General features: G+C 74.5%; 111 protein-coding genes, 1 pseudogene and 1 riboswitch (1 of these 113 only partly in view). Of the genes and pseudogenes, 61 read left to right on the plus strand and 51 right to left on the minus strand.

Annotated features, from left to right (window positions below; genetic code table 11):
- A pseudogene (locus ABEA04_RS05350) lies at window positions 1-1414 on the minus strand (hypothetical protein); the annotation flags it as partial.
- Between the two features lie 261 nt (window positions 1415-1675).
- On the opposite strand from ABEA04_RS05350, the gene ABEA04_RS05355 reads away from it, so the two are divergent.
- The 3 genes from ABEA04_RS05355 to ABEA04_RS05365 all read left to right on the plus strand — a co-directional run bounded on the left by ABEA04_RS05355 (window position 1676) and on the right by ABEA04_RS05365 (window position 3977).
- A complete protein-coding gene (locus ABEA04_RS05355; protein WP_345455279.1) occupies window positions 1676-2089 on the plus strand; it encodes a BLUF domain-containing protein in 414 nt (137 codons plus the stop codon).
- A gap of 80 nt (window positions 2090-2169) precedes the next feature.
- Window positions 2170-3174: an acyl-CoA dehydrogenase gene (locus tag ABEA04_RS05360; protein ID WP_345455281.1), complete on the plus strand. Its 1005-nt coding sequence runs from the start codon at window positions 2170-2172 to the stop codon at window positions 3172-3174.
- Complete coding sequence (locus ABEA04_RS05365; RefSeq protein WP_345455283.1) at window positions 3171-3977, plus strand: class I SAM-dependent DNA methyltransferase; 807 nt, start codon at window positions 3171-3173, stop codon at window positions 3975-3977. The genes ABEA04_RS05360 and ABEA04_RS05365 overlap by 4 nt, the downstream gene beginning before the upstream one ends.
- 157 nt (window positions 3978-4134) lie before the next feature.
- On the opposite strand, the gene ABEA04_RS05370 is transcribed toward ABEA04_RS05365, so the two are convergent.
- The 4 genes from ABEA04_RS05370 to ABEA04_RS05385 form a co-directional block, all read right to left on the minus strand.
- Window positions 4135-5604, minus strand: a complete 1470-nt coding sequence (locus ABEA04_RS05370) for an FAD-dependent oxidoreductase (RefSeq protein ID WP_345455285.1) — start codon at window positions 5602-5604, stop codon at window positions 4135-4137.
- 58 nt (window positions 5605-5662) lie between these two features.
- A complete protein-coding gene (locus tag ABEA04_RS05375; RefSeq protein WP_345455287.1) occupies window positions 5663-8551 on the minus strand; it encodes an AfsR/SARP family transcriptional regulator in 2889 nt (962 codons plus the stop codon).
- 104 nt (window positions 8552-8655) lie between these two features.
- Entirely contained in the window at window positions 8656-10248 is a 1593-nt protein-coding gene (locus ABEA04_RS05380) for a thermonuclease family protein (RefSeq protein ID WP_345455289.1), read from the minus strand.
- A 156-nt stretch (window positions 10249-10404) separates the two neighbouring features.
- Window positions 10405-11700 (minus strand): hypothetical protein, encoded by a 1296-nt coding sequence (locus ABEA04_RS05385; RefSeq protein WP_345455291.1) that lies wholly within the window; start codon window positions 11698-11700, stop codon window positions 10405-10407.
- A 180-nt stretch (window positions 11701-11880) separates the two neighbouring features.
- On the opposite strand from ABEA04_RS05385, the gene ABEA04_RS05390 reads away from it, so the two are divergent.
- The 3 genes from ABEA04_RS05390 to ABEA04_RS05400 are packed head-to-tail and all read left to right on the plus strand — an operon-like array spanning window position 11881 to window position 15946.
- Window positions 11881-12150 (plus strand): hypothetical protein, encoded by a 270-nt coding sequence (locus ABEA04_RS05390; RefSeq protein ID WP_345455293.1) that lies wholly within the window; start codon window positions 11881-11883, stop codon window positions 12148-12150.
- A gap of 30 nt (window positions 12151-12180) precedes the next feature.
- Window positions 12181-15360 (plus strand): ATP-binding protein, encoded by a 3180-nt coding sequence (locus ABEA04_RS05395; protein WP_345455295.1) that lies wholly within the window; start codon window positions 12181-12183, stop codon window positions 15358-15360.
- Window positions 15361-15388: 28 nt separating this feature from the next.
- Window positions 15389-15946: a GNAT family N-acetyltransferase gene (locus tag ABEA04_RS05400; protein WP_345455297.1), complete on the plus strand. Its 558-nt coding sequence runs from the start codon at window positions 15389-15391 to the stop codon at window positions 15944-15946.
- 35 nt (window positions 15947-15981) lie between these two features.
- Here the strand turns inward: ABEA04_RS05400 and ABEA04_RS05405 are convergent, their stop codons facing one another.
- On the minus strand, window positions 15982-16653 hold the full coding sequence (locus ABEA04_RS05405; RefSeq protein WP_345455299.1) for a pyridoxamine 5'-phosphate oxidase family protein: 672 nt from the start codon (window positions 16651-16653) through the stop codon (window positions 15982-15984).
- 78 nt (window positions 16654-16731) lie between these two features.
- Between ABEA04_RS05405 and ABEA04_RS05410 the strand changes: the two genes are divergently transcribed.
- Genes ABEA04_RS05410 through ABEA04_RS05420 form a run of 3 tightly spaced genes read left to right on the plus strand, consistent with a single transcriptional unit; the run spans window position 16732 to window position 18342 of the window.
- Window positions 16732-17268 carry a SigE family RNA polymerase sigma factor gene (locus tag ABEA04_RS05410; protein ID WP_345455301.1) on the plus strand — a complete coding sequence of 179 codons (537 nt, stop codon included), beginning with the start codon at window positions 16732-16734 and terminating at the stop codon, window positions 17266-17268.
- A complete protein-coding gene (locus ABEA04_RS05415; RefSeq protein WP_345455303.1) occupies window positions 17265-18125 on the plus strand; it encodes a hypothetical protein in 861 nt (286 codons plus the stop codon). Before ABEA04_RS05410 ends, ABEA04_RS05415 begins: the two co-directional genes overlap by 4 nt.
- A 25-nt stretch (window positions 18126-18150) precedes the next feature.
- Window positions 18151-18342 carry a hypothetical protein gene (locus ABEA04_RS05420; RefSeq protein WP_345455305.1) on the plus strand — a complete coding sequence of 64 codons (192 nt, stop codon included), beginning with the start codon at window positions 18151-18153 and terminating at the stop codon, window positions 18340-18342.
- A 24-nt stretch (window positions 18343-18366) separates the two neighbouring features.
- Here ABEA04_RS05420 and ABEA04_RS05425 read toward each other — a convergent pair whose 3' ends face one another.
- Together ABEA04_RS05425 and ABEA04_RS05430 are read right to left on the minus strand one after the other, a co-directional pair.
- Entirely contained in the window at window positions 18367-20100 is a 1734-nt protein-coding gene (locus ABEA04_RS05425; RefSeq protein WP_345455307.1) for a thiamine pyrophosphate-dependent enzyme, read from the minus strand.
- Between the two features lie 69 nt (window positions 20101-20169).
- Window positions 20170-20685: a hypothetical protein gene (locus ABEA04_RS05430; protein ID WP_345455309.1), complete on the minus strand. Its 516-nt coding sequence runs from the start codon at window positions 20683-20685 to the stop codon at window positions 20170-20172.
- A 209-nt stretch (window positions 20686-20894) separates the two neighbouring features.
- Here ABEA04_RS05430 and ABEA04_RS05435 point away from each other — a divergent pair, with 209 nt between their 5' ends.
- The 6 genes from ABEA04_RS05435 to ABEA04_RS05460 all read left to right on the plus strand — a co-directional run bounded on the left by ABEA04_RS05435 (window position 20895) and on the right by ABEA04_RS05460 (window position 27210).
- Window positions 20895-22322 (plus strand): sulfatase-like hydrolase/transferase, encoded by a 1428-nt coding sequence (locus tag ABEA04_RS05435; protein WP_345455311.1) that lies wholly within the window; start codon window positions 20895-20897, stop codon window positions 22320-22322.
- A 72-nt stretch (window positions 22323-22394) separates the two neighbouring features.
- A complete protein-coding gene (locus tag ABEA04_RS05440) occupies window positions 22395-24446 on the plus strand; it encodes a hypothetical protein (protein ID WP_345455313.1) in 2052 nt (683 codons plus the stop codon).
- Window positions 24443-25345, plus strand: a complete 903-nt coding sequence (locus ABEA04_RS05445; protein WP_345455315.1) for a GNAT family N-acetyltransferase — start codon at window positions 24443-24445, stop codon at window positions 25343-25345. The genes ABEA04_RS05440 and ABEA04_RS05445 overlap by 4 nt, the downstream gene beginning before the upstream one ends.
- 22 nt (window positions 25346-25367) lie before the next feature.
- The gene (locus ABEA04_RS05450) at window positions 25368-26663 is read left to right on the plus strand and encodes a D-arabinono-1,4-lactone oxidase (RefSeq protein ID WP_345455317.1); all 1296 of its coding nucleotides are present in this window, start codon (window positions 25368-25370) and stop codon (window positions 26661-26663) included.
- A 27-nt stretch (window positions 26664-26690) separates the two neighbouring features.
- Complete coding sequence (locus tag ABEA04_RS05455) at window positions 26691-27032, plus strand: hypothetical protein (protein WP_345455319.1); 342 nt, start codon at window positions 26691-26693, stop codon at window positions 27030-27032.
- A 10-nt stretch (window positions 27033-27042) separates the two neighbouring features.
- Complete coding sequence (locus ABEA04_RS05460) at window positions 27043-27210, plus strand: MerR family transcriptional regulator (RefSeq protein ID WP_345455321.1); 168 nt, start codon at window positions 27043-27045, stop codon at window positions 27208-27210.
- A 7-nt stretch (window positions 27211-27217) separates the two neighbouring features.
- On the opposite strand, the gene ABEA04_RS05465 is transcribed toward ABEA04_RS05460, so the two are convergent.
- On the minus strand, window positions 27218-27568 hold the full coding sequence (locus ABEA04_RS05465) for a DUF202 domain-containing protein (RefSeq protein ID WP_345455323.1): 351 nt from the start codon (window positions 27566-27568) through the stop codon (window positions 27218-27220).
- 110 nt (window positions 27569-27678) lie between these two features.
- Between ABEA04_RS05465 and ABEA04_RS05470 the strand changes: the two genes are divergently transcribed.
- Window positions 27679-28797: a YihY/virulence factor BrkB family protein gene (locus ABEA04_RS05470; protein WP_345455325.1), complete on the plus strand. Its 1119-nt coding sequence runs from the start codon at window positions 27679-27681 to the stop codon at window positions 28795-28797.
- Window positions 28798-28806: 9 nt separating this feature from the next.
- Here ABEA04_RS05470 and ABEA04_RS05475 read toward each other — a convergent pair whose 3' ends face one another.
- Together ABEA04_RS05475 and ABEA04_RS05480 are read right to left on the minus strand one after the other, a co-directional pair.
- Window positions 28807-29160, minus strand: coding sequence for a GntR family transcriptional regulator (locus ABEA04_RS05475; RefSeq protein WP_345455327.1), 354 nt, complete (start codon window positions 29158-29160; stop codon window positions 28807-28809).
- A complete protein-coding gene (locus ABEA04_RS05480) occupies window positions 29157-30026 on the minus strand; it encodes a hypothetical protein (RefSeq protein WP_345455329.1) in 870 nt (289 codons plus the stop codon). Before ABEA04_RS05480 ends, ABEA04_RS05475 begins: the two co-directional genes overlap by 4 nt.
- A gap of 111 nt (window positions 30027-30137) precedes the next feature.
- Between ABEA04_RS05480 and ABEA04_RS05485 the strand changes: the two genes are divergently transcribed.
- Entirely contained in the window at window positions 30138-30794 is a 657-nt protein-coding gene (locus ABEA04_RS05485) for a maleylpyruvate isomerase family mycothiol-dependent enzyme (protein ID WP_345455331.1), read from the plus strand.
- A gap of 9 nt (window positions 30795-30803) precedes the next feature.
- Window positions 30804-31067 carry a hypothetical protein gene (locus ABEA04_RS05490; protein WP_345455333.1) on the plus strand — a complete coding sequence of 88 codons (264 nt, stop codon included), beginning with the start codon at window positions 30804-30806 and terminating at the stop codon, window positions 31065-31067.
- On the opposite strand, the gene ABEA04_RS05495 is transcribed toward ABEA04_RS05490, so the two are convergent.
- Entirely contained in the window at window positions 31064-31918 is an 855-nt protein-coding gene (locus ABEA04_RS05495; protein ID WP_345455335.1) for a LysR family transcriptional regulator, read from the minus strand. The genes ABEA04_RS05490 and ABEA04_RS05495 overlap by 4 nt on opposite strands.
- Before the next feature lie 103 nt (window positions 31919-32021).
- Between ABEA04_RS05495 and ABEA04_RS05500 the strand changes: the two genes are divergently transcribed.
- A complete protein-coding gene (locus ABEA04_RS05500) occupies window positions 32022-32768 on the plus strand; it encodes an SDR family oxidoreductase (protein WP_345455337.1) in 747 nt (248 codons plus the stop codon).
- On the opposite strand, the gene ABEA04_RS05505 is transcribed toward ABEA04_RS05500, so the two are convergent.
- The 6 genes from ABEA04_RS05505 to ABEA04_RS05530 form a co-directional block, all read right to left on the minus strand.
- Complete coding sequence (locus ABEA04_RS05505; RefSeq protein ID WP_345455339.1) at window positions 32756-32986, minus strand: hypothetical protein; 231 nt, start codon at window positions 32984-32986, stop codon at window positions 32756-32758. The genes ABEA04_RS05500 and ABEA04_RS05505 overlap by 13 nt on opposite strands.
- Before the next feature lie 23 nt (window positions 32987-33009).
- Window positions 33010-33273 carry an HNH endonuclease signature motif containing protein gene (locus tag ABEA04_RS05510; protein ID WP_345455341.1) on the minus strand — a complete coding sequence of 88 codons (264 nt, stop codon included), beginning with the start codon at window positions 33271-33273 and terminating at the stop codon, window positions 33010-33012.
- Window positions 33274-33362: 89 nt separating this feature from the next.
- A complete protein-coding gene (locus tag ABEA04_RS05515) occupies window positions 33363-33836 on the minus strand; it encodes a tRNA-specific adenosine deaminase (protein WP_345455343.1) in 474 nt (157 codons plus the stop codon).
- A 13-nt stretch (window positions 33837-33849) separates the two neighbouring features.
- Complete coding sequence (locus ABEA04_RS05520) at window positions 33850-34278, minus strand: hypothetical protein (protein ID WP_345455345.1); 429 nt, start codon at window positions 34276-34278, stop codon at window positions 33850-33852.
- A 338-nt stretch (window positions 34279-34616) separates the two neighbouring features.
- Entirely contained in the window at window positions 34617-35834 is a 1218-nt protein-coding gene (locus tag ABEA04_RS05525) for an HNH endonuclease signature motif containing protein (RefSeq protein WP_345455348.1), read from the minus strand.
- Window positions 35835-36256: 422 nt separating this feature from the next.
- Entirely contained in the window at window positions 36257-36904 is a 648-nt protein-coding gene (locus tag ABEA04_RS05530; RefSeq protein WP_345455349.1) for a dihydrofolate reductase family protein, read from the minus strand.
- A 25-nt stretch (window positions 36905-36929) separates the two neighbouring features.
- On the opposite strand from ABEA04_RS05530, the gene malQ reads away from it, so the two are divergent.
- The 8 genes from malQ (at window position 36930) to ABEA04_RS05570 (ending at window position 48425) form a co-directional block, all read left to right on the plus strand.
- Entirely contained in the window at window positions 36930-38714 is a 1785-nt protein-coding gene (gene malQ / locus ABEA04_RS05535; protein WP_345455351.1) for a 4-alpha-glucanotransferase, read from the plus strand.
- A gap of 164 nt (window positions 38715-38878) precedes the next feature.
- Window positions 38879-40570 (plus strand): ABC transporter transmembrane domain-containing protein, encoded by a 1692-nt coding sequence (locus ABEA04_RS05540; protein WP_345455353.1) that lies wholly within the window; start codon window positions 38879-38881, stop codon window positions 40568-40570.
- Window positions 40567-42321: an ABC transporter ATP-binding protein gene (locus ABEA04_RS05545; protein ID WP_345455355.1), complete on the plus strand. Its 1755-nt coding sequence runs from the start codon at window positions 40567-40569 to the stop codon at window positions 42319-42321. Before ABEA04_RS05540 ends, ABEA04_RS05545 begins: the two co-directional genes overlap by 4 nt.
- A 78-nt stretch (window positions 42322-42399) precedes the next feature.
- Window positions 42400-42912, plus strand: coding sequence for a pyridoxamine 5'-phosphate oxidase family protein (locus ABEA04_RS05550; RefSeq protein WP_345455357.1), 513 nt, complete (start codon window positions 42400-42402; stop codon window positions 42910-42912).
- A gap of 167 nt (window positions 42913-43079) precedes the next feature.
- A complete protein-coding gene (locus tag ABEA04_RS05555) occupies window positions 43080-43358 on the plus strand; it encodes a response regulator transcription factor (RefSeq protein ID WP_345455359.1) in 279 nt (92 codons plus the stop codon).
- Window positions 43359-43634: 276 nt separating this feature from the next.
- Window positions 43635-43821, plus strand: a riboswitch (cobalamin riboswitch).
- Window positions 43822-43947: 126 nt separating this feature from the next.
- Window positions 43948-46512: a ribonucleoside-diphosphate reductase subunit alpha gene (locus tag ABEA04_RS05560; protein ID WP_345455361.1), complete on the plus strand. Its 2565-nt coding sequence runs from the start codon at window positions 43948-43950 to the stop codon at window positions 46510-46512.
- A gap of 14 nt (window positions 46513-46526) precedes the next feature.
- Window positions 46527-47501 (plus strand): ribonucleotide-diphosphate reductase subunit beta, encoded by a 975-nt coding sequence (locus ABEA04_RS05565; RefSeq protein WP_345455632.1) that lies wholly within the window; start codon window positions 46527-46529, stop codon window positions 47499-47501.
- A gap of 57 nt (window positions 47502-47558) precedes the next feature.
- Complete coding sequence (locus ABEA04_RS05570) at window positions 47559-48425, plus strand: SDR family NAD(P)-dependent oxidoreductase (RefSeq protein WP_345455363.1); 867 nt, start codon at window positions 47559-47561, stop codon at window positions 48423-48425.
- 79 nt (window positions 48426-48504) lie between these two features.
- On the opposite strand, the gene ABEA04_RS05575 is transcribed toward ABEA04_RS05570, so the two are convergent.
- On the minus strand, window positions 48505-49656 hold the full coding sequence (locus ABEA04_RS05575; RefSeq protein WP_345455365.1) for an RNA polymerase sigma factor: 1152 nt from the start codon (window positions 49654-49656) through the stop codon (window positions 48505-48507).
- On the minus strand, window positions 49653-50060 hold the full coding sequence (locus ABEA04_RS05580) for a YciI family protein (protein ID WP_345455367.1): 408 nt from the start codon (window positions 50058-50060) through the stop codon (window positions 49653-49655). Before ABEA04_RS05580 ends, ABEA04_RS05575 begins: the two co-directional genes overlap by 4 nt.
- 270 nt (window positions 50061-50330) lie before the next feature.
- On the opposite strand from ABEA04_RS05580, the gene ABEA04_RS05585 reads away from it, so the two are divergent.
- The gene (locus ABEA04_RS05585; RefSeq protein WP_345455369.1) at window positions 50331-50963 is read left to right on the plus strand and encodes a flavodoxin family protein; all 633 of its coding nucleotides are present in this window, start codon (window positions 50331-50333) and stop codon (window positions 50961-50963) included.
- A gap of 34 nt (window positions 50964-50997) precedes the next feature.
- A complete protein-coding gene (locus ABEA04_RS05590; protein WP_345455371.1) occupies window positions 50998-52254 on the plus strand; it encodes a glucose-1-phosphate adenylyltransferase family protein in 1257 nt (418 codons plus the stop codon).
- Window positions 52255-52270: 16 nt separating this feature from the next.
- Here ABEA04_RS05590 and ABEA04_RS05595 read toward each other — a convergent pair whose 3' ends face one another.
- From ABEA04_RS05595 to ABEA04_RS05610, 4 genes are read right to left on the minus strand one after another with little or no spacing between them, the layout of a single operon-like run.
- Window positions 52271-52873, minus strand: a complete 603-nt coding sequence (locus ABEA04_RS05595) for a hypothetical protein (protein ID WP_345455373.1) — start codon at window positions 52871-52873, stop codon at window positions 52271-52273.
- Window positions 52874-52911: 38 nt separating this feature from the next.
- The gene (locus ABEA04_RS05600) at window positions 52912-53523 is read right to left on the minus strand and encodes a hypothetical protein (protein WP_345455375.1); all 612 of its coding nucleotides are present in this window, start codon (window positions 53521-53523) and stop codon (window positions 52912-52914) included.
- Window positions 53524-53525: 2 nt separating this feature from the next.
- Entirely contained in the window at window positions 53526-54140 is a 615-nt protein-coding gene (locus ABEA04_RS05605; RefSeq protein WP_345455376.1) for a hypothetical protein, read from the minus strand.
- Window positions 54141-54154: 14 nt separating this feature from the next.
- Window positions 54155-54760 (minus strand): hypothetical protein, encoded by a 606-nt coding sequence (locus ABEA04_RS05610; protein WP_345455378.1) that lies wholly within the window; start codon window positions 54758-54760, stop codon window positions 54155-54157.
- Between the two features lie 122 nt (window positions 54761-54882).
- Here ABEA04_RS05610 and ABEA04_RS05615 point away from each other — a divergent pair, with 122 nt between their 5' ends.
- Complete coding sequence (locus ABEA04_RS05615) at window positions 54883-56367, plus strand: hypothetical protein (RefSeq protein WP_345455380.1); 1485 nt, start codon at window positions 54883-54885, stop codon at window positions 56365-56367.
- On the opposite strand, the gene ABEA04_RS05620 is transcribed toward ABEA04_RS05615, so the two are convergent.
- The 4 genes from ABEA04_RS05620 to ABEA04_RS05635 are packed head-to-tail and all read right to left on the minus strand — an operon-like array spanning window position 56358 to window position 58903.
- Window positions 56358-57215, minus strand: coding sequence for a fructosamine kinase family protein (locus ABEA04_RS05620; RefSeq protein ID WP_345455382.1), 858 nt, complete (start codon window positions 57213-57215; stop codon window positions 56358-56360). The two genes, ABEA04_RS05615 and ABEA04_RS05620, sit on opposite strands and share 10 nt — an antisense overlap.
- On the minus strand, window positions 57212-57739 hold the full coding sequence (locus tag ABEA04_RS05625; protein WP_345455384.1) for a low molecular weight protein-tyrosine-phosphatase: 528 nt from the start codon (window positions 57737-57739) through the stop codon (window positions 57212-57214). Before ABEA04_RS05625 ends, ABEA04_RS05620 begins: the two co-directional genes overlap by 4 nt.
- A gap of 7 nt (window positions 57740-57746) precedes the next feature.
- Window positions 57747-58151: a phage holin family protein gene (locus tag ABEA04_RS05630; protein WP_345455386.1), complete on the minus strand. Its 405-nt coding sequence runs from the start codon at window positions 58149-58151 to the stop codon at window positions 57747-57749.
- A gap of 44 nt (window positions 58152-58195) precedes the next feature.
- Window positions 58196-58903 carry a GntR family transcriptional regulator gene (locus ABEA04_RS05635; RefSeq protein WP_345455388.1) on the minus strand — a complete coding sequence of 236 codons (708 nt, stop codon included), beginning with the start codon at window positions 58901-58903 and terminating at the stop codon, window positions 58196-58198.
- A gap of 109 nt (window positions 58904-59012) precedes the next feature.
- On the opposite strand from ABEA04_RS05635, the gene ABEA04_RS05640 reads away from it, so the two are divergent.
- The 5 genes from ABEA04_RS05640 to ABEA04_RS05660 are packed head-to-tail and all read left to right on the plus strand — an operon-like array spanning window position 59013 to window position 63433.
- Window positions 59013-59921, plus strand: a complete 909-nt coding sequence (locus tag ABEA04_RS05640; RefSeq protein ID WP_345455390.1) for a dimethylarginine dimethylaminohydrolase family protein — start codon at window positions 59013-59015, stop codon at window positions 59919-59921.
- Between the two features lie 53 nt (window positions 59922-59974).
- Entirely contained in the window at window positions 59975-60535 is a 561-nt protein-coding gene (locus ABEA04_RS05645) for a VanZ family protein (RefSeq protein WP_345455392.1), read from the plus strand.
- Window positions 60532-61095 (plus strand): dihydrofolate reductase family protein, encoded by a 564-nt coding sequence (locus ABEA04_RS05650; RefSeq protein WP_345455394.1) that lies wholly within the window; start codon window positions 60532-60534, stop codon window positions 61093-61095. The genes ABEA04_RS05645 and ABEA04_RS05650 overlap by 4 nt, the downstream gene beginning before the upstream one ends.
- A gap of 32 nt (window positions 61096-61127) precedes the next feature.
- Window positions 61128-62198, plus strand: a complete 1071-nt coding sequence (hisC, locus tag ABEA04_RS05655) for a histidinol-phosphate transaminase (RefSeq protein ID WP_345455396.1) — start codon at window positions 61128-61130, stop codon at window positions 62196-62198.
- A gap of 2 nt (window positions 62199-62200) precedes the next feature.
- The gene (locus ABEA04_RS05660) at window positions 62201-63433 is read left to right on the plus strand and encodes a threonine synthase (RefSeq protein ID WP_345455398.1); all 1233 of its coding nucleotides are present in this window, start codon (window positions 62201-62203) and stop codon (window positions 63431-63433) included.
- On the opposite strand, the gene ABEA04_RS05665 is transcribed toward ABEA04_RS05660, so the two are convergent.
- Complete coding sequence (locus ABEA04_RS05665) at window positions 63370-64680, minus strand: MFS transporter (RefSeq protein WP_345455400.1); 1311 nt, start codon at window positions 64678-64680, stop codon at window positions 63370-63372. The two genes, ABEA04_RS05660 and ABEA04_RS05665, sit on opposite strands and share 64 nt — an antisense overlap.
- Entirely contained in the window at window positions 64677-65267 is a 591-nt protein-coding gene (locus tag ABEA04_RS05670) for an ArsR/SmtB family transcription factor (RefSeq protein ID WP_345455402.1), read from the minus strand. Before ABEA04_RS05670 ends, ABEA04_RS05665 begins: the two co-directional genes overlap by 4 nt.
- Window positions 65268-65362: 95 nt before the next feature.
- Here ABEA04_RS05670 and ABEA04_RS05675 point away from each other — a divergent pair, with 95 nt between their 5' ends.
- The 10 genes from ABEA04_RS05675 to ABEA04_RS23000 all read left to right on the plus strand — a co-directional run bounded on the left by ABEA04_RS05675 (window position 65363) and on the right by ABEA04_RS23000 (window position 76003).
- Window positions 65363-65926, plus strand: a complete 564-nt coding sequence (locus ABEA04_RS05675; protein WP_345455404.1) for a hypothetical protein — start codon at window positions 65363-65365, stop codon at window positions 65924-65926.
- A gap of 73 nt (window positions 65927-65999) precedes the next feature.
- Window positions 66000-67043: a DUF2510 domain-containing protein gene (locus ABEA04_RS05680; protein WP_345455406.1), complete on the plus strand. Its 1044-nt coding sequence runs from the start codon at window positions 66000-66002 to the stop codon at window positions 67041-67043.
- A 19-nt stretch (window positions 67044-67062) separates the two neighbouring features.
- Window positions 67063-68046 carry a zinc-binding metallopeptidase family protein gene (locus tag ABEA04_RS05685; protein WP_345455407.1) on the plus strand — a complete coding sequence of 328 codons (984 nt, stop codon included), beginning with the start codon at window positions 67063-67065 and terminating at the stop codon, window positions 68044-68046.
- A 93-nt stretch (window positions 68047-68139) separates the two neighbouring features.
- A complete protein-coding gene (locus ABEA04_RS05690) occupies window positions 68140-69054 on the plus strand; it encodes a DUF2510 domain-containing protein (RefSeq protein WP_345455409.1) in 915 nt (304 codons plus the stop codon).
- A 22-nt stretch (window positions 69055-69076) separates the two neighbouring features.
- Entirely contained in the window at window positions 69077-69859 is a 783-nt protein-coding gene (locus tag ABEA04_RS05695) for a DUF2510 domain-containing protein (protein WP_345455411.1), read from the plus strand.
- Window positions 69860-69900: 41 nt separating this feature from the next.
- Window positions 69901-70869: a glutathione S-transferase family protein gene (locus ABEA04_RS05700; RefSeq protein ID WP_345455413.1), complete on the plus strand. Its 969-nt coding sequence runs from the start codon at window positions 69901-69903 to the stop codon at window positions 70867-70869.
- An 882-nt stretch (window positions 70870-71751) separates the two neighbouring features.
- The gene (locus tag ABEA04_RS05705; protein ID WP_345455415.1) at window positions 71752-72132 is read left to right on the plus strand and encodes a hypothetical protein; all 381 of its coding nucleotides are present in this window, start codon (window positions 71752-71754) and stop codon (window positions 72130-72132) included.
- Window positions 72133-72249: 117 nt separating this feature from the next.
- Window positions 72250-72894 (plus strand): hypothetical protein, encoded by a 645-nt coding sequence (locus ABEA04_RS05710; RefSeq protein WP_345455417.1) that lies wholly within the window; start codon window positions 72250-72252, stop codon window positions 72892-72894.
- Between the two features lie 70 nt (window positions 72895-72964).
- Window positions 72965-75298, plus strand: a complete 2334-nt coding sequence (gene lon / locus ABEA04_RS05715) for an endopeptidase La (protein ID WP_345455419.1) — start codon at window positions 72965-72967, stop codon at window positions 75296-75298.
- A gap of 90 nt (window positions 75299-75388) precedes the next feature.
- Window positions 75389-76003 carry an SRPBCC family protein gene (locus ABEA04_RS23000; RefSeq protein WP_425576987.1) on the plus strand — a complete coding sequence of 205 codons (615 nt, stop codon included), beginning with the start codon at window positions 75389-75391 and terminating at the stop codon, window positions 76001-76003.
- A gap of 448 nt (window positions 76004-76451) precedes the next feature.
- On the opposite strand, the gene ABEA04_RS05720 is transcribed toward ABEA04_RS23000, so the two are convergent.
- Together ABEA04_RS05720 and ABEA04_RS05725 are read right to left on the minus strand one after the other, a co-directional pair.
- On the minus strand, window positions 76452-77147 hold the full coding sequence (locus tag ABEA04_RS05720) for an aspartate/glutamate racemase family protein (RefSeq protein ID WP_345455421.1): 696 nt from the start codon (window positions 77145-77147) through the stop codon (window positions 76452-76454).
- A gap of 23 nt (window positions 77148-77170) precedes the next feature.
- The gene (locus tag ABEA04_RS05725; protein WP_345455423.1) at window positions 77171-77968 is read right to left on the minus strand and encodes an SDR family NAD(P)-dependent oxidoreductase; all 798 of its coding nucleotides are present in this window, start codon (window positions 77966-77968) and stop codon (window positions 77171-77173) included.
- 82 nt (window positions 77969-78050) lie between these two features.
- Here ABEA04_RS05725 and ABEA04_RS05730 point away from each other — a divergent pair, with 82 nt between their 5' ends.
- From ABEA04_RS05730 to ABEA04_RS05740, 3 genes are read left to right on the plus strand one after another with little or no spacing between them, the layout of a single operon-like run.
- Complete coding sequence (locus ABEA04_RS05730; RefSeq protein WP_345455425.1) at window positions 78051-78380, plus strand: hypothetical protein; 330 nt, start codon at window positions 78051-78053, stop codon at window positions 78378-78380.
- Between the two features lie 18 nt (window positions 78381-78398).
- Window positions 78399-79664 carry a D-inositol-3-phosphate glycosyltransferase gene (gene mshA, locus ABEA04_RS05735; protein WP_425576983.1) on the plus strand — a complete coding sequence of 422 codons (1266 nt, stop codon included), beginning with the start codon at window positions 78399-78401 and terminating at the stop codon, window positions 79662-79664.
- Window positions 79661-80221: a type III secretion system chaperone family protein gene (locus tag ABEA04_RS05740; protein WP_345455427.1), complete on the plus strand. Its 561-nt coding sequence runs from the start codon at window positions 79661-79663 to the stop codon at window positions 80219-80221. The genes mshA and ABEA04_RS05740 overlap by 4 nt, the downstream gene beginning before the upstream one ends.
- Here ABEA04_RS05740 and ABEA04_RS05745 read toward each other — a convergent pair.
- The 8 genes from ABEA04_RS05745 to pilM all read right to left on the minus strand — a co-directional run bounded on the left by ABEA04_RS05745 (window position 80218) and on the right by pilM (window position 88865).
- Window positions 80218-81585: a putative bifunctional diguanylate cyclase/phosphodiesterase gene (locus ABEA04_RS05745; protein ID WP_345455429.1), complete on the minus strand. Its 1368-nt coding sequence runs from the start codon at window positions 81583-81585 to the stop codon at window positions 80218-80220. The two genes, ABEA04_RS05740 and ABEA04_RS05745, sit on opposite strands and share 4 nt — an antisense overlap.
- A gap of 8 nt (window positions 81586-81593) precedes the next feature.
- Window positions 81594-82016, minus strand: coding sequence for a response regulator (locus tag ABEA04_RS05750; RefSeq protein WP_345455431.1), 423 nt, complete (start codon window positions 82014-82016; stop codon window positions 81594-81596).
- A gap of 311 nt (window positions 82017-82327) precedes the next feature.
- On the minus strand, window positions 82328-83146 hold the full coding sequence (locus ABEA04_RS05755; protein WP_345455433.1) for a prepilin peptidase: 819 nt from the start codon (window positions 83144-83146) through the stop codon (window positions 82328-82330).
- On the minus strand, window positions 83143-84606 hold the full coding sequence (locus ABEA04_RS05760; RefSeq protein ID WP_345455435.1) for a hypothetical protein: 1464 nt from the start codon (window positions 84604-84606) through the stop codon (window positions 83143-83145). The genes ABEA04_RS05755 and ABEA04_RS05760 overlap by 4 nt, the downstream gene beginning before the upstream one ends.
- Before the next feature lie 243 nt (window positions 84607-84849).
- Window positions 84850-86232: a putative bifunctional diguanylate cyclase/phosphodiesterase gene (locus ABEA04_RS05765; RefSeq protein WP_345455437.1), complete on the minus strand. Its 1383-nt coding sequence runs from the start codon at window positions 86230-86232 to the stop codon at window positions 84850-84852.
- 10 nt (window positions 86233-86242) lie between these two features.
- Window positions 86243-86899 (minus strand): hypothetical protein, encoded by a 657-nt coding sequence (locus ABEA04_RS05770; RefSeq protein ID WP_345455439.1) that lies wholly within the window; start codon window positions 86897-86899, stop codon window positions 86243-86245.
- Window positions 86896-87828, minus strand: a complete 933-nt coding sequence (locus ABEA04_RS05775; protein ID WP_345455441.1) for a PilN domain-containing protein — start codon at window positions 87826-87828, stop codon at window positions 86896-86898. Before ABEA04_RS05775 ends, ABEA04_RS05770 begins: the two co-directional genes overlap by 4 nt.
- Window positions 87825-88865, minus strand: coding sequence for a type IV pilus assembly protein PilM (gene pilM, locus ABEA04_RS05780; protein ID WP_345455443.1), 1041 nt, complete (start codon window positions 88863-88865; stop codon window positions 87825-87827). Before pilM ends, ABEA04_RS05775 begins: the two co-directional genes overlap by 4 nt.
- A gap of 349 nt (window positions 88866-89214) precedes the next feature.
- Between pilM and ABEA04_RS05785 the strand changes: the two genes are divergently transcribed.
- The gene (locus ABEA04_RS05785; RefSeq protein WP_345455445.1) at window positions 89215-90318 is read left to right on the plus strand and encodes a type IV pilus twitching motility protein PilT; all 1104 of its coding nucleotides are present in this window, start codon (window positions 89215-89217) and stop codon (window positions 90316-90318) included.
- A 105-nt stretch (window positions 90319-90423) separates the two neighbouring features.
- Here ABEA04_RS05785 and ABEA04_RS05790 read toward each other — a convergent pair whose 3' ends face one another.
- Both ABEA04_RS05790 and ABEA04_RS05795 read right to left on the minus strand, forming a co-directional pair.
- Window positions 90424-90867 (minus strand): hypothetical protein, encoded by a 444-nt coding sequence (locus ABEA04_RS05790; protein WP_345455447.1) that lies wholly within the window; start codon window positions 90865-90867, stop codon window positions 90424-90426.
- 114 nt (window positions 90868-90981) lie between these two features.
- A complete protein-coding gene (locus ABEA04_RS05795) occupies window positions 90982-92358 on the minus strand; it encodes an MDR family MFS transporter (RefSeq protein WP_345455449.1) in 1377 nt (458 codons plus the stop codon).
- A gap of 170 nt (window positions 92359-92528) precedes the next feature.
- Here ABEA04_RS05795 and ABEA04_RS05800 point away from each other — a divergent pair, with 170 nt between their 5' ends.
- The 7 genes from ABEA04_RS05800 (at window position 92529) to ABEA04_RS05830 (ending at window position 101469) form a co-directional block, all read left to right on the plus strand.
- Window positions 92529-93131: a TetR family transcriptional regulator gene (locus tag ABEA04_RS05800; protein WP_345455451.1), complete on the plus strand. Its 603-nt coding sequence runs from the start codon at window positions 92529-92531 to the stop codon at window positions 93129-93131.
- A 133-nt stretch (window positions 93132-93264) separates the two neighbouring features.
- Window positions 93265-93768, plus strand: a complete 504-nt coding sequence (locus ABEA04_RS05805) for an RsiG family protein (RefSeq protein ID WP_345455453.1) — start codon at window positions 93265-93267, stop codon at window positions 93766-93768.
- 118 nt (window positions 93769-93886) lie between these two features.
- On the plus strand, window positions 93887-95608 hold the full coding sequence (locus ABEA04_RS05810) for a GspE/PulE family protein (protein WP_345455455.1): 1722 nt from the start codon (window positions 93887-93889) through the stop codon (window positions 95606-95608).
- On the plus strand, window positions 95595-96872 hold the full coding sequence (locus ABEA04_RS05815; protein WP_345455457.1) for a type IV pilus twitching motility protein PilT: 1278 nt from the start codon (window positions 95595-95597) through the stop codon (window positions 96870-96872). The genes ABEA04_RS05810 and ABEA04_RS05815 overlap by 14 nt, the downstream gene beginning before the upstream one ends.
- Before the next feature lie 21 nt (window positions 96873-96893).
- Entirely contained in the window at window positions 96894-98111 is a 1218-nt protein-coding gene (locus ABEA04_RS05820) for a type II secretion system F family protein (protein ID WP_345455459.1), read from the plus strand.
- Between the two features lie 218 nt (window positions 98112-98329).
- Window positions 98330-99916, plus strand: a complete 1587-nt coding sequence (locus tag ABEA04_RS05825; protein WP_345455461.1) for a GMC family oxidoreductase — start codon at window positions 98330-98332, stop codon at window positions 99914-99916.
- Complete coding sequence (locus ABEA04_RS05830; protein WP_345455463.1) at window positions 99913-101469, plus strand: aldehyde dehydrogenase family protein; 1557 nt, start codon at window positions 99913-99915, stop codon at window positions 101467-101469. Before ABEA04_RS05825 ends, ABEA04_RS05830 begins: the two co-directional genes overlap by 4 nt.
- A 38-nt stretch (window positions 101470-101507) precedes the next feature.
- On the opposite strand, the gene ABEA04_RS05835 is transcribed toward ABEA04_RS05830, so the two are convergent.
- Window positions 101508-102329, minus strand: a complete 822-nt coding sequence (locus ABEA04_RS05835) for a hypothetical protein (protein ID WP_345455465.1) — start codon at window positions 102327-102329, stop codon at window positions 101508-101510.
- Between the two features lie 88 nt (window positions 102330-102417).
- Here ABEA04_RS05835 and ABEA04_RS05840 point away from each other — a divergent pair, with 88 nt between their 5' ends.
- Complete coding sequence (locus tag ABEA04_RS05840; protein WP_345455467.1) at window positions 102418-102792, plus strand: ArsR/SmtB family transcription factor; 375 nt, start codon at window positions 102418-102420, stop codon at window positions 102790-102792.
- Window positions 102789-103220, plus strand: a complete 432-nt coding sequence (locus ABEA04_RS05845; RefSeq protein WP_345455468.1) for an SRPBCC family protein — start codon at window positions 102789-102791, stop codon at window positions 103218-103220. The genes ABEA04_RS05840 and ABEA04_RS05845 overlap by 4 nt, the downstream gene beginning before the upstream one ends.
- 33 nt (window positions 103221-103253) lie before the next feature.
- On the opposite strand, the gene ABEA04_RS05850 is transcribed toward ABEA04_RS05845, so the two are convergent.
- The 3 genes from ABEA04_RS05850 to ABEA04_RS05860 form a co-directional block, all read right to left on the minus strand.
- Entirely contained in the window at window positions 103254-103643 is a 390-nt protein-coding gene (locus ABEA04_RS05850; protein WP_345455470.1) for a thioredoxin family protein, read from the minus strand.
- A gap of 37 nt (window positions 103644-103680) precedes the next feature.
- Window positions 103681-104424, minus strand: coding sequence for a PAQR family membrane homeostasis protein TrhA (gene trhA, locus ABEA04_RS05855; protein ID WP_345455472.1), 744 nt, complete (start codon window positions 104422-104424; stop codon window positions 103681-103683).
- 113 nt (window positions 104425-104537) lie between these two features.
- Window positions 104538-105455: an AIM24 family protein gene (locus ABEA04_RS05860; RefSeq protein ID WP_345455474.1), complete on the minus strand. Its 918-nt coding sequence runs from the start codon at window positions 105453-105455 to the stop codon at window positions 104538-104540.
- A gap of 111 nt (window positions 105456-105566) precedes the next feature.
- Here ABEA04_RS05860 and ABEA04_RS05865 point away from each other — a divergent pair, with 111 nt between their 5' ends.
- The 3 genes from ABEA04_RS05865 (at window position 105567) to ABEA04_RS05875 (ending at window position 109199) form a co-directional block, all read left to right on the plus strand.
- The gene (locus tag ABEA04_RS05865) at window positions 105567-106352 is read left to right on the plus strand and encodes an isoprenyl transferase (RefSeq protein ID WP_345455476.1); all 786 of its coding nucleotides are present in this window, start codon (window positions 105567-105569) and stop codon (window positions 106350-106352) included.
- A 292-nt stretch (window positions 106353-106644) separates the two neighbouring features.
- Window positions 106645-107967, plus strand: coding sequence for an RNA 5'-3' helicase PhoH2 (gene phoH2, locus ABEA04_RS05870; protein WP_345455477.1), 1323 nt, complete (start codon window positions 106645-106647; stop codon window positions 107965-107967).
- 485 nt (window positions 107968-108452) lie between these two features.
- The gene (locus ABEA04_RS05875; protein WP_345455478.1) at window positions 108453-109199 is read left to right on the plus strand and encodes an aggregation-promoting factor C-terminal-like domain-containing protein; all 747 of its coding nucleotides are present in this window, start codon (window positions 108453-108455) and stop codon (window positions 109197-109199) included.
- Window positions 109200-109282: 83 nt separating this feature from the next.
- On the opposite strand, the gene ABEA04_RS05880 is transcribed toward ABEA04_RS05875, so the two are convergent.
- The 5 genes in view from ABEA04_RS05880 to ABEA04_RS05900 are tightly spaced (at most 59 nt apart) and all read right to left on the minus strand, a layout consistent with a single transcriptional unit that may run on beyond the window.
- Window positions 109283-109462, minus strand: a complete 180-nt coding sequence (locus ABEA04_RS05880) for a hypothetical protein (protein WP_345455479.1) — start codon at window positions 109460-109462, stop codon at window positions 109283-109285.
- 59 nt (window positions 109463-109521) lie between these two features.
- On the minus strand, window positions 109522-109962 hold the full coding sequence (locus ABEA04_RS05885; RefSeq protein WP_345455481.1) for a hypothetical protein: 441 nt from the start codon (window positions 109960-109962) through the stop codon (window positions 109522-109524).
- A gap of 32 nt (window positions 109963-109994) precedes the next feature.
- Complete coding sequence (locus ABEA04_RS05890; protein WP_345455483.1) at window positions 109995-110627, minus strand: class I SAM-dependent methyltransferase; 633 nt, start codon at window positions 110625-110627, stop codon at window positions 109995-109997.
- A complete protein-coding gene (locus tag ABEA04_RS05895; protein WP_345455485.1) occupies window positions 110624-111337 on the minus strand; it encodes a class I SAM-dependent methyltransferase in 714 nt (237 codons plus the stop codon). The genes ABEA04_RS05890 and ABEA04_RS05895 overlap by 4 nt, the downstream gene beginning before the upstream one ends.
- Window positions 111334-112360 carry the 3' portion of a class II fumarate hydratase gene (locus ABEA04_RS05900; RefSeq protein WP_345455638.1) on the minus strand. It continues 326 nt past the right edge of the window, so the window shows 1027 of its 1353 coding nt (coding positions 327-1353); its start codon lies beyond the right edge, outside the window — the gene reads right to left on this strand; the stop codon is at window positions 111334-111336. The genes ABEA04_RS05895 and ABEA04_RS05900 overlap by 4 nt, the downstream gene beginning before the upstream one ends.

Genomic DNA, 112360 nt, shown 5'->3' on the forward strand with positions numbered 1-112360 from the left:
CGGTGGCCTCCTCGGAGTCGGTGAGGCCGTCGTTGTCGGTGTCGGGGTCGCCGGGGAAGTCGTCGGCGCCGTTGTTGGGGTCGGTGCCGTTGGCGATCTCGGCGCCGTCCTTGACGCCGCCGTCGTCGCTGTCGGGGTCGAGGGGGTCGGTGTCGGTGTCGTTGACCTCCTGGCCGTCGAGCAGTCCGTCGCCGTCGGTGTCGGGGTTGTTCGGGAGGGTGCCGGCGGTGGCCTCCTCGGAGTCGGTGAGGCCGTCGTTGTCGGTGTCGGGGTCGCCGGGGAAGTCGTCGGCGCCGTTGTTGGGGTCGGTGCCGTTGGCGATCTCGGCGCCGTCCTTGACGCCGCCGTCGTCGGAGTCGGGGTCGAGGGGGTCGGTGCCGGTGTCGTTGACCTCCTGGCCGTCGGTGAGGCCGTCGTCGTCGCTGTCGGGATCGGCCGGGTCGGTGCCCAGCTGCGCCTCCTGCTGGTCGGTCAGGCCGTCACCGTCGCCGTCGGGCTGGGGGCACTCCACGCCGCCGGCCGGAGCGGTCGCGCTGACCGAGCTCGCGCCGACGCCGAGGTTGACGGTGGCGAGCCGCACGTTCAGGGGACCGGTGATCGTCAGGTCGATGCCGAGGATGGCCGACAGGGTGGCCGAGGCGGTGCGACCGCTGCTGGTGACCGTGGGCGCGAAGGCGCGCACGCCGAGGCTGATGCTCACGCCGGGCAGGTTGATCGGGATGGCGACCCGGCCCGAGCTGGGACGCACGTTGATCGGCGTCGACGTGCCGACGGTGACCGTGACCAGCGGGTCGGAGTAGGTGACCTGCGGCGACGTCGTCCCGTCGCTGCGAGCGGTCAGGACCACGGGGTCGGTGACCCGCACCGTGACCCGGTTGCCGAGCAGCCGGATGGCGCCGACGCTGGTCTGCGAGCGCGAGACGACGGCGTCGCCGCCGCCGGGCTGCGTCACCAGGCGGGTCGTCGAGGTGGTCTCGGAGGCGTCGGCCTCGAGGGTGCTGCCGAGGCCGGCGACCCCGAGGAGCCGCGCGCCGGCCACCTTGGTGAAGGCCGAGCCCAGGAGGCGCTCGCCGTTCACCGCGGGCAGGCAGGTCAGGTCGTCGGTGTAGTTCGCGCTGACCACCGAGGTGATGGCGTCAACGCCCAGCACGGGGTCGAGCGGGATGTCGGCCAGGGTGCCCCCTTTCGGGCCGGGGTCACCCGGTGCCGTGGCCTCGAGCCGGCCCATGGGCACCGGTGTGCCGCCGACCGCGATGTCGGCGTTGGCGCTGGAGGCGCGCACGTCGGGCGACCCCGCGGAGTTGGTGACGACCTGGGAGTGCCCGATGCCGAGGCCGGCGACCGTGAGGCCGAGCAGGCTCGCGTCGAGCCCGAGGACGTCGGCGTGGGCGGTGCCCGCGTAGGTGGCGGGCAACGGCGCCGCCTGCGCCGGCGTGCGTGGCACGGCCAGCGCGAGCGCCGTGGCGAGCCCGAGCGTGAGGAGGAGGGACAGCCCGGCACGGGGCCGGGGACGCCTTGAGGGCGCGCAGGATTGACCGTTCACGGCAGCTCCAGGAGGGACGGTGGGGGGTGGAGTACCCGAGGAACGATTGTGGTCAAAGAAAGTTACGACCTGTCAAGAAATTCGTTCGATCGGACCTGGGGCGCCCGATCCGAGCGGTCTAGGTTCGGCTCCATGGACGTCGCCGACGCCGACGCCGACCTGCGCTCGCTGACCTACGTCAGCTCGGCCACCGCGCTGCTCACCGGGGGCGAGCTGCTCGCGATGCTCGAGGCGGTCCGTCCCCGCAACGCCGAGCTCGAGCTGTCCGGGATGCTGCTCTACAGCGGCGGCAACATCATGCAGGTGATCGAGGGTCCGGCCCCCGCGGTCGAGCGGACCTTCGCCCAGATCGCCCGCGACGGGCGCCATCACGACGTGACCGTGCTCGTCGACGAGACGGTCGGCGAGCGGGCCTTCCCCGAGTGGTCCATGGGGTTCCGCGACCTCGCCTCCCGCGAGCACCGATGCGCCGACTTCGGCGAGGAGCGCCGCACCCGGCACCACGCCGTCCGCCTGCTCGACCTGTTCCGCCGCACCGTGCGGTAGCGCCACCCGGAGCCGCCCCGTCCACCCGTAGCGAGGGAGTCGGCGGTCGCGGCCGGTGACAGGGTGGAGCCATCGACACCGTGACGACCGAGCCCGTCCGGCTCGCCCCCGGCCCCTCCGCGGACGACGACCTGCTGCGGCTCGAGGTCGGGCGCGACGTCGACGCCGCGCTCGGGCTGGCGACGTGGTTGGGTCCGCGCGTGCCGCGGCCCGGGTCGGGGCGCACGCGGCTGCTGTGGGAGGTGCTGGCCACCCTGGGGGCCGCCGACCTGCAGGCCGCGCGGGTGGTCGAGCCGCACCTCGACGCGCTCGCCGTCCTCGCCGAGCACGGCCCGTGGCCGCGACCGCCCGACGGCTCCACCTGGGGTGTCTTCGCGGCGGAGGGACCGGGCGTGCGGGTCGAGGCGTCCGACGGCGTGCTGCGCGGCACCAAGCCGTGGTGCTCCCTGGCCGACCGGCTCAGCCACGCACTCGTGACCGGCTGGGTCGGCGAGGCGCGGCAGCTGTTCGCCGTCGACCTGCGCCACCCGACGGCGGGCGCGGCGCCGGGGGAGTGGGCCGCCCACGGCCTCCCGGGCGTGCGCAGCACCGGGGTCTCCTTCGACGCGACGCCGGCCACGCCGGTCGGCGACCCGGGCTGGTACCTGCGACGCGACGGCTTCGCGTGGGGCGGCATGGGCGTCGCCGCGGTCTGGTTCGGCGGCGCGGTGGGCCTCGCCCGGCGGCTGCGGCAGCAGGCCGACCGCCGTCCGCCGGACGACGTCGCCCTGCTGCACCTCGGCGCGGTCGACGTCGCGCTGCACGGCGCCGGCCGGGTGCTCGCCGCCGCGGCCGACGACGTGGACGCCGGCCGGGCGGCCGGGGCAGCCGGCGCCGTCCTCGCCCAGCGGGTGCGCGGCGTCGTGGCCCGCGCCGCCGAGGAGGTGCTGGCCCGCGTCGGCCACGCGCTCGGGCCGGGTCCGCTCGCCGCCGAGGCCGACCACGCCGCGCGGGTGGCCGACCTGACCCTCTACCTGCGCCAGCACCACGCCGAGCGCGACGACGTGGCCCTCGGCCGGCTGCTGCTCGACGGAGCCCCGTGGTGACCGACCGGATCGTCGTCGTGACCCTCGACGCCCACGAGGTCGACGACGTGACCGAGGCGGTCGTCGACCTGCTCGGCGACGGCCGGGGCGCGCTCGTGGTCGCGCCCGCCGACCCCGCCGCGGCCCGGGCGGCCTCGGCGGCCGCCCACCGCACCGGTGCCGACCTCGCCGTCCCCGACCCGGCCACCGGGCGGCTGCGCCGGCAGGCGCCGACCGACGCCGTCCTCGACGACCTGCACCGCGACGAGGCCGAGCCGTGGGACGTCGACGGGCGGTGGTACGAGCAGCGCAAGCGCGACCTGGTGGCCGCCCTGCTGCCGCGGCGCCGCTTCGCGCACGGTCTCGAGGTCGGGTGCTCGACCGGTGCCCTCGCCGCGGTGCTCGCCGCGCGGTGCGAGCGGCTCACGGCGATCGACGGCAGCGAGCACGCCCTGGCCCGGGCGCGGCCGCGGCTGGCCGGCGTCGACCACGTCGAGCTGCGGACCGGCGACGTCCCCGACGACTGGCCCGAGGGCCGCTTCGACCTCGTGGTCTGCTCCGAGGTCGGCTACTTCCTGAGCCCCTCCGCCCTCGAGCGGTTCGCCGAGCGCGTCGTGGCGACCCGGACGCCGGACGGCGTCGTCGTCCTGGCCCACTGGCGGCACGAGATGCGTGGCTGGCCGCTCGACGGGCCCGCGGTGCACCGCCGGCTGACCGACCTGGTCGCCCCGGCCGGCCTGACGGTGCAGGCCGTCTACCGCGACGCCGATGTCGAGATGCTGCTCCTCGGCCCGCCCGGCAGCACGCCCCCGCCCGACGCCTGACGGCGCGACCTCCGCCCGGCACGGCCGTGGCGGGCCAGGGGTCTCGAGGCTCGTCGCCGGGGCTCCTCGCACCTCGACCATCGTGGAGATGACGATGGTCGAGGTGCGAGGCCGGCCACGGCCGAGCCTCGAGACCTCGTCGTGTGGAGGCCTCTCGCTACTGCTTGCGGGTCAGCCCGCAGGTGGCGGCGCCCTCGAGGACGGCGCCGTCGACGGCGAAGCGGGAGCCGTGCAGGGGGCAGTCCCAGCTGCGCTCGGCGTCGTTCCAGCGGACGACGCCGCCGAGGTGGGTGCACACGGCCGAGACCGACTCCTCGACGCCGCCGACGCGCGAGCGGGCGACCGGCGTCCCGACGCCGTCGTAGCGCACCACGCCGTCGCCCTCCTCGAGCTCGGGGCTGCCGGCCAGCAGCGGCCGCACCCACCCACCGACCAGCCGCGCGCCGACCTCGACGTTCGTGCCCACCGCGGACGGCGCGCCCCGCAGCTCGTGACGCCACGGCGCGAAGGCCCGCGCCCACGTCTGGTGGCCACCGGTGAGGCGGCCGGTGATGGCGAGCGCCGCCGCCACCGCGTTGGTCATGCCCCACTTGGCGTAGCCGCCGGTCACCAGCAGCCGCCCCTGGCCGGGCACGATCGGCCCGGCGAAGGGCAGTTCGCGGGCGGGCACGTAGTCCTGCGCCGACCAGGCGTGCGTCTCCTCGGCGTCGGGGTAGTGCTCGGCGGTCCACTCGCGCAGCGCCTGCAGGTGCTCGGCGGGGGAGGCGGCGCGCCCCGTCGGGTGGCCCGCGCCGCCGACCAGCAGCGCGGAGCCGCCGTCGCCGTCGCGCAGCGAGCGCGACGGCTCGTCGGCGGAGAGGTACATCGCGGGCACCGCCGGCCCGTCGGTGCGCAGCGCCAGGCCGTAGGAGCGCTGCGCGGTCATCCGGGCGAAGAAGCCGCCGCGGTCGAGGATCGGCATGCCGGTGGCGAGGACGACGACGTCGGCGGTCATCTCGCCGAGGTCGCTGCGCACCCGGAGCGGACGTCGTCCGTCGACCGACTGCACGCGGTGCCCCTCGACCAGCCGGACGCCGTGCCGCTCGGCCTCGGCGGCCAGGGCCTCGAGCACCCCGATCGGGTCGACCTGCGCCTGGTCGGGCAGGTGCGCGGCGCCGGCGGTCGCGAACGGCAGCCCGGGGTCGTCGACCCACGTGACGGGCAGCCCGACCGACCGCGCGACCCGCACCTCCTCGCGCACCTGGTCGGCGCCGTGGCCGCTCCAGGCGAAGGTGTAGGCGTCACGCTGCTCGACCTCGACGCCGTGGTCGTCGCAGAACCGGCGCAGCCACGCCTGCCCCTCGAGGTTGGCGTCGGCGTAGGCCTGCACGAGGTCGTGCGGCTGCTTGCGGGCGATGCTCGACAGACGGGTGCCCTGCAGCACGCTCACCTTCGCCGTGCTGCCGCCGGTCGTGCCCGCCCCCAGCTGCCGCGCCTCGATGACGGTCACGGCGCGGCCGGCGCGGGCCAGCAGCAGTGCGGTGGTCAGTCCGGTGAGTCCGGCGCCGACGACGACGACGTCGGCGTGGCCGGCCAGCGGACCGACCTCGGGCGTGCGGGGATGACGGGCGTGCCAGGGCGAGACCATGGGGCCCGGTGCCCCGCCCCGGCCGCCTGCATGCGGCCGGTCGCGGGTGGTCGGCCGCTCAGGCCGCCGCGGGCACCAGCCGTCCCACCAGCGCGGCGACCTCCTCGATGTCGAGGTCGGCGCCCCGCCGCTCGGCGGCCGCGAGCAGGTCGGGGTCGAGCCCGTCGTGGACGGCGGCCAGGTGCGCCGGGCTGTCGAGGAAGTCCATGGCGGCCGGGTCGAAGCCGATGCGCGTGCCGTGCGCCCGGACGGCGCCGAGCAGCTCGGCGGCCTGCTCCTGGCGGCCGGAGGCGCCGACCGACGCGGCCAGCAGCAGCAGGCAGACCAGCCACGAGGTGAGGTCGCCGGCGGCCTCCTGGATGCGCACCGCCTCGGCGGCCCGCTCGGCCGCGAGCTCGTAGTCGGCGGCGTCGAAGGCGACCTTGCCGGCGTTCCACAGGGCCGACCCGTGGCACCAGTCGTGACCCACCTCGTGCGCCAGCCGCGCCGACTCCTCCAACGTCCGGACGGCGGCCTCGGGCTCCCCGAGCGCGCGCTGCAGCTGGCCGCGCAGCATGAGGGTGTCGGCGGTGCTCCAGACGGCGGCGCGCGCCGCCACCTGCTCGGCCGCGGCCATGAGCGCACGGGCCTGCTCGGCGTCGCCGGTGAAGACCATCAGGTAGGCCATGTAGGCCGACGCGAACGCCTCGGTGGTGGCGTCGCCGCAGGCCCGGGCCTGCTCGAGCGCCCCGGTCGAGAGCTCGGCCACCTTGGCGAGGTCGCCGGCCAGGTAGCTCATCAGGCCGTGGCAGAGCGTGGCGCGGGCGGTGGAGCGGGCGTCGTCGGCGGCGGTCTCGGACGCCTCGCCGGCCTCGTCGTCCGGGTCGGCGGTCGGCAGCGCGAGCGCCTCGCCCGACCACCGCAGCCCCTCGCCGACGTAGCCGCGGCGGAACCAGAACCACGCCAGCTCGCCGACCACCGTGCGGGCGGCCAGCCCGTCGCCGGCCTCGGCGGCCGCGCGCAGGGCGGTGCGCACGTTGGGCATCTCGAGCTCGAGCCGGTCGGCCCAGGCGCGGGAGCCGGGCCCGCGCAGCTCGGCGCCGGCGGCGCGGGCGAGGTCGACGACCCAGCGCAGGTGCGCGTCCCGCGCCTCGGCGAGCACCTCGGGTGCGGCGGTCTCGTGGGCGTAGGCGCGCAGCGTCTCGAGCATGCGGTAGCGGCGTCCGGACGGCTCGTCGAGCACCTCGAGCAGGCCGGTGTCGCGCAGCTGGAGCAGCCCCGACACCAGTCCGCGGCCGGGGCACACGGCCTGCGCGCCGGCGAGGTCGAAGCCGCCGTCGAAGACCGCGAGCCGCTCGAACCGGTCGCGGTCGGCGGGCTCGAGCCGGTCGACGCTCCAGGCCACGACCGCGCCCAGCGAGGCGCCGCGCGTGGCCCGGCCGCGGCCGGAGCGGTGCTCGCGCAGCAGGTCGAAGCGGTCGTCGAGCTGCTCGGCCACCTGGGTCACGGTGAGCAGCCGGCACTGGCCGGCGGCCAGCTCGACCGCGAGCGGGTGACCGTCGAGCGCGCGGCAGACGCCCTCGACGACGTCACGCCGCTCGAGGTCGGACGCCGGTGCCCCGGCCGCCGCGGCACGGGCCACGAACAGCTCGACCGCCTCGGTGCCGGCGTCGAGCGGGGCGAGGTCGAGCACCTGCTCGCCCGCGACGCCGAGCGGCACGCGGCTGGTGGCCAGCAGCCGGACGCCGGGGCAGGCGGCGAGCAGCTCGTCGGCGAAGGCGGCGACGTCGTCGGCGAGGTGCTCGCAGTTGTCGAGCACCAGCAGCAGGTCGCGCGCGGCGAGGGCCTGCTGCAGACCGGGCAGCCCGGCGCCCGGCACGAGGTCGAGCGAGGTGGCGACGGTCTCGGCCAGCAGCGTCGGCTCGTGCAGCCCGCCGAGGTCGACGAACCACGGGCCGTCGTCGGCCACCATCCACGTGGCGGTCTCGAGGGCCAGCCGGGTCTTGCCGGTGCCGCCGAGCGCGACCACCGTGACCAGCCGGTGCTCGTCGAGCAGGCGGCGCAGCCGCTGCTGCTCGGCACCGCGGCCGACGAACGAGGTCAAGGGGGCCGGCAGCGAGCTGCGCCGGACGACGAGGTCGGGCGTCGGCTCCTCGGTCGCCGCGCCGGTCGTCGGTGGGGCCGCGACGCCGCCGCCGGTCACGACGTCCAGGTCGGGGTCCTGCTGCAGGATGCGGGCCTCGAGCCGGGTCAGCGCGGGCCCGGGGTCGAGGCCCCACTCGTCGGCCAGCAGGGTGCGGGCGGCCCGGAGCGCGTCGAGCGCCTCGGCCTGCCGGCCGGCGCGGTAGAGCGCCAGTGCGAGCAGGGCGTGACCGGCCTCGTCGGTGGGGTGGTCGGCCGCGCGGCGGGTGAGCGCGGGCACGGCCGAGGCGGCGTCGCCGCCGTCGACCATCGCCTGCAGCCGGGTGCGGCCCATGAGCGCGTGCAGGTCGAGCAGCCGGGTGCGCTCGTCGGCGACGTGCCAGCGGTCGGGGACGCCGTCGTAGGGCGTGCCGGTCCACAGCGCGAGCGCGGCGTCGACGGCGGCCTGCCGGGCCGCGGCGCCGGCCGGGTCGGCGGGCAGGGCGAGCGCCTGCTCGCACGCCGCCTCGAACCGGGCGGCGTCGGTGTCGACCAGCTCGGGGGGCAGGCGGTAGCCGCCGTGCTCACGGGTGAACACGCCGTGGCGCTGCGGGTCGATGGCGTTGCGCAACCGGGTGACGTAGACCCGCAGCGACCCGCGGGCGGCGGCCGGGGGCTCGTCCTCCCACAGCGCGTCGACGAGGGCGTCGTCGCTCACGCGGCGTCCGCGCGCGGCGACCAGCTGGCACCACGCGTTGACCGCCAACGGCGACCCGAGCGGCACGACCGCCCCGCCCACCTCGACCTGCGGCACCCCCAGCACCCGGCACGACACGACCCGCTCCACGAGCTCCCCATCCCTCAACGACGACGCGGGCCATCGTAGGAAGCGGAGCCGCCCGCGGCGCGCGCTTTTGCCCAGAAGGCGGGAGCGGCGGCGCGGGCGGCGGGTCAGCAGGATCCCCACAGCCCGCGGTGCGCTCGGCGAGCGGTCTGCTGCGCGGCGGCGTACCCGGCGCGCCTGGTCGCGGGCGCCTCGGACCGGGCGAAGGTGGCGTGCCCGGCCCTGAGCTGGGCGAGGGCCAGGTCCGTGCCGCGGGCGAGCACGGTCCACGGGCTCGCCCCGGCGTTCTCGGACGCGCCCGTGGGCACGAGACGGAGGGTCGACCCGACCGGGGCGAGGGTGCGCAGCGCGGCGGTGCCGCGGCGGCCGTGGCACCCGACCTTCGGCTGGTCGAGTCCGGCCAGATCGATGGTCAGCCGGCGCGTGCCCGCCTGGACGACGACGGTGTCGGCGTCCACGACCCGCACGACCGTGCCGGTGGTGGGGGTGACCGGCGCCGGGTCGACCGGCGCGGTGATCGTGAAGTCCTGGCGGGCGGGGGTGGCGTCGGGGTTGCCGAGCGCGTCGACCGCGCGCACCTCGACGACGTAGGCGCCGTCGGCGAGGTCGAAGAACCGCACCGGCGACTCGCAGCGCAGCCACTGTCCGGTCGACACGGCGTCGGAGAGGCGGCACTCGAACCACGCCGTGTCGGCGTCACCGGTGAAGGGCACCTCGACCGAGGTGGGCCCGATGGCGACCGGCGGCTGGGCGACCGTGTCGGGGCCGGTCTCGTCGACCGTCCACGACCAGCGGGCCGGCGTCCAGTCGCGGCCGAACAGGCTCTCGCCGTAGACGACCAGGGTATGGGCGCCGTCGGTGTCGACGGTGACGGTGAACGCCGCGCCGCTCTGGCCGCAGGCGAAGACGAGCCCGCCGTCGACCTGGCAGCGTAGGTCCGGCCCGTTGCGGGTGTGGACGACGAACTCGGCCGCGCGGCCCGCGACCACGGCAGGCGGGCCGCTCGTGACGTCGGTGTCGATGACGTAGGAGTCGAGCTGCTGCCACTGCGAGGAGCGGCCCGAGGCGTCGACCGCGCGGATGTTGGTGCGGTAGCTGCCGGCCTCGGGCCAGGTGTGCTCGACGCCGCTCTCGCAGCGCACCCACTCACGCGCGTCGGCGAACAGGCACTCGGCGTGCCCCTTGTTGATGGTGAAGTCGAAGGAGACCGTGCGGTCCCTCGTCGTGGAGTAGTGCTGGGTCACCGGGCTCACCTCGGGCCGCACGGTGTCGCGGAAGTGGACCAGCACCGACTTCTCGCTGGTGCCGAAGGCGGACGAGGTGACCTTGCAGTCGAAGACGTCGTCGGAGACCTGTCGGATGTCGTCGCAGCGGTCCCAGCGGTCGAAGGCCCAGCCGGGCGCGGGCTCGGGCCGCAGCCACACCGAGGCCGCGAAGACCTCCTCGTCGCGGATGCGCGGGCAGGCGTTGACCTCGCGCTGGTCCTGCACGTCGGGGAAGCCGCACACGGTGGGGCCGCCGTCCTCGATGCTGCCCTCGACGACCCTGACGGTGCCGGCGCCCTGGATCTCGATCGTCAGGCCGAGCTGGCCGGCGCTGGCGGGCTGGGCCAGCACGACCTGCGTCGCGCCCAGGGCGGTGAGCACGCCGAGCGTGGCGGCGAGGGCCCGGCGCAGGCGCCGGGGTCGGGTGGTGGACATCGTTCCTCCGTCAACGGTGCGCGCACCCTCGTGGTGCGACGGAGGAGAGCCTGGGCCGGGGCTGTTGCACTCCGGTTGCAACGCCGAACGGCCCCGAGCCGCAGGGGGCTCGGGGCCGAACGGGTCGTGCGTGCGCCGTGCTGGACGGCGTCCGGGTCAGCTCGCGACGAGCGCCCGGTAGGCCGACATGCTGCCGGGCGCGTCGGGCTTGACGAGCTCGGGCAGCACCTTCTCGAAGCGGCGCGCCAGCTTCAGGCTGGGCAGCACCTTGTTCGGGTTGGCGGCGTAGGCGACCTCGGCGGCGCCCCACGCCGACGCGGCGCGGCGCTGGTTGGGCGTGCCGTGGTGGCCGGGGTTGTCGAAGGCGCAGTCGCCGACGGTGTAGAACGCCTGCTGGGTCTCGAGCACCAGGTTCGGCTTGGCGGCCAGGCCCTTCTTGTGGGTCACGAAGTAGGTGCCGAAGCCGTCGGCCATGAGCTCGGTGCGGCGGGTGGCCTCCGGGCCCTCGAGGTCGGTGTCGAACAGGTCGTCCTCGTACTGCACGTGGTGGGCCATCTCGTGGCCGAGCACGGCCTCGGGGCCGATGCGACCCAGGCCGGCGGTGGCCAGCGCGTCGAGGATGCCGTCGCCGAAGACCATCTTGTCCTTGAGCTTGCGGATGGCCTTGTCGGGGTCGCCCTCACCGGTGAACGCGAACGCGTTGAGGGTGAAGATCGGGTTGGCCCCGCCCTCGAGCGCCGGGTCGCTCTCGACGATCGCGACGATCTCGTCGGCGATGTCGGTGGCGTCGGCCGGGCCGACGCCGTACAGGTACTCCACCGTGCGGGCGACGCGGTTGCGGTCGGTGAGCATCTCGCCGTGCATGGCCATCAGCTGCACGTCGTCCAGGCGCACGTCCCAGAAGCGCTGGGCGTAGCCGAAGGTGCTGCTCAGCCGCTGCTGGTAGGCCGGCAGCAGCGCGAAGTCGGCGTCCTTGGGTGAGCCGTGGAGGATCGCCTCGTAGGTCGGCATGTCGAGCGCGCCGGTGAGCGAGAGGATCAGCAGCGTGATCGGGTCGATGTCGGCGAGGATCGTGTCGACGTAGGCGTCGAGCGCGGTGGGCGCGCACTCGTAGTCGGTCGGGTCGATGACGCCGTCGGGGCTCGCCGCGATCGCCCGGTCGAGCTTGCCGGCGAGGATGTCCTCGACCGGGGAGTGGTCGATGCCGAAGCGGCCGCGGGCCTCGTCGCGGCGCTGCTCCCAGTCGGCGGGCAGCAGGGCGACGATGCGGTCGTAGCGCTCCTGGTTCTCCTCGGCGACGGTCTGCTGCGCCGCCGACGTGGACGCCGACGCGGTGGCGTCGCTGGTCCGGTCGGCGGTGGGGGCGGCGGTCGCCGTCCCCGGGGTGGTGACCGCGAGGGTCGCGGTGAGCGCGGCGGCGGCGAGGCCGGCACCGGCACGGTTGAGCTTCAAGACAACGTCCTCCTGAGATTCCCGAGACCGAGGGGTTCGACGGTCCTCGAGCATCCTGGGGGCGGCACCGTCGTCGCACGAGGCGAGCGGCGCCGGAACCTTCCGGATCGTTGCCGTCGGCAAGCAAATGCGCTGATCGAGGTGCTGGAGGCCGGGGCCGGACGCGACTAGGGTCCGCGCATGACCGGCCGAGGCAGCAACCACACGGTTCCCGTCGACGACGACACCGCCAACCCGGGGCTGATGCTCCTCGGCGGCCTCGGGCTGGTGCTGGTCGGTGGCCTGTTCCTGCTCGGCGCCGACGACTCGGGCGGCGCCGCGTTCGTCGGCTGGCTGCTCTCGCTGCTCGGCGGGGTGCTGCTGCTGATCGGCGGCGTGGCGGTCGGCGTCGAGATCGGCGTCCGCCGGGCCCGCGTGGGCGAGCGGGCGCGCGAGCGCTCCCAGGCCTAGACGACGGCGCCCGCCGCTACGGTGTGCGCCGTGACCGGGCGGCTGCACATCGGCGTGCTCGGGCCGGTCGTCGTCACCGGGCCCGACGGCCCGCTCGACCTGGGTCCGCGCCGGCGGTCGGAGGTGCTGGCCGCGCTCGTGGTCGACGCCGGCCGCGTCGTCCCCTACGAGGTGCTGCTCGACCGCGTCTGGGGCGAGACCGGGGTGCCGGCCACGATGCACGGCGTCGTCTCGCGGCTGCGCGGCGCGTTGCGCACCGCGGAGGAGCGGCCGCTGCTGGTGACCGAGCCGGCGGGCTACCGGCTCGACGACGAGGTGTGCGAGATCGACGCCGCCGGCCTCGCCTCGGGGCTGGTGGCGGCGCGCCGGCTGCTCGCCGAGGGCCGGCTCGAGCCGGCCCGACGGGCCGCCGCCGACGCCCTCGCGCTGTGGCGCGGCCGGCCCTACCTCGACGTGCGCGGCGAGTTCGCGCGGCTCGAGGCCGACCGGCTCGACGAGCAACGGCTGGCCTGCCACGAGCTGCTGGCCGAGGCCGACCTCGCGCTCGGCCGTCACGACGGGCTGCTCGACACGCTGCCCGGCCTGGTCACCGAGCACCCGCTGCGCGAGGCGCTGCGCGGCGCGCTGATGCTTGCGCTCTACCGCGCCGGCCGCCAGGCCGACGCGCTCGCCGTCTACGAGACCGGACGGCGGCTGCTCGCCGACGAGCTCGGCGTCGACCCCGGCGCCGACCTGCAGCGGCTGTGGGGCCGGATGCTGCAGCAGGACCCGGCGCTGGACGTCGTCCGCCCGGCGCCGGCCGAGGTGTCGGAGCCGCCGGCTCCGTCCGTGCCGACGCCGCCGGTGACGCCGGTGACGCCGGTGACCTCGGGCGACGACGCCCCGCCGCTCGTGGGCCGCGACCACGAGCTCGCTGCGCTGCGCGAGGTGGTGGCCGCCGCGGCCGGGGGCACGCCGTCCGCGGCGCTGCTGGTCGGCGAGCCGGGCATCGGCAAGACACACCTGGTGGAGGCGCTGCGCGACGGGCTGGAGGCCGACGGCTCCGCGGTCGTGGTGGCCGGCGCCTGCTGGGACGGCGGCGCCGGCGCGCTGTGGCCGTGGGAGCAGGCGCTCGACGGGCTGGCCGGGCAGGTCGGCGTCGACGCGCTGCGTGCGGCGCTCACCGAGCCGCAGGCGGCCGAGCTCGCCGTCCTCGTGCCGGGGCTGGGCGAGACCGGGCCTGCCGACGGCGGCGTGGGCGCCGCGCGGGCTCGGGTGCGGCTGTTCGACGCGGTGGCCCGTGCTCTGACGGCCGGCGCGGGGGAGCGGCCGGTGGTCGTGGTGCTGGAGGACCTGCACTGGGCCGACCCCGAGACGCTGGCGCTGGTCGACTACCTGCTGGCCACGGTGCGCTCGGGGCGGCTCGCCCTGGTCGGCACGACGCGACCGGACGACGCCGCCACCCGGCTCGAGGCCGCGGTGGGCCGGGCGCGGGGCACCGTGCTGGCCCTGCAGGGCCTCGAGGTCGGCGACGTCGACGCGCTGGTCTCGCACCACCTCGGCACGCCGCTGCGCCACGGTGTCGCCCTCACCCTGCGCGAGCGCACCGACGGCAACCCGTTCTACCTCGTCGAGCTCACCCGCCTGCTCGACCAGGAGCGCCAGCGGGGCGGCCGCGCCGACGTGCCGGTGCCGCGGTCGGTGGGCGCCGTCGTCGAGAGCCGGTTGCGCGTGCTGGCCGCCGGTGACCGCGACGTGCTCGGCGCGGCCGCCGTGCTCGGGCGCGAGTTCGACGTCCCGCTGCTGGGCACCGTGCTGGCCCGGCCGGTGGCCGACGTCGCGGACGCCGTCGACCGGGCCACCGGGCTGGGGCTGCTCGAGCCGGCCGCCACGGCCGGCGGGCAGCGGTTCGCGCACGCGCTGGTGCAGGAGGTGCTCGAGGCGTCGGTGGGTCCGGTGCGCCGGGCGACCTGGCACGCGCAGGCGGCCGAGGCGCTGGTGGCGCGCCACGGCGCCGAGCCCGAGGGTGCGGCCCTGGCGCACCGGGTGGCCCACCACTACCTGAGCGCCGGGCTGCTCGGCGACCCCGCCGCGGCGGTCGGTGCCGCGCTGCGGGCGGCGCGCGTCGCCTCGCGCCGCCTCGCCCTCGCCGATGCCGAGCACCTGCTGCGCCGCGCCCTCGACCTCGCCCCGCAGCTGCCGCCCGCCGAGGGCGAGCCGCTCGAGCTCGAGGTGCGGCTGCGGCTCGCGGCGCTGCTGTCGCAGAGCGCGGGGTACGAGTCGGCCGAGGTGGTCGAGCAGCGGGCGCGCGCCGTCGAGCTCGCCGGCCGGGTCGGCACCACCGAGCAGCGGGTGCTCGGGCAGTGGGGCCGGTTCGGGTCGGCGCTCGTCGCCGGCGAGCTGGCCACGGCCGACGCGGCGGTCGAGGCGATGGCGGCCGCCGACCTCGGCGCCCCACCCTGGCTGGAGGTGGCCGAGCAGCAGGCCTTCGGCCAGCTGCGGCTGCTCGAGGGCCGCCTCGACGAGGCCCGCGACCACCTGGCGGCCGGCCTCGCCCGCGCGGCCGGCCTCACCGACGCCCCGCTGGAGGTCTTCGCCCAGGACCCCGTGGCGGTGATGCACGGCTGGTCGGCGTTCACGCTCACCGTCGCCTCGGACGACGACGGCACGCTCTCGGCGGCCGACGCCGGTGCCGCCGACGCCGCGGCCGAGCGGCTCGACCACCCCTACACGACCGCCTACCTCGACATCCTCCAGGCGTGGCGGGCGGTGTGGCTCGGCCGGCCCGACGAGGCCCGCGCCCGCGCCGAGCGGGCCCGCCGCACCGCCGAGGAGGCCGGTTTCGGGCCGTTCGAGACCTTCGCGCTGCCGCCGCTGGCCTGGGCGCTGGCGCAGGCGGACGACGTCGACGCGGCCCGGACGGCGTCCCGCGCGGCCGCGGCCGACTACCTCGACGACGGCCGGCACATGTTCGGCACGCTCGTCGCCGCCGTCGTGGCCGACGTCGAGGTCGCGGCCGGCGACCACGCCGCCGCCCTCACCGTGCTCGACCGCGCGGTCGCGCTGAGCGAGGAGAGCGGCGAGCGCGTCGTCCTCGCGCGGCTGCACGGTCAGCGGGCGGCGTGCCTCGACGCGCTCGGTCGGCCCGCGGAAGCGACCGCCGCCCGGGCCGCACGCGACGCCGTCGTGGCCGAGCAGGGCTGCCTGCGCTTCGCCGCCGGGCAAGGGTGAGGCAAGCAGCGCCCCGCAGGCTCGGCCCATGACCACCACCGAACCCCCGACCGAACCCACCGCCGAGACCCCCTGGCTGCCCGCCGGCTGGCAACACCCCACCCGCGTCGAGCTGCCCACCGGGCACCACCTGCGTCCCATCCACCCCGACGACACCGAGCTCGACCTGCCCGCCGTCAACGGGTCGCGTGAGCGCCTGTGGTCGATCTACGGCGAGGCGTGGGGCTGGCCGCCCGAGCAGATGAGCGCGGAGCAGGACCGCGAGGACCTGCAGCACCACTGGGACGAGGCCGAGGCCCACCTGTCGTTCAACTACGCGCTGTTCGACCCGGCCGAGACCGAGCTGCTCGGCTGCGTCTACATCGACCCCACCGACAAGCCCGGCGCGGACGCCGACATCTCGTGGTGGGTGCGCGACGAGCACGTCGGCAGCGAGGTCGAGGCCGCCCTCGACGCCTTCGTCCCCGGCTGGATCGCCGCCTCGTGGCCGCTGACCGCGCCGCGCTACGTCGGCCGCGACCTCACCTGGGCCGCCTGGCTCGCCATCCCCCGCACCGGCCGCAGCCTGGAGGACCTGTTCGGCTGATCCACCACGCTGACCCGTCGCTTATAGGGGACGGGTCAGCGTCGTGGGGTGCGCGTGGCGGCCACCGCCGCGCGCACGGACTCCGGCACCTCGACGCCGTCAGGCACGTCGTGGTGCGGCTGCGGGTCGCCCGCCCACGTCTGCAGCGGGACGACGCCCGCCCACGTGCCGCGGTCCTCGCCGTCGTCGGGCGCCGTCGTGGCCGGCGCCGCCCGCACCTTCACGCTCGCCCGGTCGAGCGGCAGCCGCACCACCAGCGTCGCGGCGAGCTCCTTGCGGGTCGAGGCCCGCACCTCGCTCGTCCGGCCGGGCAGCAGGTGGTCGGTGATCACCTGCAGCGCCCGCTCCTTCGCCTCGCCCTCGAGCACCTCGGGGACGCCCAGCACCACCGCGCTGCGGTAGTTCATCGAGTGGTCGAAGACCGACCGCGCCACCACGAGGCCGTCGAGCAGGGTGACCGTCGCACACACCGGCTCGCCCGCCGCGGCCGCGCGCAGCAGGCCCGCCCCGGTCGAGCCGTGCAGCAGCAGCCCGTCGCCGTCGCGCGCCGACGCGAAGGGGATCACCACCGGCTGCCCGTCGCGCACCACACCGACGTGCGCCACCATCGCGGCGTCGAGGACGGCGTCCAGCTCGGCCCGCTCGGTGCGCTGCCGCTCCGGCAGCCGGCGCACGCGGGTGGTCTCGTCGAGGGGCAGCTCGCTCACGACGCACAGTCTGGCCTGAGACCTTCTCGCCGGTCTGCTGCGTCTGTTGGGGTGAGGACGCCGACGGAGGGACAGCACGTGGGACGCAGGGAGCGCGACGACGCCGAGTTCGCCGAGTTCATGGCGGCGCGCGGCACGCACCTCTACCGCAGCGCGCTGCTGCTGACCGGTCGACCGCACGCCGCCGAGGACCTGGCCCAGGCCACGCTCGCGCGGGCCTACGCCTCGTGGCGGCGGGTGCGTGCCGCCGACGACCCCGTCGCCTACGTGCACCGGATGCTCGTCAACACCTTCCTCTCCCGGCGGCGGCGTCGCAGCAGCACCGAGCTGCCGGTGGCGCAGACGCCCGACGTGGCCGCGCGGCCGGACGGCGTCGACCACGCCGACCGGCTCGCCCTGCTGGCCTCGCTCGCGACGCTGGCCCCGCTCGACCGGGCCGTCGTGGTGGGGCGCTACTGGGAGGACCGCAGCCTGCACGAGACCGCCGTCGCCCTCGGCCTCACCGAGGCCGCCGTGAAGAACCGCAGCCTGCGCGCCCTGCGCCGGCTGCGCGAGCAGCTCAGCGACCCCGTCGGACCCGTCCGACCGGCCACGACCCCAGGAGACCCGGCATGAGCGACCACGACCTGCACGAGCGCGAGCTGCGCGACCTGCTCACCCGCACCCTCGTCGACGCCGACCCGCCCCGCGGGCTCGCCGGCGCCGCTGAGCGGGGGCGGGCCCTGCGCCGGCGCCGGCAGGCCCGGACCGCCGGGCTCGCCGTGACCGGCCTCGCGGCCGCGAGCGTCGCCACGGTCGTGGCGCTCGGCGGCGGCCAGCCCGCCGTCCGCGGCGTCGACCCGGCCGGGACGACGCCGCCCTCCGTGGCGCCCACCGTCGCGCCGACCGTCGACCCCGGGCGGCCGGCCGCGGGCGCCGAGCCGACCCGGCCCGACGACGTCCCGCAGTACCAGTGGCGGCAGCTGCCGCCGGAGTGGCAGCAGGCGCTCGGCGGCCCGACCCCGGCGTGGGCCGACGTCCCGGCCGGTGAGATCGGTCTCCGGCTGGAGACGCTGCTACCCGCGGGTGTCGACGTCGTCCGGTCGGAGTCGCTCGACGAGCGCGGCCGCCTCGGCGCCGTCCTCGAGAACGCCGACGGCGAGCGCGGCTCCGTCGAGGTGATGCTGCAGCCGACGCCCGTCGACCCGCCCGAGCCCGGCTACGTCACCGTGACGACCCGCGACGGCGACGAGGCGACCTACGCCGTCGCCGACGCGGTCGGCGAGCCCGGTGACGACGACGGCGTCCGACGGTACGGCGACGTGACGACCGTGACCGCGACGGCACCGGTCGACGGGGGCTGGGTGTACGTCTCGACGGCGAACACCGTCGACCACAAGTGGGGCGCCGACTCCCCGGTGACCGCCGACCAGCCGCTGCTCACCCTTCCCGAGCTGGAGGCGATCGCGTCCGCACAGGTGTGGCGGGGCTGACGGGGGCTCCGCCTAGGTTCGGGGCATGAGCGAGCACCAGAACGAGCCCGAGCGCATCGACGCCGACGTCACCCCCGGACCCGAGGTCGAGGGCACCGCCGCGGGCGCGCCGACCGCCGGCTCCGAGATGGGCGTGGCCGAGCACGACGAGGCGGTCGAGCCCGACGACAAGGCCTTCGAGGTCGACGGCCCCGAGGCGTCGGCCGGCCACGCCTGAGGCGACCGCCGGCGCCGGCCCCGGTTACTCCGGGCTGGTCACGAACTCCTTGCTCTTGGCGATCGCGAAGCCCCAGGCCTGGCTGAGCGTCGGCTTGGGCGGCACGGCGATCTCGTCGGGGTTGGTGAGCACGTCGAGCAGCACCGGGCCGTCGTGCGCGAGCGCCTCGGCCACGGCGGCGTCGACGTCGCCCGGCTGCTCGACCCGGATGCCGCGCAGGCCGATCGCCTCGGCGACCCTGGCGAAGTCGGGGTTGTGCAGCACGGTGCCGAACTCGGGCATGCCGACCTGCTCCATCTCGAGCTTCACCATGCCGAGGCGGCCGTTGTCGAAGACGACGATCTTGACCGGCAGGTCGTAGGCGACGGCGGTGAGCAGCTCGCCCATCAGCATGCTGAGCCCGCCGTCGCCGCTGAACGAGATCACCTGGCGGGAGCGGTCGAGCGCCTGGATGCCGAGCGCCTGCGGCAGCGCGTTGGCCATCGAGCCGAGGTTGTAGGAGCCGACGAGCCGGCGTCCGGCCGACATCGAGACGAACCGCGAGAGCCACACAACCGCCATGCCGGTGTCGGTGGTGAACACGGCGTCGTCGGCGGCGTGCCGGTCGACTGCGGCGGCGAGCAGCTCGGGCCGGATGCGGGCGTCGGGGTTGTCGACCAGCTTGCGCAGGACGCCGACCCGCTTGCGGTCGTAGTCGGGGTCGGCGAGGTGCGCCTGGCCCTTCTGCCACAGCTCGAAGGCCTCGCGGGCGTGCTCGAGGTGCTTGGTGGCCTTGCGCTCGGGCTTGTCCTCCAGCAGCGGCAGCATCGCCTGCAGGGCGCGGCCGGCGTCGCCGACGACGGCGTGGTCGACGGGGGTGCGGCGTCCGACGTGCGCGCCCTCGAGGTCGACCTGCACGACGGTCTTGCCCTCGGGCAGGAACTCCGGGTAGGGGAAGTCGGTGCCGAGCATGACGAGGGTGTCGCAGCCCGCGAACGCGAGCGCGGTGGCCGGGTTGCCGATCAGGCCCGACTGCCCGACCTGGAACGGGTTGTCGTGCTCGAGACCGGCCTTGGCCTTGAGGCTGAGCACCATCGGCGCCTGCACCCGCTCGGCGAGCCGCAGCACGTCGTCGCGGGCCGCGAGCGCGCCGGCGCCGACGAGCAGCGTCACCTTGTCGGCGGCGTTGATCGCCGCAGCGGCCTCGCGGACGGCGTCCGGCTGCGGCTCGGCCACCGGGCGCTGCCGCTCGAAGCGCGGCACCGGGGTGCCCGAGGGGACGTCGAGCTCGCCGACGTCGCCGGGGAAGGTGAGCACGGCGACGCCGCGCTGCTGCAGCGCCGCGTTGACCGCCGCGGTGATCGCGACTCCGGCCTGCTCGGGCGAGGTGATCGTCTGGCAGTAGACCGCGACGTCGCTGAAGATCACGTCGTTGTCGACCTCCTGGAAGAAGTCGGTGCCCATCTCGGCGCGCGGCACCTGGCCGCAGATCGCCAGCACCGGCGTGCGCGACTTCTTGGCGTCGTAGAGGCCGTTGAGCAGGTGGATGGCGCCCGGCCCGACGGTGCCCAGGCACACCGCGAGGTCGTCGGTGGCCTGCGAGACGCCCGAGGCGGCGAACGCGGCGGCCTCCTCGTGGCGCACCCCGATCCACTCGAGCCGCTCCTCGCGGCGGATCGCGTCGGTGAACGGGTTGAGCGCGTCGCCGACCACGCCCCACATCTGGCGGACGCCGTGGTCGGCGAGGGATCGGACGAGCAGCTCGGCGATGGTGGTCACCACTCCACGGTGGCACCCGGGAGGCGTGCGACGGCACGCTCTCCCGGGTGACCTGGCGGGCCTAGGCCCTCACTCGGTGCCGAAGGCGACGCTGAAGGTGCCGTCGCCCGGGGTGACCTGCACGAAGACGCCCTCGCCGAGGTCGGCGGTGACGGTGTCGATGCCGCTGCTGTCGTCGCGCAGCACCTCGTAGTCGGCCAACGCGGCCTCGTAGCCGTCGAGCACCTCGGCCTCGCCGGCCCCGGTGACGTAGTCGGCGGTCATGATCGAGTCGTCGAGGGTCGAGCTGGTGCTGCAGAGCGTCGCGTCGACCGGCGGCTCGGGGAAGTCGGACGGGCGCAGCGAGACGTCGGCGAGGTCGGCCGGCTCGATGGCGAGCGGGAACGCCTCGACGCACTCCTCGGGCACGTCGCCGCTGCGGACGTCGTCGAGGTCGGCCGCGGCGTCGGCGGCCGCGTCGCCGCTGCCCCCGTCGGTGCCGTCGGCGCCGCCGTCGTCCCCGCCGCAGGCGGTGAGGGCGAGCAGCAGGGCGGCGGCGGTGGCGGCCAGGGCGGCCCGGTGAGGTCGGGTGCGGAGCGTGGACATCGTGGTTCCTCTCGGGTGGTGACGCCGGTGTCGATCGGCGTCGTGCGGTGGCAGGAGCCTCACCGGGGCGGCTTGCCATCGGGTTGCCATCCGCTGTCAGCGATGTGCAAGCCACCCCTGTCCGCACGCCGACACCCGCCGTCGACCGCGTGACGAGCGGGTCTATGGTCTCTAGCGAGTCAATAGACAATGACGAGGAGACCCCCCGCATGACGCAGTCCACCCCCGCCACCCGCGGCCTCCACCGGCGCACCCTCGCCGGCGCGGCCGTCGGCGCCCTCGGTGCGGCCGGCGCCGTCGGTGCCACCGGTGCCGCCGGGCCAGCAGCCGCCGAGCAGCCCTTCCGCGCCGTGGCCCAGCGGGGCCGGGTGCCCCGGCCCAACATCCTGGTGATCCTGGCCGACGACCTCGGCGCCGCCGACCTCGGCGTCTACGGGTCGCCGAACATCGAGACGCCGAACCTCGACCGGCTGGCGGCGTCCGGCCTGCGGTTCACCGACGGCTACTCGGCCGGCGCGGTGTGCTCGCCCACCCGCTTCGCGCTCTACACCGGGCGCCACCCCGGCCGCACCCCCGGCGGCCTGCAGGAGCCGATCGCGGCGCCCGCGCCGACGGCCGGCATCCCGCCCGAGCACCCCACGCTCGCCTCGCTGCTGCGCGCGCAGGGCTACGCGACGTCCATGGTCGGCAAGTGGCACGGCGGCTTCCTGCCGTGGTTCTCGCCGCTGAAGTCGGGCTGGGACTACTTCTACGGCAACTACTCCGGCGGCCTCGACTACTTCAGCAAGCTGTACGCCAAGGACGGCTACGACCTGTGGGAGGGCGAGCAGCAGGTCAAGGACCCGCGCTACTACACCGACATCCTCACCGAGAAGGCCGTGGACGTCGTGCGCCGCAACGCCCGCCAGTCGCGGCCGTGGCTGTTCAACCTGAACTTCACCACCCCGCACTGGCCGTGGGAGGGCCGCGGTGACAAGGCGGTCAGCGACGAGATCACCGCCAAGGTGCAGGCGGGTGTGCCGCGTGCGCTGTTCCACGACGACGGCGGGTCGCTGGAGAAGTACACCGAGATGGTCGAGAGCCTCGACCGCTCGATCGGCCGGGTGCTCGACGAGCTGCGCCGCACCGGCCAGGACCGCGACACCATCGTGCTGTTCCAGAGCGACAACGGCGGCGAGCGGTTCAGCTACAACTGGCCGTTCACCGGCAACAAGGCCAGCGTGAACGAGGGCGGCATCCGGGTGCCGATGATCGTGTCGTGGCCCGGCCGCATCGGCAAGCGCCAGGTCAGCGACGTGCCCGTCTACACCACCGACTGGACCGCCACCTTCCTCGAGCTGGCCGGCGCCGAGCCCGACCCGGCCTACCCGCTCGACGGCACCAGCCTGGTGCCGCACCTGTTCCGCGGCCGTGAGGTGCCCGAGCGCGACCTGTTCTGGCGCACCCGCACCATGCGGGCGCTGCGACGCGGCGAGCTGAAGTACCTGCGCACCCCGGACGGCGTCGACCACCTCTACGACCTCGGCGCCGACCAGCGCGAGCAGGCCGACCTGGCCAAGCGACGTCCCGCCGACCTGGCCGCGCTGCGCTCGGCCTGGGAGTCGGTGAACGCGACGCTGCTGCCCTACCCGGCCTGAGCGGGTCGGGGCCTCACCCGGGTTCTCCCATAACCCGGCGGGGCCCCCTCGCCGCTACCTAGGCTCGCCGCCATGCCCAGTCTCACGACCCGGGGCCTGGCGACGAGCGCCGTCGCGGCCCTTGCCGTCACCGGTCTCGCCCTCGCCCCCGCTCCTGCGACCTCCGCCGCCGGCCCGGGCGTCGCCCTGCTCAGCCAGGCGGGGGCCTCGCCCGTCGCCAGCGTGCGCTGGGACGGCAGGGACGACACGGTGCGGCTGGCCCTGCAGACGGCCGACCCCACCGCCGTCGTCGGCTGGGACTACAACCTCGACCCGCAGGCCGCCAACGGCGCGTCGGGCTGGACCGAGATCACCGCCACGAGCGGCACCATGACCGGCTACGCCGTCACCGACTGGGACCCCACCGCAACTCCCGACGGCGACCTGGTCGGCCGCACGGTCGCGCTCCGGGCCCGCGCCACCACGACCGGAGGCACCAGCTTCGCGCGGCGCACCGGCGTCCGCGTCGTCGGCGGCGAGCAGACGCGGAGCCTGTTCGCCGAGAGCGAGGGTGGGTTCTTCCGCCAGCCGTACGCCGACAGCGACCGCACGGGCCGGTTGCTGGTCGTCAGCGGCACGACCGGCGCCAACGCGGGGAACGTCGTGCTCGAGGCGTGGCGCGCCGAGGACGGCGAGTACGCCTGGCGCACCAACGCGCAGGTCGAGGCATCGCCCATCAAGGGTCCGGAGGGCAGCGTCGCCTTCGGTGGCGAGTTCGACGGCGTGCTCGACCTGCGAGCGTTCGACGCCGCCGTCGGAGACACGCTCGCCGTGCGGGCTGAGCTCGACAGCGACCACGTCGAGCCGATCACGCTCTACCGGCAGACGATCACCCAGGCGAGCGCGAGCACCAACGGACCGAAGCCCGCCGGCGAGGCCACCGAGGTGACCTTCTTCGTCGACGACCAGAACGGCTTCGGCATCGCGGGGGCCGAGGTGCGGCGTCGCTCGAATGGCAACGTCGTCGGCTACACCGACGGCACGGGCCAGGTCGCCACCACCCAGCCCGCCGGCACGACGCAGACCTACTACGTCAACACCACCGACGTCGACGCCTTCGAGGACGGCGTCGACCCGGTCGTCGAGGTGGAGGCCGCCGCCTACACGCCGGAGCCCACCTCGGCGGGCCCGGTGAGCTTCGACCTCGATGCCTTCGACCTCGACGAGTACGCCGTGGGAGACCTGGCCGTGGGCTCCTACGACCAGCAGGGCCAGCCGATCGGCCGCCAGCCGGTCGAGTACCGCCTCTACCAGCAGGGCGAGACGCCGCCCGAGACGTGGACGCCGGCGACCACCGCCGCCGACGGCTACGCCCCGGTCCAGTGGCAGCCCGCAGCGGGGCAGTGGGTCCTCGAGGCCCGCATGGCCGGGACCTCCGGGGTGTCGAGCCTCGGCTTCCAGGCAGGACAGGCCCGACTGGTGCTGACCCCCGGGCCGGCGGCCGGCCCCGGCGGCCGTCAGTCCTTCACCGGTCGGCTGACGCTCGGAGACGGCGTGGACCTGCCCTTCCGCAAGGTCGACCTGGCCTTCCAGCGCGGCGTCGAGGTGGTGCCGGGTCGCGATCCCGACGCCGGCATCCTCGTCGGCGGCAAGCGGCTGCTCACGAGCAGCGTGACCACCGACGACGACGGTGCGTTCTCGTTCGTCGTCGCCGACGAGCAGCAGACGCCGAGGGCGGCCGAGACCGGCGGGCGCCTGCTGGTCGCGACCGGTGAGACCGTCGCCGACTCCGACTGGCCGCCGGTCGACGGCGACGCCGACGCCGGTGCCCGGCGGACGGTGGGCTTCGGCTCCGGCCGGGGGACGGCGTCCATCGGCCTGGCCGGCCGTGACAACGGCCCCGCCGCCGACGTGCTGCGGGTCACCGGAGCCTCGTCGCTGGCCGGTGAGCGGGTGAAGGTGCTGCGCGTGCTGAGCGGCGGCCGCTTCCAGCAGGTCGCGCAGCGCACGCTCGACGGGCAGGGCGACGTCGACCGGCTGGTCGTGGCCGACCGCAACGCCGGCGCGAAGACCGGCTACGTCGTCCGGCTGCTGGGCAGCACGCGGGTGCAGGCGGCGGTCTCGAAGGTGCGCCGGGTCCGGTGACCTCGGTGCGCGTCGTGCCGATGGCCGACGCCGACCTCGCCCGGTGGCGCGCCGACCAGGCGGCGGCCGGCGCTCCGCTGCCCGGGCGCGACGACGTCGACGACTGGCGGGCGCTCGACGTCGTCGCCGGCGACGTCGTGGTGGGTGGTGCGGTGCTGACCCTCAAGCGCGAGGGGCCGGTGGTGCGGTGCGCCGTCCGGCTGCTGCAGACCACCGTGCCCGCCGAGCGGCGCGAGGTGTGGTCGCACCTGGCCGACGCGCTCGCCGCCCACGCCCGGGAGTGGGGCGCCGACGTCGTGACGACGGCCGTCGCCCCCGCTCTGGCCGGTGCCTTCCAGCATGCGGGCTACCTCGCCACCATGACCGGTGTCTCGAAGCGGCTCGATCCCGACGCCGCACCCGAGCTGCAGGACGACCGGCGCGTCGCCGTCCGGCCGATGACGCCCGAGGAGCGGCAGCGGTTCGCCGAGGAGGCGCGGGAGTTCCTGCGGGCCGGCATGGAGCGCGCCGGCGTGCTGCCGGCGCCCGGCGCGCCGATGGCGCGCATGGACGACCAGCTGCGGCGCATCGCCGGCGCGTCGCCGCCCGACGACGAGCTGCTGATGACCGGCACCATGGGCCCGGACGGCGAGCCCGTGGGCCGGGCGTGGGCGACGCTCGTGCGGCCCGACGGGCCGGAGGGGCCGGTCGACTTCCTCGGCAACACCCTCGACCTGTTCGAGCCGTTCCGCGGCCAGGGGCTGACCAAGTCGCTGCTCGGCGCGCTCGTGCGGCACGTGCGGGCGCTCGGCGTGCGCGACGTGCACCTTCGGGTCTACGCGCACGACGCGGCCGCGCGGCGCACCTTCCTCGAGCACGGGGCCGGGGTCGACGACGTCCACCTTCGCCGCGAGCTGTGAGGGCCGCCCGTAGGTTGGCGAGGTGGAGCGAGACCTGCCGACCCGAGCCGACGTCCCCGCGAAGAACTGGGCCGGCAACGTCACCTACCAGGCCTCGGCGCGGCTGACGCCGACGTCGGTGGCCGAGCTGTCCGAGGCGGTCACCGCGCACGAGCGGGTCAAGGCGGTCGGCACCCGGCACTCCTTCAACGACGCCGCCGACACCGACGCCGACGGCGTGCAGGTGAGCCTCGAGGCGATGCCAGACGACGTGCGGCTCGACCCCGGCACCGGTGTCGTGAGCGCGCCGGGCGGCCTGACGCACGCCCAGCTCGCCGCCGTGCTGCACGAGCAGGGGCGGGCGCTGCCCAACCTGGCCTCGCTGCCGCACATCTCGGTGGCCGGCGCGGTGCAGACCGGCACCCACGGCTCGGGCGTCGGCAACCCGGCGCTGTCGTCGCAGGTGGTCGCGGTCGAGCTGGTCGACGCCGACGGCGTGGCGCAGCGGGTGGCGCGCGGCGACGACGACTTCGCGGCGGTCTCGGTGGGGCTCGGCGCGTTCGGCGTCGTGCACCGCGTCGAGCTGGCCACGGTGCCGGCGTTCGAGGTGGAGTCGCGGGTCTTCGAGGGGCTCACGTGGGAGGCGCTGCTGCCGCGGTGGGACGACGTCCTCGGCGGTGGCTACAGCGTCAGCCTGTTCACCCGCTACGACACCGACGAGGTCGAGCAGGTGTGGGTCAAGCGGGTGCCCGGTGGCGCCGGCGGCGACGCCGTCGAGGTGCTCGCCGGGCTCGGTGCCCGCGAGGCCGCCGAGCCGCTGCACATGCTGCCCGGGATGCCGGTCGAGAACCTGACACCGCAGCTCGGCTCGCACGGCCCCTGGCACGAGCGGCTGCCGCACTTCCGCAGCGACTTCCTGCCCAGCGCCGGCGAGGAGATCCAGGCCGAGTACCTGCTGCCGGCCGAGGCCGCCGCCGACGCCGTGGCCGCCATGCGCGCGCTCGCCCCGGTGGTCGCGCCGCTGCTGCACGTCAGCGAGCTGCGCCGGGTCGCCGCGGACGAGGCGTGGCTGAGCCCGTCGTCCGGCCGCGACAGCCTTGCCGTCCACTTCACCTTCAAGCTCGACGTGGACGCCGTCGCCGCGGTGCTGCCCGACGTGGAGGCCGCCCTGCTGCCGCTCGGCGCCCGCCCCCACTGGGGCAAGGCCTTCGCCTGTGACGCCACCGCCCTCCGCGCCGCCTACCCCCGCTTCGACGACTTCCGCGCCGTTCTCGCCCGCCGCGACCCCCGCGGCCGCTTCGAGAACCCCTACCTGCGGCGGGTGCTCGGGCCGCGCTGAGCGGTCCCTCGTGGCCATAATGCTCGGGTGCTCCGGCAGAGCGAGAAGTTCGAGGTCAAGGGCAGGACGCTCACGGTGAGCTCGACCGACGTCGAGGTGATGCCTCGGGTGAGGACCTTCCTCATCGGAGTAGCGCGCTCCGGCGGCACGGCGACCTACGGCGAGCTGAAGGTCGGGGCGCGGCTGACTCACGCCACCAACGGACTCGGCCGGCTGCTCGACCTCGTCGGTGTCGACTGCCGCCGACGCGGTGAGCCCGACCTTGCGGCCCTCGTGGTGACCAAGCAGACGGGCGAGGTCGGCGACGAGTACGGCGCCGGGGCCGCGCGCGAGCGCTCAATCGTCCACCGCCACCGATGGTCAGACTGATATAGCAGCCATGGACGAAGTCACTCCGAAGGAGCTCGGCGCCGAGCTCGGCATCAGCCCCAGGACGATCCGCGCCTGGCTGCGCGCGCAGGGCTGGCAGAGCGTCCCCTACACACGGTGGCGCCTGACGACCGACCAGGCCGCGGCCGTTCGCCGGCACTTCGCGCAACGAGGGTGACGGCTCCCTACCCCGTCGTCACCAGGACGACGGCGGCCACCACCACCGCGAGCAGCACCGCGGCCGAGGCGAGCGTCGGGCCGCGGGTGGACGCGGCGGTGGGGGAGAGGCCGTGGCGCAGCTCGACGCCGATGCGGCGGTAGCGCCGCAGACCGTAGGCGGCGACGCCGGCGCCCGCAGCGATGAGCACGCCGCCCGCGGTGAGGCTGGCGGCGTCCACGCCCCCGCCGTCGGCGAAGCGGGCGAGGGCCAGGCCGACCACCATCACCGCCGCACCGGTGCGCAGCCAGGCCAGCTGGGTGCGCTCGTTGGCGAGGTGGTCGCGCACGCTCGCGGACTCCTCGTTCGGCTCGGCCACGGTCCGAGTCTGGCAGGTTCACCCCTCCTCTCACCCGGTCAGGCGCAGGAGGCGAGGGGCGGGTGGCGACAGGCTCGACGGGTCAGCCCCACGGCCGAAGGAGCCTGCTCATGCCCACCCATCGGCCCGCCGAGACCGACCCCGACACCGACCCCGACGCCCCCGAGGGGGGCGAGGAGTCCGCGGCCGAGCTCGAGCAGCGGCCCGACCCCGAGGCCGGCGCCAAGCCCGACTCGCCCACCCAGCTGAGCCCGCCGGCCCGCAGGCTCGCGCTGCGCACGACGCTGGCGGAGTTCAGCGACGACCAGTGCACCGACCTCGCCGCCGCCCTCACCTACTACGCGGTGCTCGCGCTCTTCCCGGCCGCGATCGCGCTGACGTCGCTGCTCGGGCTGGTCGGGCAGGGCACGCAGGCGGTCGACGAGGTGCTCGGCGTCCTGTCCGACCTCGGCGCCGGTGGCGTCGTCGACTCGATCGGCCCGACGCTGCGCGACCTCAGCGGCTCGCAGGCCGCCGGCTTCGCGTTCGTGCTCGGACTCGCCGGTGCGCTGTGGTCGGCGAGCGGGTACGTCGGTGCCTTCGGCCGCGCGATGAACCGCATCTACGAGATCGGCGAGGGCCGGCCGGTGTGGAAGCTGCGGCCCGCGATGCTGCTGCTCACCGCGGTCATCGTCGTCCTGGTGGCGGCCGTGCTCGCGCTGCTGGTGGTGAGCGGACCCGTGGCGACGTCCATCGGGGAACGCATCGGCCTCGGCGACACCACCGTGCTGGTCTTCCAGATCGTCAAGTGGCCGGTGCTGGCCGGGCTCGTGGTCGTGATCGTCGCGCTGCTCTACTACTTCACGCCCAACGTGCGGCAGCCGCGCTTCCGCTGGATCAGCGTCGGCGCCGTCGTCGCGATCCTCGCCTGGGCGCTGCTGTCGGTGGCGTTCGGCTTCTACGTCGCCAACTTCTCCTCCTACGACAAGACCTACGGCGCCCTCGGCGGCGTCATCGCCTTCCTGCTGTGGCTCTGGCTCACCAACATCGCCCTCCTGCTCGGCGCCGAGCTGGACGCCGAGATCGAGCGCAGCCGCCAGCTGCAGGCCGGCCAGCCCAGCGAGGACGACGTCCGCCTGCCCCCGCGCGACGTCCGGCAGCTGGAGAAGAAGGAGCGCAAGGAGGCCACGCTGCGCGAGAAGGCGCGTGAGGTGCGCGAGGAGGGCGCGACACGTCGCGAGGACGGGTAAGCGGCCGGGTCAGGTGGTCCAGCGGTTCTCGACCAGCCGCAGCGCTTCGGGACAGGTGAGGCCCAGGGCGCGGGCGTTGGCGACGTAGTCGGCGACGAGACGCGCGAGAGCACCGCTCTCGCGCTGGACGGAACGCACGAAGGTGCCGCGTCGGCCGTGGGTCTCGATCACGCCGTCGGCCTCGAGCTCGCGGTAGGCACGGGCCACGGTGTTGGCCGCGAGCCCGAGGTCGGAGGCCATCTGGCGCACCGTCGCCAGTCGGGTGCCGGCGGGTAGCCGCCCGTCCGCCACCATCGCCGCCACCTGCGCGCGCAGCTGCTCGTACGGCGGGACGTTCGACGCCGTGTCGATGACGATGCTCACGGGGTGGCGCGTCCTCCGATGAATTCTGCGGGCCCCGCGCGATGCGGACGACGGTGGACGAGCGCCGCTACCGCCGTCGCAGCGATGGGCCCGCCGACGAGAAGAGCGGTAAGTGCGGTCATCACGGCGGGCAGGTCGTCCAGCTCGAGCGCGGTCGTGTAGCCGACGACCCCGACGCCGAACAGTGCGCTGAACAACGTCCCGCGCGGGGTCTCGCCCACTGACCGGGCCAGCAGTGCCTTCTGCCACGCTCGACCCTCGGGCGTGCTCGAGCGCACCGGGCGTGCGAGCACGACCGCGATGGCCACGTAGTCGGTGACCGCCAGCACCAGGATGACGCCGCTGACGAGGACGGCGCGGCCGGCAGTGTCGCTCGAGCTGCTCGCGTCCAGGGCGACGGCCGTGGCGAGCGTGGCTGCCGCGATGACGACCGCCGTCCGCAGCATCAGCCGCCGGGGCCGGCTGAACGACGTGGCCACACGGCGTCCGACCGGATCTGCGGTCCGCATGGCGCCGAGCGGCGGTGGCGTCGTCCGGTACGCCGCGACCAGCTGCCCGAGCACGAGGCCGAACCCAGCCCCGACCAGTGTCGAGAACCAGTACCAGGGTGCGTCATACCAACCATCGGTCACCAGGAGGCTGGCCAGCGCAATGCCCCAGACGAGACCGATCCCCGGGTAGAGCGTGCGACGTTCGAGCTGCGGGGCGAGCCACTGCCGCACCTCGGTGGTCAGGGGTGCGTCGACGGTCGCGGCGAGCGAGTCCATCTCGTCGTCGATGTTCTCCCGTGTCGACCGCAGCTGGGCGTAGGTGAACCCACTGGCGATCACGACGAGGCCAGCGGCCAGGACGAGCGTCGAGGTCATGGAGAATCTCCCGAGGTTTGTGTCAACCAATGACGCAACTGTATCGCTACAAACGGCTGGGGCGCCAGGTGTGTGAGGCTCGACGTGCCGCCGACCGCGAGGAGCCGAGCCGTGACCGACCACGCCACCGCCTACCGCATCGCCACCGACAACCGCCGCCGCGCGGCGGACCTGCTGGCCGGCCTCACCCCCGAGCAGTGGCGGACGCCGAGCCTGTGCGTCGGCTGGACGGTGCGGGAGGTCGCCGCGCACCTGGTCGAGCCGCTGGAGTCGGGCATGACGACGCTCGGGCTGCTCGGCGCGCTGGTGCGCCACCGCGGCTCGCTCGACCGGATGGTCGACGTCCACGCGCGGCGCGCGGCGTCCCGCCCGACCGACGAGCTGGTGGCGCGGCTGCGCGAGCTCTCCGGCGCCGAGCTCGACCCGTCCGTCATCGGTCCGCGGGGGCCGATGGTCGACAGCCTGATCCACCTGCGCGACATGGCGCGGCCGCTGGGCGCCGCCGTCGACGCCCCGCCCGAGGACTGGCGCCACGCCCTCGACTTCGTCGCCACGCCGACGTCGGTCACCCGCAGCTTCGCGCCCCGCAAACGGCTCGCCGGGCTCCGGCTGGTCGCCACCGACCAGGACTGGGCGAAGGGCGACGGCGCCGAGCTGCGCGGCCCGAGCGAGGCGCTCGTCATGGCCGTCACCGGCCGCACCGTCGCGCTCGCCGACCTCACCGGTCCCGGCGTCGATGTGCTGCGGGGACGGCTGTCGGGCTCGTAGGGTCCGCCCATGATGCGGTGGTTGTGGGGTGTGCTCGCGCTGGGCCTGGCCGCGGCCGGCGCCGTCGTCCTGCTGGTGGCCGACCGGCCTCGCACCGACTACGGGTGGTTCGCCTACACCGAGCTCGACGTCGACGGGGCCGTCGCTCCCGGCACGAGGTTCGTCACCGAGACCCAGCTGCTGGGTGCCGGGCTCGCGGCCGCGGGCGTGGTGCTCGTCGCCCTCTGGGTGGGCTTCTGGCTCGGCTCGCGCCGGGTGGCGCGCGGCGGCTAGAGCCGGGACGCCGTCCGCACCAGCCCGGCGACGCCCGGCGAGGTGCTGTGCGGCGGCCATGCGATGACGGTGGTGACGCGCGGCGCGTCGGTCAGCGGGACGACGGCCAGCCCGTCGCGCAGGTTCACCTGGGCCGACTCGGGCAGCACGATCGCCGTCCGCCCGAGCCGCACCAGCTGCAGCACCTGGGTGAGGTCGCTCAGCTCGGGTCCGGGTCCGTCGGGGTAGGTGCCGTCGAGGTGCGGCCACCGCGGCGGCGGCAGGTCGGGGATCGAGGTCGCCTCGACCACCGACATCGACGCGCGCGTGCTGAGCGGGTGGCCGGCGGGCAGCACGAGCACCTGGTTCTCGGTGAGCAGCTCGTCGGTGTCGAAGCCGCTCAGGTCGTCGAACGGCCGGTGCAGGATGGCGACGTCGGCGCGGCCGTCGCGCAGCATCAGCGCCTGATGGCCGGGCGAGCTGAGCACCACCTCGACCTCGACGGCGTCCGGCTCGGCCGCATAGGCGGCGAGCAGCTTGGCCATCAGCTCGCTCGACGCGCCCGCCTTGGCGGTGAGGACGACGGGCGCCCGGCCGCGTGCCTCGGCTGCCCGGCGGGTGCGGCGCTCGGCCGCCTCGACCTGGGCGAGCGCGGCCCGGCCCTCGCGCAGCAGCACCTCGCCGGCCGCGGTGAGCGTCATGCCGCGCGGCGTGCGCACGAACAGGTCGGCGCCCAGGCGGCGCTCGAGCCGGGCGACGGCCCGCGACAGCGGCGGCTGCGCCATGCCGAGCCGCTCGGCGGCGCGGCCGACGTGGGCCTCCTCGGCGACGGCCGTGAAGTAGCGCAGCTCGCGGGTCTCGAGGTTCTCCACGACGTCCACGGTACGACGCTCACCTGGGGCGATACCCACGAGGTATCGGGCGCGATGCACTCGGTCTTGGTGTGCCGGGGCAGCGCAAGCCCACGATCGGGGCATGACCGAGACCGCAGACACCCCGCAGACCACCACCAGGACGGCGCTCGTCACCGGCGCCAACAAGGGCATCGGCTTCGCCATCGCGGCGGGCCTCGGCCGGCTCGGCTTCCGTGTCGCCGTCGGCGCCCGCGACGAGGCCCGCCGCGAGGACGCCGTCTCGAAGCTGCGGGCCGAGGGCCTCGACGTCGTCGGCGTCGCGCTCGACGTCACCGACGACGAGAGCGTCGCCGCGGCCGCCGCCCACCTCGAGCAGCTCGGCGGCCTCGACGTCCTGGTCAACAACGTCGGCATCACCGGCGGGACGCCGCAGGAGCCCAGCCTGGCCAGCCCCGCCCAGCTGTTCGAGGTGGTCGACACCAACGTGATCGGCGTGCTGCGTGTGACCAACGCGGTGCTGCCGCTGCTGCGCCGCTCGGCCGCGCCCCGCATCGTCAACGTCTCGAGCACCGTCGGCTCGCTCGGCCTGCAGACCGCCCAGGCCGAGCCCTACGGGCCGCTCTCGGCGGTCTACTCGCCGACCAAGACCTACCTCAACGCGATCACCGTGCAGTACGCCAAGGAGCTCGCGCCCGAGGGCATCCTCGTCAACGCCGGCTGCCCCGGCTACGTCGCCACCGACCTCAACGGCCACCGCGGCACGCGCACCCCCGAGCAGGGCGCCGCGGTCTTCCTCGAGCTGGCGACCCTCCCGGACGACGGCCCCACCGGCACGTTCCGCGACGAGATCGGCGTTCAGCCCTGGTGAGACCGGGCTCCGGTGGGCCGTGCCGTGCCGCGGACGGCCCACCACGCCGCGAGCGCCAGCACCACGGAGAACGTGACCCTGCCATCGACGTCGGGTGACCCGACCGTCAGCCCCACCACGAGGAACGTTCCCGCGGCAAGGGCGAGCACGCTGGTGAACCAGACGACGCCCGTGGCGATCCGGAGCGTCGTCTCGTCGCGATCGGCCTGGCTCCGCACCCGCTCATCATGCCCCGCCAAGCTCACCTGCGCATCGGGTGCGACCGCGTCGTCGAGGTGTGGACGAGCCGGTGGTGGAAGGGGCACAGCGGCTGCAGGCGCGCGAGGTCGGTGCGGCCGCCGGAGGCCCAGGGGTCGAGGTGGTGAGCGTGGCAGAACCCGGCGGGCACGTCGCAGCCGCTGTCGTGCTGACAGGTGCGCTGGGCGGCCGCTAGCGCGGTGCGCTGGGCGGCGGTGGCGTAGCGCTGGGACCGGCCGAGGTCGAGCACCCGGCTCGGACCGTCCATGACGGCGGGCAGGACGCCGGCCTCGCACGGCCCGCGTCGCCGAGCCGCACGCCGAGGTGCGGTCGAAGGACGACCACACCCGCTGACGCTCAGCGGCCGAACCGCTGACGGTGCAGCTCGCGTACGGCGTCCGCGTGCTGCTCGCTCGGACCGCGGGTGGGGACACCGGGGGCCACCTCGGCGATCGGCAGCGACGCGACCGGTGACGGGTCGGCGCCGAGCTCGGCGTACCAGCTGGCGGTCTGGGCGGCCGACGTCGCGAAGACGATCGGGCCGAGGCCGACCCAGGCGTGGGCGGCCGAGCACATCGGGCAGTGCTCGCCGGAGGTGTACACCGTCGCCCCCGCCCGCTCGGCGGGCGTCAGGTGCTGCGCCGCCCACTGGGCGAGGGCGAGCTCGGGGTGCTGGGTCGCGTCGCCGCTGCCCTCGAGGTTGCGCTCCTCACGCCGGACGTCGCCCGCGGCGTCCACGAGCAGCGAGCCGAACGGCTGGTCGCCGGCGGCGACCGCCTCGGCCGCCAGCTCGACGCAGCGGGTCAGGTGCTCCAGGTCGGTCTCGTCCACGGGCTCGACGCTCTCACGCCGCGAGGGCGACGACGGCGAGCGCCGCGGCCACGACGGCGACGGCGCACCGCGCGCGGTCGACCGCGATCAGCCGGTGGAGCAGTGGCGGCTGCGCGCCGTCACGGCCGAGGCGGCCGTGGGTGGCGGCGGCGACCGCGGTGATGACGGCGACCGACCCGAGCGCCGCGACCGTGACCCACGTGAGCGCACCGGGGTCGTCGAGGAGCGCCCAGACCGACGTCGCCACCAGGCTCGCGTAGACCGCCATCACGACCGGCGTGATGCGTCGGCTGTGCGCGTCGTGGCGCTCGGCCCAGTCCTCCGATGTCAGCTGCGACGCGCGGGCCACCAGCGCGGGGTAGACGATCACGGTCACCGTCACCTGGAACCCGGCGTGCACCCCCGCCGCCACCGCCAGCGCCTCGCCCGCCCCGATCCCCACCCCCCGAGTCTCCCGGCCGCCGTCCACCCCGACCACATCCGCTGGTCGTGCACGCCGAGCGTCTGCGCGAGGCCGTCGTCGAGACCTCGCACGGTCAACGGGAACGCACCCCCATGGAACCTGAGCTTGTCGAAGGGCACCCCGTGCGAACGTCTGCGTGGAGGGCCGGTGGTTTCGACGACGCTCGCCGAGGGCTCGCTGCTCAACCACCGGAGTCGGCCTGACGGTGGTCGAGGTGCGAGGCCGGCCACGGCCGAGCCTCGAGACCCCGCGCGGTCAACGCGAACGTGACGCACGGGGCATGCCGGTAGCCCCGCCTGTAGCGGGGTGTGGGGCGGTCAGGGTCGTCGGCGTCGGTCGACGGCGAAGGTGCGGCCGGTGGGGCTGGTCCACTCGTAGAGGCCGGGTTCGAGCATGCGGTAGTGCCAGCGGCTGTGGGTCTTGGCGCGGTGGTGCCGTCGGCACAGCGGGGCGAGGTTAGATGTCGAGGTCGGTCCGCCGGCCTCGTGGGGGTGGATGTGGTCGAGATCGACGCGTCGTCTCGTGCAGCGGGGGAAGACGCAGTGGCGGTCGCGGAGCAGGACGTGCTCGCTGACGGCGGGGCTCGGGCGATAGGCGTCGCTGGCTCGTTCGACGTTCAGGTCGATCACCGGGCGGACGGTGAGCTTCGTCCCTGGGACGGCGCACCACTGCTTGATCTGCTCGACCAGCACCGGGGTCTGGGTGTTGTCGAGGACGCCGACGTCACTACCGTCGAGATGCGCGTAGAGCGTCACGCCGCGACCGGCATCTGTATCCAGGTCGAGCGCGAGCTGCGCGCGGGCCATCTCGCCCAATGCCTGCGACCGGCGGACGTCGAGGGTCTCGGTCGAGCCGAGGTCGGCGAGCTGCTGGGCACCTGCCTGGACGGCGGCTTCGAGGTCGATCGCGTCGGCGACGTCAAGGGTTGCGGCGATCTCGACGGTGCCGTTGATCGGGACGTCGAGGCCGTCGAGTCGGATGTCGACACCGCGTCGCTCGGCGGCCTCGACCCGACGCCTCTCAGCCTCGGCGGGGTCGAACCGGGCGATGGCGGCGGCGGTGGTCCGTTCGATCTGGGCGAGGGAGAGGTCGTGGGCGAAGGTTGCCAACGCCTGGTCGACGAAGGCGGCGCCGACCTTGCTGAGGATCACGGTGTGCTCGGCGACGCGGAACGCCCGCCACACCGGCACCTCCATGGCGAGGACCCGGCCGTACAAGCAAGGAAGGCGGTGGCGCAGCTCGAGGGCGTGGCCCAGGTAGCGCAGCCCGGAGTCGGTCGAGACGCCCATGACGGCCGCAAGGTCGAGGGCCGCCCACTCGAGCACAACGGGAGCGCCGGGGCCGGCGACCTCGAGCCCGGGCTCGGCGAGGGCGTCGGCGATGTAGTCGGCGTCGGTGGTGGTGTGGTCGGCTGCCCAGGCGAGCACGGCGCGGAGCTTGGCGACGTCCACCCGGACCTGTTCGGCCACCACCGACTCGACCGCGTCGAGCAGCGGGTCGCTGCTCACGCGCGGGGTCTGGGTGGTGGTCGGCATGCGCCGATTCTACCGTCGACCACTGACAACCGCTGGTGTGTTCGATGACCTGTGGAGAACTCCAGAAGGCCCTTCGACAAGCTCAGGGTCCGTGGGGTCGGGCTGGGCTGTGAGGGCCGGTGGTTTCGACGACGCTCGCTGGGGCTCGCTGCTCAACCACCGGTTGCGGCGTCCGGGCCCTTTGACGAGCTCAGGGTCCGTGTAGGCAGGTTGGCCTCGACGGGCCGGTGGTCTCGAGGCTCGTCGCCAGGGCTCCTCGCACCTCGACCATCGTCAAGGGCTGCGCCGTGCGGGCGGGTTGGGCTGGGAGGGCCCTTCGACAAGCTCAGGGTCCGTGGGTCGGGCTGGCCTCGTCGGGCCGGTGGTTTCGACGACGCTCGCTGGCGCTCGATGCTCGACCACCGTTGACGGGCAGACCGTGGTCACTTCCGCCAGAACAGGTGGTGGACGACGCCGCCGCGCTCGGAGGGGACGACGTCGACCTCGAACCGGTCGCGCAGCTCGTCGGGGGAGGTCCAGAGGCGGGTGCCGGCGCCGAGCTCGACGGGGGAGACGGCGACGTGGAGGGTGTCGACGAGGTCGGCGTCCAGGAACTGCCGGATCACCGACGCGCCGCCGCCGAGCCGGACGTCGAGGCCACCGGCGGCCGCGCGTGCCTGCTCCAGCACCGCCGCCGGGTCGCCGCCGACGAAGTGGAAGGTCGTGTCCGACAGCGTGAACGACGGCCGCGGGTGGTGGGTCATCACGAACACCGGGGTGTGGAACGGCGGCTCGTCACCCCACCAGCCCTGCCACTCGTGGTCGTTCCACGGGCCGCGGTGCGGGCTGAACTTGTTGCGCCCCATGATCTCGGCGCCGATGCCGTGGTCGAAGTCGCGCACCAGGTAGTCGTCGAGCCCACGGCGCCCGACGCCGTCGGTGCGACCCGGCCAGCTCGCGCTCGCGAACGCCCACCCGTGCAGGGTGGGCGGGTCGACGTGCCCGAACGGCCGTTCGAGGCTCTGCCCCTCGCCGGCGCCGTATCCGTCGGCGGAGACGCTGAAGCTCTGCACCCGCAGCAGCTGGCCCATGCCCCCAGCCTGACAGGATCGGGCCGTGATCGACGAGTACGGCGTCCAGTCGTCGTGGCTGGACTCCGACGACCAGCCGCAGCACGCCACCGACGAGACCGTCCGGCGGGTCCGCGAGCTCGCGGGCCGCCCGCCCGCCGACCTCGCCGACACCGGCCCGGTGGTCACCCGACCCGGCCGCGCGACCGGCCTGCGCGGCGAGGTGACGTGCGAGGACGGCAGCCGGTTCACCCTCGACGACGTCGTCCCGGACGACGCCCCGCTCGGCTACCACGCGCTCACCACCGCCGCCGGCACCACGCGGCGCCTCGTCGTCTCGCCGGGCCGCTGCTTCGTGCCCGAGCGGCAGTCGTGGGGCTGGGCGGTGCAGCTGTACGCCGCCCTGTCGAGCGGCAGCGCGGGCATCGGCGACCTCGCCGACCTGCGCACCCTCCGCGAGTGGACCGAGGCGGCCGGCGGCGGCTTCCTCGTCGTCAACCCGCTGCACGCCGTCGCCCCGGTGACGCCGGTCGAGTCGAGCCCCTACCTGCCCGCCACCCGCCGCTTCCGCAACCCGCTCTACCTGCGCGTCGACGGCGCCGCGCCGCACCGCCCCGACGTCATCGACCGCGACGCCGTGTGGGCCGAGAAGCTCGGCCTCCTCCGCCGTCGCTTCGACGCCGAGGCGAGCCGGCCGGACGCCGCCTTCACCGCCTGGCGCGCCGAGCAGGGCGAGGCCCTCGAGCGCTTCGCCACCTGGTCGGTGCTGTGCGAGGAGCACGGCGGCGACTGGCGGGCCTGGCCCGAGGCGCTGCGCGACCCCGCGTCGTCCGCCGTCGCCGAGGCCGTCGCGACCCGGCAGGACGACGTCGCCTTCCACGCCTGGCTGCAGTGGCTGCTCGCCGAGCAGCTGCGCGAGGCCACCGGCGACCTGACGGTGATCCAGGACCTGCCCATCGGCGTCTCCGGCGGCGGCGCCGACGCCTGGGCCCGGCAGGACGTGCTCGCCATCGGCGCCACGGTCGGCGCGCCGCCCGACGCCCTCAACACCGTCGGCCAGGACTGGTCGTCGCCGCCGTTCGTGCCGTGGCGGCTGCAGGCCGCCGACTACGAGCCGTTCGTGCAGTCGGTGCGCGCCACCATCGCCGGCGCCGGCGGCCTGCGCATCGACCACGTCATGGGCCTGTTCCGCCTCTGGTGGATCCCGGAGGGCTCCGCCGCCACCGACGGCTGCTACGTGCGCTACCCCTCCGACGACCTGCTCGACATCGTCTGCCTCGAGTCCCACCGCGCCGGTGCCGTCGTGGTCGGCGAGGACCTCGGCACCGTCGAGGACGGCGTCCGCGAGGCGCTGGCCGAGCGCGGCATCCTCGGCTACCGCGTGCTCTGGTTCGAGGACGACGAGCCCGAGACGTGGCCCGCGGGCTCGCTCGCCGCCGTCACCACACACGACCTGCCCACGGTGCCCGGGCTGGTCACCGGCTCCGACGTGGACGACGTGCTCGCCGCCTCCGACATGACCCCGGACGACGTCCGCGCCGGCCGCGCCTCGATGCTCGAGCAGCTGGCGCGTGCGGGCGCCACCCCCGCCGACGGCGTCGACGCCGCCGTCGCGAAGGTCTACGCCCGTCTCGGCGGCGCGCCCAGCCTGCTGCTCGCCCTCGCCATCGAGGACGCGCTCGGCCAGGAGCGGCGTCCGAACGTGCCCGGCACCGACCACACCCAGCGCGACAACTGGAGCCTGCCGCTGCCCGTGCCGGTCGACCGCCTGGAGGAGGCTCCCGGACCGGCGGCCGTGGTCGCCGCGGTCACCGCCCACCGCCAGGGGTGAGCACGGGACCCCCGTCCAGCGGCCAGGCTGGCGCAGCCGAGTGACCTCACCACGATCCGGGTGGTGCGTTCCACCCGCTCCGGGTGATCGGCGCTCGCCGCGTCCTGGCCCCGGAAGCTGGTCAGGACGCGGCTCCCGGCCCGGCGCCGGTTAGGGTCACCTCAGTGACCGCCGCCGCGCCCCCGCCGCCGTCGGCCGCCCGTCTCCTCGGCAGTGCGATCCGTCGCCGCCGTCGCGACACCACGTCGTCCGCCGTGCTGGTGGTCGGCCACCAGCTGTGCGAGGCCGCCGTGCCCGTCGTCGCCGGCGCCGCCATCGACCGCGCCGTCGCCACCGGCGACGGCAGCGCGCTGCTGCTGTGGCTCGGGGTCGTCGTCGCGGTCTTCGTCGCCCTCGCCACGTGCGGCGGCTTCGGCTACTGGCTGCTGTCGCGGGCGGAGTTCTCGATCCGCCGTGACCTGCGGCTGCGGCTCGCCGCCCGCGCCCTCGACCCCCGCGGCGGCCTCGGCGCCCGCCGAGGTGAGACGCCGGGCGAGCTGGTGGGCGCTGCCGGCGTCGACGCCGCCCGGGCCGCCACCGTCACCGACCCCGTCGTGCTGCTCGCCGGTTCCGGCGCCGCGCTCGTCGGCGGCGCCGCCGTGCTGCTCGCCGCCTCGCCGGTGCTGGCCGCCGTGGTGCTGGTCGGGGCGGGCGTCGTCCTGGTGCTCTCGCAGGTGCTCTCGGGCCCGCTGGTCGGGCGCGCCGAGCGCGAGCAGGCGACCCTCGCCGAGGCCACCGCCGTCGCGACCGACCTCGTCGAGGGGCTGCGGGTGGTCAAGGGCATCGGCGCCGAGGACGCCGCCGGGGCGGGCTACGGGCGCACCAGCCGGGCCGCGCTCGCCGCTCGCCTGCACGCCGCCCGTGCCGAGGGCGCCTACGAGGGCGTCACGACCGCGCTCAGCGGCGTGCTGCTCGTGGCCGTCGCGTGGGTCGGCGGCGAGCTCGCGCTGTCGGGCACCATCAGCGTCGGCGACCTCGTGGCCGCCGTCGGCCTCGCGCAGTTCCTGATGGAGCCGCTCGAGCGCCTCGCCCTGTTCGGTCAGCTGCTCGCCGGCGCCCGCGGCGCGGGCGGTCGGCTGGCCCACCTGCTCGCGGCCCCGCCCGCCGTCACCGGCGGCGGCTCGACGGCGGACGACGCTCCCGGCCCGGTCGCCGTCGCGGTCAGGCGCGACGGCCTCGCGCTCGACGTCGCGGCCGGCGAGCACCTCGGCGTCGTCGCCGCCGACCCCGCCCGCGCCGAGCCGCTGCTGCGCACGCTCGCCCGCGACGACGACGCCGGCACCCTCCTGCTCGACGACCGCGACGCCGCCGACCTCGACCTCGACGCCGTGCGCCGCCGCGTCGTGGTGGCCCGCCACGACGCCGTCCTGTTCGAGGGCACGGTGGCCGAGAACCTCGCCCCGGCCGACGCGACCCGCGACGAGTCCGGCTGGGCCGGCGTCCTCACCGCCTCGGCCGCCGCGGACGTCGTCGCCGGCCGGCCGGAGGGCCTCGACGCCGAGATCGGCGAGCGCGGACGCTCCCTCTCGGGCGGTCAGCGGCAGCGGCTGGTGCTCGCCCGGGCCCTCGCCACCGAGGCCGACGTGCTGGTGCTGCACGAGCCCACCACCGCCGTCGACGCCGCCACCGAGGACCGCGTGGCCGACGGGCTGCGCCGCCACCGCGCCGGCCGCACCACGCTGCTCCTCACCGCCAGCCCCGCGCTGCTGGCGCGCTGCGACCGCGTCGTCCTCGTGGACGGCGGCGGCGTGGTCGCCGAGGGCACCCACGCCTCGCTGCTCGTCGATCCCGGCTACCGCGCGGTGGTGCTCGGATGAGCGCCGCGCCCCGGCAGCTGCTGCCGATCGCCACCGCCGCCCGCACCCGCGCCGCGGTGCGCGAGCTGCTGCGCGGCCACGGCGGGCTCACCGCCGCCACCGCCGCTGTGATGACGCTGGCCGCGCTCGCCGTCGTCCTCGTGCCGCCGCTGCTCGGCCGCGTCGTCGACGTGGTGGTCGAGGGCCCGGACGGCGCGGACGACGGCCGCGCGTCGCTGCGGCTGCTCGCCCTGCTGCTGCTCGGCGCCCTGCTGGCGCGGGCGGCCTTCGAGGGCGTCGGCGTCGTGCTCACCGCCCGCCTCGGCGAGACCGTGCTGGCCCGGCTGCGCGAGCGCGTCGTCGAGCGGGCGCTGCGGCTGCCGATCGGCGTGGTCGAGCGTGCCGGTTCGGGCGACCTCGTGCAGCGCACCGGCGGCGACGTCGCCGTCATCTCGCAGGCGATCCGCGAGGCGGTGCCCCTGCTGGTGCTGTGCACCCTCGACGTCGCGCTCACCGTCGCCGGGCTCGCCGTGCTCGACTGGCGGCTCGCCCTCGCCGGCCTCGCCCCGCTGCCGCTGTGGGTGCTGGCGACCCGCTGGTACCTGCGCGCCTCGGGCCCGCGCTACGCCGCCGAGCGGGTCGCCGACGGCGTGGCCACCGGCTCGCTGGTCGACACCCTCGGCGGGTCCGCCACGATCCGCGCGCTGCGCCTGCAGCGCCGCCACCACGCCCGGCTGGCACGCACCTCCGCCGACGCGCTCACCGCCTCGATGCGCACCCGCACCATGCAGGCGCGCTTCGGCTACCTGCTCAACGCGGCCGAGGGCCTCGGCGTCCTCTCGCTGCTCGCGGCCGGGTTCTGGCTGGTGCGCGCGGACGCCGTCACGATCGGCGCGGCCACGGCCGCCGTCCTGTACTTCCTGCGGCTGTTCAGCCCGCTGATGCAGCTGCTCTACCTGCTCGACGAGGCGCAGTCGGCCGGCGCGGCGCTGGCCCGGCTGGTCGGCGTGGTCGACGTTCCGCTCGACCCGACGCCCACCGGCGGCGCGGTGCCGCGCGACGCCGCGCTCGCCGTCCGCGGGCTGCGGCACGCCTACGGGGACGACGAGGAGGTGCTGCACGGCGTCGACCTCGACCTCGCCCCCGGTGAGCGCGTCGCCGTCGTCGGCGCCAGCGGCGCCGGCAAGACCACGCTCGGCACCCTCGTCGCCGGCGTGCGCCGCCCCACCGACGGCGAGGTGCGCATCGGCGGGGTGCCGCTCGACGACCTGCCCGACCTGCGCCGCCACGTCGTGCTCGTCACCCAGGAGGTGCACGTCTTCGCCGGCACCGTCGCCGACAACCTGCGCCTCGCCCGCCCCGGTGCCACCGACGCCGAGCTGCGGACGGCGCTCGACCGGCTCGGCGTCGGCCTCGCGCTCGACGGCGACGTCGCCGACATCCACACCGAGGTGGGCGCCACGCAGGCGCAGCTGCTGGCGCTGGCCCGGCTGCTGCTGGCCGACCCGGCGGTCGCCGTCCTCGACGAGGCCACCGCCGAGGCGGGCAGCGCCGGCGCGCGCACCCTGGAGGCGGCGGCCGAGACCGCGCTGGCGGGGCGCACCGCGCTCGTCATCGCCCACCGCCTCACCCAGGCGGTCGCGGCCGACCGCGTCGTCGTCCTCGACCGGGGCCGGGTGGTCGAGCAGGGCCCGCACGACGAGCTCGTTGCCGCCGGTGGCCCCTACGCGGCGCTCTGGGCCTCGTGGCGTGGCGCCCGGACCACCGGCTGACCGCTCATCCGGCCGGGTGGCCGGCTCGTCGCCGCCGCCGGGCTTGGCTGGAGGGACACCCCGACCCGAGGAGTCCCCATGACCCAGACCACCGACAGCACCGAGGACGGCCGCGCCAAGGTGGCCGAGCTCGTCGACCAGGCCCGGTTCTGCATGCTCACCACGATGACCGACGACGGGCGGCACGTGAGCCGGCCGATGGCGGTGCAGGGCGTCGAGTTCGACGGCGACCTCTGGTTCTTCGTCGACGACGGCTCCGACAAGGTCGCCCAGGTGCGCAGCCACCCGCAGGTCAACGCGGCCTTCGACGACGGCGACCACCAGGCGTGGACGTCGATCTCGGGCGCTGCCGAGGTGGTGCACGACCGCGCCAAGATGGAGGAGCTGTGGTCGCAGCCGCTCGAGATCTGGTTCTCCGACGGGCTCGACACCCCGGGCATCGCGCTGCTCAAGGTGCACGCCGAGACCGCGGAGTACTGGGAGGCCTCGCGCTCGCGCGTGAAGCGCCTGATCGGGGCCGTGCGGGCCGCCGTCACCGGCGATCCGGACAAGTACCCGGCCGACAACGAGACGACCCGGTTGCAGCCCTGAGCCGCCACGCCGCAGTGTGACCTGCTCGTCGCGGCAGGGGTGATCCCCTTGTCGGCGGGTCTGTGTACGGTCGAAGACGCCCCGCTTCACCCGTGGCCCCAGACGCAGGTGTGGCACCCGCTCCACCTGCCGCCCGTGGCCGAGACGAAGCACGGACGGAAGCGAAGATGACGCAGATCCAGAACGACAACCGACCCGATATCGACCTGCCCCCGGGCAACCCGCGCAACCCGGCCAACCTCACCGACCGCGAGTTCGAGGTCATGAGCCACGTCGGTCGTGGCGAGAGCAACGCCGACATCGCTCGTGCCCTCTACCTCAGCGTCAACACGGTCAAGACGCACCTGCGCCACGCCTACCGGCGCATCGGTGTCAGCCGGCGTGTGGACGCCGTGCTGTGGGCCAGCCGCTACGCACCCCAGCGGGCGACAGGCGACTCCGCCTGATCCCTGCCTGGTCCTGCCGGCGGCCTGCCGGTGACCCGCCCCCACAACGCCGAGGCGCTGCGGGGGCGGGAGGCACCGCGTCGACACGTGGTGCGGGGCAGGTACGGAGAGAGCCGTACGGCGTCCACCGTAGGGCCGGGCCGGGGGGCTCGACCATCATGCGCACGGGCGGCTGTGCGCCGCGCCTCCGTTCGCACCTGTCGCGGTGACGAGGTCGCGAAACACCAGATGTGGGTAGTTACACCGGTGTCATTCCCGTATATGGTGGCTAACGCAGCTGGTTCGGCCCGTCATCCAGGGGGGCCGTCGCAAGAGGGAACCCGGTGGGAGTCCGGGACTGCCCCGCAGCGGTGAGTGGGAACGACCTCCGTCAACAGCACTGGGGACGCCGCGTCCAGCGGCGCCCGGGAAGCGGCGGACAGTAGGCCGGCACGTGCGCCCACGAGTCCGAAGACCTGCCAGCGCCCCGCCGTCCGGTGGGGGTCCGCGACCTCGAGGGAAGGTCAGGGGATCAGACTCCCGGTCTCCTCTCCTGCCCGCGTCGTCGCGGACGCACCCGTCACGAGCGTTCCACGAGGGGTGGAGGCAGATGAGCACGACCCAGGGCACGACCCACGACCAGAGCACCACAGGGCCCGGCACAGGTAGCAGCATCCGCGTCGTCAAGCGCGACGGCACGACGTCGGACTACGACGGCTACGAGATCGCCCGTTCCATCGAGGAGGCCGCGGCCGGCCTCGACGACGAGGTCGCCCGCGCGACGCAGCTGCGGGCCGAGCTGGAGATCACGCTGTTCGACGGCATCACCAGCGAGCAGCTCGACGAGGCCGTCGTCCAGGTGGCCCTGCAGAACGTCAAGGACGACCCGGCCTACGACACGATCGCGGCGCGGCTGCTGGTCAAGAGCCTCTTTAAGGCGATCTTCGGCGAGGGCGTCACGCGCGAGGAGGTCGCCGCCTTCCACGCCGAGGCGTTCGTGGCCTACGTGGCCCGCGGCGTCGACCTCGGCCTGCTCGACACCCGGCTGGTCGAGCTGTTCGACCTGCAGCGGCTCGGCGCCGCGCTCGACCCGGCGCGCGACGACCTGCTGCGCTACACCGGGCTGCAGACGATGCGCACCCGCTACATGATCCTCGCGCCCGACGGCCGGCCGATGGAGATGCCGCAGTTCTTCTGGATGCGCGTCGCGATGGGCCTCTCGCTCAACGAGGACGACCCCAACGCCGCCGCCCTGCGCTTCTACGACTCGATGTCGCGGCTGCAGTACCTCGCCGCCGGCTCGACCCTGGTCAACGCAGGCACGTCGTACAGCCAGCTCTCCAACTGCTTCGTGATGCAGATGGAGGACGAGATCGAGCACATCGCCAAGTCGGTGCGCGACGTCATGTGGCTGACCAAGGGCACCGGCGGCATCGGCCTGTCGGTGAGCAAGCTGCGCGCCGAGGGCAGCCCGATCCGGTCGAACAACACCGTCTCGACCGGGCCGATCCCGTTCATGCACACCATCGACTCCACGCTGCGCGCGGTGAGCCGTGGCGGCAAGAAGTTCGGCGCGCTGTGCTTCTACATGGAGAACTGGCACCTCGACTTCCCCGCCTTCCTCGACCTGCGGCAGAACTCCGGCGACCCCTACCGGCGCACCCGCACCGCCAACACCGCGGTCTGGATCAGCGACGAGTTCATGCGCCGCGTCGAGCGCGACCAGCCGTGGTACCTCTTCGACCCCGCGGACGCCGAGGACCTCGTCGAGCTCACCGGCGCGGCCTTCTCGCGCCGCTACGAGCACTACGTGGCGCGGGCCGAGGCCGGCGAGCTGCGGCACAAGAGGGTGGGGGCGCGCGAGCAGTTCCGCGCCATCCTCACTTCGCTGCAGTCGACCTCGCACCCGTGGCTGACGTGGAAGGACACCATCAACACCCGGGCGCTGAACGACAACACCGGCACGATCCACCTGTCGAACCTGTGCACCGAGATCACGCTGCCGCAGGACCGTGACCACGTCTCGGTCTGCAACCTGGCCTCGGTCAACCTCGCCCGCCACGTCACCGGACGCCGGCAGCACGCCCGCGTCGACTGGGACCTGCTGGCCGCCTCGACCCGGCTCGCGGTGCGCCAGCTCGACAACCTCATCGACATCACCATCAGCTCGGTGCCCGAGTCGGAGCGCTCCAACGAGCTCAACCGCGCGCTCGGCCTCGGCGTCATGGGCTTCACCGACGTCGTCGAGCGCATGGGGCTGAGCTACGAGTCCGAGGCCGCCTACGACCTGGTCGACCGGCTCGTGGAGTTCGTCAGCTGGCACGCCATCGACGCCTCGGCCGACCTGGCCCGCGAGCGCGGCGCCTACCCGCACTTCGAGGGGTCGGGCTGGAGCCGCGGCCTGGTGCCGATCGACTCGCTCGACCGGCTGGCCGCCGACCGCGGCGTGCCGGTCGAGGTCGACCGCACCACGCGCCTGGACTGGGACGCGCTGCGCACCAAGGTGGCGGGCGGCGTCCGCAACTCGACGCTGCTGGCGATCGCGCCGACGGCGTCCATCGGCCTCGTGGCCGGGACGACGCCCGGGCTCGACCCGCAGTTCAGCCAGATCTTCAGCCGCGCCACCAGCGCCGGCAAGTTCCTCGAGGTGAACCGCAACCTCGTCGAGGACCTGCGCGCCCTCGGGCTGTGGGAGACGGTGCGCGAGGACCTGCTGCGCCACCAGGGCGACCTCGCGAAGGTGGCCGAGACGCACCCGGTGCCGGCCGAGCTGGTGGAGGTCTACCGCACCTCGTTCCAGCTCTCGGGCCGCGCCTACCTTGAGGTCGCCGCCCGCGCGCAGAAGTGGATCGACCAGGCCATCAGCCGCAACATCTACCTCGCCGACCGCAACGTGAGCTCGATGGTCGAGCTGTACGCCGCCGCGTGGCGCATGGGCCTGAAGACCACCTACTACCTGCACATGATGCCGCGGCACACCGCCGAGCAGTCCACGGTGAAGGTCAACAAGGCGGCGTCCCGGCGCGGGTTCGGCGCCGCCGTCCCGGCCGCCACGGCCCCTGAGCCTGTCGAAGGGCCCCCCACGGGCCCTGAGCCTGTCGAAGGGCTGACGGTGCTGGAGGAGACCTGCCCGGTCGACCCGCAGGAGCGCCTGAACTGCGAGTCGTGCCAGTGAGCGGGGCGCGCGGCATCCTCGGCACCGGCATCCAGGACGGTCTGCTGCTCAAGCCGGTCACCTACCCCTGGGCGATGGAGCTCTACGACCAGGCGGTGGCCAACACCTGGTTCCCGAACGAGGTGCAGCTCGGCGAGGACCTCGCCGACTTCGAGCGGATGAGCGACGACGAGCGGCAGGCGCTCACCTTCTTGATGAGCTACTTCAACCCGAACGAGCTGCTGGTCAACAAGGCGCTCGCGTTCGGGGTCTACCCCTACGTCAACGCCGCCGAGTGCCACCTCTACCTGGCCAAGCAGATGTGGGAGGAGGCCAACCACTGCATGAGCTTCGAGTACGTGCTCGAGACCTTCCCGATCGACCGTGAGGCGGCGTACGAATCGCATGTGACGGTGCCGTCGATGGCGGCGAAGGAGGAGTTCGAGGTCCGCTTCATCCGGCGGATGACCGAGCAGACGCTCGACATCTCCACCACCGCAGGCAAGCAGGACTTCGTGCGCAACCTGGTGGCCTACAACGTCATCCTCGAGGGGATCTGGTTCTACTCCGGGTTCATGGTGGCGCTGAGCTTCCGGCAGCGGAACCTGCTGCGCAACTTCGGCTCGCTCATCGACTGGATCGTGCGCGACGAGTCGCTGCACCTGAAGTTCGGGATCAACCTGATCCTCACGGTGCTCGAGGAGAACCCCGACGTCGCGACCGAGGAGTTCGCCGCCGAGATCCGGCAGATGGTGCTCGACGCGGTCGAGATGGAGGAGGCCTACAACCGCGACCTGCTGCCGCACGGCATCCTCGGCCTCAACGCCGACTACATCAACACCTACGTGCGCTACCTGGCCGACCGGCGCCTCGAGGAGCTCGGGTTCGCGCCGCACTACGGCGTCGCCAACCCGGCGAAGTGGATGGCGACCGCCAACGACACCCTGCAGCTGGTCAACTTCTTCGAGTCGATCAACACCAGCTACGAGGTGAACGCCGTCCAGGCCTGACCCGGCTGAGCAAGGTCGATCAAGTCGGTGAGGGGCGCGCCGTCGCAGGATGACGGCATGGACGTGACCCCGCCCCTCACCGGACGCGTCGCCCTGGTCACCGGCGCCTCCCGGGGGCTCGGCCGCGCGTGCGCGGTCGAGCTCGCCCGGGCCGGCGCGCACGTGGTGTGCACCGGCCGCAGCACCCGCGCCGGCGCCACCCAGGACGCCGTCGACGACCTGACGCTCGAGGGCACCGTCGACGCGGTGACCGGGGCCGGCGGCAGCGCGGAGTGGCACCGGTGCGACCACACCGAGCCCGACCAGGTCGAGGCGCTGGTGCGCGACGTGGTGGCGCGGCACGGTCGCATCGACGTCCTGGTCAACAACGCGTGGGGCGGGCACGACGCCCACGACGCGCCGCTCGGGGAGGAGGTGTGGGACGAGCCGCTCGACCAGTTCCGGAACATGCTGCTGGCCGGCGCGTACTCCGACTACGTCACCTCGCTGCTGGTGCTGCGGCACGCGATGGGCCCGGCCGGGTGGGGCGTCGTCCTCACCACGACGTGGCACACGCCCGAGCCGCCGGCCTGGCTGCCCTACGAGTCGAGCAAGGCGGCCAAGAACCGGCTCGTCTACGCGCTCGGCCACCACCTGCAGCGGCAGGGCATCCCGGTGGTCGCGGTCGCGCCGGGGTGGATGCGCACCGAGCTGATGCTGACCCACCACACCGCCGACGAGCTGGCCGGCCGCACCGAGACCCCCCACTTCGCCGCCCGCGTCGTCGCCGCCCTCGCCGCCGACCCCGACGCGATGCGGTTCACCGGCCAGGTCGTCGACGTCGCCGAGATGGCCGACGTCTACGACCTCACCGACCTCGACGGCACCCGTCCCCGTGGCAACGAGGGCCGCTACGCCCCCAGCCCGGTACCGCCCCCCGCCTGACAGGCCCCACGGCCGTTCGCACCTCCGACGATGGTCGAGGTGTGAGGAGCCCCGGCGACGAGCCTCGAGACCCCCGGCCTCAGCGGCCGGCGTTCAGGCGGGCGGCCTGGCGGGTGAGGTGGTCGCGCTCGGCGAGGTTGGGGGCGCGGTGGGCGGCCTCGGCGTACAGGCGGGCGGCGGTGGCGGGGTCGCCGTCCCGCTCGTGCAGGTAGGCCGCCACGGCGGTGTGGCGCGGCACGGTGGGGTCGACCTCGGCGAGCGCGGCCAGCCCGGCGCGCGGACCGTCGGCCTCGCCGACGGCGACGGCCCGGTTGAGCCGGACGACGGCGGTGTCGGTGAACCGCAGCAGCTCGTCGTACCACTCCACGACCTGCACCCAGTCGGTCTCGGCCGCCGTGGGGGCGTCGGCGTGCAGCGCCGCGATCGCGGCCTGTGCCTGGAACCCGCCCAGCCGGTCGCGCGCCAGCGCCGCCTGCAGCACCTCGACCCCCTCGGTGATCAGCGTGGTGTCCCACCGGCCGCGGTCCTGCTCGGCCAGCGGCACCAGCCGGCCGACGGACGTCGTCCGCGCACCTCGGCGGGCGTGGTGCAGCAGCATCAGCGCCAACAGCCCGGCCACCTCGGGGTGGTCGACGGCGGCGGCGAGCCGTCGGGTGAGCCGGATCGCCTCGGCCGCCAGGTCGACCTCGCCGGAGTAGCCCTCGTTGAAGACGAGGTAGAGCGTGCGGAGCACGGTGGCGACGTCACCGGGCCGGTCGAGCCGCTCGCCGGTGACGGTGCGCTTGGCGCGGCTGACGCGCTGGGCCATCGTCGCCTCCGGCACCAGGTAGGCCTCGGCGATCTGCCGCGTGGTCAGCCCGCCCACCGCCCGCAGCGTCAGCGCGACCGCCGACGACGGCGTCAACGACGGGTGCGCGCACAGGAAGTACAGCTGCAGCGCGTCGTCGGCCTCGGGCACCGGTCCGGGTAACGGCTCCTCCTCGGCCCGCTCCTCGCGCCGGCGCCGCGCCGCCTCCGAGCGGGCGGCGTCGACGAACCGGCGCCACGCCACCGTGACCAGCCAGGCCTTCGGGTCGCGGGGCGGGTCGTCGGGCCAGGTGCGCAGCGCCTCGACGAGCGCCTCCTGGACGGCGTCCTCGGCGTCGGCGAACCCGGCGCCCCGGCGCACCAGGACGCCGATCACCGACGGCACGAGGACACGGACGGCGGCCGCGTCGAGCGGCGTGCTCACCCCTCGACGGTCGGCGGGTGCGCGAGGAACGGCCGCACCTCGAGCCACTCGTGGATCGGCTCGCCGTTCTTGCCGGGAGCTGCCGACAGCTCGCCAGCCAGCTCGACCGCGCGGTCCTGGCTGTCGACGTCGATGATCATCCAGCCGGCGATGAGGTCCTTGGTCTCCGCGAACGGGCCGTCGGTGACGGGCGCCTTGCCCTCGCCGCCGTACTGCACCCACATCCCCTCGGGGGCGAGCGCCTGCCCGTCGACGAACTCGCCCGAGGCCTCGAGCCGGTCGGCGAAGCGCTGCATGTAGGCGATGTGGTCGTCGATCTCGCCCTGCGTCCACTGGTCCATCGGGACGTCGTTCACGCCGCGGGGAGCGCCGCGGTAGTGCTTGAGCAGCAGGTACTTGGCCATGTCGTTCTCCTCGGTTGGGGTGCGGCCCGGTGGCCGCGCTCGACCCTGGGACGGAGCCGTCGCCGCGTTCTCGACATCCCCGGACGGAATTCCTCCCGGCAATGATCGGATCTTCTCCGGGAGAGATCCGATCACATCCGGCGCGGACCGCCCAGGGCGCGGATCCGCTGCAGGTGCGAGCGCGCCTGCCGACGGCTCCTCGCGCCACTCACCCCCGCTCTCACCCGGCCGGACCTGCGCCGGCCCGCCGCGCCGCGTCACGGTGGAGGCATGACGATCACCACCGACGTAAGCGACACGACCGACCTGACCGCCCTGCTGCTCGTGTGCTCCCTCAAGCGGTCGCCCGCGCCGTCCAGCTCGGAGAAGCTGGGCCGCGAGGTGCTCGCCGGCCTGGCCGAGCACGGCGTCCGCGGCGACGTCGTGCGCATCGTCGACCACGACGTCCGCTTCGGCGTGTCCGCCGACGAGGGCGACGGCGACGCCTGGCCGGGCATCCGCGAGCAGGTCCTGGCCGCCGACATCCTGGTGCTGGCGACGCCGATCTGGATGGGTCAGCCGTCGTCGGTGGCCAAGCTGGTCTGCGAGCGCCTCGACAACGAGATCGCCGAGACCGACGACGAGGGCCGCCCCGTGCTCGTCGGCAAGGTCGCCGTCGTGGCGGTCGTCGGCAACGAGGACGGCGCCCACCACACCTCCGCCGAGCTGTTCCAGGCGCTCAACGACGTCGGCTACACCATCCCGGCGCAGGGCGTGACCTACTGGACCGGCGAGGCGATGCAGAGCACCGACTACAACGACCTCGACCCGTCGCCGGAGGCCACGCAGGGCACCACGGCCACCGTCGCCCGCAACGCGGTGCACGCGGCGCAGCTGCTGCGCACGAACTACCCGGTCGGCTGACCACGCGGGCCGTCGCGGTGCCACGATGAGCGCCGTGCCCCTCTCTCACCGGCCGCGGCTGCTCGCCATCATCCAGGCCGGCGGCGCCGGCAGCCGCATGGACGTGCTCACCCGTGAGCGCGCCAAGCCCGCGCTGCCGTTCGCAGGCGTCTTCCAGCTCGTCGACTTCCCGCTCAGCAACCTCGCCCACAGCGGGGTCGACCACGTGTGGCTCTCGGTCCAGTACCAGGGCGCGACGCTGGAGGAGCAGGTCCACAACGGCCGGCCGTGGAACCTCGACCGCAACGACGGCGGCCTGCGGCTGCTGATGCCCCAGCAGGGCACCGGCAGCCTCGACGAGGACGGGTTCGCGCGCGGCAACGCCGACGAGCTGTTCCGCATCCGCGACCAGATCGCGAGCGTCGACCCCGACGTGCTGCTGGTGATGAGCGCCGACCACGTCTACCGGCTCAACTACCTCGACCTCGTCGAGACCCACCTCGACGCCGAGGCCGAGTGCACCGTCGTCGTCACCGACGTGCCGCAGGCCGAGGCCGGCGACCATGCCGTCGTCTCGGTCGACGGCGCTCCGGGCAGCTGGGCCGACGGCAGCCGGGTCACCGGTTTCGCCTACAAGCCCGACGACCCGCCGCACGGCACCGTCGCCTCCGAGGTCTTCGCCTACGACCCCCGCGTGCTCGCCGAGGTGCTCGAGGACCTCCACCGCGAGCTCGGCGAGGACGCCGAGGCCGGCGACACGGGCATCGGTGACTTCGGCGAGCACCTGTTGCCGCGGTTCGTCGAGCGTGACCGCACGGTCGCGCACCGGCTGCCGGGCTACTGGAAGGACGTCGGCCAGCCGCACCACTACCTGCGGGCGCACCGAGACATGCTCGACGGCGAGTCCGGCGTCCTGGGCGTGGCCGGCTGGCCGATCCTCACCCACCAGCCCCAGCGGCCGCCCGCCCGGCTGCTCGAGGGCTGCGAGGTGTCCGGCAGCCTCATCAGCCCCGGGTCGACGATCGCCGGCGCCGTGCGGGGCAGCGTCATCGGACCGGGCGCCGTCGTCGAGGCCGGCGCCGAGGTCGTCGACAGCGTGGTGTTCTCCGACACCGTCGTGCGTGCGGGCGCCCGCGTGCACCGCGCGATCGTCGACGTGCGCTGCGACATCGGGGCGGACGCCGTCGTCGGCTCGCCCGACGCCGACCTCGACGACAGCGACGCCATCGCGCTCGTCGGCCGGGGCAGCATCGTCGGCGACGGCGTCACGCTGGAGGCCGGCGCCCGGTTGGAGCCCGGCACCTCGGCCTGACCGCCGCGGAGCAGCGTCAGTCTGCGTACACGCGCGCGCCGTAGGTCGGGTCGGAGACCGTCCGGCCGATAGAACCGAGGGCGGCGTCGAGGTAGAGGCGTCCGCTCCGCTCCGTCAGTCCCTTCGAGCCGGTCATCACGGTCGCGTTCGCCCGCACCCACGCCGGGTCGCCCAGGCAGTCCCGCCGCACTGCGACGCGGACGACGCCCCGACGGGGGAACGACTCGGTGCGGGCCGTGCAGCCGGACCCCGTGCCGGGCTCGTACAGCGTCGCGACCGCCTCCTCGGTGCCCCCGCTGCGGAAGGCGAGCAGCTCGCCGGTGGCCGGGCCGGGCAGGTCGAGCAGGACCGTGACGATGCGGTCGTGCGCTCCGACGTCGCGCAGCGAGACGGTGACGCTGAGCCACCGGCTGCGGTGGTCGACCTGCAGTGCGGTGATGTCGGCCGCGCGCTGACGTGGAGCGGGTGATCCGATCCTGCCGTCCTCGGTGCCAAGCCGGTGCACGTCGTGCCACCGGTCGGTGGTGCGCCACGTCTCGGCGTGGGCGGCGGGTGCGACGGCGGCGAGGCAGCCGGCGGCGACGAGCGCGGCGAGGCCGCGGGTCAGGAGGGAGCGCATCGGTTCGTGGTCCTTCTGTCTGGTGGGGTCGGGGGTGGTCAACCGACGTGGACCCGTGGGCCGTAGGTCGTGGGTGAGCCGTGGGTCCCAGGCCGCCCGAGCGCGACGTCGAGCAGGGTGCGCGGACTGTCGTCGAGGCTCTCCCGCGAGCCGGTCGCCACCAGGGCGTTCGCCCGCACCCAGGCCGGGTCGCCCAGGCAGTCGCGCCGCACCGACAGTCGGACCATGCCTGCACGCGGCAGGGTCGTGGACCCCGACCGGCACGGGTCGTACTCGCTGAGGCCCTCCTCGAGCCACGCCGAGGTCAGCGTCTGCCCGTCGGTGCGGATCGTCATCAGCGTCGCGTCGATCCGCCCCGGCAGGTCGAGCTCGACGATCACGATTCGGTCGCGCGGCCGCACCTCGCGCAACGAGACCTCGACGGTGATCCACCGTGGCCCGTGGGCGACCTGCAGGGCAGTGATGTCGCTGCCGCGGTTGCGTGGAGCCGGCACCGACGGACGGTCCTCGAGGGACGTCGTGTCGACCGAGCGGACGTCGTGCCACCGGTCGGTGGTGCGCCACGTCTCGGCGTGGGCGGCGGGTGCGACGGCGGCGAGGCAGCCGGCGGCGACGAGCGCGGCGAGGCCGCGGGTCAGGAGGGTGCGCATCCTCAGCCGACCTCGATCCTGGGGCCGTAGGCGACGCGCCCGGTCCGGGTGCGGACGGGGCCGAGGACGACGTCGGTGAAGGCGCGCCGGCTGTCGTCGAAGGAGCGCTCGGAACCCGCCGAGACGGAGCCGTTGGCCCGGACCCACTCGGGATCACCGAGGCAGTCACGACGCACGGCCAGTCGGACGACACCTCGGCGCGGCTGCGTGCTCGCGGTGGCGGGGCAGTCGATGAAGTCCATGCCGTCGAGCAGGCTGGACTCGGCCTCGATCTCGCCGTCGACCAGCCAGGCAGCGAGGTAGCCCTCGACCCGGTCGGGCAGCGCGAGCGAGACCACGACGACGCGGTCGCGGGGCGTGAGGTCCCGCACGCGAAGCGTGGCGGTCACCCACCGCGTCCCGTGGTGGACCTGAAGGGCGGTGATGTCGGCCGACCGGTTGCGCGGGGTGGTCGACATCGGCCCGTCGCCCGAGGTGTCCATCGACTGGACGTCGTGCCACCGGTCGGTGACGTGCCAGGTCTCGGCGTGGGCGGCGGGCGCGACGGCGGCGAGGGAGCCGGTGGCGACGAGCACGGCAAGGCCGTGAAGCAGGCAGGCACGCATGGAGGCACGCATGGAGAGGCCGGTCGTCATCCGACGTGGACCTTGGGGCCGTATCTCAGTGGGGACTCACCGAAGCCGATGCGCTGGTGAACGGCGTCCACGAAAGCGATCTCGCGTCTCTCGTTGCCCTCGATCGTGGCGAGGCTGACAGTGGTCCGTACCCAGTCGGGCCGGTTCAGGCAGCGTCGGGGGATCGTCACGACGAGCCTGTCGAGGGCGGGCCGGGGCGTCGTCCAGGCTTGGCACTCCCGGAAGCCCTCGGCGTCGCCGGCAGCGGCGAAGGTCGACCACCGGCCGTCGAAGGTCGACGCGGAGACGAAGGCCCTGTCGCCGCCCGGCAGCCGCAGCTGGATATCGAGGACTTGAGTCGCGGCGGGGTCGAGGTCGCGGACGCTCACGCCCACTCCGATCCGCTTGAAGCTGTGCGTCACACGCAACCGTGTGATGTCTGCGGAGCGTTCGCGCGGCGCGCGAGAGATCGTCGCGTCGCGGTCTGTGTTGGGCGCGAACCGCTTCACGTCGCCGCGCGCGTCGCGCACGACGACGGTCTCGGCGTGGGCGGCCGGCGCGACGGCCGCGAGGGAGCCGACGAGGACGAGCGCGGTGAGGCCACGGGTGAGGAGGGAGCGCATGGGGCTGGAGCCGCCTTCGGGTCGCAGGAGTGGCCCAGTGTGAGGGCCGTCGCCGGTTCGCGCGGGCGAACCGGCGAAACCCGCTTCCCCTGCCCCAGGGCCCGCCGTCTAGGTTCTCTGCCATGGCCGAGTCGCTCTCCCGCGAGCTGATCCTGCCCGCCACCCGCCTCGCCGTGCCCGGCCGGCCGTCCGACCGGCACATGAGCGTGCTGGCCGAGCGCAGCGCCGGGCTCTGGACCGTGAGCCCGCGCGACTGGGCCACCCAGCAGGTCGTGCGCCTGGCCGTGGCGGCGCTGCTCTCCTCGCGCGCCGAGAAGGCCGGGTTCGACCCGGCCCACGTCACGCTGGGCCAGCTTGCGCCGGCCTTCGCCCCCCACGTGCCGCTGGCCGCGCAGGCCTACCGGCTGGCGGTGCTCGAGGCCGTCAACGCCGGCGTACCGGCCGCCGCCGACCCGCTGCGCGACGCGCTGCGGCGCCTGGGCGTCACCGGGCGCGAGCCGCTCGTCATGGTCGCCCTCGGACTCGACCGCGTCGGCGCCGACGGGGGCGGTGACGGCGGCAAGCAGTTCTGGCAGCAGGCGCGCACGTCGACGACCGTAACCGCGCTCGTCGACGCCGTCATGGCGCACCACGGCGACAGCCACCGCGCCGGCGACGTCAGCAGGCTCGACCGGCGCCAGCTGGCCCGCGCCGACGCCGTCGTGCTCGCCGGCGGCCGCGCCACACCGGTCGCGCTCGGCACGGCGCCGTCCGGCGGCGGCTCGTGGCTGCCCATCCCGGTCGCGCTCACCCGGCCCGCGGCCGCGCGGCGTCCGGAGCGCGGCGGCGACCGCGGTGACAAGGGCCCGCGCACCCACGAGGTGCCGCTGCGCGGCGAGGGCTGGACCGAGGTCTTCGACACCGCGCTGGACGCCGTCGGCGCCGCCATGCAGCAGATCGACCAGGGCGCCCGCTCGCGTGGTCGCGCCCACGGCACCGCCGACGCCCTCGCCAACCGGCTCGCCGCCGCCCGCAAGCGCACCGTCGCCGAGGTCGTCGAGTCGCTACGCGACATCGACCCGTTCGTGCTCGAGGTCTTCGGCGACGAGGTGGGCGTCACCGACGTCCGCGTCGCCGTGCCCGTCGTGGACGACGACGCCCTCGCCGGCCTGTGGCTCTCGCCGCAGGCCCTCGCGGCGCCGCTGGTCACCGGCGCGGCTGACCTGTTCCTCGGCGGGCGTGCCGAGCCGCGTGCCCAGGGCGGTCAGCGTGGCGGTCGCGGCCAGCAGGGCGGCCGCCCCGGGGCGCCGGGTCCGCGACCCGGTGGTCAGCCGGGTCAGCCGGGTCAGCCGGGTGGTCAGGGTCGGTCGCAGGGTGAGCAGGCGCCGAAGCAGGGTGGCTCGCGCCGGTCCAAGCGCGGCAAGCAGCCGCGACCGGGGACGACGGAGCAGCAGCCGCAGGCCGAGCAGCCGGCGTCCGAGCAGCCGGCGTCCGAGCAGCCCCAGCCCGAGCAGCCCCAGCCCGAGCAGCAGGCGCCGCAGCCGGAGCAGCAGGCCACCCAGCCGGAGCAGCCCGCGCCCGAGCAGCCTCAGCCCGAGCAGCCTCAGCCCGAGCAGCCTCAGCCGTAGCGCTTGGCCGTCGCGGCGGCGCGGTCGCCGTACCCGCCGCCGAACAGGCAGGCGTGCACCAGCAGCGGGAACAGCTGGTGGAGGCCGACGCGGTCCTCCCAGCCGTCTGCGAGCGGCGTGGCCTCGTGGTAGGCCTCGAGCAGCCGCGGCAGGTGCGGCAGCCCGAACAGCGCGAGCATGGCGAGGTCGACCTCGCGGTGACCGCCGTAGGCGGCGGGGTCGACCACCCAGGCGGCGCCCTCCTGCCCCCACAGCACGTTGCCGTTCCACAGGTCGCCGTGCAGGCGCGCGGGCGGCTCGTCGGGCACCAGCGCGGCCAGCCGCGGCACGACCCTCTCGATCGCGGCGACGCCGTCGGTGTCGAGGGCGCCGCGGTCGTGGGCCAGCTTGGCGTAGGGCAGCAGCCGGCGGACGGCGTAGAACTCGGCCCAGGTGTCGGCGGCCCGGTTCGGCATCGGCAGCGAGGCGATGAAGCCGTCACGCTCGGCACCGAAGGACGGCGCGCCCGCGGCGTGGGTGGCGGCGAGGTCGCGACCGAGGGCGGCGGCGTCGTCGGCGGTCATGCGGCCCGGCTCGACCCAGGCCAGCACCAGGCAGTCGGCGTCGGTGGCCAGCACCTCGGGCACGCGGACGCCGCCGGCCTCGGCGAGCCACCGCAGGCCCCACGCCTCCTGGTCGAAGAACCCGGGCGGCGCGTGCGGCCGCGTCTTCATCAACGCGGTGGTGCCGTTCGACAGCCGCAGCTTGGTGGCGGTGGCGACGTCGCCGCCCGCCACCGGCGCGGTCGAGACCACGGCCGCGCCCAGCAGGGCCTCGGCGCGTCGGGCCAGGGTCGGACGGCGGGTCACGCGTCGTCCCCCGTCGACGCGGTGGGCTCGAGCAGGCCGGGCAGCGCGTCGACGATCGCGTCGCTGGTGCGCTCGACCATCTCCAGCACCTCCTCGAAGCCGTCGGCGCCACCGTAGTACGGGTCGGGCACCTCGCTGCCGGGGGCGACGGGGTCGAGCTCGCCGAACAGCATCACGCGACCGTCGGCGCGGCGTCCGCCGAGGTCGGCCAGGTTGGCGGCGTCCATGGCCAGGACGACGTCGAACCGCGCCGCCCACGCCTCGTCGTACTGGCGTCCGCGGTGGCGGGTGGGGTCGTAGCCGGCCGCGCTCAGCGTGGCCGCCGCCCGCGGGTCCATCGGCTCGCCGACGTGCCAGCCGCCGGTGCCGCAGCTGCCCACCTCGACGCGGTCGGCCAGCCCGGCCTCGGCCACCTTGCCCGACAGGACGACGTCGGCCGTGGGGGAGCGGCAGATGTTGCCCAGGCAGACCAGCCCGACGGCGTAGCGGCCCGGGGTGCGGGGCGGGGGCAGTGCGGCGCTCATCGGCACGTCAGCGGCGGTCGTCGTCGAGGTCGCCGACGAAGGAGTCGACCACCCAGGTGACCAGGGTGATGACGAGGGCGCCGCCGACCGCCGTCCAGAACCCGTCGACGCGGAAGGCGATGTCGAGCACACCGGCCAGCCAGGCGGTGATGCCGAGCATGGCGGCGTTGATGACGAGCAGGAACAGCCCCAGCGTCACGATGATGAAGGGGATCGAGAGGATCGTCAGGACCGGCTTCACCATCGCCGTCACGAGCCCGAGGATGGCCGAGACGAGCAGCAGCGGCACGAGGTCGTCCTGCACCTGGGCCCAGCCCTGACGGGCGCCGCCCGGGAAGGCGATGCCGTCGAGGAGCCAGGCCGCCGCGGCCAGGCCGAGGGCGGTGGTGAGCAGGCGCAGCACGATCCGCATGCGCCCGAGTCTGGCAGGCGGGCGGTACGCCGGCCCGCCCAGGATCAGCCGAGGCCGAGGGCCGCGACGATCTCCTCCTCGGCCGAGGCCAGGTGGGCCTCGAGGAAGGCGAGCGCGCCGTCGACGTCGTCGTCGTCGAGCAGCCGCACCAGGGCGGTGTGGGAGTCGGCCTGGTCATGGGCGTTGCGCTTGAGGCGCTCGACCTGGGCCAGCGCGAGCCGCAGCTCGTGCACCAGGCTCGTGGCCATGGCGACCAGCCGCGGGCTGCCGGTGAGCCCGACGAGCGAGACGTGGAAGGCCAGGTGCAGCGCGTTGAGCGTCTCGTAGCTGGCCTCGGCGGCCACGGCGTCGGTGTAGGCCTGCAGCGAGTGCCGCACGTGCTCGCGCTGCGGCTCGCCGGCCTCGCGCCAGCGCGCGACGCCGGCACCCTCGAGCACCCAGCGGGCCGCGCACACGTCGCGCACCGAGTCGGCCTCGGGCGTGGCCACGTGCACGCCACGGTGCGGCTCGCGCGTGGCCAGGCCCTCCGCGACCAGGACGCCGAGCGCCTCGCGCACGGTCGGACGCGAGACGCCGAGCGCCTCGGCCAGCGCGAGCTCGCGCAGCGGCGTCCCGCCCTCGATGTCGCCGTCGAAGATGGCCCGGCGCAGCTCGTCGGCCGCCCGGTCGACGGTGGAGGCCGGGGCGAGGGGTTCGAGCCCGAGCACGACGGGCCCGGGGTCGCGCAGGTCGGCGTCCGTGCCCGAGGTCATGCGCCCATCATGCCGTCTGCCGGCCGCGTCGGCTTGCCCACGACCCGGCGGTGCGGCACCATGGGTCTTGTCAGATTGTCTGACAATCCAAACCGGGGGAGGTCGAGTCATGGACCTGCAGTGGGGTCGTCACTACGTCGCGGTCGAGCCGACGGACTTCCGCGTCGACTACGTCATCAACCCGTTCATGGACCCCGCCGTCCAGCCCGATCCCGCCCGCGCGTCCGCGCAGTGGCACACGATGGTCGAGACGCTGCGCGGCCTCGGCGCCCGGGTCGACGTCGTCCCGCAGCGCCCCGACGCGCCCGACATGGTCTACGCCATGAACCTCGGCCTCGGCGTCGTGCGGCCCGCCGGCCCCGGCCGCCCGGTCGCCGAGCAGCACGTCGTCCTCTCGCACATGCGCTACCCGCAGCGCCGCATGGAGACCCGCTCGGCCCGCGCCTGGTTCGACCGGCAGGGCTGGACGACGTCGTCCTTCGGCGGCGACGGCGTCGGCCCCCACCTCGAGGCCGGCGACGCGTTCGCCTTCGGCGACGCGCTGGTCGTGGGCTACGGCCCCCGCACCGAGGAGCTCGCGCTCAAGCACCTGGCCGCCGACCTCGGCGTGCGGGTGCGCGGCCTGCGCATCACCCACCCCGGCATGTACCACCTCGACCTCGCGTTCTGCCCGCTCGACGACCGCCGGGCGCTGGTGTGCCCCGACGCGCTCGACGCCTCCTCGGCGCAGGCGCTGCTCGACCTCGTGCCCGAGCCGCTGGTGCTCACCGAGGACGAGGCGCTGACCACCTTCGCGGCCAACTCCGTGGTCGTCGGCCGCACCGTGGTGATGCCGGCCTGCCCCGACCGCGTCCGCGCCCAGCTCGAGGCGTGGGGCTTCGACGTCGTGGTCGTCGACGTCTCGGAGTTCCACAAGGGAGGCGGCTCGATCCGCTGCCTCACCAACCCGGTCGACGTCACCCTCGGCCGCGACCTGCCGTCGCTGCCCGGCGGCCAGGTGGTCCTGCCGCCGCAGTGACCGGCGACTGACCGGCGGCGGGTCTCACAGCACCGCCGACTAGCCTCCTGCCGGTGTTCCCGGTCGGAGGCATCGGCGTCATGCTGCTCGGCGTCGCGCTCGCCGGCGTCGTGTGCGCGCTGCTCGGCCTCGCGCTGCGCCGCCGCCTCGGCCTGGTCGGCGCGGCCGCGGTGGCGCTGCTGGTGTGGTCGCTGGTCGTCATCGCGATCGTCACGCTCATCCCGGCCAACGGGGCGCCCGGCATCGTCTCGGCCGAGGGCCGGCTCGAGACCTGCTCGTGGGACATCGGCGGCCCCGCGCCCGACGGGTTCTGGATCTTCAGCGGCGGCCAGCGCCTGCTCAACACCGTGATCTTCGTGCCCTCGGGCGCGCTGCTGGTCGTCGCAGCCGCCACCTGGGGCCGCTGGGCGGTCGTCACCGTGCCGCTCGGGCTTGCGCTCCTCGCGGGCTACTCGCTGGGCATCGAGCTCACCCAGCTCGAGCTGGCCCGCCTCGACCGCGCCTGCGACGTCACCGACGTCATCGACAACGTCAGCGGCGCGGCGCTCGGCGTCGGTGTCGGCGTCGTCCTGGCGATGAGTCTGCGGCCCTGGCGGGGTCGGCACCCCTCATGACCAGGAAGCTCGTGATCACCCAGAACATCACCCTCGACGGCTCGGTCGAGATGCTCGGCGACTGGTTCGACGACCAGGCGCAGGCCGACGACCCCGCCCTGACGGCCGAGAACCGGCGGCAGGACGGGGCGGCCGACGCGCTCCTCGTCGGGCGGCAGACCTTCACCGACTTCCGCGGCTACTGGCGCGACCTCGCGGACGACGCCACCGGCGTCTCCGACTACCTCAACGGGGTGCAGAAGTACGTCGTCACCTCCACGCTCGCCGACGACGACCTGGACTGGGCCCACTCGACCGCCCTGCGCGGCGACGTCGTCGAGGAGGTGGGCGCGCTCAAGGAGGCCGAGGGTCGCGACATCGTGTGCACCGGCTCGCTCTCGCTGCTGCCGACGCTGATCGAGGCCGGTCTCGTCGACGAGTACCGGCTGTGGATGCACCCCGTCGTCCAGGGGCGCGGCAGGCGGCTGTTCCCCGACGGCTGGCAGGCCCCGCGGCTCCGGCTGCTCGAGACGCAGTCGTTCGCCGACGGCCAGGCGCTGCTGAAGTACGCCGCCCGGTAGCGCCCGGCCCCGGTCTGGCTAGCCTGCGGGTCATGGCCCACCCGCAGCCGCGCCCCAACGTCCTCGCCATCCCGGCCTACGTCGCCGGACGGCCACCCACGGTGCGGCCGGGCATGACGGCCTACAAGCTGTCGAGCAACGAGAACCCCTACCCGCCGCTGCCGGGCGTGGTCGAGGCCGCCACCCGCGCCGTCGCGGTGATGAACCGCTACCCCGACATGGGCAGCACCGCCCTGTACGACGCCCTCGCGGCCCGGCTCGAGGTGCCCGTGACCGACCTCGCCGTCGCCACCGGCTCGGTCGCGCTGATCTACCAGCTCGTCAACGCCTTCTGCGCGCCCGGCGACGAGGTCGTCTACGCGTGGCGCTCCTTCGAGGCCTACCCGATCGCCGTCACCGCCGCGGGGGCGGAGTCGGTCAAGGTGCCGGTCACCGCCGACGGCCGCCACGACCTCGAGGCGATGCTCGCCGCGATCACCGACCGCACCCGCATCGTCATGGTCTGCACCCCGAACAACCCGACCGGCCCCGCGGTCACGCAGGCCGAGCTCGACGCGTTCCTGGCCCGCGTGCCCGAGCACGTGGTGGCCGTGGTCGACGAGGCCTACCTCGAGTTCGTGCGCATGGACGACGCCGTCGACGGCCTGGCCACCTACCGTCGCCACCCCAACGTCGTCCTGTTCCGCACCTTCTCCAAGGCCTACGGGCTCGCCGGGTTCCGGGTCGGGTACGCCGTCGCCCAGGAGCACGTCGCCTCGGCCCTGCGCGCGGTCTCGCTGCCCTTCGGGGTCTCCGCAGTCGCCCAGGCCGCGGCCATCGCCTCGCTCGAGGCCGAGGGCGAGCTGCTCGCCCGCGTCGACGACCTCGTCGCCGAGCGCGACCGGGTCGTGGCCGGCCTGCGCGAGACCGGCTGGGACGTGTCCGAGCCCCAGGGCAACTTCGTCTGGTTCGCCCTCGGCGACCGCACCGCCGAGTTCGCCGCCGCGGCCGACGAGGCCGGCATCACCGTGCGACCGTTCGCCGGCGAGGGCGCCCGGGTGAGCATCGGCGAGACCGAGGGCAACGACCGGCTGCTCGAGGTCGCCCGCGCGTTCTCCGCCTGACCATGAGCGGCCCCTTCTCGCACCTCAGCCACCTCGAGTGCTCGCGCACCGGCGAGCGCCACGACGCGGACGTCGTCCAGGGCACGTCGCGCGTCGGCGCGCCGCTGCTGGCCCGCTACGACCTGGACGCGGTGGCCGCGGCCGTCACCCCGGCCGACGTCGCGACCCGCCCGCCAGACCTCTGGCGCTACCACGAGCTGCTGCCGGTGCGGGACCCCGCGCGCGTCGTCACGCTGGGGGAGGGGATGACGCCGCTGCTGCCGCTGCCCCGGGCGGGCGCGCGGCTCGGCGTCCCCCGGCTGCTGATGAAGGACGAGGGCCTCGTGCCCACCGGCGCGTTCAAGGCCCGCGGCGCCGCCGTCGGCGTCTCGCGCGCCGCCGAGCTCGGCGTCACCGGCATCGCCATGCCCACCAACGGCAACGCCGGCGCCGCGTGGTCGGCCTACGCTGCCCGCGCCGGCCTGCGCTCCCTGGTCGCGATGCCCGTCGACGCCCCCGAGATCACCCGCCGCGAGTGCGTGGTCACCGGCGCCGAGCTCTACCTCGTCGACGGCCTCATCGGCGACGCCGGCCGGCTGGTCAACGCCGCCGTCACCGCCCGCGGCGGGCTCGGGGCCGGCTGGCAGGAGACCTCGACCCTCAAGGAGCCCTACCGCATCGAGGGCAAGAAGACGATGGGCCTCGAGATCGCCGAGCAGCTGGGCTGGCGCATGCCCGGCGTGATCCTCTACCCGACCGGCGGCGGGGTCGGGATCATCGCCATCCACAAGGCGCTGCTCGAGCTGCGCGAGCTCGGCTGGGTCAGCGGCGACCTTCCCCGGCTGGTGGCCGTGCAGGCCGAGGGGTGCGCGCCGATCGTCGACGCCTTCCACGCCGGCCTCGACGAGAGCACGGCTCCGGCGCAGCCGCGCACGGTGGCCTTCGGCATCACGGTGCCGAAGGCGCTGGGCGACTTCCTGGTGCTCGACGCCGTCCGCTCCACCGGCGGCACCGCGATCGCCGTGAGCGACGCCGACCTGCTGGAGGCCGAGGCCGCGCTCGCCCGCGACGAGGGCACCTGGATCTGCCCCGAGGGCGCCGCCTGCGTGGCCGCCGTCGGGCAGCTGCGCGAGAGCGGCTGGCTGCGCGGCGACGAGGAGGTCGTCGTCCTCAACACCGGCACCGGGCTGATCTACCCCGAGACGGTGGTCGCCGAGGTGCCCACCCTGTCGGTGGACGGCGTCATCCCGTCCTGAGCTGCGGGCTGTTCCGGGGTCGGACGCCGGTCGAGCTCGCGCCAGTGCGGGTCGACGGCCGGCAGCATCGTCGCGGCGAAGTAGGCCAGGCCCACGAGGAACAGCGTGGTGGTCAGGCCGACGGCGTCGATGAGCACACCGCCCAGCAGGCCGCCGAGCGGCATCAGCGACCAGCACATGGCCGAGCTCAGCGAGCTGACCCGCCCGACCAGCGGCTCGGGGATGCGCTCGAAGATCACCGCGCCGAGCACCGGGTTGATGAAGCCGCACGCGAACCCGCCGACGACGAAGACGGCGATGATCGCCGGCACGGGGGAGTCGAGGGCGAAGACCAGGAACCGCGGCAGCCCGGCGAGCAGGAACCCGACCAGGTAGACCTTGAAGCGCGGCAGCCGCGAGGCCCACGTGGCCGCGCAGATCGAGCCGAGCGCCGAGGCGCCGCTGAAGGTCGCGAACAGCAGGCCGAGCACCTTCGCGCCCTCACCGGAGTCGACCGACCACACCGGCATCAGCACCGTCGACCACGCCGCGTCGAGCAGGTTGGTGATCGAGACCATCACCGCGATGCCGAGCAGCACCCGGTCGCGGCGCAGGAAGTCCCAGCCCTCGCGCAGCTGGGCGAGGTAGGGCAGCGGGTCGGGCCCGGCGTCCGCACCGGGGACGGGGTGCGGCGTCGTCCGGCGCAGACCGACCGTCGCCCACGCCAGCACGGCGGCCGAGAGGCCGAAGCTGGCGGCGTCGAGCAGCAGCGCGTTCTGCGCGCCGAGGGCGGCCACGAGCAGGCCGCCGAGCCCGGCGCCGAGCATGGACGCCGTCCGCTCGACCGTGCCGGCGAGGCCAGTGGCCCGCTCCATCGGCACGCCGGCCTGGTCGACCAGCGCCGGGATCATGGCGTGCTTGGCGGCGTCACCCGGACCGCGCAGCGCGCCGGCCACCGCGACCAGGGCGAGCAGGCCGACGAAGGAGAGCAGGCCGAGGTCGAACAGCAGCGGGACGGCGGCCACCACGAGCAGCGAGCCGAGGTCGCAGGTGATCGCCACGCGGCGCGGCCCGACCCGGTCGATGACGGGCCCGCCGAGCACCTTGCTCAGCACCAGCGGCAGCATCTCGGCCAGCGCGACCAGCCCGGTGCGGGTCGCGCTGCCGGTCTGCTCGAGCACGAACAGCGGCACCGCCAGCATCGAGATGCGCGTGCCGGTGAGCGAGATGGCGTCGGCGACCAGCCAGCCGTAGAGCGGGCGCCTCACGACGCGTCCTCGCCCTCGACGCCGACCCGTCCGGGGCGCACGAACCCGCTGACCATGAGCACGTACTTCTCGGCGTCCTCGGCGTCGTCGTCGGGGAAGTCGCGGATGACCTCGTCGATGCGGTCGAGCAGCGCCTGTGCCGAGGCGGGCGAGAGTCGTGGCCCCCAGTCGCTGAAGGTGCTGGCGTCGCGCCAGGCCTGCGGCAGCAGCGGCCGCTCCTCGATGGCACGCTGCATCCACTCGGTGTAGATCGTCACCACGGTCTGCAGGTAGGCGTCGAGGGTGTCGGCGACCTCCTCGTCGCTCTCGCCGAGGCCGGTGTCGGTGCGGGTGGAGGTGTGGGCGGCGCGCCACCACCGCTCGCGGCCGTTGCCGCGCTCCGCGTCGTCGACCACGAAGCCGTGCTGGGCGAGCTGGCGCAGGTGGTACGACGTCGCGCCGCTGTTGAGCCCGAGTCGGGTGGCGAGCGAGGTGGCCGTGGCCGGGCCGTCGACGCGCAGCAGGCCGAGCATGCGCAGGCGCACCGGGTGCGTGAGCGCCCGCAGCTGGTGCGGCGTGGGGGTGATGGTGGGGCCTGACTCGGTCATGACCTCACCGTAGAACTGCAAAGAGTCATTTGCAAACACTTCTTTGCGATCGGTCCGGGGAGGGGGCGTCGGGGCGCGCCCGGCATGATGAGGGCGTGATCCTCCGCCGCCGCGTCGGGGCCGCCGCGGCGGCCGTGCTGCTGGGCGGCGCCGTGCTGGCCGGCTGCGGCGAGGACCCCGGACCGCCCGACGACGGCAGCCAGGCCTACGTCGACACCACCGGGTTCGAGGCGGCCGGCGTCGAGACCGTCTCCACCGACGCCCCGGCCGCGGCCGACGGCACCACCGTCGCCAACGTGCTCGGCGACAGCGGGGTGAGCGGCGCCGACGTCGCCCGCGCCGCCGACGGTCTCGACGGCCTCGCGCTCGACGCCGGGTCGGTGGCGGGCCTGCTCACGGTGGTCGGCGACGCCACCGCCGACCAGCCCTACGTCGTCCTCGTCTTCGACGGGCCGGGCACGGCCGCCGCGTTCGCCGGCGCCGACGACGCCCGCACCGCGCGGGTCTTCGAGCAGCGGCGCGTGGACGACGGCCGCGGCGTCCTGTTCGCCGGCAACCTCGTCGGCTACGTGGGTGCCGAGCCGGCCCGCTCCGGGGTGGACGACGTGCGCGAGCCGCTGCGCGAGGCACTCCGGACCCTGGCCGGCACGGCCGGGTAGACCCCCGCCCCGACCGCTCAGCCGCCCGGATGGTTGGGACCCCCGCGGTTGGGGGCATCCTTAGCCCAGCCAGATGCGCCACACCGGCGACGCGACCGAGGGAGACGACACGATGAGCAACACCACCCCGCCCGGCTGGTACCCCGACGGCCAGGGCGGCCAGCGCTGGTGGGACGGGTCCCAGTGGGCCGCCCCCGGCCAGGGCCCCGGTGGCGCGTCGTCCGGCGGCCAGTCGAGCGGCCAGCCGCCCACCCAGTTCGGCGGCGGCCAGCAGCCCGGCCAGTCGGGCCAGTCGGGCCAGGGCCAGTACGGCCAGCCCGGCCAGCAGGGCGGCCAGTACGGCCAGCCCGCCCAGAGCGGCCAGTACGGCCAGCCGGGTCAGTCAGGTCAGGGCCAGTACGGCCAGCAGAGCGGTCAGTACGGCCAGCCAGGTCAGCCAGGTCAGTCGGGCCAGCAGTACGGCCAGCCCGGTCAGGGCCAGTACGGCCAGGCCGGCTACGGCCAGCCGGGCTACGGCTCGTCGTCCGGCGGCGGCAAGAAGAAGACCGGCCTGTTCGTGGGCATCGGCATCGCGGCCGTCGCGATCATCGCCTTCGTCATCACCGGCTTCGTCGCCCCCGGCTTCCTCACCGGCGACGACGACAGCAACAGCGACGAGTCGAGCCAGGCCGACGACAACACCGGTTCCGACGAGCCGGGCACCGAGCAGAGCCAGGGCGGCGACGAGCCGGCCGAGCCCGCCGAGCCCGACGCCGCCCCGGCCGGCGACCCGGCCGCGACGGTCGAGCAGTTCTTCGACGCCGTGCTGGCGGGCGACTGCGCCACGGCCGAGAGCCTGGTGACCTCCGACTACCTGGCCAGCGAGGGCGGCTGCAACGAGGAGGACCTGCAGGGCCTGGGCGACCTCGGCTCCATCGACCTGGTCACCGGCGAGCCCGAGATCGACGGCGACAAGGCCACCGTGCCGGTCTCGTTCTCCTTCGAGGACCCGACCACCGGTCAGACCCAGGAGTTCCCGGGCGGCGACATCGAGCTCACGAACGAGGACGGCCAGTGGAAGATCAGCGGCACCTCCGACATGACCGGTGCGCCCGGGGCTGACACCCCCACCTCCTGACCGGACGGCGACCGACACCGTGCGGGTCTACCGCTGCCGCGTCTGCGAGCACCCGCTCTACGCCGAGAACTCCCGGTGCGTCTCCTGCGGGAGCGCACTGGGGTTCTCGCGTGAGGAGCGCGCGATCGTCCCGGTCGACGACGCCGGCCGCTACGTCGACGCCGACGGTCGCACCTGGCACCCCTGCGCGAACCACGACCTCGCCGCCTGCACCTGGCTGGCCGAGGCGCCCGGCGCCCTCTGCTCCTGCTGCGTCCTGACGCGCACCCGGCCGGCGGACGACGACGCCGTCGGCCTGGCGCAGCTGGTCGAGGCCGAGCGCGCCAAGCGTCACCTGCTCGTCGAGCTCGACGGCCTCGGGGTCGACGTCTCCGGCCTGCAGTTCGACCTGCTCTCCAGCGTCGACGAGAACGTGGTCATCGGCCATGCCGACGGCCTGATCACCATCGACCTCGCCGAGAGCGACGACGCCCACCGCGAGCGGGTGCGCGCGCAGCTGGGCGAGCCCTACCGCACGATGCTCGGCCACGTGCGCCACGAGGTGGGGCACTTCGTCCAGTGGCGGCTGGTCGGCACCGAGGGCCCGACCGCCGAGCGGTGCCGTGCGCTGTTCGGCGACGAGCGGGCCGACTACCAGGCCGCCATCGACCGGCACTACGCCGACGGGCCGCCGTCCGACTGGGCCGAGCACCACATCTCCACCTACGCCACGATGCACCCGTTCGAGGACTTCGCCGAGACCTGGGCGCACCTGCTGCACGTCGTCGACACCGTCGAGACCGCGCGCGAGCACGGCCTGGTCGAGGGCGACGCCGCCGCGCCGGTGGTGACGACGCCGTTCCGCGACGTGGTCGTGGGCACGTGGGTGCCGCTGTCGATCGCGCTGAACCAGATCAACCGCAGCATGGGCAAGGACGACCTCTACCCGTTCGTCATCCCCGCGCCGGTGCTCGACAAGCTCGACTTCGTGGCCGGGCTCGTCGTGTCGCCGCCGTCCTCCTGACCGCTCCTGACCGCTCCTGACGGCTCCTGACGACTCCGCTGCGTGACATGATGCGGGCGCCCCTCTCGGTCCCGCAGATCCCAGGAGCGCACGATGAGCCAGACCCCTGCCGGCTGGTACGACGACGGCCAGGGCACGCAGCGCTGGTGGGACGGCACGCGGTGGACCGAGCACACCCAGCCGGGCCCGGCCGGTGACGGCGGGGCCGACCCGCACACCGAGCCGACCCGCGTGGGCGGGCCGGGCGCGCCGGGCGGGCAGCCGTCGTCCGGGTCGGACGACCGGCCGTCGGGCGACCAGCAGCCGCCGTCCGCCGACGTCACGATGGTCGCGCCGCGGGGCGGGCACCAGACGCCGCCGGGTCAGCCGGGCTACCAGCAGCCGGGCTACCAGCAGCCGGGGCAGCCCGGCTACCAGCAGGCGGGCTACCAGCAGCCGGGGCAGCCCGGCTATCAGCAGGCGGGCTACCAGCAGCCGGGGCAGCCCGGGTACCAGCAGCCCGGCTACCAGCAGGGGGCGCCGGGCGCGCCCTCGTGGCAGCAGCAGCCCTACGGCGGCGGGTCGTCGTCCGGTGGGGGCCGGGGCAAGCTGTTCGCGCTGCTCGGCGGCGGGGCCGTGGCGGTCGTGATCGTCGTCGTGCTGCTGGTCGTGCTGCTCGGCGGGGGCGGTGCGAAGGGCGCGGCCGAGGACGTCTTCAGCGGCATCCAGGACGAGGACTGCAGCTTCGTCGAGCACTTCAGCAACAGCTACCTCGGCACCACCGAGGGCGAGCGTGAGAAGACGATCGACGAGTACGAGAAGCAGTGCGAGGACGACAAGGCCACCGCCTTCGACGACACCACCGAGGGCTGTGACATCGAGTTCACCAACGAGGACGTGGTCGAGGAGGACGAGCGGGTCACCTACGACTACGAGATCTCCGGCTGCGACGACGCGGACGGCAACGAGGACGACGGCACGGTGACCGTGGTGAAGGAGAACGACGAGTGGCGCGTCGAGTCGTTCTGAGCGACGGCTGAGGGCAGGCGTCGTGTCACAGATCCCGCCGGGCTGGTACCCCGACCAGCACGGACACCGTCGCTGGTGGGACGGCCAGCAGTGGACCGAGCACGTGCAGGACGGCGCGCCCCCGCCCGACCAGGCGCCCACCCGGCTGCCCCCGCAGCAGCCGGGCCTCGCCGAGCCGACGGTGCGGCCGTCGTCCCCGCCCCCGCAGCAGCAGCCCCCCTGGCAGCAGCCGCAGCCCTTCCAGCAGCCGGCGTGGCAGCAGCCCCACCAGCAGCCCTACCAGCAGCAGCCGTCCGGTCCCGGCGGGAAGCGGCGCCGGGGGCCGCTGGTCGCCGGCGTCCTCGCGCTCGTGCTGCTGCTCGTCGGCGGTGGCGTGGCCGCCGTCCTGCTGCTCGGCGGCGACGACGGTGGTGACCCCGACGACGACCCCACCGACGAGACCCCCGCGCCGGCCGCCGAGGTCGACCCGGCGGCGCTCGCGGTGCTCACCGACTACTTCGACGGTGTCGTCGCCGGCGACTGCGCCGCGCTCGGCCTGCTCAGCCCCGACGCCGCCGCGTCCGCCTCGGTCGACGTCGGCACCTGCGACAGCCAGACCGGCATCCTCTACTTCGGCACCGTCGCGCTCGAGGGCTGCGAGCTCGAGGTGGTCTCGGGCAACCAGGTCGACGACGCCAGCGCCCGCGTCGCCTACGACGTCAACGGCTGCAGCGACGGCGCCCGCAACGTGCGCGAGACCGTCAGCCTGCGCCAGGTCGACGGCGACTGGCGCCTCGACGACGTCCCCGGCTTCACGCTGGGGTGAGCGGCCCGCAAGGGTGGACGGCGTCCCCCTAGCCTGGGGTCATGACCGGAGGCAAGTACGTCGAGCAGGGCAAGGCGTTCGAGCGCGACATGGACTACGTGCCCGACCGCATCACGAAGGTCGTCGACGGCTCGCCCCGGCGTCCGGAGCACGGGCCGGTGAACGGCGAGCTGTGGCCGGTCGAGCCCGGGCGCTACCGGCTGGTGGCGGCCAAGGCGTGCCCGTGGGCCAACCGCGCCATCATCGTGCGCAACCTGCTGGGCCTGGAGGACGTCATCTCGCTCGGCCTGCCCGGCCCCACCCACGACGAGCGGTCGTGGACCTTCGACCTCGACCCCGACGGCCGCGACCCGGTGCTCGGCATGGAGCGGCTGCAGGAGGCCTACCTGCGGCGCTTCCTCGACTACTCCAAGGGCATCACGGTGCCGGCGATGGTCGAGGAGTCGACCGGCCTGCTGGTCACCAACGACTTCCCGTGGATCACCCACGACCTGTGCCACGAGTGGGGCGAGTTCCACCGCGACGGCGCCCCCGACCTGTGGCCGGCCGACCTCCGCGAGGAGATGGACGAGGTCAACAAGCGGGTCTTCACCGAGGTCAACAACGGCGTCTACCGGTGCGGTTTCGCCGGCTCGCAGGAGGCCTACGACGCCGCCTACGAGCGCCTGTGGACGGCGATGGACTGGCTCGAGGAGCGCCTCGCCACCCGTCGCTACCTGATGGGCGACCGGCTCACCGAGTCCGACGTCCGGCTGTTCACCACGCTCGCCCGGTTCGACGCCGTCTACCACGGCCACTTCAAGTGCAACCGGCAGAAGCTGACCGAGCTGCCGAACCTGTGGGGCTACGCCCGCGACCTCTACCAGACCCCCGGCTTCGGCGAGACGATCGACTTCGACCAGATCAAGAAGCACTACTACGTCGTCCACGCCGACATCAACCCCTCCGGCATCGTCCCGAACGGCCCCGACCCCGCCGTCTGGGACGAGCCCGTCACCGGCCGCCCCTGACCGGTCCTCTGACGTCGGTCGAGGTGCGAGGAGCCGGCCCTCCGACGGCGACCCGACGCCACGGACCCTGAGCCCGCACCTCGGCCACACGGACCCTGAGCTTGTCGAAGGGCCTGGCCGTCAGTGCGGGCGTTCGCGTGGGCGGTGCGAGGTCTCGAGGCTCGGCCGTGGCCGGCCTCGCACCTCGACCATCGTGGGCGGCCCGACCACACGAACCCTGAGCTTGTCGAAGGGCCTGACCGTCAGTGCGGACGTCCGCGTGGGCGGTGCGCGGTCTCGAGGCTCGGCCGTGGCCGGCCTCGCACCTCGACCATCGTGGGCCGGCCCTTCGTGGCCGACCGACCGCACGGACCCTGAGCTTGTCGAAGGGCCTGACCGTCAGTGCGGACGTCCGCGCGAACGCTCGCCAGGTCCGTGCGTGGTCGATCGCCGACCAGTGGGGAGTCGTAGGTGCACCTGGTGCGCATGTGCCTCCCCGCTCCTGTCCACAGGCGCGGAGGCGGCGGGCGCGGGCGGTCCCCGGGGCGAGCACGACGCGTTGCATGGACGCCGAACGCCTGCTCGACCGCCTCGCTCCGACCCTCGTCGACCAGGCCGGGGTCGTCTCGTGGGGATAGGCGCGCGACGCGGGGTTGACCCGGTCCGACCTCGATCGGTTGCTGCGCCGTCGCCTGCTGACGCGGCTGCTCCCGCGAACCTTCCTGGCCCACACCGGAGCGCCGAGCTGGGAGCAGCGCGTGTGGGCCGCCGTCCTGCACGCCGCCCCGGCGGCCCTGAGCCACGGCTCGGCGCTGCGGTGGGCCGAGGGTCCCGAGCGCCGTCGCGGTCGGGGCACGCAGCCGGCTCGCCCGACGGACGCTGCTGACCGGCGTCCTCGACGACGTGGCGACCGGCACCTGCTCGGTGCTCGAGCAGGCCTACCTCGATCGGGTCGTGCGGGCGCACGGGTTGCCGGTGGGGGAGCGGCAGGTCAGCCACCGTCACGCGGGCGACACCCGCTACCGCGACGTCCTGATCGCCGGCCTCGCCCTCTGCGTCGAGCTCGACGGGCGCTTGCACCACGGGTCCGTCGCCGCCCGTGACGCCGACCTCGACCGTGACCTCGACTCGGTCGCCGTGGACGACGTCCTCACCGTGCGGCTGTCGTGGGGTCAGTGCGTCGAGCGGGCGTGCGCGACGGCGCACCGGCTGGCCGTGGTGATGCAGCGGCGGGGGTGGCGCGGACGCCCGCGTGCGTGCCAGACCTGCCGGGCCGCGGCGTGATCGGGGAGCCGCAGGAGCACCCGGTGCGCACCACGCTCCCCGGTCCTTGCCGCCCACGGACCAGACGGCCAAGCGAACGGCAAGAGGGCTGCAAGCCGGACGGCGCACGCTCCTGCCATGAACACGAACCTGAAGCGAACGATCACCGCCCTGGCCGGCACCGCGGCCGTCCTCACCACGATCGCCGGGCCGGGCAGCGCCACGCAGCCGGTCGCCGCCCCGGACGACGCCCGCGGCGTGCTCGTCCAGCCCGACAAGAAGGGCGAGGTGAAGCCGGGCGCGCTCGACATCCAGCGCGTCAAGGTCACCCACACCGCCGACCGGCTCACGGTCCGCGTGGTCCTCCCGGGCGTGAAGGAGGCCGGCGCCTACCCGCTCGGCTGGATCCAGACCTACGTCGACACCGACAGCACGCGCAAGGGCCCCGAGTACGTCCACGACATGAACTTCTACGGCGACTACGAGTTCGGCGAGGCCGAGAACTGGAAGCCGGCCTCGACGAAGAAGTGGGACCACTCGCCCGACGGCCGTTGCGTGGCGACGACGTCGCTGCGCCCGGATGCCACCGGTCACCTGCGGTTCTTCGAGTACACCGTCGAGAAGCGCGAGGGCTGCTTCTTCACCACCGACGCCGTGCGCGTCGCGGTGACGGCGCAGAACGACGGCGTCCACGACCCCTACAAGGTCTACAAGACGCCGCGCACCGACCACCTCGGCGCTAAGCACACCTGGACGCCGTGGGTCGGCCCCGCCGCGTCCTGACCGCATCCTGACCCCCGTCCGCCCACGGCGAACACCGGAAGCCCCCGGTGTTCGCCGTGGTTGCGCGTGCATGACCCGATCCCTCCCCGTCCTGTTCGTCGCCGACGTCGTCGTGCTGCCGGGCATGGTCGTGCCGATCGCCCTGGACGACGCCGCCCAGGCCGCCGTCGACGCCGCCCGCGCGAGCAGCGACGACACCCTCCTGGTCGCCCCGCGCCTCGGCGACCGCTACGCCTCCTACGGCGTCGTGGCCACCGTCGAGCGGGTCGGCCGTCTCGCCGCCGGCGGTCCCGCCGCCGTCCTGCGCGCCGAGCGCCGTGCCCGCATCGGCAGCGGCGTCAGCGGCCCCGGCGCCGCCCTGTGGGTCGACGTCGACCCCGTCGCCGACGCCGAGCCCACCGACCACGCCGTCGAGCTGGCCGAGGAGTACCGCCGGCTCGTGGTCGCCGTCCTGCAGCGCCGCGAGGCGTGGCAGGTCATCGACACCGTGCACCGGCTCACCGACCCCGGCGCGCTGGCCGACACCGCCGGCTACGCGCCGTACCTCAGCGACGAGCGCAAGCGCGAGCTGCTCGAGACCCCCGACGTCGAGGCGCGCCTCGAGCTGCTGCTCGAGTGGACCCGCGAGCACCTCGCCGAGGTCGAGCTGACCGACAAGATCGGCGACGACGTCCGCGAGGGCATGGAGAAGCAGCAGCGCGACTACCTGCTGCGCCAGCAGCTCGCCGCCATCCGCAAGGAGCTCGGCGAGGGCGAGCCCGACGGCACCGACGACTACCGCGCCCGTGTCGAGGCCCACGAGGGCCTGCCGGACGCCGTCCGCGAGGCCGCGCTGCGCGAGGTCGACAAGCTCGAGCGCAGCAGCGAGCAGAACCCCGAGGCCGGGTGGATCCGCACCTGGCTCGACACGGTGCTCGACCTGCCGTGGGGCGTGACGACCGACGACTCCACCGACGTGCTCGCCGCCCGGGCGGTGCTCGACGCCGACCACCACGGCCTCGACGAGGTCAAGGACCGCATCGTGGAGTTCCTCGCCGTGCGCGCCCGGCGCGCCGAGCGCGGCCTGCAGGTCGTGGGCGGGCGGGGCTCCGGCGCCGTCGTCCTGCTGGCGGGCCCTCCGGGCGTCGGCAAGACCTCGCTCGGTGAGTCCGTCGCCCGTTCGCTGGGGCGCGAGTTCGTGCGGGTCGCCCTGGGTGGCGTGCGCGACGAGGCCGAGATCCGCGGCCACCGGCGCACCTACGTCGGCGCCCTGCCCGGCCGCATCGTGCGGGCGATCAAGGAGGCCGGCTCGATGAACCCGGTCGTGCTGCTCGACGAGGTCGACAAGGTCGGCGCCGACTACCGCGGCGACCCGGCCGCGGCGCTGCTCGAGGTGCTCGACCCGGCGCAGAACCACACCTTCCGCGACCACTACCTCGAGCTCGACCTCGACCTGTCCGACGTGCTGTTCGTGGCCACCGCCAACGTCGTCGAACAGATCCCGAGCGCGCTGCTCGACCGCATGGAGCTGGTGACCCTCGACGGCTACACCGAGGACGACAAGGTCGCCATCGCCCGCGACTTCCTGCTGCCGCGCCAGCTGGAGCGGGCCGCCCTGACCCCCGACGAGGTCAGCATCACCGACGAGGCGCTGCGCGAGCTCGCGGCCGACCACACCCGCGAGGCCGGCGTCCGCCAGCTCGAGCGGCTGCTGGCCAAGGCGCTGCGCCGGGCCGCGACCCGGTTGGCCGGGGGCACGGTCGACCGCGTCGACATCGACGTCGCCGACCTGCGCGAGCTCGTCGGCCGGCCGCGGTTCACGCCCGAGACGGCCGAGCGGACGTCGGTGCCCGGCGTCGCGACCGGCCTCGCCGTCACCGGCCTCGGGGGCGACGTCCTGTTCGTGGAGGCCACGGCGCACGACGGGCCCGCCGAGCTGACCATCACCGGCCAGCTGGGTGACGTCATGAAGGAGTCGGCGCGCATCGCGCTCACCTACGTGCGCTCGCACGCCGCCGAGCTGGGCGTCGACCCGGCCGCCCTCGACCGCTCGATCCACCTGCACGTGCCCGCGGGCGCGGTGCCGAAGGACGGTCCGTCGGCCGGCATCACGATGGTCACGGCGCTGACGTCGCTGGCCACCGGTCGCCCGGTGCGCTCGGTGGTCGGCATGACCGGCGAGGTGACGCTCAACGGCCGGGTGCTGCCGATCGGCGGCCTGAAGCAGAAGCTGCTCGCCGCCCAGCGGGCCGGGCTGACCGAGGTCTTCGTGCCGCAGCGCAACGAGCCCGACCTCGACGACGTGCCGGCCGACGTCCTCGACGCGGTCACGGTGCACCTGGTCGGCGACGTGCGCGACGTCGTCCGCGTGGCGCTCGAGACCGACGCCGACGCGGGCGCCGCGACGGTGGTCGGAGCGGCCTGATTGGGCCGCCACCCCTCGGGGCGTTGCCCGGCGGGCGACCCCGTTGCACGGTGGGGCAGCGGGGTCGTGGAGTCGGTGGCTGGAGGGATCGTGGGGTGCGTCGAGCGCGTCATCACGGTCGCCACACCTCGCGAGAAGGTGTGGCGCTTCCTGGCCGACTTCACCACCACCGAGGAGTGGGACCCGCCCACGCTGCTCACCGAGCGCACCAGCGGTGACGGCGGGGTCGGCACGACCTACCGCAACGTCGCCACCGTGCACGGCGAGCGCACCGAGTTCGACTACGTCGTGACCGAGTTCGTCGAGCACGAGCGGCTGCAGCTGCACGGTCGGTCGCGGCTGCTGCACTTCGTCGACACCATCACCCTCGCCGAGGCCCCGGGCGGCGGCACCACGTCACCTTCCACGCCGACGTGGACGCCGACGGCCCCGCCCCCGACCTCGCCCAGCTCGGCGACTACCTCGCCGACAGCCTCCGGGACTCGCTCGAGCACCTGTAGCCGGGTTCGCGTGATCCCCGCGGGGTCTCGAGGCTCGGCCGTGGCCGGCCTCGCACCTCGACCACCGTCAGGGCCCTGCACGCCGGGGTCTCCGGTGGTTGAGCAGCGAGGAACGAGCGTCGTCGAAACCACCGGCCCTCCACGCGAACGTCCGCGTGGGGGTGCCCTTCGACAGGCTCAGGGTCCGTGGGCTGGGTTTGCGTGATCCCTGCGGGGTCTCGAGGCTCGGCCGTGGCCGGCCTCGCACCTCGACCACCGTCAGGGCCCTTCACGGTGGTCGAGGTGCGAGGAGCCCCGGCGACGAGCCTCGAGACCTCTGGCCGTGCCCGGGGACGTTCGAGTGGGGGTGCCCCTTCGACAGGCTCAGGGTCCGTGGGCTGGGTTCGCGTGATCCCTGCGCGGTCTCGAGGCTCGGCCGTGGCCGGCCTCGCACCTCGACCACCGTCGGGGCTCTGCACGGTGGTCGAGGTGCGAGGAGCCCCGGCGACGAGCCTCGAGACCTCTGGCCGTGCTCGCGGACGTTCGCCTCGGGGTGCCCTTCGACAGGCTCAGGGTCCGTGGGGTCGGGTCGGCGTTGACCTCTCGCGCAGGCGCTCGGCCTGCTCGACCACCGGACGTCGACCCGAACGTCCGCGGACGACGTCCGGGGGGCGTCAGGCGGGGACGCCGGCGGCGGCGAGGGCGGCCTCGACGTGGAGGGCGGTGGCGGGGAAGAGGGGCAGCTCGACGTCGTGCTGGTGCACCAGCAGCTCGAGCTCGGTGCAGCCGAGCACCAGGCCGCCGGCGCCGGCGTCCCACAGCTCGTCGGCGACCTCGACGACGAGGCGGCGGGAGTCGTCGAGCACGCGGCCGTGCACCAGCTCGTCGTAGATGACGCGGTCGATCGCCTCGTGGTGGCGCTCGTCGGGCACCAGCACCGTCAGGCCGGCGCTGGTGAGGCGGTCGACGAAGAACCGGCGGGTCATGGCGAAGCGGGTGCCGACGAACCCGACCTGCGTCACCCCGCGGGCCCGGCAGGCGTCGGCGACGACGTCGGCGAGGTCGAGCAGCGGGATCGAGACGGCCTCGCGCACCTGGTCGGCGACGCGGTGGAACGTGGTGGTGCACAGCACCAGCAGGTCGGCGCCGGCGGCCTCGACCCGGCGCGCGGCGTCGACGAGTAGCGTGGCGACGTCGTCCCACCGCTCGGCCTGCTGCAGCGCGGTCACCTCGGCGAAGTCGACCGAGACCATGACGGTGCGCGCCGAGGCGAGCCCGCCGACGCGCTGCTCGACCCCGCGGTTGAGCGCGGCGTAGTAGCCCGCGCTCGACTCCCAGCTCATCCCGCCGACCAGCCCGATCGTCTGCACGGCCCGCACCCTAGCCGTCGGGGTCAGTCGGACGACGTGACCCGGTGCACCTTGTGCTGCGCCGCCTGGGCCCGGGGCCGGATGACGAGCTCGTCGACGTTGACGTGCCGCGGCCGCGTGACCATCCAGGCGATCGCGTCGGCGACGTCGTCGGCCACCAGCGGCTCGGCCACGCCCGCGTAGACCTTGGCCGCCTTCTCGGCGTCGCCGTCGAAGCGCACCAGCGCGAACTCGTCGGTGCGCACCATGCCCGGCGCGACCTCGCAGACCCGCACCGGCTGGTCCCACAGCTCGAGCCGCAGCGTCTCGGTGACCACCTGGGTGCCGTGCTTGGCGGCGGTGTAGCCGGCGCCGCCCTCGTAGGCGATGCGCCCCGCGGTCGAGCCGACGTTGCAGATGATGCCGGCGCCGTCGTCGGCGGCCAGCAGCGCCGGCAGCAGCGCGCGGGTCACCTGCATCAGCCCGACCACGTTGACGTCGAACATGCGGCGCCACTCGTCGGCGTCGGCCTCGGCGACCGGGCTCGACCCGAACGCGCCGCCGGCGTTGTTGACCAGGACGTCGAGCCGCGGCCCCACCGCCTCGGCCAGCCCCGCCACCGACGCCGCGTCGGTGACGTCGCAGGTGACCGCCGTGCCGCCGATCTCGTCGGCGAGGGCCTGCACCCGGTCGGTGCGGCGCGCGGCGCAGAAGACGTGGAAGCCCTCGGCGGCCAGCCGGCGGGCGGTGGCCTCGCCGATGCCGCTGCTGGCCCCGGTGACGACGGCGGTGCGGCTCGGGCGGCCCGGGCCGGCGGTCGTGTCGTTGGTCGTGCTGGTCATGCCGCCCATCATCGGGGCTGGCACACTGACCCCCGGTTTCGGGGGCCGGCTGTGGACGCCGGACGCCGGGAGGGGGGCCTGGGTGCGTGCGCTGACGACGACGTCCGCCCTCGTCGGCGGCGTCCTGCTCGTCGTCCACCTCTTCGTCGTCGCCGACTGGCTCTCGTGGACGGGCCTGGGCCTGGTGGGCCTCGCCGTCGCCCTCGCGGCCTCCCGTCTCGGGCGGGCCCCGTGGCTCTCGCTGGTGTGCGCCGCCGGCGCGCTCGGCCTGGCCTGGGCGGTGCTCGAGACCGGGCGCGAGCTCGGCCCCGACCGCGAGGTCGAGGCGGTCGTCGGCGGCCTCGCGACGCTGGCCGTCGCGGTGGCCGTCATGCGGACGCCGGTGCGGCGCCCGGGGAATCACCGGTCCTAGGTCGTGGTTGACTCGAGCGTGGGCGTGCGACGGCTGGCGATGATCAGCCTGCACACCTCGCCGCTCGACCAGCCCGGCACCGGCGACGCGGGCGGCATGAACGTCTACGTCGTCGAGCTGGCCAAGCGCCTCGCGGCCCGCGGCGTCGAGGTCGACGTCTTCACGCGCGCCACCAGCTCGAGCCTCGAGCCCGTCGTCCCGCTCGTGGACGGCGTCGCCGTGCGTCACATCCACGCCGGACCCTTCGAGGGCCTCACCAAGCACGAGCTGCCCGGGCAGCTGTGCGTCTTCGCCCGGGAGGTGCTGCGCACCGAGGCGGCGCTGCCAGTCGGCCACTACGACGCCGTCCACTCGCACTACTGGCTCTCGGGCCAGGTGGGCGCGCTGGCCCGCGACCGGTGGGGCGTGCCGCTGGTGCACAGCATGCACACGATGGCGAAGGTCAAGAACGACGCGCTCGCGGCGGGTGACACCCCCGAGCCGGCGGCGCGCGAGATCGGCGAGGAGCAGGTGGTCGAGGCCGCCGACGTGCTCATCGCCAACACCGACGTCGAGGCCCGCCAGCTGGTCGACCTCTACGGCGCCGACCCCGTCCGCGTCGAGGTGGTGCACCCCGGCGTCGACCTCGACGTCTTCTCGCCCCGCGGCCCCGCCGACCTGGCCGCCGAGCGCGCCGCGCTCGGCCTGCCCGCCGACGCCGTGGTGCTGCTGTTCGCCGGCCGCATCCAGCCGCTGAAGGCGCCCGACGTGCTGGTGCGCGCGGTGGCGGTGATGCTCGAGCGCGACCCCGGGCTGCGCTCGCGGCTCGTCGTCCCGGTCGTCGGCGGGCCGTCGGGCTCGGGCCTCGACCGCCCCGAGGCGCTGGCCGCGCTGTGCGCCGAGCTCGGTGTGGCCGACGTCGTCCGCTTCGTGCCTCCCGTGGCCCAGCGCGACCTCGCCCGCTGGTACCGCGCGGCCACCGCGGTCGCCGTCCCCTCGCACAACGAGTCGTTCGGCCTGGTGGCCGTCGAGGCGCAGGCCTGCGGGACGCCGGTCGTGGCCGCGGCGGTCGGCGGGCTGACGACCGTGGTGCGCGACGGCGTCGGCGGCCTGCTCGTGGCGGGCCACGACCCCGCCGACTGGGCCACCGCGCTCGCCCGCGTCGCCGGCGACCCGGGGCTGCGGGAGCGGCTCGGTCGCGGCGCCCGCGAGCAGGCGTGCGACTTCTCGTGGGACGCCACCGCCGAGGCGACGCTCGGGGTCTACCGACGGGCGAGGGAGCGCATGCGAGAGTCGGTGGGGTGACCCCCGACCTCGCCGCCGAGCCGCCCGAGCAGGTCACCGTCGTGCGGGACTACCTCGTCGACGCCGGCCTCGAGCACACCGAGCAGCCGGTCGGCGTCTTCTCCTTCGCGCTGCCGGGGGAGCGCAAGCTGCAGACGCCCGTGCGCCTCGACGTCGGCGTCCACGCGCTGGCCGTGCACGCCTTCGTGTGCCGCGCGCCCGACGAGGCCCACGAGGCCGTCTACCGCTGGTTGCTGCAGCGCAACCTGCGCACCTACGGCGTCGCGTTCGCGATCGACCGGCTCGGCGACGTCTACCTCGACGGCCGGCTGCCGCTCGCCGCCGTCACCGCCGACGAGCTCGACCGGCTGCTCGGCGCCGTGCTGACCACCGCCGACGAGTCGTTCAACACCCTGCTCGAGCTGGGCTTCGCCACCTCGATCCGCCGCGAGTGGGACTGGCGCCGGCTGCGCGGCGAGCCCACCCACAACCTCGAGGCGTTCCGTGGCTGGCTCGAGCGCGGCGACGCGGACGCCGGGGAGCCCGGGCAGCCCGGGCAGCCGGGGCCGGTCGACTAGGCCGGGGAGGCGCTGGCCCAGCGGCCGGTGCCCTTGCCCTCGCTGGGCAGGAACGCCTCGGCGGGCACGGGGCGGCCGAGGTGGTAGCCCTGGCCGTAGATGCAGCCCATCGAGCGCAGGTGCGCGGCCTCGACGGCGTGCTCGATGCCCTCGGCCACGATCATCACGCCGAGGGTCTGCACGAGCCCGAGCACGGCGCGGGTGAGCATGAAGTCGCTGGAGTCGCCGGCCACGCCGCAGATCAGCGAGCGGTCGATCTTGACGGTGTCGACCGGCAGCCGCTGCAGGTGGGCGATCGAGGAGTAGCCGGTGCCGAAGTCGTCGATGCCCAGCCCGACACCGAGGTCGCGCAGCGCCAGCAGGGTGTCGCGGGTCTCGTCGTCGGTGAGCAGCGCGGTCTCGGTGATCTCGAGCAGCAGGTTCTCGGGCGGCACGCCCGATTCGACCAGCGCGGCGGCCACACGGTCGACGTAGCGGGGGTCGCGCAGCTCGAGCGGCGAGACGTTGACGTGCATCCGGAACTCGCGGCCGATGGTGCGCATCCAGACGGTGGCCTGCTTGAGCGCCCGGTCGAGCACGAGGCGGCCGAGCGGCACGATCAGCCCGGTGCGCTCGGCGGCCTCGACGGTGACCATCGGCGAGACCGGGCCGCGCTCGGGGTGGCGCCAGCGCAGCAGCGCCTCGGCGCCGACGATGCGGCCGCTGCGCAGGTCGGTGACGGGCTGGTAGTGCAGCAGCAGCTGGTCGGGGTCGTCGGTCAGGGCGAGGGCGAGGTCGCGCACCAGCTGCAGCTCGTCGGGGACGGTGCTCGCGGTCGCGTCGGCGCTGGCCGCGCACCACCGGGTGGCGCCGGGGGCCTCGCGGCCGGCGGCGGTCACCGCGCTGCGCACGTCGCGGATGACGGCCCAGATCTCGTCGTCGGCGGCGCACTCGGCCGCGCCGATGGTGACCACGGGCCAGACCTGGTCGTCGGCCACGGGCACGAGCCGGCGGACGTCGCCGAGCAGCTCCTCGACGCGCGCCCGGGCGAGGTCGCGCTCGACCACCACCGCGGCCAGGAAGCCGCCGAGGGGCGAGGCGCGCAGCAGCCGCGCCCGGCTGCGTCCGTGCTGCAGGGTGCGCCGCGCGACCTCGGCGGTCACGACCTCGAGGGCGTGGGCGCCGTGCACGTCGGCGATCTCGGCGGCGTTGGAGACCGAGGCGGCGATGAGGACGAGCGCGTGGTGGCGCTCGCCGGCTCCGGCACGCAGCTCGGCGATCGCGGAGACGAGGGACGAGGTGGCCGGCAGGGTGGCTCCGTGCTCGTCCAGGCCGAGTGCGAGCGTCGCCGAGGTCGACGCGTGGGGGGTCGCATTCGCTGGCATGGTGGGTCCTAGGCGCCCATCTCCACCCGTCCGACCGCCCAGGGCATCCCGGAGTCCCGGATCACCCCGAGCAGGACGTCGGGGGCGACGTGTTGGGCGAGGAAGGCGGCGGCGCCGGCGTGCTGCGCGGCGGAGATCTCGTCGTCGGTGGCGTCGTCGGCGATCACCACGACCGGCGTACGACGCAGCTGCAGGTGGCTGCGCACCAGGCGCAGCACGTCGAGGCCGCTGCCGCGGCTCAGGTGGAGGTCGGTGACGACGATGGCCGGGAGCGGGTGCTGGTCGCGGTCGGCGTAGCCGCCCCGGCCCAGCACGTAGTCACGCGCCTCGTCGGCGTCGCGGCAGGCCACGACGGGGTTGGTCAGCCGACCCCACGCGAGCGCATCGCGGGTCGCCTGGAGTCGGTCGTCGTCGTGTCCGACGACCAGCACCGAGGGGTGCATAGCGTTCCTTCGGCCGATCGCTTCCGCACCCGAGCGCAGCTGAGATCGAAAGCAAGTAGGGGAGTGGGCACGCGGCGCGAGGGTCGTCCGGGGGAACGAGCCAGAGGAGCACCGCACTTCATTGAAGCGGAAACGACTGACCCCCGTACAGAAATTGCGTAAACAAATGGCAGAAGTTCTAGACCGGTATAGACGGGTGACGGGTCATCTCGTGTGACCAGCGTGATCGGTGTGACGCCTCACCAGCCCCGCCCGTCACGCGACCCGGCCGCCACCAGCCCGTCGTGCGGCGCCTGCGGTCAGGAGATGCCCAGGGTTGCCAGGTAGGTGTTCGCCAGCGGGACGCCGGCGAACAGCCCGAGCATGGCCCCGGCGAGCATGAACGGCCCGTGCGGGACGGCGACCCCGCGGCCGAGCGAGCCCGCCACCCGCAGCGGGAGGAGGACGGCGGTGCCGATCGCGAAGCCCGCGAAGAGCCCGATCAGGGCGGCGGGCCAGCCGAGCAGGCCGAGCAGGAGGCCGAGCACCGGCGCCAGGGCGACGTCGCCGAGGCCCATGGCCCGCCCGCCGCTGCCGTAGTGCAGGACGGCGTAGACGAGGGTCCACGACCCGACGGAGACGCCGACCGCCGTCCAGTCGACCTCGGTGAGGCCGGCGGCCGCGCCGGCGATCACGACGAGCACGACCAGCAGCGTGGTGACCCGGGTGATGGCGAACGGCAGCCGCTGGTGGTCGACGTCGATCAGCGCCAGGGCGATGCCTGCGCCGACCACGACGAGGGCGGCCGCCAGCACGACCGGGTCGTCGACGCGCCAGGCGGTGAGCCCGAAGGCGACGCCGGTGCCGGCCTCGACCAGCGGGTAGCGCGCCGAGATGGGCGCGGCGCAGTCGCGGCACCGGCCGCGCAGCAGCAGCCACGAGAGCACCGGCACGTTGTCGCGCGCCCGCACCTGGTGCCCGCAGCCCGGGCAGGCCGACGGTGGGCTGACCACCGACAGGCCCGCGGGCACCCGGTGCACCACGACGTTGAGGAAGGAGCCGACGAGCAGACCGAGCACCGCCACCAGGGCGACCACCAGCCAGCCCGGCACGCCGGCGGCCGCGAGGGTCTCGCTCACCGCGGCGTCCCGTCGAGGGCCCGCTCGAGCTCGGCGTCGAAGGCGCGGCGCTCGTGCGGCTGCAGGACGTCGCGCACGACCTCGACGGCGTCCGCCGTGGTCGTCGGGTCTGCTCCCGCACCGTGCTCGGACACCAGGCCCGAGACGAGGTGCGCGACGAGGTCGCAGCGCAGGCCGACCGAGACCTGCGCGGCGTCGCCGGAGTCGGCCGCCGCGGTGAGCAGCACCGTCTCGAGCGCGGCGACGGCGTCGTCGGGCAGCAGGTCGGGCGAGACGTCGGGGTCGGGGTAGGGCGTGCGCGGCCCGCCCGGGTGGCCGGCGAGGTGGCCGGAGAGGTGGGAGGTGTCGCCGAGCATCGCCGTGACCGCCATGCCGCCGCTCAGCGCGGGGTCGACCAGCGACGAGGCGACGGCGCGTGCGCCGCTGATCGCGGTGGCGGGGTCGGCGGGGGCGAGGGCGGTCATGGCCTCGTGCAGGTCGACGGCGCGGTCGCCGACGAGCGGGGCGAGCACGCGCAGGTCGGCGGCCCACTGGGCGAGCGCAGCCTCGCGCATGCGGCCGGCGCCGGCGAGCATGCGCGACAGCGCGGCGTAGGCGTGCGCGGTGTGGTCGGGCCCGGGCTCCGCGACCGCCGAGGACGGGGCCGATGGGGCCGGGGTGGCCTGCACGGCGGCCGGTGCCGGCGGGGCCGGGGCCACCAGCGGCTCGACCTCGATGACCGGGGCGAAGACGGCCGGCGGCAGGGGGTCGGGCTCGGGCACGAGGTCGAGCTCGGAGGGGTGCGGGATGACGACCGGCTCGACCAGCAGGGGCTCGGCGTCCACCACGACCGGCGCGACGACCGGCGGCTCGATCACCACCGGTTCCACCACCGGCTCCACCGCCGGCTCCACCGCCGGCTCCACCGCCACGGTCTCGACGAGCACGGTCTCGAGGGCCGGGGGCTCGGGAGCGACGGGCTCGACCACCTCGGGCTCGACGAGCTCGGCCTCGACGACCTCGGGCTCCACGGGCTCGGGGGCGGTCAGCGGCTGGAGGGTCATGGTGGGGACGTCGGTCGGCCCGGCGACCCCCGCGACCGCCGCGACCGCGGCGACCGGCGCCACGGGAGCCGGAGGGGCGGCGAGGGCCGCGGGCTCGGCCACGGCCTGGCCGGCGAGCTGCGCGCGGGCGGTGGCGAGCGCCTCGGTGAGGGTCTCGACCTGCATCCGCAGCAGCCGCACCTCCTCGGCCGCGCTCAGCTGCAGTCCCGCCGCGGGCTTGCGGCCGCGCCCCTTCCCACCCGCGGACGACGGGGCCGCCGGCTCCGGCGACGGCGAGGCGACCGCCGACGTCGGGACCTGCGACGGGGCCGCCGTCCCGCCGTCGGCGCGGCGACGCTGCCGCACCATCGTCAGCAGCAGCGCCAGCAGCGCGACGAGCAGGAGGGGCAGCACGAGCAGGTGGATCGGGAGGGGCATGGTGCGCTCCGGCGTGGGGGGGTGGGGGAGGGCCACCCGGAGTGTCGTCAGACGCGGTGCGCGACTTGAGCCGCCCTTCGACAGGCTCAGGGCCCGTGGACGGGCCGGCGTCGTCGGCCCGGGTCTCGCACCTCGCCCTTGACGATGGTCGAGGTGCGAGGAGCCCTGGCGACGAGCCTCGAGACCACCGGGCGTCCGCCGAGGACGTTCGCATGAGGCCCCTTCGACGGGTTCGGGGCCCGGTCAGGACGAGCGGGCGGCGCACCACTTGGCGACGTCGGGCAGCCGCATCGGGTGGGCGACCCACCAGCCCTGGACGACGTCGCAGCCCAGCTCGCGCAGCACGGCGGCCGTCGCGTCGTCCTCGACACCGGCGGCGACCACCCGGACGTCGAGCGCGGTGGCGGCGGCCACGACGGCCCGCACGAGCCGGGTGACCCGCGCGACCTCGACCTCGTCGTCACCGGTGAGGCCGGCGACCAGGCCGCGGTCGATCGTCACCTCGCGCACGGCGGGGATGGCCCACAGCGCGGTCAGCGACGACCGGGCGGTGCCGAAGCCGCAGATGCTGAGCTCGAACCCGCGGCGGGCGAGCTCGTCGAACGTCGCGAGCGTGCCGGCGGGTGGGCGGCTGACCGGCTCGGTGATGCCCAGCACGATGTGCTCGGGGGCCAGCCCGCGGCGGCGAACGCGGGCGGTGAGGTCGTCGACCAGGCCGTGGCCGAGCACGTGGCGCCGGGTCACGTTGAGCATCAGCCGCGAGCCGGGGGCGGCGTCCAGCAGCCCGGGCAGGTCGTCGAGGGCGAGGTCGAGCAGCCGGGAGGTGAGCGGGCCCATGAGGCCCGAGCGCTCGGCCAGCGGCACGAACTGCGCGGCTGGCAGCAGGCCGAGGGCGGGGTGGTCCCAGCGGGCGAGGGCCTCGAAGCCGACCACCTCGCCGGTGGCGAGCCGCACCTGCGGCTGGTGCTCGACGACGAGGGCGTCGGTCGCGCGCCCCGAGGCCAGGTCGGCGGACAGCCGGCGGGTCAGCCGGCGGGCGACGTCGGCGGGCTGGTCGTCGGGGGTGCTGGCCCGCCACAGGCCGGTGCCGGCCGACTTGGCGGCGTACATCGCCTGGTCGGCGGCGCGCAGCAGCTCGTCGACGTCGTCCCCGTCGACGTCGCTGGTGGCCACGCCGACCGAGACGCCGACGCTGAGGGCGAGGTCGTCGACCCGCAGCGGGTCGCCGACGGCCTCGATGAGGGCCCGGGCGCGGGCGGCGCCGTCGGCGCGGCCGTCGAGCGGTCCGGCGAGCACGGCGAACTCGTCGCCGCCGAGCCGCACCACCTGGTCGTCGGGTCCCGACGCGGCGACCAGCCGCTGGGCGACGGCGTCGAGCACGCGGTCGCCGACATGGTGGCCGGCGGAGTCGTTGATGGTCTTGAAGCCGTCGAGGTCGAGCACGAGGACGGCGACCCGGGCCCCGCCGGCGTGCGCGCGGTCGACGACGTCCGGGCCGTGGTGCAGCAGGTGGTCGCGACCGGGCAGGCCGGTGAGCGGGTCGCGCGGCCCGTCGGGGGCGTGCGGCACCTCGGGCGCCGCGGCGGTGCCGGTGGCGCCCGCCGACGCCGGGGGCCCGGCGCTCACGACCCGGCGCTCACGACCCCGCGCCTCCCGGCGCGGCGGCACGCTCGGTGCCGGGGGGCGTGTCGAGCGGCGGGGCGACGAAGGTGCTGCCGGTGATGACCAGCGAGGTCGACTCGTCCTCGACGTTGAGGCCGACGGAGGTGATGAGGATGCCGCGCCGCATCTGCTCGAGGTTCTCGAGCAGGGCGGTGAACTGCTCGTAGGTGCCGGCGACGTCGATCGTCACCGTCTGCACGGCGAGGTCGCCGACCTCGGCCTTCGGCTGGTCGGCCCCCTCCTCGGCGGCCGCGGCGGCCTCCTCGGGGTCGAGGAGCACCTCGGGCACGCTCGGGCTGAGCACCTTGACGTCGCGCTCGGCGATGCCGGCGTCACCGGCCGCCTCGGTGACGGCGGCGAAGAAGCCCGGCTGGTCGGCCGTGGCCGGGAACACCTGGTCGAGACGGCGGGCCAGCTTCTGCAGCCGCGGCAGGTCGGCGGTCTGGCGCCGCAGCGTGGCCAGCTGCAGGCCCATGGCGCTGTTGCGGTCCTGGGTCTCGATGCGGGCCTGGTCGGTCTCGCTGATCTTGCCGAAGGCCGGGCCGATGAGGGTGACCCAGCCCAGGGCGGCCAGCAGCACCAGGCCGAGGGCGCCGAGCATGAGGGTGGCGGTGGGGCTCTTCAGGTTCACTGTCCGGCCTCCACGGTCGAGCCGTCGTCGTCGGTGGTGCCCGTCGTCCCGGCCGGCTCGGTCTGGTCGGCGGTGGGCGGGACGGCGGTGAGCCCGTCGTAGCGGCCGCTCAGCGCCTTCGACGTCAGGCCCACCGAGCCCTCGAAGGTGACGCCGCCCGGCCCGGCGGCCGCGTCCTCGCCGCCGTCACCGACGGTGAGGGTGGGGGTCTCCTCGGAGGTGGTGGCGCGCATGAACGGCTCGATGAACAGCCCGCGCTCGGCGAGCGCCTGCACCAGCGCGCTGACGTCGGCACGGTTGCGCGCGGTGCCGGTCAGCTCGACGCAGCCGACGAGCTCGACCGAGCCGAACGGGTCGGGGCCGGGGCACACGGCGGCCTCGGGCGTGTTCGCGTCGGGCGGCAGCAGCGTCTCCGGCGGCGGCAGCGTGATGGTGAGCGAGGTGTAGCGGGCGCCCTCGGGGAGGGCCTCGTCGAGGGCCGCGGTGATCTTCGCGGTGGCGGCCTGGCCGGCCATCGTCTCGACGACCTTCGTGCTGCGGACGCCGACGTCGGCGACGTAGGTGCGCACCGGGGCGAGCTCGCCGATCTGCGCCGAGAGCCCGCGGCCCACGGCCTGGTCGTCGGCGAGGGCCTGCTCGGCGCTGGCGAGGCTCATCCGGGCGGCCACGAGCGTGCCGGCGATGACGAGCAGCAGCGCCACGGCACCCAGCGCGAAGCGGGCGCGCAGCCGCCGCACGTGCAGCTCCTCGAGCACCCACGGCGAGAGCAGGTTGACCGACGCGGCGGCCGGCGGGGCGGCGCGGCGTCGTCCGGACGACGGCTTGGTGCGGCCGCGGCCCGCGCGGCCGCGTCCACGCTTCTCCGCCACCGGCTCGGGGGTCGGCTGCTCGGCCGGCTCGATGGGCGGCTCGAGGGTGGGCGCGCTCATGCGGTGGCCCCCAGGCACAGGCCGTAGCCGACCGCGAGGTCGCCGTCGTCGGCGGTCTCGGCGTGGCGGCTGCGTCGGCGCTCGGGCAGCACGAGCGGCGTCACGGGCAGGCCGACGGTGGCGGCGAGCAGGTCGCCGAAGCCGGGGTTGCGGCCGCCGAGGCCGCTCAGGACGATGCGGTGCGGCGCGTGCTCGGGGTCGGCGCCGGCGTGGAAGCGCAGGGTGTCGCGCACCTCGTCGGCGATGCGCTGCGCCGCGCCGCGCACGGCCCCGGCGGCCACGGCGCCCGCGGCGTCCGGGCGCAGCTGCAGGTGCCGCTTGGCCTCCTCGGCGTCGGCGTCGGGGCCGAGCAGCTCGGCCAGGGTGCGGGTGAGCCCGGCGCCGCCGAGGCCGGGGATGACGCGCACGAACCGCGGCAGGCCGTCGGTGTGGACGGCGACCGCCACCTTCTCGGCGCCGACGTCGACGACGGCCTCCGGGGCGCCGGCGGCGCCGTCGCCGAGGCCCTCGCGGCGGGCGCGGGCCGCGGCGCGCACCAGCGCGAGCGGGGAGAGGTCGGCGGTGGTGGGGCGCAGGCCGGCGGCGCGGACGGCGCGCACGGTCTCGTCGACGCCGTCGCGGGCGGTGGCGACGAGCAGCACCCGCACCATCCGCTTGCCGTCGCGCTCGACGTCCTCGAGCTGCACGTGGTCGATGTTGGCCTCGTCGACCGGCACGGGCAGCAGGTCGGCGACCAGGAACCGCATGGCCTTGCGCAGGTCCTGCGGCGGCATCCAGTCGAGCTCGACCGGCCGCACCAGCACCGACCCGCTGCCGACGCCGAGGCGCACGCTGCGGGTGGTGAACTTCTGCTCGTGCCACAGCCGGCGCACGGCCTTGGTGACCTCCACCGGCTCGCGCACCTGGCCGCCGTCCACGGCGCCGGGCGGCAGCGGCACGCGGCCGGCCTTGACGAGGCTGGCCCGCTTGCCGTGCGTGCGCACCTCGACGGCGCGGACGGCGCTGGTGCCGATGTCGAGACCGACGAGGGTGGGCATGGGGGCTCCGAACGGGGTGGGGGGTGGCTGCACCCGGAGCATCGGCGGCCCCCGGCCGCCACTTGAGCCACCCGTGCGCGGCGTTCGCGTGGTCCTCGCGCGGTCTCGAGGCTCGGCCGTGGCCGGCCTCGCACCTCGACCACCGTGGGTGGGTCGGTCCCGACGATGGTCAAGGTGCGAGGAGCCCTGGCGACGAGCCTCGAGACCCCTGGCCCCCCGAGGCCGACGCCATCCACGGACCCTGAGCCCGTCGAAGGGACCGAGCGCCCATGACCGAGCCGGGCCCCTTCAGCGCCGCCCACCCACGACCGATGACAGGGAGGACGAGCGTCAGCCGAGAGGACCCGCCATGCCCGACCCCCGCGCCACCGAGCTGCTGCACAGCCTGTTCGAGCTGGTGGTCCGGCGCGGGGCGAGCGACCTGCACCTGCGCCCGGGCGCGATGGCGAAGGTGCGGGTCTCTGGCCGGCTGGAGGACGCGACGTCGGCCCCGCTCGAGCCCGCGCTGGTCACCGCGCTCGTCGAGGCCTCCATGAGCGAGTCGGTGCACGAGGACTACCTCGCCCGCCGCGAGGCCGACTACGCCGTGGTGGTCGAGGGGCTCGCCCGGTTCCGCGCCAACGCCTTCCGCACCCGAGGCGCCGACGCCTGCGTGATGCGGCTGGTGCGCGAGACGCCGGTGCCGCTGAGCGACCTCGACATGCCGGTCTCGGTGCCCGAGCTGGCCCGCAAGCCGCGCGGTCTCGTGCTGGTCACCGGCCCCACGGGGTCGGGCAAGTCGACCACGCTGGCGGCGATGGTCGACCTGATCAACCGCGAGCGCGCGGTGCACGTGCTGACGCTCGAGGACCCCATCGAGGTGCTGCACACCGACCGCGTCGCCACCATCACCCAGCGCGAGCTCGGCAGTGACACCCTCGACTGGTCGGGCGCGCTGCGCTCGGCGATGCGGCAGGACCCCGACGTCATCCTCATCGGCGAGCTGCGCGACAAGGAGACCGTGCACGCCGCGCTCACCGCGGCCGAGACCGGCCACCTGGTGCTGGGCTCGATGCACACCAACGACGCCCGCGAGACCGTGAACCGCCTCATCGAGTTCTTCCCGGCCGAGGAGCACCAGCGGGTGCGAGCAGTGCTCTCGGGCAGCCTCGAGGGCGTGGTCTGCCAGCGGCTCGTGCCCCGCATGGACGGCGACGGCCGGGTCTGCGTGGTCGAGGTGGCGGTGCGCGACGCCCGCTTCGCCGAGGCCGTCGCCGAGCCCGAGAAGACCCACTCGATCCCCGACATCATCGCCTCGGGCGAGTACTCCGGCATGCAGACCTTCGACCAGCACCTGCAGCGGCTGGTGATGAGCGGCGTCCTCGACGAGAACAGCGCCAAGGCCAACGCCACCAACCCCCACGACCTCACCGTCATGCTCCGCCGGGCCGGCTGGAACCCGATCACCGTCTAGCCCCGAACGGCGCCCCGTCCCGCGTGCTCGACCGCGGTCGACCGGCACCGGTCCGCGAGCCCAGGGCCTCGCGGCAGAGCCCGTCGTGGACGGACGTGCCTCACGTCACGGGCCGATCAGCGCGAGCCCCGGCGTGCCGAGGGCCCGGACGCACCGGAGCACGGGCTCACGTGCCGTACCGCTGTAGTTGGACGCGATGGACGGGGGCACGATGCCCCCGCCGAGCCCCGGGTCCTCACCCACGGCTGCGCGAGCACCGTCGGGGAGGACGACCGCCTGGTCGTCGTCGTCCCAGACGGAACCGGTCGGCCACAGCGTCGCGTGGCCGTCGAGTGCGAGACAGCCGTCCTGCAGGGTGAGGACGCCGGGCAGCAGCGCGTTGGGATAGTCGACCGCGCGCCCGTCACCGGCGATCACCGGGTTGGGCGCCTGACGCTCGGGCGGGCCGCCGGACGACTGCTCGCCACAGCCCGCCACCGGGACCAGGGCCGAGACGCCTGCGACGGCGATGCCCACAGCCAGGCGCCTGAGGACACCGATGCGACTCACGGCGCCAGTCGACCACGTCGGCGTCCCGTCTTCCAGTGCCTCCGGGCCGATCGCCGCGCGGGTGACCTGCGCCGCGTCCGGCCGTGCTCGTCCTCGGGACGGTCGGCCGCAGGGTCATCCGACGACGACCGGACGCGGCCGGCGGACCAGGAGAGCGACGACCACGGCCACGCTCGAGACGACCGCACCCCAGGTGATCGCGGCGTGGACGCCGTCGGCGAGGGCCTCGATCGTCGGGGTCCCGCTGGCAGCGGAGGTCGAGACGCCGGTCATCACGGTGATGAACAGAGCCGTGCCCGCCGCGCCGGCGACCTGCTGGACGGTGCCGACGATGGCGCTGCCGTGCGAGTAGAGCCGCGCCGGCAACGACCCGAGGGCGCTGGTCATCAGCGGCGTGAACATGAACGCCAGGCCCACGGTCAGCAGGACGTGCACCGCGATGACGGTCGAGACGGCGGTGCCGGTGTCGAGGACGGTCGACATCAGCCACAGCGCGACCGAGGCCACGGCCGCGCCGGGCGCGACGAGCGGCCGCGGACCGACCCGGTCGAAGAGTCGCCCGACCAACGGCGCCAGGAGTCCCATGACGAGACCGCCCGGCAACAGCATCAGACCGGTCTCGAGCGTCGTGCGGCCGAGCACGTCCTGGAGGTAGATCGGGAGCAGGATCAAGGTGCCGAAGAGGGCCATCATGCTCACCGAGACCAGGGCCACCGCGATGCTGAAGGCCGGGGTCGCGAACGCCCGCAGGTCGAGGAGCGCGCGTTCGCGCAGGGCGAGCTGGCGGCGCACGAAGGCGGCGAGGGAGAGGGCACCGACGGTGATCGGCATCCAGGGCGCGACCGGGGTGTGCCCGGCAGCCGACTCGCCGATGCTGCTGAGCCCGTAGATGAGGCCGCCGAAGGCCAGCGCGGACAGCACGACCGACGGTACGTCGAGCGGCGTGCGACGCGGCTCGGTCACGTTGCGCACCCAGGTGGCGCCGACAGCCAGTGCCGCCACGGCGATCGGCAGCACGAGGAGGAAGATCCAACGCCAGCTGAGCCGGTCGAGCACCAGGCCCGAGACCGTCGGCCCGATCGCGGGCGCGACGGAGATGACGATCGAGACGGTGCCCATCATCTGGCCACGCCGCTCGGCCGGGACGACGTTGAGGATGGTCGTCATCAGCAGGGGCATCATCAACGCAGTTCCGACGGCCTGGACTACGCGGCCGGCGATGAGCACGCTGAAGACCGGTGCCGCGGCGGCGATGGCGGTGCCGAGGGTGAAGCTGCTCATCGCGGCGACGAACACGGTGCGCAACGGCAGGCGGGTCAGCAGCCAGCCGCTCACCGGGATGACCACGGCCATGGTCAGCAGGAACGCCGTCGTCAGCCACTGCGCAGTCGTGGCGGCGACGTCGAACTCGGTCATCAGGTCGGGGAGCGCGACGCCCATGACGGTCTCGTTGAGGATGACGACGAACGCGGCGCCCACCAACAGCGCCACCAGGCGGCCAGGTCGCTCGACCTGCGGGGCGCTCGGAACGGTCCGGCTGTCTACGGCGGTCACGGTGCTCCTCGGGATGCTGGGCTCGACGGGCGATGGCTCTCCGCGCCATCATGGCAGTCACTGCCAGTTAGGCGCAACGTGACGTGACGGTGGGTAGGGTGGACGGCATGACGGAGACCGGACTGCGCGAGCGCCGTCGCGCGCAGACCGAGCGCGAGATCGCCGACGCGGCCCTGACGCTCTTCGAGGAGCACGGAGTCGAGGCGACGACGGTCGGGCAGGTCGCTCGTGCCGCAGGCGTCTCCGAGCGCACGTTCTTCCGCTACGTCGCGGTCAAGGAGCTGGCCGTCTTCGCCGGCGACGCCGAGATCGGTGAACGGATCGCCCCGATGCTCGCCGACGTGACAGGCGACGAACCACTCTTGCCGCAGCTCGAGCAGGTGTGGGCCGAGCTCCTGCGCGGACTGGCCGAGGGCCGCGACGAGCAGCAACGCCGGATGCTGCGCGTGCGCCGACTCGTCCGGCGCGAGCCGGCCCTACGACTGGCAGCACTGCGGCTCGACGAGGAGCGCGTCGGTGACCTGGTGTCGTCCCTGGTCGAGAGCACCGGGCGCCCGGAACCCGAGGTCCGGCTCGTGGTCGAGGTCGGCGTCGCGGTCTTCCGCACCAGCCTCGATCGATGGGCCGACGCCGCCGAGCGTGGCGAGCACACCGACCTGCTCGCCACCTACACGGAGGCGTGCGTCGCGCTGCGCCGAGCCACGCGCTGACCTCGGGTCGCACCGTCGGTACCGGAGCCACGACCTGACCCGGTCGCGGTCCGGCGCAACGCCCGACCCCCACGGCGTCCGCCGGTCTCCACGAACCGCACGGACGCCGTGTCGCACTGACTACAGTGAGCCCGTGCCAGACGACGACCTGCCGCCGAGCGGCCAGCGCCGGACCATCACCGACGCCGTCGCCTCGCCCCACCTGGCGGAGGTCTCGCTGCCCGAGCTGCGGTCCTACCGCGAGCGGTTGCGGTCGGAGGAGGAGCGCATCTCCTACTGGCGCCGCCTGATCCACGCCCGCGTCGACCTCATCAAGGCCGGCAGCCTCGCCGACGCCCACGTGGACGCCGACGCGCTGGGCCGGGTGCTCGGCGACACCGGGCAGGGCCGCGGGCGGGCCGCGCTGCACCGCGTGCGTGCCGCCGACCCGCTGCCCGACCTGCCCGACCTCGAGGGCGTGTGGGTCACGCCGGTCGGCGAGGAGCAGACCGCCGAGGTGCTCGAGCAGCTCGCCGCCGCCGAGCACACCCTCAACGGCTACCGCCGCGCGCTGCACGAGCGCATCGACGAGGCCACCGCCGAGCTGATCGTGCGCTACAAGGCCGAGCCGACCCTGGCGCTCGCCATCCTCGCCTAGGTCGTGCGACCGATCGTGGTCTAGCCCGCGACCCTCAAGTCCCGGCGCGGCCGCGCCGAGACTCCCCCTGATCCAGACCGTGTCTTCAGGGAGGACGGGCCCCGCCCGTGAGCGTCACATGACCGCCAACGCCTTCGCGGGTGCCGGCGCGGGCAGCATCGGCGAGACGATCGACGCGCTGGTCGCGGCCGGCGTCGTCTCGCAGGCCGACGTCTCGGCGGCGACCCTGGCCGCCACCGCCGGCCAGGGTGTCGTCGAGGTGCTCGTCGAGCGCGGCGTCCTCGACCGCGCCACCCTGCTGCGGTTCGCCGCGGAGGCCGCCGGCATCGAGCACGTCGACCTCGCCGAGACCCAGATCGACGCCACCGCCGCCGCCCTGCTGCCCGGTGAGTTCGCGCGCCGCTCGTGCGTGCTGCCGTTCGCGCGCCGCGACGGCGAGCTGCACGTCGCCGTCCCGCTGCGGATGGTCGACGACCTCGAGCTCAAGGACGACATCGCCCGGCTCAGCCGCCACCGCGTGAGGTTCGCGCTCGCCGGGCGCGCCGAGATCGAGCACCACATGAACCGCTTCTACCGGGCCGAGGGCGAGCTGGCGACGCTCACCTCCGACCTGGAGGTGACCTCCGACGACGCGCCCGACCTCGAGCAGCTGACCGAGGTCACCGAGGACGCGCCGGTCGTGCGGTTCGTGAACCTGCTCATCAGCCAGGCCATCAGCGACCGGGCCTCCGACATCCACCTCGAGCCCACCGAGCACGACCTGCGCGTGCGCTACCGCATCGACGGCGTCCTCACCGACGCCCACCGGGCGCCGCGCTCGATCGTCGGCGGCGTGATCAGCCGGCTCAAGATCATGTCGGACATGAACATCGCCGAGCGGCGGGTGCCCCAGGACGGCCGGCTCACCGTCTCCCACGGCAGCCAGACCATCGACCTGCGCGTGGCCACGCTGCCGACGGTGTGGGGCGAGAAGATCGTCGCCCGCGTGCTCGACAACTCCAACACCCGCCTCGGCCTCGACGACCTCGGCTTCAGCGACCACAACTTCGAGCGCTTCAAGGCCTCCTACTCCAAGCCCTACGGGATGATCCTGGTTACCGGGCCGACCGGTTCGGGCAAGTCGACGACGCTCTACGCGACGCTCAACATCCTCAACCAGCCGCACGTCAATGTGATCACGGTCGAGGACCCGGTGGAGTACCGGCTGCCCGGCATCAACCAGGTGCAGACCAACCCCAAGGCCGGGCTGACGTTCGCCTCGGCGCTGCGCAGCATCCTGCGCTCCGACCCCGACATCGTGCTGATCGGCGAGATCCGCGACCACGAGACCGCCAACATCGCCGTCGAGGCCGCGCTCACCGGCCACCTCGTGCTCTCGACGCTGCACACCAACGACGCCCCCAGCGCGCTGACCCGCCTCGTCGAGATGGGCATCGAGCCGTTCCTGGTGGCCTCCGCCCTGGACGCCGTCGTGGCCCAGCGCCTCTGCCGGGCGCTCTGCGCGCGCTGCCGGACGCCGTACGCGCCCGACCAGGCCGAGCTCGACACGCTCGACATCCGGCCGGCCGACCTGGCCGACCTGGACGGCGAGGTGCCGCAGCTGTTCCGCGCCGCCGGCTGCAGCGCCTGCGGCGGCACCGGCTACCGCGGCCGCATGGCGCTGCACGAGGTGATGCCGGTCAGCGAGGAGCTCGAGCGGCTCACCGTGCGGCGGGCCCCCACCGACGAGATCTCGCGCGTCGCGCGGGGCGAGGGGATGACGACGTTGCGAGACGACGGCCGGCTGAAGGTCCTGCAGGGCAGGACCACGATCGAGGAGGTGCTCCGTGTCGTGGGGTGACCAGCAGTGGAGTCCGGACGAGCACACGCACGGGTCGCACGGGTCACCCCCGCTCGACCTCGACCAGCTGCTCGCCAAGGCGGTGGCGGCCGGCGCGTCCGACCTCCACCTGACGATCGGCGCGCCGCCGACGATCCGGGTGCGCGGCTCGATGCTGCCGCTGCCCGAGTCGGGCCTGACGGCGCCCCTGGAGGCGCGCCAGCTCCGCGAGTGCCTCTACGCGGTGCTCACCGAGGGCCAGCGCAAGGTGCTCGAGGAGACCCGCGAGCTCGACATGGCGCACTCGGTGCACGGCGTGGGCCGGTTCCGCGTCAACATGTTCTGGCAGCGCGACGCCGTGGGCGCCGTCCTGCGCATGATCCCGTGGGAGATCAAGCCGCTCGAGGACCTCGGGATGCCGCCGGTCATGGGCACCTTCGCCGGCCTCAAGCGCGGGCTCGTGCTGGTCACCGGGCCTACCGGCTCGGGCAAGTCGACCACGCTCGCCGCCGTGGTCGACCAGGTCAACCGCACCCGCCGCGGCCACATCATGACCGTCGAGGACCCCATCGAGTTCCTCCACCAGCACCGCGGCTGCATCGTCAACCAGCGCGAGGTCGGCGCCGACACCCACGACTTCCGCTCCGCGCTCAAGCACGTGCTGCGCCAGGACCCCGACGTCATCCTCGTCGGCGAGCTGCGCGACCTCGAGACCATCTCGGTGGCCATCAGCGCCGCCGAGACCGGCCACCTGGTGCTCGCCACGCTGCACACCCAGTCGGCGCAGGACACCGTCAGCCGCATCGTCGACGTCTTCCCGGCCCAGCAGCAGCAGCAGATCCGCACCCAGCTGGCCGCCACCCTCCAGGCCGTGGTGTGCCAGACCCTGGTGCCGTCGGTCGACGGCCGCGGCCGGGTGCCGGCGGTCGAGGTGATGGTCTGCACCGAGGGCATCCGCGCGATGATCCGCGACGACAAGCTGCAGCAGATCCCCGGCGCGCTGCAGGCCGGCGGCCGGATGGGCATGCAGACCCTCAATGCCCACCTCGCCGAGCACGTCAAGGCCGGTCGCATCAGCCAGGACATGGGCCTCGAGCACTGCTCGAACGTCGGCGACTTCATCACCCTGCTCGGCGGCAGCAGCGGCGCGGCGTCCCAGGCGTCGGTGGCGGCCGCCGTCCAGGCCCCGACGGCGCACTCCGGTGCGGCCGCGACCGCCGGCGGCGGACGACGGCTCGACCCCTCCGACCCGTGGCGCGTCGCCTCGACGCCCGGGGCGCGGTAGCGGGCCGGGCGGAGCGCCCCGATGAGCGTCACCCACTACGACTACAAGGTCCGCGACCCCCAGGGCCGCTTCCGCGAGGGCCGCGTCAAGGCCGACAACGAGACCGCCGTCGCCGAGAAGCTGATGGCGATGGGCTACGTCCCGCTGGAGGTCAAGGCGGCCGGTGCCGGGCTGCAGAAGGAGATCAGCTTCGGGCGCAAGCGGGTGACGATGAAGGACCTCGCGGTCCTCGCCCGCCAGCTGGCCACCATGATCGACGCCGGCCTCACGCTGATGCGGGCGCTCTCGATCCTCTCCGAGCAGCTCGAGAACCCGTCGCTGCGCGAGGTGCTGGCCAAGGTCAAGACCGACGTCGAGGCCGGCCACAGCCTCTCGGGCGCCTTCGCCAACGACGAGTTCAACACCTTCCCGCCGTTCATGATCAGCATGACCCGTGCCGGCGAGGCCGGCGGCTTCCTCGACGTCGCGATGCGGCAGGTGGCCGAGACGTTCGAGGCCGAGGTGAAGCTGCGCTCGAAGATCAAGGCCGCGATGACCTACCCGGTCGTCGTGCTGGTGATGGCGGTGCTGATGTGCGTCGGCATGCTGCTGTTCATCGTGCCGATCTTCGAGGGCATGTTCACCGAGCTCGGCGGCACGCTGCCGCTGCCGACGCGCGTGATCGTCGTCCTCAGCGGCGCCATGAAGCTGATCGCGCCGATCACCGTCGTGGTGGGCGTCGTGGCGCTGCTGTGGTGGCGCAAGCACCGCAACGACGAGGGCGTGCGCAACGTCATCGACCCGCTCAAGCTGCGGCTGCCGGTCTTCGGCAAGCTGTTCGCGAAGATCGCCCTGACCCGCTTCTCGCGCAACCTCTCGACGCTGCTCACCTCGGGCGTGCCGATCCTGGCCTCGCTCGACATCGTCGCCGACACCACCGGCTCGGTCGTGATCAGCCGGGCGCTGGACGACGTCCGCACCTCGGTCTCGCAGGGCGACTCGATCGCCGGCCCGCTGGCCAGGCACGAGGTCTTCCCGCCGATGGTGGTGCAGATGATCTCCTCCGGCGAGGAGACCGGCGCCCTCGACTCGATGCTCTCGCGCATCGCGACGTTCTACGACGAGGAGGTCGAGGCCATGACCGAGGCGCTCACCTCCCTCATCGAGCCGCTGATGATCGCCTTCCTCGGCGTCGTCGTCGGCGGCATGATCATCGCCCTCTACCTGCCGATCTTCTCGGTCTTCGACCTCATCAAGTAGGGCACCGCCCAGTCCCCGACGATGGTCGAGGTGCGAGGAGCCCTGGCGACGAGCCTCGAGACCGCCGGCCGTGCATGCAGACGTCTGCGTGGACGGAGGGGGTCTCGAGGCTCAGCCGTGGCGGGCTTCGCACCTCGACCACCGTCGGACGACTCCGGTGGACGACCAGTTCGCGCAAGCCCTCCCGAGCCTGCCTACCGAGGAGTAGGTTCGAGCGCGTGACCTCCCGCGCGGACACCTACGACTACGTCGTCGTCGGAGGGGGCAGCGCCGGTGCCGTGCTGGCCGCCCGGCTCTCCGAGGACGCCGCCGCCACCGTGCTGCTGCTCGAGGCCGGCCCCGAGCCCGAGATCGACGAGGTCTCGATCCCGGCGGGCTTCCCGTCGCTGGCCAAGACCAAGTGGGACTGGAACTACGTCACCACCGAGCAGAAGCAGCTGCACGGACGCCGCGCCGCCTGGCCGCGCATGAAGGCGCTCGGCGGGTGCTCCTCGATCAACGCGATGATCTACATCCGCGGCCACCGCGCCGACTACGACGCCTGGCGCGACCAGCACGGCGCCGACGGCTGGGGCTACGACGACGTCCTGCCCTACTTCCGCAAGGCCGAGGGCAACACCCGCCTCGGCGCCCCGTTCCACGGCACCGACGGGCCGCTGGTCGTCGAGGACCGCCGCTGGACCCACGAGCTGTCGACCGCCTGGGTCGAGAGCGCGGTCGCGGCCGGCCTCAAGCGCAGCGACGACTTCAACGGCGCCGAGCAGGAGGGAGCCGGCGCCTACCAGGTCACCTGCAACAAGGGACGCCGCTGGTCGACCTACGAGGCCTACCTCAAGCCGGCGCTCGGTCGCCCGGGCCTGGCCGTCGCCACCGGTGCGCTGGCCACCGGGATCGAGCTCGACGGCGAGCGCGCCTCCGGGGTGCGGTTCCGCCAGGGCGGCGCCGAGCACGTCGTCCACGCCCGGCGCGAGGTGCTGCTGTGCGGCGGGGCCATCAACTCCCCGCAACTGCTGATGCTCTCGGGCATCGGGCCGGCCTCGCACCTCGCCGAGCACGGCATCGCCTCGCGGGTCGACCTCGCCGGGGTTGGCCAGGGCCTGCAGGACCACCCCTTCACGCCGATGGTGTGGCACACCCGACACACCACCGACCTCGCCGAGCACAACACGCTCGGCAGCCTGCTCCGGTGGAAGACCGCGCGCCGCGGCCCGCTGACCTCGAACGTCGCCGAGACCGGCGGCTTCTGGCGCACCCGCGACGGACTCGCAGCGCCCGACATGCAGGCCCACGTGCTGCCCACCGGGTTCTACGGCGACGGCCTCGTCGAGCCGACCACGCGCAAGCTCACCGTGCTGGCCACCCTGGTCGGCACCGGCAGCCGCGGCACCGTGCGGCTGCGCTCGGCCGACCCGCTCTGGCACCCGGCCATCGAGGCCGCCTACTACGACGACCCGGCCGACCTCGACGCGATGCTCGCGGGCTGCCGCCGCATCGTCGAGATCACCCAGCAGGGCCCCGCCGGCGAGCTGATCGACCGGCCCTTCGGGCTCAGCACGACGCCGTCCGACGACGAGCTGATCGAGCACGTGCGCACCTACACGCAGACGACCTACCACCCGACCTCGACGTGCGCCATGGGCACCGGCGAGGACGCCGTGGTCGACCCGCGGCTGCGGGTGCGCGGCGTCGAGGGCCTGCGGGTCGTCGACGCCTCCGTCATGCCGGCGGTGCCACGCGGCAACACCAACGCCCCGACCATCATGGTGGCCGAGAAGGCCGCCGACCTCATCAGGAGCAGCCGATGACCACGACCAGCGACCCCACCGAGCAGGCCGGTCAGACCCGTCCGACCTTCGACTCGCTCAGCCCGGTCACCGGCGACGTCGTCGGCACGCACCCGGTGCACTCGGCCGAGGACGTCGAGGGCGCCGTCCTCGCCGCGCGCGAGCAGGCCGCGTGGTGGGGGGCACTCGGCTTCGACGAGCGCGCCACCCACCTGACCACGTGGAAGGGCGTGCTGACCCGCCGCCTGGCGCAGCTGGCCGACGTCGTGCACTGCGAGACCGGCAAGCCGCACGCCGACGCGATGCTCGAGGCCGCGCTCGCCATCGACCACCTGGCCTGGGCGGCCGGCAAGGCCGAGAAGCACCTCGGACGCCGCCGCGTCTCGTCGGGCCTGCTGATGGCCAACCAGGCCGCGACGGTGGAGTACCGCCCGCTCGGCGTGATCGGCGTCATCGGCCCGTGGAACTACCCGGTCTTCACGCCGATGGGCTCGATCGCCTACGCCCTCGCGGCCGGCAACGCGGTGGTCTTCAAGCCCTCCGAGCACACGCCGGGGGTGGGGGAGTGGCTGGCCCGCACCTTCCTCGAGGCGGTCGGCCGCCCGGTGCTCAGCGTCGTCACCGGCCTCGGCGAGACCGGTGCCGCGCTGTGCCGCGCCGGCGTCGACAAGGTCGCCTTCACCGGCTCCACCGGCACCGGCAAGCGGGTGATGGCCGCCTGCGCCGAGACGCTCACGCCGGTGATCGTCGAGGCGGGTGGCAAGGACGCCGTCATCGTCGACCACGACGCCGACCTCGACGCCGCCGCCGAGGCCGCACTGTGGGGCGCCTGCTCCAACGCCGGCCAGACCTGCATCGGCGTCGAGCGGGTCTACGTGCACGAGCGGGTCTACGACGCCTTCCTCGACAAGCTCGTCGCCCTGGCGAAGGAGGTGCGCGCCGACGACACGGCCGGCACCCACCTCGGCCCCATCACGATGCCGAGCCAGCTCGACGTCATCCGTCGCCACATTGATGACGCCCTCGCCCGCGGCGGGCGGGCGCTGGTCGGCGGCGCGGACGCCGTCGGCGAGCGGTTCGTGCAGCCGACGGTGCTGGTCGACGTCCCCGAGGACTCGCTCGCCGTGCGCGAGGAGACCTTCGGGCCCACGGTCACCGTGGCCAAGGTCGCCACCATCGAGGAGGCCATCGAGCGCACCAATGCCACCGCCTACGGCCTCGGCTCGACGGTGTTCTCGAAGGGGCGGGGCATGCAGATCGCCGAGCGCATCCGCTCGGGCATGACGGCGGTCAACGGCGTCATCACCTTCGCGGCCGTGCCGGCGCTGCCGTTCGGGGGCGTCGGCGACTCCGGCTTCGGCCGCATCCACGGCCCCGACGGCCTGCGCGAGTTCACCTACGCCAAGGCGATCGCCCGCCAGCGGTTCAAGCCGGCGCTCGCGCTGACGACGTTCAAGCGCACCGAGAAGGCCGACCAGCAGCTGCAGCAGATCGTGACCCTGCTGCACGGGCGCGGCACGACGCTGCCCAAGCTCAACAAGCGGGTCAAGCGCGCCGGGCGGCCTCGCGGCTGACGCCCGGCGCGCTCGCGCCCTGCAGGTGGTGCGCTCGGTCAGGCGCTGGGGCGCAGCGGCGGCAGCGCGCCGGTGCCGGTGAGCTGCAGCCGGTCGCGGCCGCCGGGCTGGGCGGCGACCCGCAGGAGGGCGCGGCTCTCGCCGATCTCCTCGGTGTGCACCGGGGTGAACGTCACGTCGACCGTGCAGGTCTCACGGTTGCGCAGCACCTCGCAGGTGGTGCCGGTGACGGCGTAGTCCTCGTCGACGGGGCTGTCGATCGGCTGCTTGACGATGTCGGCGGTGATGTCGCCGCTGGTGATGTCGCCGGCGTTGCGCACGGTGAAGGTGCGCGTCTCGGTCGCGCCGAGGGGCACGGCACCGAAGTCGCCGGCGTCCTCGCCGCCGACGATGACGAGCTCGGCGGGCTTCAGCACGATGCGCCGCTGCTGCACCTGGCAGTCCATGAACAGCTTGCGCTCGACGCAGGTGCGCACCTGGTAGCTGCCGGCGCGCACCTTCTCGGGCAGGTCGACCGTCGTGCCCACCTTCTTGGTGGCACCGGGCGCGAGCATGCCGACCCGGGTGGTGAGGACCTGGTAGCGACGACCAGAGTCGGCGCGCAGGTAGGTCGAGACCGTGCTGCCGGCCTGGGGGTTGTCGGTGGTGTTGCGCACGGAGGCCCGCATCGTGAGCTCGTAGATGTCGCCGGGCAGGCCCTTCGAGAGCGTGACCGACGGCGAGACGATCTTGAGCAGGCGCGCCTCGGTGTCGGGACGCGGCGACTGGCCGGACGACGCGCCGGGCAGGGCCACGAGCGCCAGGCCGGCGATCGCCGCGACGACGAGGGCAGGGGTCAGGGAGCGGAGTCGAAGGAGCATGCGTCGAGTCTGGCCACGCGACCGCCGGCACCCCAAGGGCTCCGGCCATCTCTTTACCCGGGCCGGGTTACGCGTCATACTTAGCGGGATGGCTAACTATGACGACGGGCTCGAGGGGGTCGCCACGGCCCTCGCCCACCGCGGACGACGCCGGCTGGTCGAGCGGCTCTCCACCGGGCCCGCCACCTCGACCGAGCTGGCCGACGTCCTCGGGGTGACGCTGCCGACGCTGCAGCGCCACCTCGGCGTGCTGCGCGACGGCGGTCTGCTCGTCTCGCGCAAGGACGGCCGCGTGGTCACCCACCGGCTGCGCCCCCAGCCGCTGCTCGACCTCGACGACTGGCTCGCCGTCCGCACCTCGTTCTGGGAGCAGCAGCTCGGCGCCCTGGGCGAGCACCTCGACACCCCCGACACCCCCGACACCCCTGACACCCCCGACACCGACCACCCGGAGACACCGTGAACCGCATTGCCCCCACCGAGCTGCGCCTCGAACGCACCTACGCCGCCGACCCCGCCCGCGTCTGGACGGCCTGGACCACCGAGGCCGGTCTCGCCGGATGGTGGTGGACCCACTGGGACGACGTCAGCTACGCCGTCGACGCCCGTGTCGGCGGCGGCTACCGCATCGTCGCCGCGGGCGCCGGCATCGGCGTCGAGGGTGAGTTCGTCGAGGTCGACGAGCCGCGCCGGCTCGCCTTCACCTGGGTCTGGCTCGAGGACGGCGCCCCCGGCCCCGTCGAGCGGGTCGAGGTCGACCTCGCCCCCGCCGACGGCGGCGGCACCCGCCTGGTGCTGCGCCACACCGGCCCCTGGACCACCGGCGAGGAGGCCGAGAACTACCGGCTCGGCTGGGACGGCGTCCTCGACGCCCTCGCGCGGCTCGGCTGACGGGACCGGCCGGGGCCGGCGGTCGCGTCGGGGTCAGCCCTGCTCGGACGGCGCGCCCTGCTGGGCCTCGGCCTCGGCGACCTGGCGGCGCACGTCGTCCATGTCGAGACCGCGCACGCCGTCGATGACCTGGTCGAGGGCGGCGGGCGGCAGGGCGCCGGCCTGCGAGAAGACCAGGATGCCGTCGCGGAAGGCCATCAGCGTCGGGATCGAGCGGATGCCGGCGGCCCCCGCCAGCTCGCGCTGCGACTCGGTGTCGATGGAGCCGAAGGTGATGTCGGGGTTGGCCTCGGACGCCGCCTCGTAGGTGGGCGCGAACTGCTGGCACGGGCCGCACCACCCGGCCCAGAAGTCGACCAGCAGGATGCCGTCGTCCTGCACGTGGGAGGCGAAGTTCTCGTTGGTCAGCTCGATGGTGGCCATGCCTCCACCGTACGCACGGGCCGTGGCCCGCGCGGGGTCAGCGCAGCGAGTAGGTCGCCAGCGAGACGGCGAGGTAGTGGCTCACGAAGGCCAGCACCGTGAAGGTGTGGAAGATCTCGTGGAAGCCGAACCACTGCGGCCACGGGTTGGGCCGCTTGAAGCCGTAGACGATGCCGCCCGCGGTGTAGAGCGCGCCACCGGCCGCCACCAGCACCAGCACCGCGATCGCCGTCCCCGTGCCCAGCAGGCGGTGGGCGCCGTCGATGAACCCGGGCACGAAGAACACCGCCGACCAGCCGAGGCCGATGTAGAGCGGGGTGTAGAGCCAGCGCGGCGCGTCGGTCCAGAACACCCGGAAGAACACGCCGAGCAGCGCGCAGCCCCACACCGTGCTGAGCAGCACGACCCGCTGGGTGCCCTCGAGCAGCATCAGCGTGATCGGGGTGTAGGTGCCCGCGATGAGCACGAAGATGTTGGCGTGGTCGAAGCGCCGCAGGAACGCCCACACCCGCGGTGACCACGACCCGGTGTGGTAGATCGCGGAGACCCCGAACAGCAGCAGCGCGCTGCCCGCGAAGACCGCCGAGCCGACCCGCGTGGTGGCGGTCGGCGACAGCACGATCAGGACGACGCCCGCCGCCAGCGCGAGCGGCCACAGCCCGAGGTGGAGCCAGCCGCGCAGCCGGGGCTTGACCGCGGCCAGCGTCTCGCTGGCCCGGTCGCCGAGCGACTCCAGACCCGCGCGGACCGCTTCGTTCGCGTGGTTGAGTGCCTGGTTCATGTCGCGAGCGTACCGACCCGGGGGGAGCCGGGACGCGGTATCGAGACCACCGTCACCCGGCCCCCGCGGCCGTCGTCCCCAACCCGTCCCAGCCTGTCCCGGGCCTGTCCCGGCTACTGCTGGCCGGCGACCGGGTAGCCCTCGGAGGGCTGCACGATGACGAAGCCCTGGCCGCTGAACGCCACCTGCACGGCCTCGCCCGAGCCCCGGCCGATCAGCGCGCCGGCGCTCAGCGTGGAGCGCAGCGAGGTGTCGAGGTTGATCGACCACGCCACGATGGCGTCGGTGTCGGCGAAGGTCGGCGCCTCGGCCGCGTTGAGGACGACGGGCTCGCCCTCGGTGGTGATCGCCACCCAGCCGCTGCCGCGCAGCGTGGTGTTGAACAGCCCGCCGGTGGCGATGCCTGCGCCCTTGACGCGCTCGATGTTGTACTGCAGCGACGAGGAGAAGGCGAGCACGTTCTTGCCGCTCACCGAGATGCCGCTGTTGTTGACCTGCAGGATGTGCACGTGCTTCGCCGTGTCGGCGATGAACACGTCTCCCTGGCCCTCCACGCGCATCAGCGAGAGGCCCTCGCCGGTGAGCGCCTTCTTGATGAACTTGCCGGCGCCGCCGCCCTGGAAGTGGAAGTTCACGTTGCCCTGGTAGGCCACCATCGAGCCCTGCTTGGCCATGAACGGCTCGGTGATGCGCACCCGCAGCATCTTGCTGTTCTGCAGCGACGCGCCGGGGCCGCTGACCTCGGAGAAGCGGCCGTCGATCAGGTCGCCCGAGAGCCCGCCGAACACGTCGCCGCCGAAGCCCTGCTGGCCGCCCTGCTGCGGCTGTCCGCCCTGCTGGCCGTAGCCGCCGCCCTGCTGGGCCGGCTGCTGGGCCTGCTGGCCCTGCTGGCCGCCGCCGTCGGACGGCGCCGCGCCGATCGGGTCGGTGGACTGCTGCCCGGCGTCGACGACGTGCTCGGTCCACTGCGAGCCGTCCCAGTAGCGCAGCTCGTGCTTGCCGGTCGGGTCGGGGTGCCAGTCGGCGTTCATGCGTGTCTCCTGTGCGGTGCTGGTTCGGATCTCGGACGTCGGCCGCCATCCTCACACCCGCGCCGCCGCGCGGCGAGCACATCCGGCCCGCCGGTGACTACCATCGGCGCCGTGGCGGACTGGCGGCGAGGGGTGCGACGCGTGCTCTACCCCGCCTACGAGGCGCGGATGCTGCGCCGGATGTCGCGCGACGGCTCGCTGGCGTTGCCGCAGCACGTCGGCGTCATGCTCGACGGCAACCGCCGCTGGGCCCGCGCCGTCGGCCGCGACACCGCGCACGGCCACCAGGCCGGGGCCGCCAACATCGAGCCGCTGCTCGGCTGGTGCGACGAGGTCGGCATCCAGGTCGTCACCCTCTGGCTGCTCAGCACCGACAACCTCAACCGGCCCGCCCCCGAGCTCGACCCGCTGCTCGAGATCATCGCCGACGCCGTCGACTCACTCGCCGACCAGCGCCGCTGGCGGCTGCACCCCGTCGGCGCGCTCGACCTGCTGCCCGACGCCACCGCGAGCCGGCTCAAGGCGGCCGCCGAGGCGACCGCCGACGTCGACGGGATGCTGGTCAACGTGGCCGTCGGCTACGGCGGACGCCGCGAGATCACCGACGCCGTCCGCTCGCTGCTGCACGAGCACGCCGCCAAGGGCACCTCGCTCGAGCAGCTCGCCCAGCTGATCGACGTCGAGCACATCGCCGACCACCTCTACACCAAGGGCCAGCCCGACCCCGACCTCGTCATCCGCACCTCCGGCGAGCAGCGGCTGGGCGGGTTCCTGCTGTGGCAGAGCGCGCGCTCGGAGTTCTACTTCTGCGAGGCCTACTGGCCCGACTTCCGGCGCGTCGACTTCCTGCGCGCCATCCGGGCCTACGCCCGCCGCGAGCGCCGCTTCGGCTCCTGATCGCACACCGCCACGCCGGCTGCGATCCGTTCACACGACCGTCACCCCGCATTCAGGCGTGTCGTCCCGGTTCGCCGTCCCGCCGGTCGTAGCGTCCTCTCAGCGGCCAGTGGGGAAGCTGTCCGCCATCGGGAGGCCCGAACGTGAGCGATCACGACCACCACACCGCGGACGGCGAGTCCGTCGCGGTGGGAGGGCGCCGGCACTCCGGCGTTCGGGCCCTCTCCCGGTCCACTGCATCTGAGTGAGGACCGGGCGAGGGTGCCCGCGCGGTCCGGTGAAGGGGTTCACCGTGGCCGTTGCCGCAAGCGAGAAGTCCCCGGTCCGCACCTACGTGCTCGACACCAGCGTCCTGCTGGCCGACCCCGGCGCCCTGCGCCGCTTCGAGGAGCACGAGGTCGTGCTCCCGGTGGTCGTGATCACCGAGCTCGAGGGCAAGCGCCACCACCCCGAGCTGGGCTACTTCGCCCGCTCCGCGCTGCGCATGCTCGACGACCTGCGGGTCAGCCACGGCCGTCTCGACGAGCCGGTGCCGGTGGGCGACCACGGCGGCACGGTGCGCGTCGAGCTGAACCACACCGACCCGACGGCCCTGCCCTCGGGCTTCCGGCTCGGCGACAACGACACCCGGATCCTGGCCGTCGCCCAGAACCTCTCCGACGAGGGCCGCGACGTCACGCTCGTCTCGAAGGACCTCCCGCTGCGCATCAAGGCCTCCGCCGTGGGCCTCGACGCCCAGGAGTACCGCGCCGAGTCGATCAGCGACTCCGACACCGGCTACAGCGGCATGGCCGAGCTCGAGGTCGAGGCCGGCGTCCTCGACGAGCTGTACGACGACGGCACCGTCGACCTCGAGTCGGCCCGCGAGCTGCCCTGCCACCAGGGCCTGGTGCTGCTCTCCGACCGCGGGACGGCGCTCGGTCGCGTCGGCGCCGACAAGCACGTGCACCTCGTGCGCGGCGACCGCGACGCCTTCGGCCTGCACGGCCGCTCGGCCGAGCAGCGCGTCGCCCTCGAGATGCTGCTCGACCCCGAGGTGGGCATCGTCTCGCTCGGCGGCCGCGCCGGCACCGGCAAGTCGGCGCTCGCGCTGTGCGCCGGCCTCGAGGCGGTCCTCGAGCGCCGCCAGCACCAGAAGGTCGTCGTCTTCCGCCCGCTGTTCGCGGTCGGGGGGCAGGAGCTCGGCTACCTGCCCGGGTCGGAGTCGGAGAAGATGTCGCCCTGGGGGCAGGCGGTCTTCGACACCCTCGGCGCGATCACCTCCAAGGAGGTCATCGACGAGGTGCTCGCCCAGGGCATGCTCGAGGTGCTGCCGCTGACCCACATCCGGGGTCGCTCGCTGCACGACTCCTTCGTCATCGTCGACGAGGCGCAGTCGCTCGAGCGCAACGTGCTGCTCACCGTGCTCTCGCGCATCGGCGCGAATTCCAAGGTGGTGCTCACCCACGACGTCGCCCAACGCGACAACCTGCGCGTCGGGCGCCACGACGGCGTCGTCGCCGTCATCGAGCGGCTCAAGGGCCACCCGCTGTTCGCGCACGTCACGCTGACCCGCTCCGAGCGCTCGCCGATCGCGGCCCTGGTCACCGAGATGCTCGAGAACGTCACGCTGTAGCCGTCTGCGCGGACCGTCCGGGGTCTCGAGGCTCGGCCGTGGCCGGCCCCGCACCTCGACCATCGTGGGACGCCTTGCCCGGACGATGGTCGAGGTGCGAGGAGCCTGGCGACGAGCCTCGAGACCACCGGCCCCCCCACGCGAACGTCGGCGTGGGGGTGCCCTTCGACAAGCTCAGGGTCCGTGGGGTCAGGTTGGCGTGGACGGTGCGTGGTGTCGATGACGGCCACCGGAGGACGACCACCGGCCGTGCACGGGACGTTCGCGCGGACGCTGCGGGGTTCCGAGGCTCGGTCGTGCCGCCCCGCGGGACCCGTGCGTCACACCCGCCCCACCGGGCCCAGCGTCGTCCGCCCGTCCTGTGGACGCCGGTTTGCGTCCCTTCGGGTGGTTTGGGCATGGTGGCCCGAGACTTTCCCCGGGGGCGCTGCTGGTTCGCGGCTCCCGCGCGTCCATCGTCGCCGACCCATCGGATCACCAGACCCTTGTCGAAGCACGTCAAGCACGTTCCCAAGCACCGCGCCGCTCCCTCCCGCCCGGCCCTCGCCGAGACGGGACGCCGCGCGGTCGGTGCCACCGTCCTGGCCTCGTCGGTCGCCGTCGTGGCCACCGGCGCCACCGTGGGCGGCGGCGTCCTGACCGGCGCCTCGGCCTCGGTCGCCACCACCCTCGACGCGCAGCTGGTCGGGGCGGGCGAGAGCACCCCCGACGCGGCCGACCTCGCCGCCGCGCAGGCGATCGAGGAGGCCACCCGCACCGGGGGTGACGCCGCTCCCGCGCTCGGGGCCCGCGCCGCCGGCGACCGAGAGGCGCTGCGTCGCACGACGGTCTCGCGCTCAGCCGACCGTCGCGAGACGCGCGACCCCGTCAAGGCCGCCACCCTGGTCGAGCCCGTGGGCAAGGCCGAGGCCGGCTCGGAGGACCTCTCCGACGCCGACCCGCGCGACATCGCCATGGCCCTGCTCGGCGAGTTCGGCTTCAGCAGCGACCAGTTCGGCTGCCTCGACTCGCTCTACGTGCGCGAGTCCGGCTGGAACGTCTACGCCGACAACCCGACCTCGTCGGCCTACGGCATCCCGCAGGCCCTGCCCGGATCGAAGATGAGCTCGGCCGGCGCCGACTGGGCGACCAACCCGGTCACCCAGATCCGCTGGGGCCTCGGCTACATCCGCGACCGCTACGGCAGCCCGTGCGGCGCCTGGGCCCACAGCGAGTCCGTCGGCTGGTACTGATCCGCTGACCCGTCAGACATGTCTGACGGGTCGACGAACCTGACGCTGACCCGTCAGACATGTCCGACGGGTCGACGGGGACGTCACCCCTCGCGGCGGCGGGCGAGGGTCGCGACCAAGTCGAGGACGCCGATCGCGGCGAGCACCAGGCCGAGCGGGCGTCCGCGGAACCAGAGGAACTCGGCGTCGGCGAAGCCGAGGGCGAGCACCAGGCCGCCCACGACGAGGGCGACGGCGATGACGAGCTCGAGGGTGCGGTCCATGTGCACCAGCCTCGCCGCGCGGCGGAGCCGGCGGAACCGACCTCGGTCGGAGGCTGCCGCTACCTAGGTCGACCCTCGTCGGCCGGAGCCCGCACGGCCACCGGCGTCATGAGCGCGTCGGCCAGCGCCGTGCCGGCCAGCAGGACCGTCGTGCCCAGCAGCAGCCCGGCGCCCGCGCCCAGCTGGGCGTCCGACCCCGCGCCCGGGCGCGCGACCAGCATGCCGAGCGAGACCGCGCAGAGCACCAGCACGCCGACCGGCACCCCGAAGCCGTGCTCGTCGCGGGTGCCGAGCATCGCCACGACCACCATGGCGAGCACGAGGACGACGCCGAGCAGCGCACCGCCGCCGCCGTCCTCACCGAGGGCGGTCCACAGGCTCAGCGAGGCGTAGGGGTCGTCGGCCCGCGCCGAGCTGAACAGCGGGACGAACGTGCCGACGAAGGCGAGGGCCGCGCCGACGACGTACAGCTGCCGGACGACCGCGTGGCGCTGGGTCATGGCCCGCACCCTGCCACGGCACGGGCCGCGCCTCAGGGCAGGGGCGCGACCAGCAGGTAGCGCTCGTCGTCGATCGGGCCACCCCAGTAGACGTCGTCGGGCAGCGGGACGACGCGCGGGTCGGCGTCGGGGACGTGCTCGCGCACCAGCCGCTCGGTGGTCTCGGCGGTCAGCCCGCCGCCGGTGTGCCAGCGGCCCTCGACGAGCACGAGCCGGCCGCCCGGACGCAGCAGCCCGGCCCACCGCTCGAGCGCCGCGCCGGGGTCGGGCAGCGCCCACAGCACGTGCCGGCACAGGACGACGTCGGCCGAACCGGCCTCGAACGGCGGCCGTGAGGCGTCGCCGACCTCGAACGGGACGTCGTGCCCCGCCGCCGCGAGCTTGGCGCGCGCCCGCTCGACCATGGCGGGGGAGAGGTCGAGGCCGCGCACCCGGTGACCGGCGTCGGTCAGCAGCAGCGCCAGGGTGCCGGTGCCGCAGCCGAGGTCGACGACGTCGGCGGGCGCGGGTGGCAGCTGGGCCGCCAGCAGCTGGGCCCACGCCTCGCGGGTGGCGGGGTCGCGCAGGCCGTGGTCGGGCTCGTCGTCGAACGCTGCGGCCTCAGCGTCCCAGGTCTCGCGCTGGTCGGCCAGGTACGCCGCGTGGACGTCGTCCGGCCCGGTCATCGCGCCACGAAGACCGTCGTGTGGCCGGCGCACTCGCGCGGGCCCTCGAAGGGCGGCAGGTGCCAGTCGACGTCCTCGCGCGAGCTCTCGAGGTAGGCGGTGGCGGCGGCGTGGTCGGCGAACAGGGCGCGGGTGACGAGGTCGTCGCGCACGACGTCGTCGAAGTGGCGGCGCAGCGCCTCCTCGCCGTTCTCGCTCGAGAACTGGGTGACGACGGCGTCGCCGCCGGCCTCGCGGCGCAGGTCGGCGAGGTGCTCGTCGCCGTTCGTGACCGCGACGAAGGTGCCGCCCGGCCGCAGCACGCGGCGGATCTCGGCGAGCCCACGGTGCAGGTCGGGCACGTGGTAGAGCATCCACATGGCCGCGACGGCGTCGAACGAGGCGTCGTCGAACGGCAGCTGCTGCACGTCGCCCACGCGGGCGTCGACCCCGCGGGCCGCGGTGAGCTCGACCAGGCGGGGCGACTGGTCGAGCGCGACGACCTCGGCCGCGGGCAGGGCCGTCATCAGCCGCGCCGAGAAGGCGCCGGCGCCGCAGCCGACCTCGAGCACCCGCTCGGGGGTCGAGTCGACGATCGTGAAGAGCGCCTCGGTCGACGGCTCGCGGCCGTCGGCGGTCGGGTGCCACACCGACTGGCGCACGGCCAGTGCCTCCTCGGTGGCGTACTGGGCACGGACCCGCTCGGGGTCGGTCATGCCCGCATCGATCACGGGCGCGTCATCCTCTCGACGTCGAGCGCGGCGTCCAGCTCGGCCTCGGTCAGCTCGCCGCGCTCGACGAAGCCGAGCCCGATGACGGTCTCGCGGATGGTGCGACCCTCGGCGAGCGCTTGCTTGGCGACCTTGGCGGCGGCCTCGTAGCCGATGTGCTTGTTCAGCGGCGTCACCACCGACGGCGAGGACTCCGCGTAGCGGCGCATGCGGTCGACGTCGGCGGTGATGCCGTCGACGCAGCGCTGCGCGAGCAGCACGGACGACGCCGCCAGCAGCCGCACCGACTCGAGCACGTTGCGGGCCATGACCGGCATCGCTACGTTGAGCTCGAAGCTGCCGCTGGCGCCGGCCGCGGTGACGGCGGCGTCGTTGCCGACGACCTGGAAGCAGACCATGAGCGTGGCCTCCGGCAGCACCGGGTTCACCTTGCCCGGCATGATGCTCGAGCCCGGCTGCAGGTCGGGCAGGTGGATCTCGGCCAGGCCGGTGGTGGGGCCCGACGACATCCAGCGCAGGTCGTTGCAGATCTTGGTGAGGCCGACCGCGACCGTGCGCAGCACGCCGCTGAGCTCGACGAGCGAGTCGCGGGTGCCCTGCGCCTCGAAGTGGTCGCGGGCCTCGGTGAACGGCTGGCCGGTGGCCTCGCCGAGCACCTCGATGACGCGGGCGGCGAAGCCGGGGGGCGTGTTGATGCCGGTGCCGACGGCGGTGCCGCCCAGCGGCAGCTCGCGCACGCGCGGCAGCACCGACTCGAGCCGCTCGCCGGCGTAGCGCAGCGTCGCGGCGTAGCCGCCGAACTCCTGGCCGAGCATCACCGGCGTGGCGTCCATGAGGTGGGTGCGGCCCGACTTCACGAGCCCGGCGAACTCCTCGGCCTTGGCCGACAGCGAGTCCTCCAGCACCTTCAGCGCCGGCACGAGGTCGTCGACGACGGCCTGGGTGACGGCCACGTGGATGGCGGTCGGGAACGTGTCGTTGCTCGACTGGCTGGCGTTGACGTGGTCGTTGGGGTGGACGTCG

Source organism: Nocardioides marinquilinus (genome assembly GCF_039543705.1).
Lineage (GTDB): Bacteria > Actinomycetota > Actinomycetes > Propionibacteriales > Nocardioidaceae > Nocardioides > Nocardioides marinquilinus.

Coding starts and splice junctions, on each gene's coding strand:
- ABEA04_RS05480 (WP_345455329.1), bottom strand. CDS start 30,026: ATGACCTCGACGCTCGTCCTGGCCGCTGGCCTCGTCGTGATCGCCAGT.
- ABEA04_RS05690 (WP_345455409.1), top strand. CDS start 68,140: ATGAGCCAGACCCCTGCCGGCTGGTACGACGACGGCCAGGGCACGCAG.
- ABEA04_RS05355 (WP_345455279.1), top strand. CDS start 1,676: ATGGACGTCGCCGACGCCGACGCCGACCTGCGCTCGCTGACCTACGTC.
- ABEA04_RS05785 (WP_345455445.1), top strand. CDS start 89,215: ATGCCCGACCCCCGCGCCACCGAGCTGCTGCACAGCCTGTTCGAGCTG.
- ABEA04_RS05600 (WP_345455375.1), bottom strand. CDS start 53,523: ATGCGCACCCTCCTGACCCGCGGCCTCGCCGCGCTCGTCGCCGCCGGC.
- ABEA04_RS05530 (WP_345455349.1), bottom strand. CDS start 36,904: ATGGGCCAGCTGCTGCGGGTGCAGAGCTTCAGCGTCTCCGCCGACGGA.
- ABEA04_RS05745 (WP_345455429.1), bottom strand. CDS start 81,585: ATGCCAGCGAATGCGACCCCCCACGCGTCGACCTCGGCGACGCTCGCA.
- ABEA04_RS05595 (WP_345455373.1), bottom strand. CDS start 52,873: ATGCGCTCCCTCCTGACCCGCGGCCTCGCCGCGCTCGTCGCCGCCGGC.
- hisC (WP_345455396.1), top strand. CDS start 61,128: ATGGCCCACCCGCAGCCGCGCCCCAACGTCCTCGCCATCCCGGCCTAC.
- ABEA04_RS05890 (WP_345455483.1), bottom strand. CDS start 110,627: ATGACCGGGCCGGACGACGTCCACGCGGCGTACCTGGCCGACCAGCGC.
- ABEA04_RS05840 (WP_345455467.1), top strand. CDS start 102,418: ATGGCTAACTATGACGACGGGCTCGAGGGGGTCGCCACGGCCCTCGCC.
- ABEA04_RS05510 (WP_345455341.1), bottom strand. CDS start 33,273: ATGGACGGTCCGAGCCGGGTGCTCGACCTCGGCCGGTCCCAGCGCTAC.
- ABEA04_RS05430 (WP_345455309.1), bottom strand. CDS start 20,685: ATGTCCACGCTCCGCACCCGACCTCACCGGGCCGCCCTGGCCGCCACC.
- ABEA04_RS05380 (WP_345455289.1), bottom strand. CDS start 10,248: ATGTCCACCACCCGACCCCGGCGCCTGCGCCGGGCCCTCGCCGCCACG.
- ABEA04_RS05810 (WP_345455455.1), top strand. CDS start 93,887: ATGACCGCCAACGCCTTCGCGGGTGCCGGCGCGGGCAGCATCGGCGAG.
- ABEA04_RS05670 (WP_345455402.1), bottom strand. CDS start 65,267: ATGACCGAGTCAGGCCCCACCATCACCCCCACGCCGCACCAGCTGCGG.
- ABEA04_RS05435 (WP_345455311.1), top strand. CDS start 20,895: ATGACGCAGTCCACCCCCGCCACCCGCGGCCTCCACCGGCGCACCCTC.
- ABEA04_RS05710 (WP_345455417.1), top strand. CDS start 72,250: ATGAACACGAACCTGAAGCGAACGATCACCGCCCTGGCCGGCACCGCG.
- ABEA04_RS05370 (WP_345455285.1), bottom strand. CDS start 5,604: ATGGTCTCGCCCTGGCACGCCCGTCATCCCCGCACGCCCGAGGTCGGT.
- ABEA04_RS05680 (WP_345455406.1), top strand. CDS start 66,000: ATGCGCCACACCGGCGACGCGACCGAGGGAGACGACACGATGAGCAAC.
- ABEA04_RS05470 (WP_345455325.1), top strand. CDS start 27,679: ATGCCCACCCATCGGCCCGCCGAGACCGACCCCGACACCGACCCCGAC.
- ABEA04_RS05800 (WP_345455451.1), top strand. CDS start 92,529: ATGACGGAGACCGGACTGCGCGAGCGCCGTCGCGCGCAGACCGAGCGC.
- ABEA04_RS05610 (WP_345455378.1), bottom strand. CDS start 54,760: ATGCGCTCCCTCCTCACCCGTGGCCTCACCGCGCTCGTCCTCGTCGGC.
- ABEA04_RS05640 (WP_345455390.1), top strand. CDS start 59,013: ATGGACCTGCAGTGGGGTCGTCACTACGTCGCGGTCGAGCCGACGGAC.
- ABEA04_RS05420 (WP_345455305.1), top strand. CDS start 18,151: ATGAGCGAGCACCAGAACGAGCCCGAGCGCATCGACGCCGACGTCACC.
- ABEA04_RS05390 (WP_345455293.1), top strand. CDS start 11,881: ATGACCGGCCGAGGCAGCAACCACACGGTTCCCGTCGACGACGACACC.
- ABEA04_RS05630 (WP_345455386.1), bottom strand. CDS start 58,151: ATGCGGATCGTGCTGCGCCTGCTCACCACCGCCCTCGGCCTGGCCGCG.
- ABEA04_RS05550 (WP_345455357.1), top strand. CDS start 42,400: ATGACCCAGACCACCGACAGCACCGAGGACGGCCGCGCCAAGGTGGCC.
- ABEA04_RS05555 (WP_345455359.1), top strand. CDS start 43,080: ATGACGCAGATCCAGAACGACAACCGACCCGATATCGACCTGCCCCCG.
- ABEA04_RS05880 (WP_345455479.1), bottom strand. CDS start 109,462: ATGGACCGCACCCTCGAGCTCGTCATCGCCGTCGCCCTCGTCGTGGGC.
- ABEA04_RS05725 (WP_345455423.1), bottom strand. CDS start 77,968: ATGACCAGCACGACCAACGACACGACCGCCGGCCCGGGCCGCCCGAGC.
- ABEA04_RS05775 (WP_345455441.1), bottom strand. CDS start 87,828: ATGAGCGCGCCCACCCTCGAGCCGCCCATCGAGCCGGCCGAGCAGCCG.
- ABEA04_RS05415 (WP_345455303.1), top strand. CDS start 17,265: ATGAGCGACCACGACCTGCACGAGCGCGAGCTGCGCGACCTGCTCACC.
- ABEA04_RS05570 (WP_345455363.1), top strand. CDS start 47,559: ATGGACGTGACCCCGCCCCTCACCGGACGCGTCGCCCTGGTCACCGGC.
- ABEA04_RS05830 (WP_345455463.1), top strand. CDS start 99,913: ATGACCACGACCAGCGACCCCACCGAGCAGGCCGGTCAGACCCGTCCG.
- ABEA04_RS05700 (WP_345455413.1), top strand. CDS start 69,901: ATGACCGGAGGCAAGTACGTCGAGCAGGGCAAGGCGTTCGAGCGCGAC.
- ABEA04_RS05460 (WP_345455321.1), top strand. CDS start 27,043: ATGGACGAAGTCACTCCGAAGGAGCTCGGCGCCGAGCTCGGCATCAGC.
- ABEA04_RS05760 (WP_345455435.1), bottom strand. CDS start 84,606: ATGCCCCTCCCGATCCACCTGCTCGTGCTGCCCCTCCTGCTCGTCGCG.
- ABEA04_RS05525 (WP_345455348.1), bottom strand. CDS start 35,834: ATGCCGACCACCACCCAGACCCCGCGCGTGAGCAGCGACCCGCTGCTC.
- ABEA04_RS05605 (WP_345455376.1), bottom strand. CDS start 54,140: ATGCGTGCCTCCATGCGTGCCTGCCTGCTTCACGGCCTTGCCGTGCTC.
- ABEA04_RS05440 (WP_345455313.1), top strand. CDS start 22,395: ATGCCCAGTCTCACGACCCGGGGCCTGGCGACGAGCGCCGTCGCGGCC.
- ABEA04_RS05820 (WP_345455459.1), top strand. CDS start 96,894: ATGAGCGTCACCCACTACGACTACAAGGTCCGCGACCCCCAGGGCCGC.
- pilM (WP_345455443.1), bottom strand. CDS start 88,865: ATGCCCACCCTCGTCGGTCTCGACATCGGCACCAGCGCCGTCCGCGCC.
- ABEA04_RS05650 (WP_345455394.1), top strand. CDS start 60,532: ATGACCAGGAAGCTCGTGATCACCCAGAACATCACCCTCGACGGCTCG.
- ABEA04_RS05850 (WP_345455470.1), bottom strand. CDS start 103,643: ATGGCCACCATCGAGCTGACCAACGAGAACTTCGCCTCCCACGTGCAG.
- ABEA04_RS05635 (WP_345455388.1), bottom strand. CDS start 58,903: ATGACCTCGGGCACGGACGCCGACCTGCGCGACCCCGGGCCCGTCGTG.
- trhA (WP_345455472.1), bottom strand. CDS start 104,424: ATGAACCAGGCACTCAACCACGCGAACGAAGCGGTCCGCGCGGGTCTG.
- ABEA04_RS05860 (WP_345455474.1), bottom strand. CDS start 105,455: ATGAACGCCGACTGGCACCCCGACCCGACCGGCAAGCACGAGCTGCGC.
- ABEA04_RS05885 (WP_345455481.1), bottom strand. CDS start 109,962: ATGACCCAGCGCCACGCGGTCGTCCGGCAGCTGTACGTCGTCGGCGCG.
- ABEA04_RS05545 (WP_345455355.1), top strand. CDS start 40,567: ATGAGCGCCGCGCCCCGGCAGCTGCTGCCGATCGCCACCGCCGCCCGC.
- ABEA04_RS05835 (WP_345455465.1), bottom strand. CDS start 102,329: ATGCTCCTTCGACTCCGCTCCCTGACCCCTGCCCTCGTCGTCGCGGCG.
- lon (WP_345455419.1), top strand. CDS start 72,965: ATGACCCGATCCCTCCCCGTCCTGTTCGTCGCCGACGTCGTCGTGCTG.
- ABEA04_RS05660 (WP_345455398.1), top strand. CDS start 62,201: ATGAGCGGCCCCTTCTCGCACCTCAGCCACCTCGAGTGCTCGCGCACC.
- ABEA04_RS05615 (WP_345455380.1), top strand. CDS start 54,883: ATGGCCGAGTCGCTCTCCCGCGAGCTGATCCTGCCCGCCACCCGCCTC.
- ABEA04_RS05580 (WP_345455367.1), bottom strand. CDS start 50,060: ATGGCCAAGTACCTGCTGCTCAAGCACTACCGCGGCGCTCCCCGCGGC.
- ABEA04_RS05625 (WP_345455384.1), bottom strand. CDS start 57,739: ATGAGCGCCGCACTGCCCCCGCCCCGCACCCCGGGCCGCTACGCCGTC.
- ABEA04_RS05500 (WP_345455337.1), top strand. CDS start 32,022: ATGACCGAGACCGCAGACACCCCGCAGACCACCACCAGGACGGCGCTC.
- ABEA04_RS05400 (WP_345455297.1), top strand. CDS start 15,389: ATGACCACCACCGAACCCCCGACCGAACCCACCGCCGAGACCCCCTGG.
- ABEA04_RS05560 (WP_345455361.1), top strand. CDS start 43,948: ATGAGCACGACCCAGGGCACGACCCACGACCAGAGCACCACAGGGCCC.
- ABEA04_RS05490 (WP_345455333.1), top strand. CDS start 30,804: ATGATGCGGTGGTTGTGGGGTGTGCTCGCGCTGGGCCTGGCCGCGGCC.
- ABEA04_RS05585 (WP_345455369.1), top strand. CDS start 50,331: ATGACGATCACCACCGACGTAAGCGACACGACCGACCTGACCGCCCTG.